The organism is Streptomyces bambusae (assembly GCF_020532645.1).
Taxonomy (GTDB): Bacteria; Actinomycetota; Actinomycetes; order Streptomycetales; family Streptomycetaceae; genus Streptomyces; species Streptomyces bambusae.
The window spans coordinates 1-97,320 of the sequence record NZ_JAJAUZ010000031.1; the positions used below are offsets into that span (position 1 = coordinate 1).

Below are 97,320 nucleotides of genomic sequence, written 5' to 3' on the forward strand. Positions count from 1 at the left end.
GGAACCGACGGGTGGGTTGGAGCGAACAGGTTCCCCGGTGAGCAGTCGATGGGAACTGCTCACCAGGGACCTGTGCGTATGGTCGCGTAACCAACCTATTGCAAGCACATTTTGTCGAATAGTCAGTGCTTGTTGAGGAAGCTGGCGAGAGTGTGGTCTCCGCTCTTGACGACCTCGTACAGGCGGGACTCCAGGTATGCAGCCCCGCCCCCTGCGTCGAGGCTGCAGGTGTTCTTGTAGAGCCCACTGGTGTTCGAGAAGACGGTGCACGTCCAGCGGTAGTTGCCGGCGGCGAGGTAGAGCTCGCGCTGGGCTTCCGCCCAGCCGATTCTCGTCGTGCCGTTGTCGGTCGACACGGTCCAGGTGTAGTTGCCCGCGGCCAGGTAGATGTCGCGGGTCATGTGGGCGGCGCCGGGCATGCTGGGGTAGCTGGCGAGCCAGAGCGTCCGCGTGAGCGGCGCCCAGCTGGCGAACGCCGGGGTGGCGGCCAGGACGGCGGCGCTGAAGGCGGCCGCGAGCGCGGTGAGGCCGCGCGCGACGATGCGCCTGGAAACCATCTTGGATATCTTCATCAATTCCGTCCGAAACTGTTGCTGGTGATTCTGGGTCGAAGGCGTCGAAATTTCGACACCGGTACGATCGCGCCGCCGGCAGGCGTGTCGACATTACAGCATGATGATCACGGGATTCCCTGGTGACGGCCCTTACCGCACGTGGCCGACACGCGCCTCCAGCGCCGAGACGCACATAGAATGCGACAATCCCGCAATTGACCGTTTTGCACCGAATGACCGAGGGTCGGTGCGGTGCAGTTCGCGGTTTCCGGGAAGGCTTCCGCGCTGCAATTCCCATTCTGGTGCGGCTCGCTGTTTTCAGGGTGGCGGATGCGTGGGATAACCTGCTTGGCCTGCACGGGTGTTCAGGTACTCAGGCAATTGCTGTCGGCCGGGAATTGAATGGCCAGCGTCAGTGAGCCATTTCCAACCTGCCGGCGTGGCCGCGTGCTGTGACTGAGTGCTTCGTTGCCGACTGCGTCCGGACGAAGCCACTGAACTTGAACTCGTGATGTCGGTCGACTCGTGGTTGGGCATCAACGTCCGAGACGCTGGGTGTTACCGGCTCGGGTTCAGGACGATGGCTGTAGCCAGCGCCGCGCCGCGGAGAGGTTCACCTCGACGTCATCCCTCCAAGAGCAGACCTCCAGCCATGAGAGGTAGCCGCCTTGCGCGAAGACCAGGACCTCGCCAGGGCACTCGCCGGTTTCGGTGAACAGCTGTACGTCGGCAGCCACGACGGTGCCGGGGCCGGTTGGCGCGGGCTCCACCGCGTCGGTGTCAAGGCCGAAGTAGGCAGTGCCGCACCCGCACTTGCAGCGGGATTGCACCCTGAGTTGGGGCACCTACCGTCGGAGGGCAACGTGAATGGGCTCGTCCGGGTTCAGGACGAGGTCAAGCACGTAGGCTATGTCCTCGGGCAGACTTTCAGTCATGCCGCCACCGTAGCTGACCAGCAGCTTTGGGCTTCGACCAATTTCGGGTCCGTCGACCCGACGCTCACAGGGCCAGGTCGGTGCTGGCGAGACAGCCGTCGACGACCTCCGGCCTGTACTGCAGCATCTTCAGTTTGCGCTTCACGGCGCGGGTGATCTGGCCGAGGTCGGCCGCAGCAAGGTTGCAGATGTCACGCTTGACCAGCGACCAGACGCCCTCGGTCGGGTTCAAGTCCGGGGCATAGGCGGGCAACTGGAACACAGTGAATCACTCGGCGTTCGCATCGATGAACTCGCGCATGCTGGCCGTCAGCTGCAGGCGGACGTTGTCCCAGACCAGCACGATCGGTCCGCCGAGCTGGATGCGAGCGCGGACGATCAGGTCGCGGAAGTCGCGCCAGCCGAAGCCCTTCGGCTCGTCCTTGCGGCCCCGGTACTCGCGGATCGCGTAGATCAGCCGGGACCGCTGGCCCGGCTTGTAGCAGGCCATACCCCCCATCGACACGCGTCCCGAGCCCCGGCCCCTCACCCTCACGACGGGGGTCTGGCCGATCCGGCCCCAGGTCCTGGCGCGCGGCGGAGTCATCGACTGCCCGGCTTCGTCCTCGAAGACGATCCAGGCCCGGCCGGGGCCGGGGCCGGGGCCGGGGCCGGGGCCGGGGCCGGGGCCGGGGCCGGGGCCGGGGCCGGGGCCGGGGCCGGGAGAACGATAGCCGCACAGGCACCGACAGTCCGCAGCCTAGTCAGCCCGGCGTGGAGCAGCCTTCCGCCGGAACCGTCTGGTCACCTGACCTCGACGGTCACCTTCCATGGGGCGATCAGAAGGGGACAAGAAACGCTCGGGTCGGGACGACAACTGCGCACCGCGGAGACGGTGGCCGTGCCCTCGCTCTCCGCCGTGAGAACCGCTGTCGCGTCACCGTTGGGCGTGGTGCGGCCGGCGGTGGCGTGCAGGACGTCCGACGCACTCGACCGTGGGATCTCCCAGGTGTAGGTCAGGCCGTCCTGGCGGTACGCGCTCAGCCGGATCTCGACGTCGTCACCGACCTGCACCGCCATGGCCCGGCCGCTGTCGATGTTGGTCAGCACGGTCCGCCCCGCGAGGTGGGCGGCGGTCACCACGACGGGAGCAGCGTCGGCCACCACCGGCACGAGGGCGGGCGGGATGGCAAGGGCGAGGGCGGCCGCAGCACGGGCCAAAGGGAGCATCACCGGGCCGGTTCTACCAGACCGCGCCTGACCTGGAGAACGCCTGTCGGCCGATCAGAGGGTCAGGTTCACCTGCTGAAACGTCACTGCATCAGTAGCGGTCGGCACCGCCTTCTCCCCACGGGATCTTCACGTGGGTGAGGACGGCCACGCGGGGGAGACGGCAGACCCGCGGGTGGTCAGACCCCCTGTTGCCGACGAGGGGGCCGGACCCACTTCGTTTCCCGGTCGGGAGGCGGCCGCCAGGTCCCTGCCACATCACGTCACGGCTTCGCGGTTCGGCTCCCCCGGACACCGCGACCCGACCGGGCCCATAGCGGCCCGCCGCCCTGATGCCCGGCGGCTCAACACGCCCAAGTAGCGGCAGGCTTCCCCGCGCCGCCTGCCGCCGGCTGCATCGACGGCCGCTCCCCGGCCGGGGAGCGCCACGGGCAGCCCGGAGTCAGTCCCCACCCGAGCCGGGCGGAGGCCGAACGTCCTGAAGTCCAGCCGAAGTTGGGCTGCGGCCGGTCGCGCGTGCTGCGCTCGGTGCACCACCCGGTGACGCCCAGTGAGCGACACCAAGTCGTTCACGAGCCGGTCACGGCCGAAGAAGAGCTCCCGATCACCCGGCTCGAAGCGGGACAGCCCCCGGTATGGCGCGGGCTCCGCGTCCTCGCACCCGGCGGGAACTGAAACCAGCGGCGGTCGCGCAGCTGGGCCGGCTGCAGCCGGTCGCGGCGGGCCAGCGGGTCGTCGGCGCGCAGGACCGCGTCAACCGGATCGACCCTCGGCGTACACTCCGGGTCCGTTGCGGACTTGGCGGCGGTTTCGTCTCTGGAAGAGCGTTGGGTTTCCCGGAACACCCCCGGGGACGGTGGGACGCCGTGGGACGGCCGGGACGCGCATCTGCGGCACGTACGTTCTGCCGCAAGGCGTCCTCGCCGTCCCTCACGCCACAAGGAGATGTCCATGCCCGCGAAGCGCATACGCTCTGCCCTCACCGGTGCCGCCCTCGCCCTCGGAGTCCTCGCCGCCACCGCGTCACCGGCAGGAGCCGCCGGCCCGCCCACCACCTACGGGAACCTCTGCTACCAGGCTCACGTCCAGAACCTCGGCTGGCTGAACTGGCAGTGCGACGGGCAATGGGCGGGCACCAAGGGCAAGGCCCTCAACCTCGAAGTCCTGCGCATCCACATCAACGGGTACTGGACGGGATGCTTCCGCGCCCACCGCAGCAACTACGGCTGGGACAACAGCCTTCAGTGCGCCGAGCACGGCCGCGACATCATGATCGGCACCACGGGCATGAACACGGCCATCGAAGCCGTCGAGTTCTACGCCCCAGCCGACCGCCGGGCCGGCGGCCGCGCCCACGTCCGCAACATCGGGGACGTCGCCGGTTCGCACCCGGGCGGCGACATGAGCCACGTCGTCGTCGGAACCGAAGGCCGGGCACTGCCCATCGAGCAGCTCTACCTCGTCATCCAGTAGCGCCCTGCGGCCTCGTCCTGGCAGGCCTGCGACCGGGCCCCGGCCGCCGGCCACCGGATCGGCACGGTGCGGGCGGCGTGGACGAGCCGGGGCACCCGGCGCCGTGCGCGAAGGCCGAGGCCAGAGCTTCGCCTCACGGGGTGGTGTCCCGGCCCGGAAGGCGCTGCGGCTGGCGGACCTCGCTGGTGAGGAACGTGTGGATTTCGGCGGCGAGGTGGCGCATCTCCTCGCCGGCCGCGTGCACGGTGGTGGTCGTGAAATGCCACTCCTCGGACGGGGGCCGGTCGCGGATACCCCACGTCAGGTGGACGTAGCCGCCGGGGCGGTGCTCCGCCGACAGAGTCAGATCGCGTTCGAGGGAGCGCCAGGTGCGCTCCCCTTCCCAGCCGCGGAAGTCCTCGGCCAGCGCGGAGAGGAAGGCGTCGAGGCCGTCGCCCTCCCAGGTCCGCACCAGGGTCTCGACGCGCACCCATTGCCCCTGCGCCGTCACGAGGAAGTCGAGCGTCGATGCCCTGCGGGATGTCCTCCCTTCTATTGATCAGAAACGGCTCGGGTTCTCATTGACATGAGGGGTCTTCACCGGGGTCGCCTGATCCGCCTCGATGGTCCTGGCCGCCTCGGCTGCTTCCCGGAAGGTGACGACCGCCTCGCCGTTCTCCCGCGCCCATGCGGTGAGCATCCTGATGGGCTCCTCCAGGGTTCGCCCGAGATCGGTCAGGCCGTACTCCACGCGCGGCGGCGCCTCGGCGTACGCGCGCCGCTCGACGAACCCGTTGGCTTGGAGCCGGCGCAACGTCTGGGTCAGTACCTTGCGCGAAATGCCACCGCTCAGCTCGACCAGCTCGCCGTGGCGCAACGGGCCGTCAGTCAGCGCGAAGAGCGTGACCATGGACCACTTACTGGCGATGATCTCCATGGCCAGGAGAGCAGGACAGTCGGCGAGGAAGGCAACTCCGGGTCGCAGGCTCATGCCCCGAAGGTTACCTGGAGGTACCTGACAGCCGCCTATCGTCGTCGAGGTGCGCACGCCCCCTTACTCGCATCTCGCACGATTGAGGTTTCAGCCATGTTCGTCTCCCTTGCCGTCGTCACCGTGTTCATGTCGGCGCTTCTCCTGGTATCGGCCGGGGCCAAGTCGCTGCGGACGCGGCACATCACCGAGCAGATGTCCACCCTCGGAGTGCCGCAGAGCATGATGGCTTTCCTGATCGGCGCTCAGATCGCGGGCGCGGCCGGTGTGATCGCCGGGCTCTGGTGGGGACCCATCGGAATCGCCTCCGCGATCGGCCTGACGCTCTATTTCGCCGGCGCGGTCGCCTTCCACCTGCGCGTCGGCGACCGCAAGGGCGCGTCTCCGGCGGTGGTCCTCACTATGGCCTCCGTCGCCCTGATCATGCTGCGTGCTGCCACCCCCTGACAGCGGACAGCCGGTATGACGCTGGCCTTGATCGTGCTGGGTGAGGTCGGTCTCCGATGAGGACGGCCACCGTTGATCATCGTGAGTTGTGTCGACAAACGAAGATCAGCCGGTGGCCGTGGGCCACAGCGTACTGATCAGAAACTCATGGGGTCCCCGTCCAGGACGTAGCGGACGTGGGGGCCGCCGAAGTAGCCGCGGATGATGTGTGGCTGACGCTGACGTTTGCGGAAGAAGCGGCGGGTCTCGGCGGCGAGTTCGGCCTGGTTCCGGGCGCGGTGCTGCTTGGGCAGGCTGTGCTTGAGGTCGGCGTTGATCAGCTCGTCGGGGTTGAGTTCGGGCGAATACGGGGGCAGGAAGTGCAGCTCGATGTCGTCGGGGTGGGCGGAGAGCCAGTTGCGGACCTTCCTGGAGCGGTGAGCGGGGTGCCCGTCGACCACGAGGTGGACCTTATGGCCGAAGTGGCCAGCGAGCCGCTGAAGGAAGCGGCACATCAGCTCGGCGGTGAAGTGCCCGGTGAAGACCATGAAGTGCATCCGGCCCCTGGTGCTGATCGCCGACATCGCGTTGGCCGAGAACCGGTTTCCGCTCCTGCGCACCACGGGCGTCCTGCCCTTCTCGCCCCAGGTGCGGCCGGTGACCTGGTCGGAGCGGATGCCGACCTGGTCGGCGAAGAAAACCTCACCTCCGTCCTTCCTCGCCTTCGCCCGGATCGCTGGCCAGGTCTCCTCGTGCCAGCGATGCACGGCCCGCGGGTCCTGCTCGACGGCACGCTTGTCCGGCCGCTGGAAGGACAGACCCCACCGCTTCAGGTACTTGCCCACTCCCGGTTCGGTCAGCCGCACCCGGTACAGCTTCACGATCAGCTCGCCCACCAGTCGCCGCGTCCACAGCTGTCCGCTCAGGCCCACGTCACAAGGCCGGTGATCTAGGATCGCCTGCCGCACGGCGGCCTGCTCGGTCTCCCCGAGCACCTGGTGCACCCCGATCGGCTTGCCCCGCGGCTGCATGACCAGCGCCTCCCGGCCACCGGCCAGCCACTTCGCCCACCACCCGTCGACGGCCTTCGCGACACCCCGAACACCGCCGCCACGTCCTCACGGACCCGCCCCGCCACCAACGCGGCCACCGCCCGCAGTCGCAGGGCCTCCTGCGCCGACGGCGACAGATGCCGCGCGTCCCCCACCAGATCGCTCACACCCAGCTCAACGACCCAGAACCCAAACCGTTTCGGATCAATATGACCCGACACAGCACGCTTTGTGATTGCAATCGTAGAGAATCCGATGGACGTCGAAGGGAATACAGTATTCCGTGAGCCGATATTGGCCGCTCCACATGTGAAGGATCACCCACACAACTGCGACCGAGAGGGCAGTGACCCGGCCTTTTTGGGTCAGCCGACGGAATGCCCACGTTCTCTGAGCGCAGCATTCTGGTCACCCTCGCAGAATGATCTAGCCGCTGGGGATACGCGCGATTACTGTCTCCCTCGCATCCGGTGACACCAGGTGCGACACCCATTTCAAGGGAGAGAAGTGAAAATCAAGCTCAAGGCTGCTCTCGTAGCCGTGTGCGCCCCCGCCATCCTCGCTCTCGCATCGGCGCCCGCCCACGCGCTGCCCGGCTGGGATCTCACCCATACAGACGCTGATATCGCAGGCACATGGGCACGCGGTGAGTTCTGGAAGGGGGGTGACGGACGCTGGTACATCGACGGCAACGTCAGGGACACCCTGAGCGACGGCAAGGGCGCCGCCCTCCGCCTTGTAGCGCTTTACAACGACGGCGGAACCCGTCCGGAGAAGGTGTGGAACCAGCTCGGACACGGCAAGGACAAGCACTTCGCGTTCAATTTCGCCGGGAACATGAAGAGCATCTACCTGCAGGAGTGCCAGCTGGTGGTAAAGGACCCCGTGCGTAAGATCGTCGACTACGGCGAATGCGCGAGCGTACATTTCATCGCCCGGGATCTCTGATCGAGATTTACTGCATAGCGCCGGGTGGGCGGATGCTGTTTTCAGAGCATCCGCCCACTAGGGTCTCTGCGCCACTGCAAACATTCGGCAACGACCACGCACAGCATCGTCTCGCAGCGGGTTCCGCACACCCGAGAGTCGCAGAGGCCCGAGCCGCCGGCGTACAGCGGCAGGTGGGACTTCCGGGTAAACCTGCGCGGTACCGGCCGACGTTCGGCTCCAACCCACGCGGTACGCCCGCCTGATGCTCGCCTGCCCTGACTCCCCGATAGAGTCCGCGAAGGTGGGCTTCTGATCGTGGTGATGTGGTGCCCTTCCAGTCTGTGGGCAGTGCACGGGTTCCCGTGCCGGCGGGCACTGGCGAGGGGGGCGATGGGTGTGCGGCATGCGGATTACGTCGAGACCGTGCGCGGTCACGGCTCCCGCTTCCGGCGCTGACGTGGGAGCGGGCGGGGACCCCGAGCTCTCGCACACGGCCCGCGGCGTCGCGTCCGGCCGACCCGCTCGCTGCGCTGGAAGATCGTGGCGTGCGTCGCGCTCGCCACGATCGCAATGGCGCTGAGCATTGGGCGTGCTCGCGCACCGGACCGGACGATAGGGACCGCACGGCGCATCCGGCACGGCGGGCTGGACGCACGCACCGGCGGGCGGGCCGGGAAAGACGAGATCGGAGAGTTCTCCGCCGTCGACCAGTTGGCAGACGCCCTCCAGGAGCGGCTGCACAACGAGCAGCGCTTCACGGCCGACGTGGCACACTCCTGGCAGTCTCACGGGCGGACACGGGCGCGGAGAAGCTCGAGGCGTATCCGGTGCCGCTCGGCGAACCGGTCACGGACTCAGTGCGGCGGGCCGGGGCGGACGCCCGGGTGGACGTGACCGGCAAGCCGATCGTGCGCACGGACCCGCGCCGACTGGACCGCATCATCACGTGACCTGCCCACTCACGGGGCTCGTCCTGTGATGCCTTGGCCGGGCATCGGGGGCCTGATCGGCGACGGTCGGACCGATCTCGCCGCGTGCTCTCTACAGCAGCCGGGAGACCGCATGGGCGAGAACGTCCACTGCGTCGCCGTCGAAGTAGCCCTCGTGCGCAGGCTCGGCGAGTTTCCGGTTCATCTCGTTCAGTCGCCTCCGCACCGCGCCCGGCGCGCCTCGCATGGTCATCGTGCCGTCCCTGATGGGCCCCCCGAAGCCATCACCGTCCAGCAGGATTCCTTCTGCCCCGACGTAGATTCGTCTTGAGGAGCCGCTGTCGGTGCTGTAGCCGAACGGCCATGCCCGGAGCTCATCCAGCTGCGTCACCGTTGTGGTCGTCTTGTACCTGTAGAAGAGGGTCGGGGTGTGGCTCACCTCCTCGTTCTGTACCCGAAGCCGGGGGGCCAGCGAGCGGGACCGGGCCATCGTGGCGTACAACGCCGCCAGCGTTCTCGGGAGACTGTTGAACAGCCATGCGGGGCGCTGGCCGGCCACGGCCGAGATGATGTCCGGGCCGAGGGTCTGGTTGTAGTTCTCCAAGTCGGTCCAGCCCCGGCGGGATGCGAGCCGGTGGACAACGCGTTCGATCGATCCTGCCTCGGTACGGAGCAGATGGCGTGCGACGGTCGGCAGAGCCACCTCGATGGCGTCCTGGTAGCACGAGGGACACAGCAGCCCGTGCCACTTGGCCTGTGGCTGCTCGCCCGCCTCTGCCAGCAGGTCCCGGACCGTGTGGGGGTACGTCCGACACTCCCGGCGGCAAAAGGCCTCCCCACCAACCACGCAACGTCCCACACCCTGTGCTCCGCACGTGCAGTAGTCCATGTCGCATCCCCTCGTGAAGGCCGCCGCGCAGCGGAACGGGCTCGTGCCGGGACCTGAGGACAAGCCCGCGCGCAAGCCAGGCAGGACGGGGCTGACACGGACGGCGCAAGGCCGCCATTCTGCCGTCGCAGCCACCCTGCCGGGGCGCGTTCCCCGACCTGCCCTGCACTGCCTCAGACGTTCGTACGCTGTTCCGCGCTCCCCCACACGTCGTCCGTAGAGGCCCGCTCTGGATCCGCGGTCCCGGACTCTGCGGCGCCGCTGTCGGCGTTCAGGCGATCGCCGACTTCGTTCGGCGGCGCTTGTCGTCGATGAGCGGCAGAGCGCGTCGGCCTCGGCGGACATGAGAGCGTCGGCGCACGTTTTGATCATCGCGTGCAGCAGATCGGGGCTCGCCGGGGCGAGGTCGTTCTCCGCGAGGCTTGCAGAGGTGCACTGTCCGGTGCGGTCATCGTGCTGATTCCCTTCGTGACTCGACGTCTCGAAGATCAGCCGGTCGCCGTTCGTCTATGCGGGCGTCGCCATGATGCCGGAGCAAACCCCCGGAACAAGTCGAACGGCATCACTTCCCAGGACGCAACCGGCAGAACTATGACAAGACATACTTCTGCCGGTGAAACTGCCTGGGCCGCCCCGTTCCACTCCGTTTGACTGAAGGGGCACCGGGCGGAGGGCCTGCCCCGGCCCGGCGCACAGTTCACCGCTCGTTTCCCCAGGAGTACCTTCCGCATGAGGCTTTCTCTGCCCTCCCGCCGGCTCATGAGCCGCGTCCTGATCTTCACCTTGGCACTCCTGGCCACCGTCGGCCTGACGCAAGGGCCGGCCCCGAAGGCCCACGCCGACCCGGAAAGGCGCTGGACCCGCATCGACTGGGACATCACCCATCTCGTGCCGGGCACCAGCAGCTGGTCGGCCGGCAACGCCTACGACTCCATGCTGGAACGCCTGCGCCGTACCGTCAGCCATGCGATCATGCCCAACTTCCCGCACAGCGCCACCATCCGGCAGACGGGTTACTACGTCGAGGTCGCGCTGATCGACCACACGGAGGCCAACAGCCACCGGCTCTCACTGATCCTCGAGGCGAGCAACCTGTACGTGGTGGGCTACTTCACACCCCGGGGCAGGTACATGTTCCGCGACCTGGACTCGGCTCCGGTGCGCGCCGCCTACAACGCCGTGTTCCCCAACCACCGCCTGGGTCAGAACGACTTCCATTCGCTGCCGTTCGGGGAGAACTACAACAGCTTCTCCGATCCGGCGTGGCGGGCGAACGACTCCTTCCTGGGGCTTCGCCGCGACATCAACCACCTGGTCAACATGCCCGCGCAGGTTCCGGGACAGAACACCCCGCCGGCCTTGGCGGCCGGCCGGGCACTCACCGCGGTGGTCGCGGCGGTTGCCGAGGCGGCCCGCTTCCGGTGGATCCAGAACCGCATCGGCAACACGATCCGCTACGGCCACGACAACGACGAGACCGGCCCGCAGACCACCCTCGGTCCCTTCGGCAGGGACCTCGAAAACGAGTGGAGGAGGCTCTCCGCGATGCTGGCGGCCAACCTCCACAACCGGCCCGCCACACACGTCACGATCGACGGCCGGGTGTACCGCAACAGCACCGACGTCGAGCTCGGGAACGGCCGCCGCGTGCCGGCCCTCGGCCTGGCGGTCGCGCTCGGCTCCCAGTTCTGACGAAACCTCCGGTCCCCCGACCCCGCGCCACCCGCCCTGCGAGTGCGCTACCGGCCCGCCCCCTCCCACCTGAGGGGGCGGGCCCGCCGCTCCCCTTGCGCCCGAGTACGGGCCACCGCCCCCGGCCCGCCGTCAGGCATCCGGCAGATCGCGCCCTCGACTGCACCCTCCTCCTGCCCGCCGACCCCCGGCATTGACCGAGGACTTCGGCCACCTGTTCACCCGGCACCCCAGGCGGTCCTCACACCCGGCTCGGGGTACTCCCGCGATGCCCGGCACCACACCCGGGGCATCTCCGGCCTCATCGCCGCGTCGTTCAACGGCAACGACGCGCAGGCCGTGCCCGACCCCTGTACGAGCCCGACGGCATCCTCGCAAGCGTGGGGAGCAGAGGAACGGGCCTGCGACGTACGCGGCTGGGGCTGCGTTTTCACTCACTTCCATACGGCCCGGCATACAAGCCTTCATCCTCCTGAAACGAATGGCGATCAAGTTCGTCGGGGAATCGATCGCGCGCAGCAAGTCCTCGGCCTTCGCAGGCTGGTTGCGCGCCTCGATCGGGCCGGGCGCGAGCCCTGAGGAGGGGCCGGGCGGCGGCATCCCCGCGGAAACGGGAGCGCCACTGTGTGGCCTCGGTGGACGAGACGGCGCAGCCGGCGCCGAGATCGTGGACAGCGGCCGGCAGCCGCGGCACGGTGGCGGCGGAGTGGACGAGGGCGGAAGAGCAGTGGAGCGGAAGGGGTGGTCAGACTTTGGGGAACGAGATCCGGATCCGGTAGCGCTTCTCTAACTTTGCTATTTTTAGCGGGAGTTGGGCACAAATCTTCGCGATTTCGGCGGCATGAGAAGCCCTGAACCGGAGGGCAGCCTGGGCACGCAATGGCTGCCGGGCGGCCTCCACCGGTTTCATGCAGGCCGCGTAGACGCTCCCGAGGCTGCGGGTGGCTGTGGCGTCGGCGGCCTGGAGTCGCTGGTCGACCAGGTCGAGGAAGGCGTTCTCATCACGCGCCTCCACCTGGTGGGCGGTGAGGCAGTCGCCGAGTCCGGCGAAGGCCTTGCGGACGTCGGGGGTCCGGTCGACCGTGGAGATCTCCGCGAACCAGGCCGACTGCAGCGGGCCGTATACCTGCACGAGTTCCTGCCCGACCGAGCGGCCCCGGGCCAGGCACGTGCGGAGCCGGGGAGCGGGCCCGGCCGGCGTGTCGGTGCCGGATCGGGCAGTGGGCGGCGTGCCCGGTACGACGCCGTCACACCTGACAGCCCGGGGTGTCTTTTCGCTTATCGCCTGCTGCGGAATTCGCAGCGGTCCGTGTCGTGGCGAAATCCCAGGCGCCTGGAGGCAGTTCACCGGAGATCGATGGCAGGTGGATCAGGTGGCGAGCCGGGCCCAAGGCCCCCTGGCGCACGCTTCCGTGCAGCAACGAACCCACCCGAGGCGTCGACACCAGGACCGCGCGGATGGCCCGCCCGATGCACGACGAGCAGGCCTCGCTGCTGCGCCGCCACGTCCTGCTCGGATCACACCATCCTGATACCACCCCGGATGTGACAGAGCGGATGACCGTACAGAACCGCTTTCCACGGACCCTCGCCGCGGCGTGCCGGCCTCCGTCGCCCGCAGCCAGACCACGGCGGCCCTCGAAAAAATGGATTACCTATCCGGATATGTGCTAGCGTCCGGAGCACTAAGTGGATGATCTATCCGCTTGGGTGTCACCGTGGAGGAGCACATGAACATGAAGAAGACAGCAGTGGTCACGGCCGGAACAGGGGGCATCGGCCTGGAGACGGCGCTGGGGCTGGCCGCTGCCGGTCTGGCGGTCACGGTCGTCGGGCGCAATGCCGAACGTGGAGCCAGGGCCGTTGAGCGGATCAACGCGACGGGCCCGCTGCACCCGGCCCGGTTCCTGTCCGCGGACCTCGCCTCGCTCGACCAGGTACGTGCGCTCGCCCGGACGATCGCGGACGACCACGCCGCCTCGGGGGAACCCCTGACGGTGCTGGTCAACAACGTCGGGGCGATGTTTGCGGAGCGCCGGACACTAGGCGGTGCAGAGGCGTCGTTCGTCGTCAACCACCTCTCGCCCTACCTGCTGACCGAACTGCTGCTGCCCACACTCACCGCCGGTGCGCCCAGCAGGATCGTGAACGTGACGTCGGGAGCGGTCGTCATGGCCAAGCGCGTGTTCGACGCCGTCGAACCGCCGGGCGGCTACTACGGCTTCCACTGGTACGGTCGCGCCAAGCTCGCCAACCTGGCCTACACCCTGGACCTGGCCAACCGGCTGGACGGCACCGGCGTATCGGTCTTCGCCGCCGATCCCGGAGGGGCCGCGACCGACATGACCAACGGCACCATGACCGACCCGAAGATCGTCTCGCCCGCCCTGCGGCTGCTGTGGCCCCTGGTGCGCCGCACATTCGAACGCTCGACCTCGGGACCGGCGTCCGCGGCGGCCAGGCCATCCATCACGGCCGCCACCGAGGAGACGCTGACGGGCCGGACCGGCATCGTCATCGGCGCCCAGGCTCACCCGGTCCCCCCGCACCGCGCGGCGGCCGACCCCCGCGTCGCCGAAGCCGTACGCCGGCTCAGCGAACGGCACGCGCCGCTCACCCCCGCTTGAGCGCCGTACGCCCGGCACTGCCCTGCGGGTAGCCGACGGAGGCGGACCCATCCGGATGGACCATCCGATTAACATGCCTCCATGACGACGCCTCTACGCAAGGACGCGGCCCGCAACTGGCAGCGGATCGTCTCCGTCGCCCGCGATCTGGTCGACGAGGGCACACCGCTGCAGCTCAACGACGTCGCACGGCGGGCAGGGCTCGGGGTCGGCACCGTCTACCGGCACTTCGCCACGCCCGAGGCGCTGCTGGAGACCGTCGCCGCGCCGTGCCTGGAGGCCCTGGCCGCCCACGGCCGGCAGGCACTGACCGATGCCGACCCCTGGCGCGGTCTGACGGGCTTCCTCTTCCGCACGGTCGAGGCGCAGGTCACTGACGCTGCCTTGCCCCCCGTCGCCGCCGCGGCCACGGACGCCCTGCCGCGCACCACGGAACTCAAGGAGTCACTGACGTCGGCCGGCGCCACCCTCCTCGCCCGGGCCCGCGATGCCGAAGCGGTCCGCTCCGACCTCGCCGCCGCCGACCTCGTCCCGCTCATGTGCGGCATCGCCCACGCCGTCAGCGTCCACGGAGGCACCCCCGCCGACCGGGTCGAGACCGCACACCGCTACCTCGCCGCCGTGCTCGAAGGCGTGCGCACGATGCCGCGGAGCGTGTAAGCGACCGGCCCCCGCCGGCGTCGCCTGCGCCTGCCGCCGGGGCGGTGGGGCCGCGGGCCGCGGGACTCGTAGCTGTCGGTCTCGCAGCACCCGTCCTGAGCGGGACGGACGTCGATTCGGCAGTCCGGACCGCGCATTCCCCACGCCTTCGCCGGGCGGCCGCCGCCGGCCGTGCGCGTGTGGGCCGAGGCCGATGCAGGCCGAGCACGCGTCGAGCGGTGCGCCGGGCCGGCGGGAAGCCGGCCCCGCGCACAGTCGGCGTACCTGTCTCCGCCCCGCTTGACCGGACGGTGCAGGCGGCCTGTCCGTCACCGTGCGCTTGCCGCGCAGCACGTCCTGAGCGGCCGGCGAGCAGCGAGCGCGGTCGCGGCGCCTCCGCGCCACCGACCCGGAGGTGAGCAGGCGCACCGGGACATGCAGGGCGGCCGCTCAGTTGGGCAGCTCCCATACGGTGGCCTCCAACCGGGTTCCTCCTTCGCCCAGCGGCACGCTGACGATGCGGACGTGCGCGGTACGGCCGTCGCTGGTCTGCAGGCACATCCGGTCGCCACGGTCGACCTTCTCGGCGCGACTGAGCGGCTGACGGTCAAGGGTGTCCAGGCACTGCTGCTCGGTGGGCTCCTTGTCGGAGGTCCAGCGGGCCAGGGCTTTGGGTTTGCCCGGCATGAGGTCGGGGGCACCGCCGTCTCGGCCGAGCAGGCGCAGGTCGTCGGTGGCGTCCCGGGTGTCGATCCACCGCGCGGCACCCGCGGGCGGGGCCGTGTCGAGCTCGAAACTGTAGGCGCTGTGGAGGGTTACCGGTCCGCTGCGTACCTTGGCCGGATCCTTGTCCGGCCCTTGGTGTGCGTCGTCTTCGGGCCACAGCAGGACTCCGGCGAGCGCCGCGCACACCGCAGCGGCGGCTGCGACCACCGCCACCGCGGGGCGGTGCCGACCCCGGCGGGAGGGGGTGGCGGCCTGCCCGGAGCCGGTCATCACCCACGTCCGGGCCTGCCACGTACGCTGCAGCACTTCGGTTGCCCGCCCCGCATCCGCTGCCTCCTCACCGACGAGCTGCGCCAGCAGCTCGGCCGCAGAGCCACGACGGCCAGGGTCCTTGTCCAGCGCCCGCTCGACGAGCTGCCCGAGCCTCCCGTCCAGCCCGCCGAGCCGTGGGGGCTCGGTCATCACCCGGTGGTGGATGGCGAAGACGTCGTCGCCCGGGAACGGCGGGGTCCCGGAAGCGGCGTAGGCCAAGACACAGCCCCAGGCGAACACGTCCGCGGCAGGCGTGACCGCCTCGCCCCGCAACACTTCCGGCGCCATGTAGCCGGGGGTGCCGGCGATCTGCGTGGGCTGCACGGAAGCGCTCATCCCGTCCAGCGCGCGGGCGATGCCGAAGTCGATCACCCGGGGACCCATCGGGGACAGCAGCACGTTGGACGGCTTCAGGTCCCGGTGGACGACCTGGGCTGCGTGGATGGCGGTCAGGGCCGCCGCCATGCCGACCGCCAGCTGCTCCAGGGCACCGCCGCGCAGCGGACCCGCTCCTGACACCAGCTCATGCAGGGTGGGCCCGTCGATGTACTCGGTGACGACGAACAGGGGGTGCTCGTCGAGCTGGGCGTCGAGGACCGGTGCGGTGCAGAACGGCCGGACCTGTCGCGCCGCGGTCACCTCGCGCCGGAAGTGGCGGGTGAAGCGCTCGTCGTCGGCGAGGTGAGCGTTGATGACCTTGACCGCTACGAGCTGCGAGGCGTCGCCCTGAGCCGCGAAGACGGTGCCCATGCCCCCGTGGCCGATGCGGCCGAGCACCCGGTACGGGCCCAGCTGTGTCGGGTCGTTGGGCTGTAAGGCGGCGAATGCAGGATGATCGGCCATGCTCGTCGGTCCCCCCTGTGACGTTGTCTCGCCAACCCTAGAAGATCCACAAGAATCACGCCGCCGGGTACGACCAAGACGATGTCACCCAGCTCAGGGCGGCTTCCGCATCGCGCGCAGATCGGGACTCGACGCGGCGAGGTCGTTCTCAGCGAGGGTGCAAGGGGCACACCGTCGGGTGCAGTCATCGTTGCCGATCTCCTTCGAGGCGTCGACCCTACGAAGATCAGCCGGTGGCCGTTCGTCTCTGCGGACACCAACCCGAGCGGGCTGGCTTCGTTTTGACGGACATCGGAGATCAGGGGCTCTCCCGGACCGCCCACTACGCCCGCCGCAACGGCCTCCCCGGCACCGCACCACCGTTCCCGGCCCGCACGCGGTGACCCGGCCCGACCTGGTGCCTCGCGACTTCCGGCCCGACCCCGCCGCCCGACCGGCCGGTGATCTTGCGTTGCGGCCGGCGATGCGCTCGCCGGCGTGGCCTGATCCGTCTCGGGTCGTGCAGCGCCAGTTCTGGCGACTGATCGCCACGGGGGTCACGACGGCCGAGGAGTCGACGGCGGTCGGAGTGTCGTGGCCGGCGGGCGCGAGGTGGTTTCGTCACGCCGGCGGCATGGCTCCGATCTCGTTGGCCGAGTCCTCGGGCCGGTACCTCACGTTCGAAGAACGGTCCACGGTTGCCCTGCCGGCCTGGATGTCTCGACGACGTCGAGGAACATCCCGGCGCCCGGCGCCACCCATCGGCGATGATGGCTCGGTGACCGAACGTCCGTCGGCCTGGCGTTCGACCGACCGGACAGGGGACGTGCCCGTGGTGGAGTTGGTGGGGAAGTCCGTGGGGCTGGCCTCGTTGGCGGCGCTCGCAGTGCTCGCGGCGTGCACGGCAAGCGGCGGCGACGAGGGGCCGAAGCGCGTGGGTGCCGGAAGTGCCGTTGACGCGGGGAGGGGATGTGAGCTGCCGGTCACCTTCGAGCTGGGCACGGTGTGGACCGTCAAGGACGTCCTGGTCCCACGAGGTCACGGCGGCTTTGGGTGGGATTCGCTGTGCGAGCTCGAAGCCGGCAGTGGCGGCGCCCGGGTCCGCCTGGGGGTATCGGTGCCCCCGGCAGGCCGGCAGGTCGGCAGCCCCCAGGAGGCCATGGACGACTACGAGGGAGTCACGATGGCCAACTACGGCGAGTACGAGAGTGACTGGCGCACGTCGCAGTTGCGGGTCGCAGGGAGACCGGCCGTGTCCCTGGACAGCTTTGTCATGCTCCCAACTGACGCCATCGCCCCCCACCGTGCGTTCCGGCTTGTCGTGATGCTCCCCAGCGGACCCCTGGCCGTGGAGGCACAAGGCGCCGAGAAGCCGGTCAGCTCGCTGATGGACACCGTCAAGAGCTCCATGAAGCTTCGCCACCACAAGGGGCCCTGACCATCAGCGGAGCCTCTGGCAGGACGAAGCCACGCAACCCGCCTCGTCGAGCGGCCCACCTGACAACCCGATCAGGGTTCTCCCGGGTCAGCCCTTCCCTCCAGAAGTGCCACGCCCTTCTCTGATGCAGCCTTGGTGCCGGTCGTGGAAGGCTGCCGCGGCGACGCCGAGATGGTGTGGGAGGAAGCTCGTGGCGTCGGCCCGAAGTGGGCCACCTCTCGACCGTAGCCGACCAGGAAGCGGTGCCGGCGGCGGTGACGAAGGCCGGCTGGTCTGGCAGGTGCCAGCGCAACACCTCCTCGCCGGTGTCCAGGTCCCATATGACAGCGGTGCGGTCGAAGCCTGCGGTGAGAGCGAACGCAACACCGTCCTGGCTTGAGAGGGCGGAAATCTCGGTCACGTTTCCTGTGTGCCCAGCGAGGACGTGGCGGCGGGTGCCGGTGGTCAGGTCCCAGACGTTCACCGCCTTTCCGGCTTCGGCGAGTGCCAGCGGGTCGCCGTTGCGGGCCACGGCAGCCGCGACGACATCGGCGCCGCCCTGCCCGGGGAGATAGTGGCGGAAGGCAGGGGTCTCCAGGTCGCACACGGTCACTGTTCCCTCGCCACTGCCGACGAGGCCGAGGAGCGTCCCGTCACGGTCTTTGGCCATCGCGATGGCCGTCGCCCACCAAGGGTGTGGGATACGGAGGTTCTGGCGACCGGAGGGGAAGGCCATGGCGGTGCCGTCGCGGCTTCTCGTCATGAAGACGGTCCTGCCGTCACGCCCCGCAGCCGCTGCCACCATCGTCACGGGCCTGTGCACCCGGCGCCCGGGGCCGGCTGCACGCCGCGTACGCGCACGCCGCCCGGCCCACCGCAGCGGCGAAGGCGCAGGCCTGGGCGTCGGCCGTCGAGGACGTCGCCCTGTCGCCGGCCGCCCGGCAGGCCGTCATCTCCGGTTTCACTCAGGCCGACCAGCGCGACCTGCTCGCGCCCTACACGGAGCGGTACTTCGCGGCCCTGGACGGCGTATGGCGCTCACGGGGCGCGGAAACGGCCCGGCAGATCGTCACCGGCCTCTACCCCGTCCTGCAAGCCGACCGGGAGACGATGGCCGCCACGGACGCCTGGCTCGCCGCCCACGACGCCCCGCCGGCACTGCGCAGACTGCTGTCCGAAGGCCGGGCCCGCACCGAACAGACCCTACGGGTCCGAGCCGCGGACGCGGCGGCGGCCGCGGCGGGGGCAACGACGGGAGGGACTGACACCCGGCCGCGTCCTCCCCTGACGGGCCGGCGCGCCCCGATCGTGCACGCCGCCACCGCCCGTACGCGAGGCGCAGACTCGCCCCTGCCGGGAGCAAGGGCACGAGCCGGCTCACGCCTCCGGGTGCGTGCTTACGCGTGTTGGTCGCGGTTGCCGGTCTGGAGGGGGCGGTTTCGGTTGCGGGGCCTTGCGGGGTGGTGCGGGCGAGGACGGTGTCGAGCCGGCGGACGGCGTTCTCCGCGTCGGTGAACTCCGCGTCCGTGGGGAGGACGGTGCCCAGCGCGTGCTCCCGGTCGGCGGTCAGGGCACGCCATTGCAGGACGGGGGACAGGGCGGCCGTGGCGCGGCCGAGGAACCAGCCTTCGCGGGCCGCCCCGCCCCCTGGGCATGGGCGGTCAGGGGCGCGGGGCCGCCGGGACGATGGTGAAGCGGTGGGCGGTTCCGATGGAGTAGGCCTTCTGCTCCTTGTCGGTGCCGGCGTGCGCGAGCAGGGTGGCGCTACCGAGCAGGGCGCCGGTCTTGAAGCGCAGTCGCATGGGGACGGTGGTCACACTGCCCGCGGCCACGTCCTGATATCCGAGCGGGCCGGTGGCCCAGCCGCGCAGCGCGCGGGCGTCCCACTTCTTCCAGGTCTTGCCCTCGCGGTACTGCACGTCGAAGCCGGTGGCCGTGCGGAGCTCCGAGAACGTGATCAGCGCGGAGCGCTTGACCTTGCCGAGGTCGACGGGGCCTTTGCGGTTGTCGAGGACGAGCTTGAACGAGTGCCAGGCGCCGTCGGCGGCGATCTCGGCGGGCAAGCCCTTGATCTGGAGCCGGATCGTGGCCTTGGCCGGAGCCGGCTCCGCCGTCCGCGCGGTCGGCGCGTTCTGCAGGTACTGCGGACCCTGCGCGTACTGGGGACCCTGTCCGACCGCCGGGGCGGCGAGGAACAGGACCGGCGCGACGGCCCCCGCCGTCACCACGGCTGCGGTCCGATGGAGAAACTTCATGAAAATACCCCCGTGCATAAAAGGACCCGCGGGAGGTCGGCCCACGGGCTGGTCAGTCGAGATGATCCTATGCCCTGACCGGAATGCCTCCCCGGGGGTGGTCTGGGATGCAGCGACGGAACGGCCGTGCGCCGAGCACCGGGGCGGCCGGATGGCGCGCCCGGCCCGCCAGGACGAGGCGTACGGCAAGGTGCACCTGCTCACGGGGCCGGTCACGGGGGTCGGGTTCCTGTCCGCATGCGAACCTGGCCCCCGTGAAAACGGGTCTTCCGTCCTGTTGGGAAACGGACATGGAGAGGTCGTTTTCCTCTGTTGTTTCATCCCAGGATGGGGCGTCTGGTGGGCTTCTTCGGGTCGCGCCAGGAGACGGTGTTCTCGTTTGTCCCGGGCTTGCGGGCAGTGATCTCCATGTCGATGCCGAGGGTCGCGGCGTGTTCGACGAGGTGCTGGGGGTAGCCGCCGTGGACCCACACCTTGCGGATGCCGGGGTGGTCGGCGGCGACCTGATCGAGCAGTAGGTGCCGGCCACCGAGTCCTGCACGCTGGCCGCGGTCACGAGCACGGTGAGGAGAAGGCCGAGTGTGTCGGTGACGATGCTCCGCTTCCTGCCGACGATCTTCTTGCCGGCATCGATGCCCTGGCCGGAGGCGTGAACGCTGGTGGAGGTCTTGACGCTCTGAGCGTCGATGACACAGGCCGACGGCTCGGTATCGCGTCCCCCCTTCTCTCGCAGGAGCTGCCCGAGCAGGCCGTTGAGCTGGGCGAACGCGCCCTCGTCCGCCCATTTGGCGAAGTAGCCGTAGACGGTGTTCCCGTGCGGGAAGTCGTGTGGGAGGTAGCGCCACTGGACCTCGGTCCGTCCACCTACAAGATCGCGTCCATGATGTCGCGCAGGCCGTGCTCGGGCGGCCGGCCGAAATCCAGGGCCCTGCCCCGGCGCTCGAAACGCCAAGCGGCCAGGACCGGACCGATCAACTCCCAACGGGTATCGGACAGATCACTCGGACAGGGACGTCGCTTCGCCATGCTTCCGGCGTACCGCGCTGAACCGAGTGCGCCACCCCAGAATCCCGCGCCCGGCTCGGCATGGAACGCTGGTGCTCTAGAGCGAGTCTCTCGGGTCTGGCATTGCTTCCGTCAGCAGCGGCCGTACCCCGTCCGTGGCCGGTGGGCAACTCGCTCGACAGGCCTCGGGAGGCCATGGCCCGCTGCAGGGAGCGGGGTCAAGCGGGCCGGCCTCTCGCGTGAAGGGGCGGTCGCACCAGTCGCACAGCAGCGTCGTGTGGGCACCTGCCGCCTCAAGGACACCGGCCGCGTCCTGGGCGGCGTCGAGCCAGTCGGGTTGTGTGACCGCTACCGGCACGCTGTCCAGCAGGAGCTTGCTGTTCCACAGGCTGAGGCCGGTGATTGTTCGGATCGCACGGACGGCCTCCGACTTCCGGTCACCTGCATCCGTGAGCAGAACTCGGAACCCCGGCTCTTCCCCACACCCTCCCTGACGGCCTCGCTGTCCTGCAAGTGAACCACTCCCCCAGCCGAACACCCGGGGCGGGCATCGCCGGACCCAGACGCGAAGGGCGGCTAGGCGGAGTGGAGTACGGCCTAGTCGGCGATGGCGTCCCTCTCCCTTCCCATGGCCGGGCCCGCGCCAATGCTTGAAAACAGCTTCTGCATGCCTCGAGCGCACCGGGCCGACGGCGCCCGGCCCCTGTCCGTCGTCCGTGTACCCGTCGGCTTGGAGGGCGAACAAGCGCGCGTACTCACCCCCGGACTCGAGCAGTTGACGGTGGCTGCCCTCCTCCTTCACCTGGCCGTCGCCGAGTACGGCGATCCGGTGCGCGTCGCGCACGGCGCTGAGCCGGTGTGAGATCAACAAGCTGGTGCGGTCTGCTCGGTGCCGGCGGATCGAGAGGTGGATTTCATGCTCCGCCTCGGCGTCCAGTCCCGCGGAGGGTTCGTCGAGGATCATCAGGTCGCGTCCTTCGCGAATGAAGGCCCGGGCCAAGGCCAGGCGTTGGTGCTGGCCGCCCGAGAGCAGCGTTCCTCGCCGGTGTTCCTCCGCCGGAGCGTCGTGGTGGAAAGTGCGCGAGAGCATCGTGTCGTACCCCTGGGGCAGTTGGGTGAGCTTCTCGTGCATGCCCGCCTTTGCCGCCGCGGCCTCGATCCGGTCGCGTTCCTCCAGCAGCCGCAGGTCACCGAGTCCGATGTTCTCGGCAGCAGTCATGTCGTAGTGCTGGAAGTTCTGGAAGAGCGCACGCCCAGCGCGACCCGGGTGCAGCCGACGCCGATCACCCTCCGCGCCGCCAGGGCCCAGGCACGGGCGCCGGGCACGGTGCACCGGAGGAAGCAGGACCAGGAGGAGGACCGCGCAGGAGACCCTGGCGGGCATACCGGGCCCGGAGGGGAAGGAGGAGCCGGGTGCCCGGGCGACGGGGGCGGGCAGGCCGGGGCGCGCGTTCCGGGAAGACTCCCGTGAGGATGCTGACCTCGCTCCACCGCGTTCTTCATGAGGGACCCGATGACGACACCGGCCGTTTCGGTGACCGCGGCCCAAGCCGCCAGGCGCCGTGCGCGGCGTCCCAGGAGCCACACCACGAGGACGGCCACCAGGAGTTCGAGGTCAGCGGAACCCATGTCACAGTGGGCGACGCGCCCACCTCGCCCGGGGAACCGCCCTACGGGAGGATCCTCGGGGCCCCTGTCTCTTTGGTCAAGGTCGTGGGTCAGGATGGCGGCATGACAGATCGGGATCGGTTGGGGCGGACGGCAGTGCACTATGCGGCTGTCGACGGGGACGTTGAAAGCCTGAAAGTGCTGTTGGCCGGGGGCGCCGCCCATGAGGCAGCCGATGCCGTCGGCTGGACGCCGCTCCATTTTGCGGCTCAGGCCCAAGCGCCATCGGTCATCGAGGTTCTCTTGGCCGCGGGTACGTCGGTCGATGCCGTGGATGGCCACGGCAATACGCCGTTGTGGCGGGCGGTGTTCTCTTCGCAGGGCGAGGGGGCGGCGATCCGGCTGCTGCTGGAAGCCGGTGCCGACCCCGACCGGGTTAACGCTCATGGTGTGAGTCCGCGGGCGCTGGCAGGACGGATCGCCAACTATGACGTGGCTGCCCACCTTCCTGGCGGTGACGGGACCTCCTTCTAGGCTCCGCCGACTGCCGTGACCGGACGGGGCTCGTACGAATTCCACTTGACTGGTGCCTCGCTTCGTGCGGAGATCATTGCCATGGGGGAATCAGTCTTGAAGCTTCACCTCGCCGGCACTCTTGCTGCGACCGCTTCGCCCGGTGAGCATCTCCAGGCCGCCGGTATGTGCCTGATGGCCGCGGTGGTCTGCATCTGGGCCGGACGACGACAGCGGCGCACCGGGCGCCACTTCTTCGCCGCGCAGGAGACAGTGCGGGTGGGGCACGCTTTGGTCTCGCCACCCGCGCCTACCCGCGGCAACCGGGTCAGGGGCCGTATCTGGGCCGGGCTGGGCTGGTTCTTCGTGGTGCCGTTCGTGGTCCAGCTGAGCCTGGCCATCCGTCAGATCGTCTGATCCCGCTGGCTGGCCCCGGGCGCGGTCGGTGGATACCCGTTGCACCGGCCCGGGCGGCGTCGTGGGGGGGACCTGCCCGACCGCCGGCCCTCGCTGTGCCGCGTTCAGTTCACGCTGAAAGCGGGGCGTCAGAGGCTGCGGGCGGTGATGTCGCCCTTCTGGGTGACGAGGGTGACGGTGCCGTGGAGGGCTTCGGTGCACTGGATGTCGTTGGTTTGGGTGGTGAGCTCGGCGGAGCCGCCGAGGCGGCTGACCGTGAGATCGCCGGCCTGGATGGTCAGGCGGGCGCCGGCCGTCTGACGGCGGTCGACTTCTCCGCGGTCGACTTCTCCGCTGTCCAGACCGAGTGGGCCCGCGGCTTCTGTGCCGACGTCCCGAACCGGGAGTTCGTCCGGGCGGGGCCCTGCACCTCCCTCGACCAGGACGTGCGGCTGCGGGACGTCGTCTACTCGACGTGGGGCGCCGTCCGGTTCACCGACCCCGACGAGCTGTTCCCCGCATCGCCCGGTGCCTCGCCCCGACGCCCTTCTCCCACCGCGAGCCCGTCGGGGGCCAGTACGGTGCCCAGGAGAGGGGCGGGAAGCGGCTGGGGGGCCGGGCGAGCCGACGGTGCTGCGCTGGCAGCACACCCCCGAGCAGTGGACCGACCTCCTCAAGCGCCACGGCTCCGGGGTCGACGGACGACGGACGGATGCGACGTGTCCAGCACCAGCCTCGATCGGGTCACCGACGAGCTGCAGGATGCCGTAGTACCGTCAACCGCACTGCGGCCGAACCGAACACGAAGTACGTGGGCGACAGCCCCCAGGCTACTGGCTTTTCTTGTTGATTTTGTTAAGCAGTTGAGCGAGATTACGGGGGGCTGCCGCCCGGTCTTTCATCACAACATCAAAATGCCGGTAAGTTCTACTTTTCCCAAAGATGGAGTTCTCCTTCTTGACTTTATGGGAAATTTCACCCGAGCATACAGCGGCTCTGCTTTTGAGGAAATCTGCAGTGAGCAGCATGACTTGCTTCTGCATGGCGGATGGATTGACTATGAAAGTGTGAGCATTCGAGATCACCGACCATTTAGCCGACCCGGTGAGCTTCAATATTTCACGCTCGTTTCGCCCGGGAGAAATCGTAGCATTGGCATCAATTTCCAGGGTCCACGCTACTTTCATCCCGCCCGCCACGCCAACTTGGAGCCGCATATTGATACCGGGATTGATCGGTACGCTTTCATCCGAGTTCCCCGGGTTGGCCTTCCAGGAGTCGATCAAATCCTGACGAGCTTTTTCTGCCGCAGTTCCAAATTCTCGGTAAGACAGCATCTCCAACAGTTCATCCCAGGTGACCGTTAGGGTCTCCTTAGAATTTCCGAGCGAGAGCCTGACGGGGTACTTTGCTTCGACTATAGCGCGCCAGCGTGCGCGCGCAGATGCGATTTCTTTAGGTGATCCCTGCCGATTGCCCCGGTTTTCATTTTCTCTTTTTGCTGATTTCTTCCACACTTGGACCGAATTTGCTGTCGTTGATCCGGATTTCGGAATTTGCTTCTCGTTTTGAGACTTAGGAGCGCCTGGAGCGGGGGCATTGGAGGGTCGGCTGATCTGACTGAAGAGCAACGCAGCCTTGTCTTGCCAGGGTTTCAGGGCCGGGTACATCTGAGTGGTTGCCCAGTCGCTCACCGTGGCGCGAAAGAGGTCCACTTCTGCAGATGTGGCTTTTTTGAGATGATCAAATAGCAGCCTCTGGTCGGTGCCGATATTCTCTGCGAGGCCGAGTTTGAGCACGCTATTAATGTGAGCCGCGAAGGTAGAATATGGATGCTGCTCCAAAACGTCGATTTCACTGTTCCAGACCATCTCGAGGTTTTCCAGCAACTGGTACACTTGATCTTCGGTTGCGTCGACGTTAGGAAATGTCTGCGCAGCATTGTCCAGGTCCCAGATAGAATTCGCAGTAGCCACGACGCAGGCTTCTCTCTTGTGGCCGTTCAGGGAGAGCGTCGACGCTATGAGTTCTTGCATTTTACGGCTATTCTGAACGTCATCCACTGGTCGCCCATCCGTTCGTCGAGGTGCACCATTTCGCGGCGCAACCATCCCTTGTGATGATAAATCCGAGAGTGCATTATTCATCCAGATTGGACATATGGAAAGTCCCGACGAGCTCCCACTTCGGGCACGATTGAGGCGCCATCTGGTGCCCGTAAGTGAATTCTCCTACCGGCCTGCACCAGCTATTGGGGACCTCATTGGTTCCGTAAACTGCCGCCCTCGATCTGCCGCGCGCCACCAATTTAGCTATACTTTCGCCGATCGCAGCGCGAATGTAGAGGTGATGGGCATCCGCAGGCATGCCCCCGATCGGCACCGATCCGCTCCTGTCCCGGGCCCGGCCCCTCCCCCGCCTCGGACACGCGCACACTCGTCGTCGGACACAGCTTCCACGGGCACCCGGGACGCGGTCGGCCCGGTCACCCGAGGAACCTGTCCGGGGAGTCACGGCTCATGCGTCATCTGTGAGAGGGGCTCAGGGGCGCCCCGTCACGGCATCGGTCACGGTCACTGCGCGTCCCCGTCGGTGTGTGGGTCGCCTGCGGCGCCGGCGGCGACGACTGCGGACGGCGGTGTGGGGAGCGGGGTTCCCTGGAGGGCGCGCAGTGTCATGATCGCAAGGGAGCCCGTCCATACCAGGGGTGCGACGGACGACGGGTGTCCTGCGCCGTTCACCGTCTCCGGGAACTCCCCCAGCCCGTTGCGCTTGGACAGGACCCACCTCAGGACGGCGTCCGACCGGGCCTGGTCGCCCAGGTGGGCCCAGGCGAGGGCGAAGAACGACGTGCTGGCGGTCCAGGCATAGGACCCCCAGTTGGACTGGGGGTCGTTCCCCGGGGACACACCCCCGTTGGGGAGCAGCAGCGCCTGGTAGGTGGAGGCCAGGGCGGGCGGGAGGTCGCGCGGGGCCGTGTTGAAGGGGGGTGCCATGAAGGCGGCAGCGCTGTCCCTGCCGCGCCGGCCGTCGGCGGTGCGAGGGTAGCCTGTGGGGGCGAAGGAGCGGGCGATCCCTGCGGACAGGCGCCGTGCCGCGGCGGCCCACCGGGCGCTGTCGGCCGCTTCTCCCAGGCTCAAGGCCAGGTCGGCGGAGGCGTTGAGGCCGGCCAGCAAGGGTGCCGCGGTGCCGATGTTGGTGGTCGGAGTGGGCAGTTCCCAGTAGTCGGGGGACGCGGGGGGCAAGCCGTCCGCGCCCAGCGAGCGGACGGCGTAGTCCGCTGCCCTGCGCACCATGGGATAGAGGGCGCGCAGCCTGGCGTCCCTGCCGCCGGCGGGCGCGGCCTGGTACCACTGCCAGGTGGCCCATGGCACCCAGCCGTTCGCGTCCAGCTGCCACGGGCGCTGGTCGGGCGGGCCGCTGCCGTCCAGCTTGGTCCGGGCCTCCCACGTGCCGTCCGCGCGTTGGGTGTCGGCGTCGAACTGGAGGACGCGGTATGCCTCGGAGTCGTGTCCGGTCGCAGCGAAGGCCGCTACGGCGAACGCGCCGTCCCGGGGCCAGGAGTACTGCCAGGCCGGCGACCAGGCGGCGGCGAGTGCCCCGTTGGGCCGCAGCAGGGCACGCGCCGACAGCAAGGCGCGCCGTGACGCCGCCCGTTCGGTCTCCGTCCGGCCGGGCACGGTGCCGGCGGCCAACCAGCGTTCGCTCTCGGCGACCTGGGCGAGGGCGCCGGAGGTGTTCGCGGCGACGACGGAGGACTTCGTCGCACCGGCGGGCAGGTAGCGCCAACGCCCTGAAGGGAGCTTGAGCACGTTGCCGGCGCCCACGTACGACGCGCCGACGGCGAAGGCGGGGGGCACGGCCTCGGTGGTGGTCAGGTTGGTGAGGAGCCCGGAAGTGCGCTGGGCGAGCCAGGTGGCGGGCACGTAGCACTGGTCCGCTTCCCCGCACCGTTCGCTGCCCGTCGGTTCGACGTGGAAGGCCAGCCGGTGGGTGGTGTACGGGTGCCAGCCGCCCCAGTACGACCGGTCGTAGTTCCAGCTGGTAAGTGAGTTGGGGACGGACGACACGGTTCCGTACCAGGCGATGGGCTTGTTCTCGGTGGTGGTCGCCTGGAGGTGGAGGTAGTAGGTGGTGCCAGGAGTGACGTCGGCGTTCACGGGGAATTCCAGCCAGCCGGCCCCGGCTCCGCCCACGGAGGCCAGGCTCAGGGTTCTGGACGCGAGTGCGGAACCGCTGTCGGTTCTGTTGCGCCGGATCTGCACGGTGATCTGCCCGGTCGCAGCCTGGCTGGCCACGTACACGCTGACACGGGAGACACGACGCAAGGCGGTGGTGAACTCCTGTGCCGCCGCGTTGTTCGTCGCCTTCACGCTGAACAGAGCCGTGCTGCGCAGAGGCTGGCTGTCGTAGTAGGTCGCCCTGACCGCTGCCGTCGCAGGGGGTACCGCCACCGGCAGCAGGCACAGGGCCAGTGCGGGAGTGAGCGCGGTGAGCGTCACGTTCACGTACCGGAGTCCTTCCACAGGGGCGTACGGTCCCACCACGCTCCCCCGGGCGACCGAAGCCCTGTCGAGGTGCCCGGTCGCTTCACTCGTGCAGGGCAGCCCCTTCACCCGCCCGGAGGCAGGCCGGGCCGGCGACCAGCGCCGGAGACCCGGTCACAGGGGAACAGGTCCGACGGCCGGAACCACCGCCGGGCCGGCTTCTTCGCTGCGGAAGGGGGCTTGACGCCGCAGGGGGAGAGGCCGCCGGCGCCGGGCCGCCGCGCCGGTTCGAGGTGAGCCCGCCTGGTGGCAGTCGTTCCTCCGGCGCTTCGACCTTGCGCACACCTTCCGGCTGATGAAACAGACCGTCGGCCGGACCGCGGCGAGGTTCCGCCGCGCCGACACCGCCGAGCGGCCCGACCACCACCGCGCTGACCGCCGCCGCGTGGGTCCTGACCCACCCGCACCGACGCCCTGCCGGCTCGCGCGCGGCTTCGCCCTGTCGCCACGAGCGTCCCGTGCTTCGGCGGGCAACCAGGCCGGGCCGCCGGCTTCTGCGGCGCACGCGTGGCGAACGTGGGCGGGGTCGCGGTGGGTCAGCTCGTGGGCTGTTCGTGCTAACCGCGACCCGTCGCATGCTGCCGTCCCGTCCGTACTCAGCGGCGACCACTACATTGCCGGGGGACAAAAGCGTACGTATCGGTATCCCCACGCCCGATACGCAGAGCAGAGGACTTCTCCATGGCGATGACATCAGCGAAGACACGAGCGGCCGCCGCGACGCTGACCCCCAAGGCTGCGAGGAGGGCCGGTGGCTTCGCCCGTCGCGCGAGGCTCGGCGCGGTACCCTTCGCCGCGCTCGCCGTGGTGCTCGCCACCTCACCGGGGTCGGCAACGTCCGCGCAGGGCCGCCACGGCACGTTCGCCTTCGTCACGCAGCAGGACAACGTCGCTGTGGTGAAGGTCGTCGACAAGGGCCGTGAGCTGGACCTGGAGAGTCGCATCCACCTTGAGAAGGACAGCTTCGCCATCGGTGTGGCGATCTCCCCCGACGGCAAGCGGGCTTACGTCGCGGACAACACGGAGGGTGTCGTCGAAGTCTTCGACACCCGGAACGACGAACGCCTGGCAACGATCGAGCTGGGTACGACTCCGGTCGGTATCGCCATCACGCGCGACGGCCGGCGCGCCTACACGGCCAACTCGACGAACAACTCGGTTTCCGTGATCGACCTGCAGACGAACACCCGCGTCGGCGCGGACATTCCGGTCGGCTCCAGCCCGCGGGGCGTGTCGGTGTCGGCTGACGGCAAGCGCGTCTACACGGCGAACGACAGGAGCGGGACGGTGTCGGTCATCGACACGGAGACCCGCACGGTCACGACGATCGCGGATGTCGGAGCAGCGCCGCGCGTCGTCGCTCTCTGGGACGCAAAGCACCTCGGGTTCGTCACCAACAGCCGGAACGATTTCCTCACCGTGATCGACACCAAGGACAACAAGATCCTCAAGAGGATCGAAGGAGTGGAGAGGCCCGTAGGGGCGGTCTTCTCCACAAAGCGCCAGCTGCTCTACGTGGCCGACACCGGGGACGACACGGTCTCCGTGGTCAACGTGAGGCGGGCCATCCCCACCATCAACAAGATCGACCTCGGATGCAGCCCGCTCTGGGTATCCCTGTCCCCCGACCAGAAGCGCCTGTTCGTCACCTGCGTGGGCGACGGAAAGCTCACGATGATCGACACCGAGGACAACGAGGTGCTGGACAGCTACGAAGTCGGAAGTCCTGCGTCGCAGTCCGCGGTTGTCACCCTCCCCTGACCGCTCTGCCCATCGAACGGCCGTCTCGCATCCGGGGGCAACGCCGAGCGGCAGAGACGTTGCCCCCGATGTGATGGGCGTCGACGAGCTGGTGCAGCCGGTGTCCCCACGCATGCGGAGGAAGCGTCCCGGAGGACCAGGTCGGAGCAGGCGGCCGCGTGCGGGTCGGGGCTGGTAGTGCGGTGCCGGCATCTGTCCTGCCGGCCCGCCGACCCTGCTGATCGATGCGGAGGCCACCGCGAGGATCGGCGCCGAGTGAGGCGAACGGCCGAGACCCGCACCGGCTGGCGCAACGGACACCGGGACGAGACAGTGACCACCCGGGCCGGCGGCCTGGGGCTACCGATTCCCCAACTGAGGGCAGGGAGCTTCTTCCCGGGCTGGGAAGGTGCGCGGCGCGATCGTTTCCGGAGGTGTGCCCGATCGGGTTGGAACCGACCGGGATCCGGTGTGAGACTCCGGCACGTTCCAGCATTGTCGGAACCCCTTCGCCGTCGAAGGGGCGGTGCCGGGGTACGGCGTGGCAGCAGGACACCGCGCCGCCCCGCCGGAGGACTTGGAGGAGGGTCCGGTACGCGACCCAGGTGGTCACCACCGGATCCGTCATCCCCGAGGCCCTGCCCCGCACGGTCGCCTGCTCTGACCGGACGGCCCCTCTTCGGGTGTGCCCGAAGGGCGGGGCGTGGCTTGGGCACGTCCCCCTGGTGCCCTGTCCTGGTGCCTCGGTGTACGGCGGTCCTGTTCGATGGGGTTGTCCGGAGTCTTCATCGCGGTCTTCTTCCTCGGCGGTGCGGTGGGCTGCCCGGTCGGACAGGCGCAAGGACTGGTTCCAGGGGATGCGGCGGGGGCCGTCCGATCCCTGCAGAACGGTATGTCCGCCCGTAGGCTCACGGCTCCGACGGGCGTGCCGCCCGCATTCCTGATGTCGGAGAACAGAATGCGTCGCCGCCTCGCCAGCACACGCTCCTACCTGATGCTCGCCCTGTGGGGCCTCGCCGCTGCGTGTGTCGTCACCGCGTCGGGCATCGGTCACGCGGTTCCCGGCAACGCCGAGCCCCTGCGGTTCTTCAGCTACAACGTGTGCGGCAACAAGTGCAAAGGGGGCGACTTCGACGACGTCAAGCGCATCGACAGCATCGTCGACGCGGCGGTGTCTCCCTCCTGGAAGGCCGACCTGGTGTTCCTCCAAGAGGTGTGCGCCGGTCAGTTCGACGCAGTCCTGCGCCGGTTGGCGCCGAGCGGTTTCAGCGGCAGGTTCTCCGCCAGCGTCGAAGACAACCGCGCCGTGTGCCGCGGCCTGCCCTACGGCAGCGCGGTCTTCGCAAGGAGGGCCGACGGCGCCACCGAGACCCTCGACCTCACCATAGGCGGCGAGAAGGATCCGGTCGTGGCGCCCTGCATCAGGAGCCGCATGAACGGCAGCTCCATGTGGGCTTGCTCGGTACACCTGTACTGGGGTGACCGCGAACTCGGCCTGCAGGAGGCGAAGTTGCTCGCCGAGAAGACCCGGGCTTGGCGGGAGTCGGGCGCGGCCGTCGTCCTCGGCGGGGATTTCAACCAACTGCCCGGCAGCAGCACGCTCGCCCTCTTCGACGGGTCGCAGGCACCGGACAACGAGCCGCCCCCGTATATCGAGGCGGGACCCCCCGGACAGGACCCCACCTTCAACAACAAAAAGATCGACTACGTTTTCCTCGACTCACGCCACTTCAGGAAGGCGACCGGCGGGGTCGAGGAGCTGGACGAGGCGGTCTCGGACCACCGGATGCTGTGGGGGCAGACGTCATGGGCCCCCCGCCAGGCCCGGCTCACGTGAAGCGGCCCTGGCGTCACGGCGCGGTGATGTCCCGCAACGAGAAGACCGCCGAGATCGACACGCTCATCGGGGCCGGCCGGCTTCGCGAACACGAAGTCGCCGAGGTTCGGGGGCGTTGCTCCCGCCCCGCCCTACTCCGGCAAGACGAGCGGCGCCGAAGAAGTTCGGTGAGACCCGCGGTGCCGCTGCCGCGCGTACCCGACGGTCTCACGTGGCGAGCAGGTGCCGGACCAGGATCCGTGCAGTGACCGGTGCCGCGCGGACGAAGCCGAAGAACGGGCCGAAGTCCTGCACGGCGCAGAATCCGACGGCGTACAGTCCGGGGACGGCGGTTCCGAACGACGGGTCCAGGACGGGTGAGCCGTCCCGGATCCGCACCCGGTCCAGTAGTCCGGACAGGTAGTCCACCCGCGACAGATCGGCCTGATAGCCGGTCGCGTAGAGGATCTGGTCGACCTCCAGGGTCTCGCCGTCCGAGAGCGCCACCAGCAGCGAGCCGTCGGGCCGGGCGGAGACGCGTTCGACATGCATGTGCGGGTGCTTGCGCACCGGCGGATCGCTCAGCCGGGGCACCAGCCAGGGCTCCAGGGTCAGACGACCCGCGGCCCAGGCCCGCGCGATGTGCTCGTCCCGCTCCGCGGCGGGTAGCCTGCGCCACCAGTCCGGCCGCTCTTCCATCCGTGCCAGCGGTTCCTCGAAGAACGACCAGCTGACTTCGGCGAACCGCGGAGTGTCGTGGCGGTAGACGACATGGACGCCGGCCGCCCCGTGGTCGGCCAGGAGGGCGGCGGACTCGAACGCGCTCTGCCTACCGCCGACGACGAGTACCCGCCGCCCGGCGAGCGGGGCGAAGTCGACCAGCTCGCAGGTGTGGGCGGCGCGCCCCTTGGGCACGGCCTCGGCCCAGGCCGGCAGCCGGGCGAACGGCCGCAGCCCGGGCGCGGCCACGACCGCGTCGGCGGCCACCCGCGAGCCGTCCGCGAGGCGGAGGGAGAAGCGTCCGCTTCGGCCGCCGGGCCCCTCGGCCACCTCGGTCACCTCGGTCACCATGCGGGGGTCCGGCTCGATGCCGGCGACGGAACGGAACCACTCCGCGTAATCGATGAAGAGCGGAAGCGGAAGCGGCGCGGCCGCGTCTTCCGGGATACCGCGTCGGGCCAGGTAGGCGCTGAGCGTGTGCACGCCCTCGGCGTCGAGGTGCCAGTCCGTGCCCGAGCGCAGGAGCATGCCGGCGGGCATGTTCCTGCGCCAGAACCCCATGGGTTCGCCGAAGACGTGCGTCGATATGCCACGTTGTTCGGCCAGAGCGGCGAGGGATAGCGCAAAGGGACCCGCCCCGACGATGGCGAGCGGAACAGCGGTCATGAGGTTTCCTCGACGGTGGCCGTGTGACATGCGCGGCGGCCGGACAGAACCCATTGTCCCCGCCCGGCGGGCGAGGTGCCAGCCGTGCCCGCGCAGGGCGACACCGGAGCGGGAGCGAGGGGCCCGTACCTGTACGCGGTAGTCGTACCCACGCCGAACCCGGCCGCGAGCTGGGCGTACGGAGGTCCGTTACAGAGGTGGGACGGTCCGCTCCGCTTCGCCGGCCGGGCCGGTGGGCGGTTCGACGCGGCTCTCGATGAGCAGGGTGACCGCGTGTTTGATGCTCGCGGCGTTGCGCAGGATGCCCTCTTGGCCGTCGCCCGCGGACTGGCCGGCGGGGGCGCCGGTCGCGGGGTCGGTCCGGATGCCGTAGGTCCCGGTGGAGTACCCGGCCGCGCGCCCCCGCGGGCGTACGTACGCGCCGGACAGCACACGGGACTGCGCGTACACCCCAGGATCTGTGTTGAGGTTGCGCGGCCAGAGGTCGAAGAGGTCCTTGTCGTAGCTTCCCGGCGTCGCCCGGTACTCGTGCAGGTCGTAGACGAGCTGCGGCCGCCGGTCGCGCAGGACCGCGGCCACGGCCCGTGCCTCGGGCGAGGTCAGGGCCAAGTGGTCGCGGTTGATGTCGGTGCCGCGCGCGTTGGACCGGGTGCCGGCCGCGCGTCCGTCCGGGTTGGCGTTCGGGATGACCAGCAGCGTGACGGCTTCCAGGAGGTGCCGGGTCGCCGCGTCCCGCGCGTGCGCGAGGTCCCGCACGGTGCTCAGGCATGCCTCGCGGCCCGCAGGCTCGTCCCCGTGCTGGCTGCACACCAGCAGGACGGTGACGGCGCCCCGGCCCACGCCCACCAGGTGCAGACGGCGGCCTTGCACGGTCGTCCCGATGGCCTCGACGACCACTCGCCCGCCAGGCCGGGCGAGTTCATGCAGGAGGTGTCTCTCCTGGGACTCGCTGGTCCAACGGCCCCGTAGGCGGCCTCGAATCCCGTACGGGGCGCCCCGTCGGACGCGCGAGCCGGGCCGGAGGCCAGAGAAGCGCAGAACACGGCGGTCATGGCCGCGGCGAGCAGGTGCCGACCGCACGCCCTCATCATCTGGATCACACCCCCCGGTTGTCGCGGGTACCGGCCTGTGACGGCAGCGCTGCGCCAGTGCACTCACCCAGGTGGCGGGCGGGGGTCTCCGAGTCCCGGCCACCGGGTCTCCGACCCGACTCACCGCACAACCTCAAACACGAGATCACCGAGTGGCCGTCGATACACCACTCCAGCGGACGGACCGAAACTCCAAGGTCCCCGACAGAGTCGAAAGCCTGGAAGGGTCAGAACCAGAATCAGGGAGTCGTTGACACGGGTCGTCGTCCCGGCCCTGCCAAGGCCGTTTTCAGGCGGCGGCCGAGGGGGCGTTCGATGAACCGGTAGGTCAGCCATGCCGTCGCCGTCAGCCCTGCGACCAGCGCGGCCAGCAGTGGGTACGGCGGAACGTGCGGGTGGAACCAGGAGATGAGTGTCCAGCCGATGCACTCGTGGAGCAGGTACAGCGGATACGTGAGCGCGCCCGCCGCGACGAGCCAGGGCCGGTTGAGGAAGCGCAGTCTGCCCATGGCGAGGGCGACCAGGAGGGCGAGGCCGGCGGTGATGAGCGCGAGCGCGATGCTCCAGGAGATCCGGTCACCCGTACGTGCGCCCTGCACGAGGGCGACCAGCCGGTGCTGGGCCAGGAGCCACGTCCCGCCGAGCATCAGCCACAGCGTGGGACTCGGTCCGAAGCGGTGCAGCAGGTAGACGAGGATCCCCGCTATGTAGAACGGGGCATAGGCAGGCTGGAAGACAACGGTGAGCAGGGGGAGCCCGGAGACGGGGGCGATCACTGCGGCCACGAGCCAGAGCCCGCAGAACCCCACGACACGGCGGTAGGTGAGTCCCGTCCAGGCCAGCACCGCGAACAGGAGGTAGAACCGCAACTCCGACCAGAGCGACCAGTACGCCGGGTCGACGTACCTGACGTTGAGGGGCTCGGGGACCATCGTCAGATTGGTCAGCACGCGGCTCGGCGTCATACCGCGGTCTCCGGTGAGCCTCAGGAACACGGCCGTGGTCAGTACACACACCCAGAACGCGGGGAAGAGGCGTGTCACGCGGGAGACGATGAAATCGCGCAGCGTGCGGTCCCATGCACTCATGCAGATGACGAATCCGCTGATCATGAAGAACAGCTCGACGCCGAGCCAGCCGTAGGCGGCGATCCGGTGCGCCAGGGGAAAAACTTCGGCAGGGCTCCGGCCCCACACTCCGGGACCCGACGGAACGAGCCCGATGAAGTGGAAGAGCACCACCGCCAGGGCAGCGAGCAGCCGCAGTCCGTCGATCGCGTAGAGCCGCGGGAGACACTTCCCGGCGGACGGCGCCGCCCCCGGGGGAGCACTCCGCGGCACCGGCCTGCGGGGCGGGGCGTGAACGACCGGCGACTGGGTCAAGACGAAACCTTGGATGGGTGGTCAGCCGCGTGGCTCGGACGAGCGGAGTACGGCCCCGGCCGGCGGACGGGTTCAAGCACCGTAGGCCCGCGCCTGCTGTCGATTGTTCCCCCGAGCGGTGGACCGGCGCGGTGGAGAGGCGCGGTGGGAGAGGCGCGGTGGAGAGGCGCTGACGCTCGAGCGAGGCGTGGCCGTCTGCTGCGAGACCATCCGCCGCCGGCCGCCGGCTCATGCGGACGAGCGGCACCGTGCCCCGGACGGCCATCACCGACAGGCTCGCCTCGAAGCCCCTCATCCGTTCGGACCGGCCCGTGCTGCGGGCCGGGTCGCGCGCGGTGATGCTGGCGGTGACCACACGGACTCCGCCGGCGGCCCTGCCCGCCCACGCGTTGCACGGTCCGCCCCGGCGCGCGTCCGGTGCATCAGGACGGAGCGTCTTCCGCCGGGTCCAGCACAGGAGGCACGGTGGCACCTCTGGCACGGATTCCCCTGGACGGCGGGGGCTGGCTGCTGGTCGAGGCCCCACCCACCGTCACGGAAGGGCCGGTGAAGGCGGGCCGCTTCAAGGAGGCCGTGCAGGAACTGCCGGGGAGCCTTCAACAGGCACTGGGGCCGGTCACCGCGGCCATGCGCGCCACGCTGGAGCAGCTACGCAAGGCCGGTCCCGACGAGATCGCCGTGGAGTTCGGCCTCGATCTCGCGGTGGAGGCCGGCGCGGTGATCACCCGGACCGGGGCCCACTGCCACCTGACGGTGACCGTCACCTGGCAGAAGCAGGGCCGCCGTGCCGATCCGGGGCCGCCGTACGAGGAGGAAGGGCCGGGCTGATCCCATGGACGGCACCGACAGCGGACCGGCCGGCGGGCACACGCCGCAGCTGCCGCCCGCCATCGCGCAGGTCCTCGGACCGGACGGGCAGGTCGCCGGGGCGGGTTTCCTGGTGGCCGATGGCGTCCTGGTCACCTGTGCACACGTCGTGGAGGCCGCGGGCGGTGCGCCCGGCGGCCGGGTGCGGCTGGTGTTCCCGCACGTCGCGGGTGCGCCCGGGGCCGAAGGCGAGGTCCTGCACGAGAACTGGCGGGCGCCCGAGGCCGAGGACGTGGCCTTCGTGCGGCTGGACGCCACACCTGCGGGGGCGCGGGTGCTGCCGCTGGGTTCGGCGGCGGGCTGCCGGGGGCACCGGGTGCGCTCGTACGGGTTCCCCGCTCAAGCCCGGACCGGGGGCCACCACGGGTATGCCGTCGCCGGCGACCTGCTGCCCGCCGCCGGCGGCGGGGGCGGGCACCTCCAGCTGACCGGCGCCAACGACCTGACCACCGGCTTCAGCGGCGGTCCGGTCCTCGACGAGGTGACCGGACTGGTCATCGGAATGCTCACCGAGATCACGGCGCCGGACGGCTACGCGCGGGGGCAGGGCATCGCCTACGTGACGCCCACGGAGGTCCTCCGGGAGATCCGGCCGGACCTGGCCGCGCAGGACGTGTGCCCGTACCGGGGCCTGGAAGTGTTCACCGCCGAGCACGCCCGGTGGTTCGAAGGCCGGCGGGAGGCGGTCCGGCAGGTGCTGGCCGGACTCGCCGGGCCGCACCGCCTGACCCTCCTCCTCGGCCCGTCCGGTTCGGGGAAGTCGTCCCTGATCCAGGCGGGTGTGCTGCGCGCGCTGGCCGACGGGGAGCTGCCGGGCAGCGACCGGTGGCCGACCGTCCTCGCCCGCCCGCGGCAGGACCTGCCCGCCGAACTCGAACGGGCCGGACTGACCGGGGCCGCCTCCGACGGCATCGCCGGCGCCGTCACCCGCCGGCTCGCGGCCGAAGCCGGAGCCGGAGCCGGAGCCGACAGCAACCGCATCATCCTGGTCGTCGACCAGTTCGAGGAGCTCCTCACCCGGCCCGCCGGCGGGCCGGACCGCCGCGCGGAGATCGCGTACCAGCTCACCGCGGCCGTCGAATCTGCCGGCGCACTGCACGTGGTCCTGATCATGCGGGACGACTTCTACCCGCAGCTGGCCGCGGTGGCCCCCGGCCTGCTGGAGGCCGCCATGCCGGGTCTCCTCAACGTACCCGGCACGTTGAGCCGGCAGGACCTGCTCGACATCGTCACCCGTCCCGCCGAGGACGTGGGGCTCCGCTTCCAGCCCGGCCTGCCCGAGCAGATCGTCGCCGACGTCCTGGCCACTGCGCCGGAGGGCGCCACGGCCCGCCGGGCACCGGTCACCGTGCTGCCGCTGCTCGAACTGGCGCTCAAGCAGTTGTGGGAGCGGCGCGAGGACGGATTCCTCACCCACGACGCGTACCGGCGCATCGGCGCGGTCACCGGAAGCCTGACCAACTGGTGCGACACCGCGCTGAACCGGCTGACGCCCGCCCAACGGCCGGTCGCCCAGCGCATCCTGACGTCGCTGGTCCGTCCCGACGACCCCGAACTCCGCATTCCCGCCATCCGTGCGCAGCTCCCCCTCGGCGAACTGCGCGAGCTGGCCGCCGGGCCCGGGAGTGCACCCGAGGGCGACGGCACCTTCGACGAGGTCGTCGCCGCCCTCACGAGCCGGCGGATCATCACCGCGCAGACGCTCCGCTCCCCCGAACACCCCGGCGCGGCCACGGGGCAGCCGGCCGCCGAACCGGGGCAGCCGGTCGCCGAACTGATCCACGACGCGCTCATCCGCGACTGGGGCACGCTGCGCGAATGGGTGAGCCAGGACCACCGGTTCCAGAGCTGGCTGGACCGGACCCGGGAACGGCGCGCCCGGTGGGCGGAGAAGAGCGACCCGGGAGACCTGCTCGGCGGAACGGCCCTGGCCGAGGGCCTCGACTGGTCACAGGAGCGGGCCCTGCCGGGCGAGATCACGGCCTTCCTGACGGCCAGCAAGGAGCGCCAGCAGGCCGTCATGCGCCGCAGCAGACGCCTCAACACGGTCCTGGCGGCCCTGCTCGCCGTAGCCGTCATCGCCGCGGGCGGCGCGCTGTGGCAGTGGCGGACGGCAGTCACCACCCGGCAGGCAGCCCAGTCCCGGCAGCTCGCCGTCCAGTCCAACCTGGCCATGACGTCGAATCCCGAGCTCGCCTCGCTGCTGGCCGTCCAGGCCTATCGGACCAGCCCCACCCACGACGCCGTCGAGAGCCTGCAGTCCGCCGCAGCGCTCCCTGTGCCTCGGCGCCTGGCCGGTCACACCCAAGCGGTGGCCTCGGTGACGTTCAGCCCGGACGGCCGTACCGTTGCCAGTGCCGGTTCCGATGGCACCGTGCGGCTGTGGGACGCGGCCACGGGCAAGATCCGCACCACTTTGGCCGGACACACGGACACGGTGTTCTCGGTGGCGTTCAGCCCCGACGGCCGCACCCTCGCCACCGGCAGCGCCGACCGCACGGCCCGGCTCTGGGACGTGAAGTCCGGCAAAACCCGCTCCACACTCTCCGGACATTCCTACAAGGTGAACTCGGTGGCGTTCAGTCCTGACGGCCGCACCCTCGCCACCGGCAGCGCCGACCGCACGGCCCGGCTGTGGAACGTGGAATCCGGCAAAACCCGCTCCACACTCTCCGGACACACGGACCAGGTGTACTCGGTGGCGTTCAGCCCCGACGGCCGCACCCTCGCCACCGGCAGTTGGGACAACTCCGCACGCCTGTGGGATGTGTCTTCCGGTGAGCTCCGCAGCCCCTTGGCCGGGCACAAGGGCCAGGTGTACTCCGTGGCGTTCAGCTCCGACGGCCATACGCTGGCCAGCGGCAGCACCGACGGCACGGCGATGCTCTGGGACGTCCCCGCGGGATCCGTCAGGGCCACGCTGGCCGGGCACGCCGGCGAAGTGCTCTCGGTGGCGTTCAGCCCCGACGGCCGGACATTCGCAACCGGCAGTGGCGATCACAGCGTGCGCCTGTGGGACCTGGCCACCGGCGCGACGCTCACCGCCCTGATCGGGCACGCCAACATGGTGTACGCGGTGGCGTTCAGCCCCGACGGCCACACGCTGGCCAGCGGCAGCCGCGACAGGACCGTACGGCTGTGGACGACGACCTCCGGTACGACACGCACCGTCCTGGCCGGGCACACCGAAGCGGTTTCCGCGGTGGCGTACAGCCCCGACGGCTCAGCCCTCGCCACCGCCGGCTACGACCACAGCGTGCGGCTGTGGAACCACACCAAGGGCACCATCAGCGCCACCTTGAACGGACACGCCGCCGGAGTGAAATCGGTGGCGTTCAGCCCCGACGGCCGCACCCTCGCCACCGGAAGCGAGGACCAGACCGTGCGGTTGTGGGACGCGGCCACCGGTGCCGCCCGGGCAAAGCTGTCCGGGCACATGCACATGGTGTACTCGGTGGCGTTCAGCCCGGACGGGCGCACACTCGCCTCCGGCAGTGCCGACGGCACTGTACGGCTGTGGGACGTGGGGTCGCGCACCGCCTCCGCCACGCTGTTCGGCCGATCCGACCAGGTGTATGCGGTGGCGTACAGTCCCGACGGACGCACGCTGGCCGCTGCCTGCGCCGACGGGAAGACACGGCTTTGGGACGTGCGTTCCCGTAAGGTCCGCAGGATCCTCTCGGGCCACGCCGACCAGGTCTTTTCCGTGGCGTTCAGCCCCGACGGCCGTACCCTGGCCACCGGCAGCGCCGACCACACCGCGCGTTTGTGGAACGTGGCCACGGGCGCTCCGCGCGACACCCTGATCGCGCACTCCGGTTCTGTGAACTCGGTGGCCTTCAGTCCTGACGGCCGTACGCTCGCCACCGGAGGCGATGACTGGATCCTGATGCTGTGGGATGCGGCCACTGCCACCCCCAAGGCCTTCTTTCCCGGGCACACGGCCCAGGTGGCCTGGGTGGCGTTCGCCCCGGATGGACGCACGGTTGCCAGCGCCGGCTCCGACAATACCGTCGGGCTGTGGCACGTGGTCCTGCCCCGTCCCGCCGAAGCCGTCGAGAAGATCTGCAGTGCTGTCGACCGCGACTTGACCCCGGAGGAACGCTCGGCATACCTGCCCGACCCGTCGGTCGGCCCGGTCTGCCCAGCAGCCTGACGGGGCCTGCAAGCCAGCAGCCGGCCGTCAGCAGGGCAGGCTGAACGCTCCAGCGGTCATCGGGGTGCGTCCGGCGCGGGTGCGACGGCGACGGCCGACCAGGCGCGGTGCGGCACGTGCAGGACGTCGCCGGGGAAGCGGTCGTGCAGGAGGGCGGTGAGTTCGGCGGAGAACGCGGTGACCTCCTCAGGGGGGAGGCTCGCGCCGACGCCCGCGCTGGCCCGGATCCGGCCGGTCCAGGCCTCCGGTGTGTAGGGGACGTCCAGGTCGAAGGAGAAGGTCTCGATGGCCCGGAAGCCCGCCGAGGCCAGGTCGGTCAGCCAGCGCGGATAGAGGCCCGTGCCGCCGCCCATGGACCAGGCGGGGTTGAATCTCAGGATGAGGTCCTCGGTCGCCGCCACCATGTTGCCGGGCAGCGGAAGCCAGTCGAAGTGGGTGATCACGACGTGGCCGCCCGGCCGGAGCAGCCGCCTGACCTCGGCCGCGGCCCTGGGGGCGTCGAACCAGTGCCAGCACTGCCCGGCCGCCACGACGTCGAAGGACGCGTCCGGGAGCCCGGTCGCTTCGGCGGTGGCCACGCGGTAGGCGATCTCGACGCCGGCCGCCGCGTCGAGGGCGCGCGCCTGGTCGAGCAGGGGTGCGGCCGGGTCGATGCCGGTGACCCTGGCGCCCGCCCGGGCGAAGAGCCGGGCCAGGCTGCCGGTGCCGGTGCCCAGATCGAGGATGTCGCGGCCGCCCGCTTCGACTCCGAGCCCCGCCAGGCGCCGGACGACCTCCGGGGGGAAGCCTGCGCGGTGCCTGCCGTAGTCCTCGGCGGTCAGTCCGAAGTCCGGGTCGAATTCCTTGGACACGCGTTCCTCCGTTTTTCCTTGCGCGTTCGGGCGGATGGGGCGTGGTCAGCCGCGCAGGGCTGCGAACTCCCGGGGATCCAGGAGGTCGGACATCGGCCGGTCCGGCTGCGCGGCGAGCAGGTCCAGCGCCCTGACCACGGAGTCGGCGAACCCCTCGACGTACTCGGGTGCGTACTCGGACTCGTAGTGCAGGGCCTGCAGGCGCAGTCCCTCGCCCTCGCGCAGCAGCCACATGTGCAGGCCCGGTGAGTCCGCGTCCTCCGTGAGGTGGTGCGTCGCGACCGTGACGTCCTCGCCGAAGCCCAGGCCGCCGCCCCACACGTCGTTGTACATGAAGTACACCCCGGGGTCCTTGCGGAAGCCGGCGGGCAGCTCCGGCCAGATCCGGCGGCGTACGAACATGGCGGGCATGTCGCCGTGTGCGGTGGCGCCCAGGATGCTGGCCCGCACGGCGGAGACCAGGTCCCGGAACGTGCCCGAGAGGTCGACGTCGGTGGTCGGGAAGACGCCGTTGGCGAACCAGCCCACGGTGCTCTGGTAGGCGCCGTCCAGCCGGTTGGCGTTGGTGGTCAGCAGCGTCACGCGCTGTCGGCCGGTCGCCAGCGCGACCACCGCCTTCACCGCGGACATCGAGACGCAGTACGGCGTGGCCCGCAGGTCCTGGCAGGCCGTGCGCAGCGCGCGGGCCGATGCCGGGTCCAGGTCCCGCACCAGCGAGGCGGGCTTCGACAGTCCCTCGGTGCCCCGGTAGCCGGGCAGCCGCAGGGCGAATTCGGCGGGGTCCGCGGAGAGTTGGCTGCGCCAGTAGTCCGCCAGCTCTTCGGCCCTGCCCCCCTCCCAGGCCTTCCACTGCCCGGCGGCCCAGTCCGCGTAGGCACCGGACTGGCCGTCCCGGAGCGGGAGTTCGGCGCCCCGGTAGGCGGCCGAGAGGTCCTCGACGAAGGTGTCGAGCGACCAGCCGTCCGCGATCATGTGGTCGAACACGAACACCAGCAGGACCTCCGCGTCTGCGCGGCGCACCACGAGGGTCCGCCACAGGGGGGCGCGGGACCGGTCGAAGGGCCGGCGCACGAACTCGCGCAGGTACTCGTCCACCTCGGCTTCCGCAACGCCCCGGCGGTCGATGACGGCGAGGTCCGCGCGCGCCTCGGGCTCGACGGACTGCCGGGCTGTGCCGTCGGCCTCGGTGAAACCGGTGCGCAGGGAGCCGTGGCGCTCGGCGACCCGGTTCAGGGCCGCCTCCAGCCGCTGTGTGTCGAAGGGGCCCGAGACCCGGAACACGGCGTGGAACTGGAGGATCGGCGCCTGCGGGTCGCGCAGCGACGACAGGAACGCCCACTCCTGGGCCATGGAGGCCCGGCCCGTGTCCTGTCCTGCCGGGCGGGGTGCCCCGCGGTCGGCGCCGTCCGCGCCGCTCGCCACCGGGTCCCCCGCCGGGCCGGCCACGAGGTCCGCAACGAGGTCTGCCACCAGATCCGCCACCTGGGCGATGGACTCCGCCGTGAAGAACGCCCGCGGGGGGACCTTCACACCCAGTTCCCGTTCGATCCGGCCCAGTACCTGCAGGGACAGCAGGCTGTCACCGCCCATGTCGTAGAAGTTGTCCTCCGCCAGGACGGACTCGTCCTCCAGGACCGAGCGGTGGATGTCCAGGACCCTGACGCGGACCGTCCGGTCCTGACCGGCATCGCACATCATGCGTTCTCCTTCGGCGGGACGGGGCAGTACGTGGCGTAGAACTCTTGGATGATCGAGGTGACGGGGCCGTCCGGGCGCACCACGTCGGCGTGCACACCCGGCATGACGACGCAGGAGAACCCGGGGTCGCGCCGCCCGAGCAGCGCGGCCCTCTCGGCCGGGGGGATCACATGGCTCTCGCTCGGGATCACCATGAGGACGGGGATGCCGGCCGCGGTGAGCATCCCGATGAGGTGCGTGTAGTCGTACTCCCACTTCAGGAAGCTCGACTCGGCCCATTCGCCGCCCTCGATCCGGGCCGGCCGCCGCTCCAGGGACTGGTCGAGCACGACGACGCTGCGCACCCGGGCGGGGCCCAGTGCGACCGCGTGCACGAGGGCGACCAGCGCGCCGTACGAGTAGCCGATGACGTGGGCGGGCGCGGTGAGGCGGTCGGTGATGCGGTGTACGTCGGCGGCGTAGTCGAGCGGCGAGTAGCCCCAGGCCGGGGCGGGGCTCGGCGGGTGGTCGCGCAGCGTGGGGAGCAGTGCGGACTCGCCCTCGGGGCACAGGGCGTCGCTCAGGAAGCGGAGCTGGGTCTTGTCGTCCTCCAGTCCGTGCAGCAGCAGGAGGGGCGCGCCCGCTCCCCGCACGCCGGGGTGTCCCGGGACGAGGTCGTGGTCGAGCAGGGCGATGTGCTCGACGTCCCGCAGGTGGGGCCCGGCGGAGGCCGGTGCCGGTTCAGCCATGGTTCTCGCTCCAGGTTGCCATCAGGGCGGCTCGGTCGGTCTTCCCGTTGACCGTGCGGGGCAGCTCGTGGACCATCCGGTAGCGGGCCGGGTGCATGTACGAGGGCAGCTTCGCCGCCACGTGCCGGCGCAGCGCCCGGGCGTCCGGTTCCGCTCCCTGGCGGCACAGGACCACGCAGAACAGCCGCTGCCCGCCGTCCGCCGACTCGCGCAGCCAGGCGACGGCGTCGAGCACCGACTCGTGCGCGCGCACGGCGGCCTCGATGTCGCCGAGTTCCACCCGGTGGCCGCGCAGCTTGACCTGGAGGTCCGCGCGGCCGTGGTACACGAGTGCGCCGTCGGTGTCCCGGCTGACGAGGTCTCCGGAGCGGTAGTGCCGGACCCCGCCGGGGCCGGCGGGGAGCAGCGGGAACCGGTCGGCGTTCAGTTCCGGGCGGTTGAGGTATCCGGCCGTCACCTGGGGTCCGGACAGCCAGAGTTCGCCGGGGACGCCGGGTTCGGTGACCTCGGTGCCGTCGGGCCCGGCGATGCGGACCGCGAAGCCGTCCAGTGGGGTGCCGATGACGGAGTCCGTGCCGTCGAGGTCGCGCTCGGTGACGCGGTGGAAGGTCGCGTGGACGGTCACCTCGGTGATGCCGTACATGTTCACCAGCCGGGGGTGGTCGAGTCCCGTCGATGCCGCCCAGGTGCGCAGCGCCGCCGGGGCGAGTTTCTCCCCGCCGAAGACGATGTAGCGCAGGTCGGGAAGCGGACGGCCGCCATCCTCCCGGGCCCGCGCCAGCACGGTGAACGCGGTCGGGGTCTGGTTCAGCACGGAGATCCGCTCGTCCGCGAGCAGACCGACGAGGTCTTCCGGTGACCGGGTGACCCACTGCGGTGGCACCACCAGTGCCGCGCCCGTGGACAGCGGGCCCCAGAGCTCCCACACGGAGAAGTCGAAGGCGAGGGAGTGGAACAGCAGCCAGCGGTCGTCCTGTTCGAACACGAAGCGGTCGCGGGCCGCGGCCAGCAGGGCGACGACGCTCGCATGCCGTACCGGAACGCCCTTCGGCCGTCCGGTGGTACCGGAGGTGTAGATGACGTAGGCCAAGTCCTCGCCGGAGGGCTGCGGGAGGGTCTCCGGGCCGGTCCGGTCCGGGCCCTCGGCCAGTGCGGCGACCGTCCCCGACCCGGTGTGCCTCAGCTCCTGGCCCCAGTCCGGGTCCCGTTCGCCGACCAGGTGCCGGACGCCGCTGTCGGCGACGATGAACGCGTTGCGCTCGGCGGGGTTGCGCAGGTCGAGGGGGACGTATGCGGCTCCCGCGCGCAGGATGCCGAGGAGGGCGGCGACGGCGGCGCGTCCGGCGTCCATCCGCAGGGCGACCCTGTCGCCGGGGCGCACTCCGGCGGTGTGCAGCGTGTGGGCGATGCGACGGCTCCAGGCGTCGAGTGCGCGGTAGTCGGACCGGCCCGTTTCGTCCGACACGGCGAGCCGGTCCGGACCGGCGGTGGCCACGGCCGTGAACACGTCGACGAGGGAGTGCGGCGCTCCGGTGCCGGGCGCGGCGGTTGCGGTGTCCACGGTCACCTCCGGTCCGTGGGGCGGGCGGGCAGGTCGGTGCCGGGGACCGTGTCGCCGGTCCGGTGGGCGGGGTCGTCGGGGTGGTCCTCGGTCACGGACTCCGAGGTGAACAGACGGCGGGGCATGGTTCTCCAGGGTCGACTGGGTCAGGTGCATGTGGCGGCCAGGGAGTGAGCTGCGGGTTCGAGGGCGCCGTGAAGGGGCTTCCGGGCGCGTCCGCGCAGCCTCCTGGCAGGGATGGCCTGCCCTGGGCGGCTGCATCCTATCCATGATCAACCGCTGTTCCGGTATGACTCAGGTCACCTTCTCGACGACGGAAAGTGGAATCACGGATTCAGATCTCCACACCCTCTCCACAGAATTCACGGAAGGCCGACAGGCCAAGGCTTCGAGAAATTTCACGACCCTCGTGACCATCGTCACATCGACATGATCGCTTGAGCCCGACTAGGGTGATCATGTGTTTCGAATGAAATTAAAAGACCCGCATTCACAAAATGAACAAAGGTCTTGTACGCGTATACAAATTGAGTAGCGAGCGATTTCTGTGCTTTCTCCCGTTCAATCAGGAGCACCGTCGGCAAAAGGGCCGGACGCTCTGGTACACGATGGTTGGCTGGGAGCCTCCATGGCCGGCGACGAACAGCAGTGGCGCATCCCCGTGCCGCCCGAGGTCGCGGCAGAGCTGACCCATTCCGCACGTGCCGCACTGGCTGCGGGCGACCGGCTGAATCTCGCCACACCCAAGCCTCACGGGCTGGACCTGACCGAGGAGTTCGCGGCCGAACTGAGCCGCCGGCTCGCCGGCAGCCCCGGCTTCGCCGTCGTCGAGGGCTTCCCGGTGGACGCCGAGGACCCGCGGGAGACCGAGATGGCCTACTGGCTCTTCGGACTCCTCCTGGGCCGCCCCGTCACCCAGAGCCGCAAGGCCGATCTGCTCGGCCGGGTCGAGGACCGCGGCGCCGACATCACAAGCCCCGTCCAGCGCGGCTACGAGAGCTCCGCGGCACTGCCCTTCCACGCGGACCGCACCGATGTGATCGGGCTGCTGTGCGTCCGACCCGCGGTGTCCGGCGGCCTCAGCCGGCTCGTATCCTCCAAGGCCGTCCACGACGTGCTGCTGCATGAACGCCCTGACCTGCTGGAAGAGCTCTACCAGCCGTTCCCGAACGACCGCCGGGGCGAGGAGCAGCCGGGGCAGGCGCCCTGGTCGGCGATCCCCGTCTTCAGCCGGGTGGGCACGTCGTTCGCGATGCGCTACCTGCGGCGGTTCATCGAGGGCTCGCAGCGCCACCCGTCGGCTCCGCGCCTCACCGAGGGCCAGCTCGCGGCGATGGCCGCACTGGACGAGGTCCTCGACCGGCCCGGCGTGTCCCTCGACATGGAACTCCGCAGGGGCGACCTGCAGTTGATCAACAACTTCCACATCCTGCATGCGCGCACCGCCTTCGCGGACGGCGGCGGCCGAGGCCGCCTCCTGCTCCGCCTCTGGCTGGCTTTCGCCGGCAGCCCGGAGCTCCCCGAGCAGTATGCGTCGCTCTACGGAGCGGTCGCGGCGGGCAGCTACCGGGGAGGCGTATGGCCGCCCGGGGCCGTCCCCGCAGAGTTCGGCCGCCCCGTCTCCGCCCTCGGCTGAGCCGAGCCCCGCTTAAACCGGCGCACACACGATATCCGGGCGTCCGACTGCCCGGCCCTCCGCGCCGCGACCCTTTTACCGTGTCGAGGACCGGTGCCCCGCCATGCCTACGCGGGCTCTCCGGACGGCCCGGCCCTCCTTCTTCCCGAATACCGGGTCAGCCGCATTCCGAGAATCTTCTCCCGCCGACCGGTTCGCTTTTCTTCCGCCTGTACATGAAGCTGCCCGGATGTTTTCCGGAGCGGCTGCAGCACTGCGGTCGATCCCCGAAAGAGAAAGCAGCTACAGCAATGCCCGTCATCGAATTGGACCGCTATCGACGGGACGGCTACGAGCTGCTCCCAGGGCTTCTCGACGACGCGGACCGCCGCCGGGCCGTCGCGTTCTTCGACAGCCTCGACAGCGCCGCCGAGGTCTCCCCCTCGTACGAGCCCGAGTACGACGAAGGCGACGGCATCCGGCGGCTGCGCAAGCTCCGGCGGCTGCTGTGGAACGATCCTCGGGTCTGGGGTCCCCTGCTGAACCGCGCCGGCGTCACCGACCTGGCCCGGCAGGTCATCGGTGACGGCGCCGCAGTCGTCTTCCATGCGGCTTTCCTCAAGCCGGCCCTGGTCGGCACCGAGGTGGCACTCCACCAGGACCAGGCGCTGTGGAGCCACACCTACCCGGGCGCGTTCAGCGTCTGGTTCGCCCTGACCGAGGTGTCGCCCGCCAACGGCGGCCTCTTCGGCAGCCCCGGTTCCCACAGCGCCGGCGAGGTCGTGCACCGCGACCGGCCGCAGTACCGCTGGCACCCCAGCCTGGACGCCCAGGAGGACGGACTGCGCGAGCCCGTGCAGTTCGAGCTCCGTCCCGGCGACGGCGTCATGTGGGACCGCTTCTTCGCCCACGGCAGCGCCGCGAACACCTCGCCCGCCGACCGCCGGGGCATGGTCGTCGTCTTCGCCGACTCCTCCGCTCCCGGCTTCGGAGCCACGGACCACTTCCCGTTGGACGCTCTGCAAGCGCTCGGTGCCCAGTGACCGTACAAACCCCCGCGACCCTCTCAGCCGCCGGAGAACAGATGGCCTTCATCATCGACAGCACCCTGCGCGAAGGGATGCAGTCGGCCCATGGCTGCTTCACCCTCGAACAGAGCGTGGAAGTCACCACCCTGCTGATCCGATCCGGGGTGGACACCATCGAGTGCGGCCACCCCGCCGCCGACCACGCCGAGATGCTGCGCGTGGCAGCCGTCGTCGAAGCGGCCGGTGACACGCCCGTGCTCGCCCATGCCCGCGCCCACCTCGGCGACATCCAGGCCGTGGCCAAGACCGGCGCCGCCTGGGTCGGCATCTTCCTCGGCGTCAACGACGTCTCGCGCCGCTCCCGGCTGCCCGGCAGCGACCTGAGCAGCCTCTACGGACGCATCAGCGAGTCCGTCACCCACGCCCGCGAACTCGGACTGCGCGTGCGGTTCACCGTCGAGGACAGCAGCCGCACCGACCCCGCCGAACTCTTCGAGGCCTACCTCGTGGCCATCGAGGCCGGCGCCGAACGGATCTGCTTCGCCGACACCCTCGGCATCCTCGAGCCCCAGGACACCGCGGCCCGCATCCGGGAGCTGAAGAAGCGCTGCCCCGGTGTGGACATCGAGGTCCACCTCCACGACGACCGCGGGCTGGCCATGGCCAACGCGCTCGCGGCGATCGACGCAGGCGCCACCTGGGTGTCGACCTCGGTCAACGGTCTCGGCGAACGGGCCGGCATCACGGACTACGCAGCCCTGGCCGCCAACCTCCACTACCGGGGCGTCCGCGCGCTCGCCGACGGCGACCTCCTCAACGACCTCAGCCGGCGTGTCGGCGCGTACTCCCGGTCCATGCCCGACCACCGCCGGCCCGTCGTCGGCCGTGACGTCTTCCACCACGTCGCCAAGCTGCACGTCCGCGCAGTGGAGCGCGAGCCCGGCTCCTACGAATGGGTCGCCCCCGCCACGTTCGGGCGGACCGGCACCGTGGCCCGCCCGACCCTGCCGGCCGACCCGACCTCCTGGGTCGTCGACCCGCAGGTCATCTCCGCCACCGAACTCCGCCACCACCGGCACGGCCCCGGGGAGCGCTACGTCCTCGTGGACAACCGCTTCGTGCCCGGCGCGGACCAGTACTGCATCGCGCGCCGGATCCCCCGGCTCGACGACTACGGCGCGGGCCACGTCGACACCCACGTGCACCACTGCGACAGCCTGTTCATGTTCCTCGGCGAAGGCGAGGGCTACCGCGGGCTGTCCGTCGAGGTGTGGCTCGGCGACGAGGTCTTCCCCGTGCAGAGCCCCGCATCGGTCTTCATCCCCGCCGGTGTAGCGCACGGATACCGGGTGGTCGGCGGCGCCGGCACCTACCTCAACCACGTCCTCGCGGGCGACTACAACTCCAGCCTGATCGACCCCGTACGGAGCAACTGATGACGATCCAGACCGAGAACACCAAGGCCGCCGCCTGGGACCTGATCGGCTCCCTGTTCTGGGAGACCGGGCGCACCACCGCCAAGCCCAGCGACGAGGAGATCGGCCTCTTCCTCGCCGGCATCACCGCCGGCACGCGCTGCACGGTCGTCGGCGCCTCCACCAAGGACCTCGTGGAAGCCCTGATCGCGCTCGGCGCCGAGGTCACCGTCCTGGACTTCTCCGAGCGCATGTGCGAGGACCTGCGGGCGGCGCTGCCCGAGAACTCCTGCCGGATCCTGCGCCACGACATCACCGGGCGGGCGCCCCGGGAGCTGCGCGGCACGCAGCAGTTCGTCCTCAACGACCGCCTGGTCAACCGCTTCAGCGAGGACGAGGCGCGCCGGGGCCTGGAAGGCATGCTGGACCTGCTCGCCGACGGCGGCCAGGTGCGCGCCTCCATCAAGCTCGGCCTGTACCCGATGGACGAGCGGATGATCGACACCGGCCGCGAGCGCGGCACCCTGGACACGTTCTTCGACGCCGACTCGAAGGTCATCGACTTCGCCGCGGCCGGTGACGTCCTCACCGACTCGCTGCTCCCGCACGGCGGGATCGACCGCGAGGTGCTCCTCGACTGGTACCGGGGGCGCGGCCGCGAGCAGCGGTTCGACCACGAGGACGTGCTGGCTCTCGCCGCCGCCGCCGAGGTCGAGGGCCGGGGACTGTCCCTGGTCTCGGCCACCGAGTTCGGCCAGGCTCCCAAGACCCGGATGTACACGGCTGCGGCCGTCCGCCGGCACCAGGACGCCTGACCCGTGTGCGGAGTCGTCGGAGTGAGCCTGGCTCCCGCCCGCAGCGGGGCCGGGAGCTCGCTGGACGCGCGCGACCTGGCCCGGCACGGCATCGGCAGGCTGGCGCACCGCGGGCCTGACGGTCACGGAGTGGCCGGTGACGCCGCATCCGCGGTCGCCATGTGCCGGCTCCGGGTGCGCAGCCGTCCCGCTGACGGGGTGCCCTTCACCACCGGCCACGACGGCGTACACCTCGCCTTCAACGGCGAGGTGTACGCGGTGGGGTCCGGCGCGCGCGACGGCGCGGCCCCGGTGACGGTGCCGCGCGGCGGGCTGGACGAGGCGCAGGCGGTCGCGGAGCACGGCACCGCCGCCGTGGACGGCATGTACGCCCTGGTGCGCCGGGCCCCCGACGGCTCCGTCGAGATCAGCCGCGACCCCCTGGGGATCAAGCCGCTGTATCTGCGGCGCGGTCCGCAGGGAGTCGCGGTGGCCTCCGAGATACCCGCGTTGCTCGACCTGTTCGGTCCGGCGCGCGTCCGCCCCGCGGCCGTGGCCCAGTTCGTGCTGCTCGGCCGGGTCGTGGACGGCGGCACGTGCTACGAGGACATCGAGCCCGTGCCGCCGGGTGCCCGGCTGCTCCTGAAGGAGGGCCGGTGCGAGCGGCTGCCGGGAAGCGGCCCCTGGCAGGCCGACGCGGCGGCGGCCCCCCGGGACACGGCGCCGTCGGCCCTGCGCGCCGCCGTCGCCCGTGCGGTGGACCGCGTCCTCGTCTCCGACCGGCCGCTGGGCCTGGCGCTCAGCGGCGGGCTGGACTCCACGGTGCTGGCCCTCGAACTGGCGGACCGTGGCATCGAGGACCTCGCCACCGTGAGTGTGGTGCCCCGCGGAAACGGTGACGGCGTACGCGACGTCGCCGAGCTGGGCCTGCCCGGCAGGGCCTGGCGCGGCTGGCGCCACCAGTGGACGGAGTTCGGGCCTGCGGACCTCATCGCCGGAGTCCGCGAGGCCGTGGCGGCACTCGGCGAGCCCACCGCGCTGACCAGCGTCCCGATGTACGCCGCGCTGGCCCGCCTGGCCCGGGAGTCGGGGATCGTCGTACTCCTGCTGGGCGAGGGCGCGGACGAGGTGTTCGGCGGCTACCGCAGCTACCTCGGACTGGACGGACTCGGCTCCGCCGAGGAGTTCTGCCTCTCGCCGGACCGGCTCGCGCTCGTCGGCGACCTGCTCGCACCGCAGGCCCGGGCTGCGGCGCGGGAAGCGCTCCTGGCCGCGCTGCCCCGCAGCGGCGGGCGGCCTGCGGCCGAGACCGTCCGTGACTTCGAGTACGAGCACAGCCTCGAACCACTCCTGCGCCGGGCCGACCATCTCCTGATGGCTCAGGGGATCGAAGGCCGGACCCCGTTCCTGCACGGCGGCCTGCCCGCCCTGGGGCGGTCCTTCCCGATGTCCGAACTGGTACGCGCAGGGCAGACGAAGGTGCCACTGCGCCAGGCGTACGCGAACCGGCTGCCCCGCTGGGCCGACGAGGTCAAGAAGCCGTTCCGGGCCCCGGTGGACGAGTGGCTCGCCGGACCGCGGCGCGAGCGCGTCCTGCGTGAACTCCGGGAACGACGGGACCTGTTCACGGCCGCGGGACTGCGGGCCGCGGGCCTCGACCGGTTCCTCGGCGACGTCCGTGCCGGCCGCCCCGGCGCCGCCGGTCTGGTGTTCCCCCTGCTGAGTCTCGGCACCTGGCTGGAGCAGGCCGGCTCCGCCGCCCCGGGACTCCCCCTTCCCTCCAGAGGAGCCTGACTCCGTGAGCGACCGAACTGCCCCCCGCCCCGGGCCCGCCCCCACAGCCGTGCGGCGTGACGACGTGGCTCCCGGCGCCCTGCTCTACCCACTGGAGGAGCTCGCGGCGACCGCCGGGGTGGAGCTGGACACCCTGCCGTACACGGTGCGGCTGCTGCTGGAGAACGCGGCCCACGTGGTGGCCTCCGGAAAGGCCGGCCCGGAGGCACTGGATGCGGTCCTGCTGCCGGCCGGCGGGGCCGACGTGGCGTTCCAGCCGGCCCGGGTGGTGCTTCAGGACTTCTCGGGCGTCCCCGTCGCCCTGGACCTCGCCGCCCTGCGCGCGGCGGCGGTCCGGCGCGGGCTGCCCGCGGCCGCGGTGGTTCCGGCCGTCCCCGCCGATCTCGTCGTGGACCACTCGGTGCGCGTGGACGCGGCCGGCACCTCGGACGCGCTGCGCATCAACACGGGCCTGGAGTTCTCCCGCAACCGGGAGCGCTACGCCCTGCTGCGCTGGGCGGAGCAGGCGTTCGACGGCTTCCGCGTCGTACCGCCGGGCAACGGCATCGTGCACCAGGTCAACCTGGAGCGCCTGGCGCAGGTGGTGGTGCGGACCGAAGGCCCGGAGGGTGCAGGCCTCGTCCGCCCGGACACCGTACTCGGCACGGACTCACACACCCCCATGATCGGCGCACTCGGCGTGCTCGGCTGGGGCATCGGGGGGATCGAGGCGGTCTCGGTCCTGCTGGGCGAGCCCGTGCTGCTCGCCCCGCCCCGGGTGGTGGGCGTCCGGCTGACGGGGGCGCTGCCTGCGGGCACCACGGCCACCGACCTGGTCCTCACCCTCACGGAGCGGCTGCGCCGCCACGGCGTGGTGGGCGCCTTCGTCGAGTTCTTCGGCGAGGGCTGCGCGGAGCTGGGCGTTCCGGACCGGGCGACACTGGCCAACATGGCCCCCGACTACGGGGCGACCACCGCGCTCTTCCCGGTCGACGCCGAAACGCTCGCCTTCCTGCGGACCACCGGCCGGCCCCAGGAGCACGTCGGACTGGTCGAACGGTACTGCCGGGCGCAGGGCCTCTACCGCGGGCCGGGCTCGGACGCGCGGGTGCGGTACCCGGAGGTGCTGACGGTCGACCTGGGCGAGGTCGAAGCCTGTGTGGCAGGTCCGGGCCGGCCCGATCAGCGGGTTCCGCTGCGCGACGTCCCGCGGAGCCTGCCGGCGGCGCCCGCTCCCGGGGGCCGCGGCGACCGGCCGGCCGACGGCTCGGTGTTCATCGCCGCGATCACGAGCTGCACCAACACCTCGCATCCCGGATCGATGCTGACCGCGGGCCTGGTGGCGCGGCGTGCGGTCGAGTTCGGGCTCACCGTCCCCTCCTGGGTCAAGACCAGTCTCGCCCCCGGCAGCCGCACGGTGCCCGCCTACCTCCGACGGGCCGGCGTACTGCCCGCCCTCGAGGAACTCGGCTTCCACACCGTGGCGTTCGGCTGCACCACCTGCCACGGCATGAGCGGGGACCTGCTGCCCGGGGCCGCCCGGGCGGTCGCGGAGGAGGACGTCCTGGGTGCGGCGGTGCTCAGCGGCAACCGCAACTTCGAGGGCCGCATCCACCCCCAGGTGAAGGCCGCCTACCTGGCCTCGCCCGGACTGGTCGTCGTGTACGCCCTGGCCGGCACCGTCGCCCGCGACCTGACGACGGAACCGGTCGCGGTCACCCCCGGCGGGCGCAAGGTGTTCCTGCGCGACCTGTGGCCCACCGCACAGGAGGTCGCCGAGGCGGTCCGTACGGCCGTCGGGGCCGACCTCTACGACACCGCCTATGCGGGCCTGTACGAGGGCGGCGCGGCCTGGCGCGCCCTCGACGCCCCCCGCGGCGACCTGTACGAGTGGCCCGGCGGCTCCGACTACATCCTGGAGCCGCCGTACCTCGACGAGCCTGCGGACGGACCGGCGGCCGCGGGAGAGGTGACGGGCGGCCGGATCCTGGCCCTGCTCGGCGACTCGGTGTCCACCGACCACATCTCGCCGGTGGGGGCCATCCCCCGCGACGGGGACGCCGGCCGGTACCTGAGCGGGCTCGGCGTGCCCGAACGGGAGTTCAACAGCTTCGGCGCCCGGCGGGGGAACCACCACGTGATGGTGCGGGGCACCTTCGGCAACGTACGGCTGCGCAATGCGCTGGCCGACGGCCGGGAAGGTCCCTGGACGCGGCTGCAGCCGACGGGGGAAGTGGTGTCCATCCACGAGGCGGCGCAGTCCTACCGGGCCGCGGGCGTGCCGCTCGTCGTCGTCGCGGGGGCGGAGTACGGCTGTGGCAGCGCGCGCGACTGGGCCGCCAAGGGCACCGCGCTGCTGGGTGTGCGTGCGGTCCTTGCCAAGAGCTTCGAGCGGATCCACCGGAGCAACCTGGTGTGCATGGGCGTGCTGCCCCTGGTGTTCCCGGCCGGACTGGACGCCGGAGCCCTGGGCCTCGACGGGACGGAGGAGATCGACCTGCTGGGTCTGGCCGGGCTGGGCCCGCGCGGTGCGGTCACCGTGCGCATCCGGCGCGGGGACGGAAGCGAGCGGTCCTTCGAAGCGGTTGCCGCGCTCGAAACGCTCCGGGAGTGCGCCTACTTCACGGCCGGCGGGGTCCTGCCGTACACCGTCGCACGGCTGGAGGCGGCCCGGCACCCGATGGACGGTCCGGGCTGACCGGTCGCCGGCGTGACCGCGGCGGGCCCGGGCGGCCGGTGGGGGTGTCCCCCTCACCGGCCGTCCGGGCCCCGGCCGATGGCCGATCGGCGGCTACTCGGTGACCACGCTCGCCGCGAACCAGTCGGACAGTTCCCGCATCCGGGACTCCACCTCCCGGTCGTCGGCCCCCGAGACCACCGCGACTCCGGCGTGCAGGTACGAGGCGGAGGTGACGTCGGGCATGGTGGCACCCGGGGCGATCTTCAGCTCGACGTGGACGACCCCGGGCCGGGCGAGCACCTCGTCCGTCGAGGGGACCTGCCGGACCAGGCCCTGCGGAGCGTAGAGGTGCATGTCACCGTGCACGGAACCGGTGCCGCCCTTCCCGGGCCCTGCCGGTCCGGTGGGCCGACGGAGCACCCCGCGGACCCATTCGTCGTGCAGGTTCACACCGAAGGAGCGCTCGACGACCTCGTCCGTACGGCCGCCTCCGACTCGTGCACCGCATTCCCCGAAAACTATGTCCCCGTCGCGTACGAAAACCTCCATGTGGAACACACCGTCGGCGTGTTCCAGGGCCTTGAGCGAATCGCGCGCGACAGTCTTGGCATTTTCGTAGAGCTCCACGTGCAGGGCCGGCGGGAGGGCAATGCAGCCGACGAGTCCGCCATCGTGGATATCAATTATGTTCTCAAGGTAGCGGCCCATCGAAAGGAAAGTGACCTCACCACCGCTCACGACGCCGTCGACCTGGAATTCGGCACCGGAAATGAACTCCTCGACAAGCCAGGGGCCCTTCGTGTCCGTGGTGCGCACGTACGCGTCCAGGGCGTCCCGGCCGTCGATCCGGAACGTGTCCAGCGCGCCACTGCCGCTGAGCGGCTTGACCACGACCGGGAACCGGTCGGGGTGGGCGGCCACATCCGCCGGGCCGCTCACGGCGACACACTGCGCGGTGCTCACGCCCGCGGCCCTGACCAGCGATTTCTGTACATCCTTGTCTCGCATGGCGACGGCTCCGAAGGCGGCCCGGTCGGTGATGCGGGCCAGGTCGGACAGCACGGCCGCGGTGGCCAGACAGAACTCGAGGCCGCTGCACACCGCGTCGAAGGCGCGCAGGTCCAGTCCGCTCCTCTCCAGACCGGCGAGTGCCTGGTCGACACTCGTCTGGTCGGTTACCAGCACGGTCCTCATATTCGGGAATTCGCGCCGGGCAGCCTCGGTGTCGCCCGGGGTGAGGACACAGGTGACCTCGGCTCCCGAGCGGTGCAGGGCGGCGACCGCCCGGAACATCCAGCCAATGTGGAGAACGGATTCTTGCTTTGCCACAGGGTCCCTCTGATCATCGTTACGAGTGTGTTTAATTTAGTGCCGCACACCGGAACCGGCCACGTGAGGAAGCTCACAGAAATCCGCCCTGAATCATGTTGATCATCGGAATGCACTCTGATGAGATTCATTCTGATTATTCGCGCGCGTCATGGAGTCCGCATTGAAACAGAAGAAAAGGGCGGTATCCGTTCGCTCGCTGCTGCCCTCGTCGCGCCCCCTGTGGGTGCTGGCGCTGAGCACGCTCGCCCGGAGCACCGGCAACGGCGTCGTCGTCGCGATCATCGTGCTCTACCTCACGCGCTCCGTGGAGATCAGTTCCACGAGCGTGGGCCTCGCCCTGGCGATCGCCGCCGTCGTCGGCATGATCGTCAGCATCCCCGCCGGCCACGCCAGCGACGTGCTCGGAGCACGGCCCACGGCCATCTGCTCCGTCGTTCTGCAGGGCGTGGCGGTCTGGGGATACGTCCTCGTCGGAGGCTTCGGGGCGCTGGTCGCAGCCGCCGCCCTGGTCGCGGTCACGGACTCCGCATCGAGTGCCTCGCGCGGCGCGCTCGTGGCCCTCGCGGTCCCGCAGAAGGAGAGGGTCCGCACCCGGGCCTACCTCCGTTCGGTGACCAACGTCGGGTTCTCCGTAGGCGCCCTCCTCGGCGGCCTGGTGCTCAATGCGGATTCGCCCGCCGCCTACACCGGCGCGCTGATCGCCTCGGGTGCGCTCTTCGTCGTGGCGGGTCTGGCGTTCCTCGCCCTGGACACGGTGCCGCAGGTGCCGCGGCCCGCCGAGGAGTCCCCGTGGGGCGTCCTGCGCGACGGCCCGTTCGTCGCAGTGGGGATGATCAACGCCGTCCTGATGATGAACGCCGGCATCCTCGACGTGGCCCTGCCCATCTGGATCGCCGAGAACACCCAGGCGCCCATGTCCGTGTTCGCCCCCCTGCTGCTGATCAACACCGTCATGGTCGTCTTCCTGCAGGTGCCGGTCAGCAAGGGCGCCGAGGACGTGCGCGGCGGCGCCCGGGCCCTCTTCCGGTCCGGACTCTGGCTGGCCGCCTGCTGTGCCGCCATCGCCCTGGCCTCGGGCCGCTCCACTTGGGTGGCGGTGGTCCTGCTCGTGGCCGGTGTCGCGATCCACACCGTGGGCGAGCTCCTCTACAGCGCCGGCTCCTGGGCACTGTCGTACGAGCTCGCGCCCGAGCACGCTCAGGGCCAGTACCAGGGCATGTTCGGGCTGACCACCCAACTGGGCACGGCGATCACCCCCGCCGTCACGGCGCTGCTGATCGTGCAGCACGGATGGATCGGGTGGCTGGTGATGGGCGCGATGCTCGCCGCGGCCGGACTCGCAGCCCCGGCGGTGGCCCGCTGGGCCGAGCGCTCCCGGCCCGCCTACTCCCGGCCGGCCGCCGCACTGGCCGGCTGACGGCACGACGGCGCCGGGCCGGCCGCGGTGTCCGCCGCCCTCCGCCGCGCACTCGCACAGGGGCGGTCGGGGTCACAGGCCGGCCAGCAGGCGCCCGGTGTAGCCGGCCATCACGGTCCAGAACAGGCCCGTGTAGCCCCGCTCACCGATTCCGGTGTTGAAACGCCTGCCGAGGAACGTCGCGCCGAACATCAGCGGCACGCACGTCAGAGCCACCAGGTAGTCCCCGCCCCTCAGCAGCGCGGCCTCCGTCCAGACGGCGCTCTTCGTCACGTCCCCGACGAGCGACACCAGGGAGAGCGCGCCGACGAGGTGGAGGCGGTCCAGATCCAGTCCACGGACCGCGAGCCCCTTGAGGGGGCCGGACGTGCCGCTGAAACCGGACGTCGCACCCGAAGCGAAGGCGAGCAGCGGGGAGCCGACCCGCCGCGAGCGGGTCAGATCGAAGGCCTCCGCCAGGAACGCGGCGGCGAAGCTCGCGATGACCGCGAGCGTCACCGCCCGTTCCGGTGCGGAGACGAGCAGCTTGGCGCCCACGAATGCCCCCGCGGCGACCAGCACGATCACGACCGCGGCCTTGCGGAAGGGAAGCGTCGCCCGGTAGGCGAAGACTTTCACCAGGTTGTTGGCGGCGAGGAGGAGGGCCGCCAGCGCCACCCCGGACTTGGTGCCGAGAACCAGCGCCAGCGTGGGAACGAGGATCAGGCTGCCCCCGAATCCGGCCGAAGCGGACAGCAGGAACGCGGCCGCCACCGCGAGAAGCACGACCGGAATCAGGAACGGCTCCATCGCTGCCCGCCCTACGGCACCGTCGACAGGTCGATCCGGAACATGCCGCGGCCGTGGGTCACGCAGACCAGCACCTCGTCCATCCAGAACAGGTCGTCGACCGAGCAGTTGGTCGGCCCCTCGTTCGTCGGCGACCAGCTCGCCCCGGCGTGCTCACTGGCGAACAACCCCACCTCGGTGCCGCAGTAGAGCAGGTCCGTGCGCCTCGGATGCACCGCCAGGGCCCTGATCGGCGCCTGCGGCAGCGCGGCGGCGAGGTTGGTCCACGACGCCCCGGCATCCGTGGTCACCCACAGGTTGCCGCGCTCGTATCCGCCGAAGGAGACGTAGGCGGTGTCCGGGTCCGTCGGATGCACGGTGATGCCGGTGCAATAGCGTCGTGGCGTCAGCGGACTCGGCCCCGTCGCACCGATACGCGCCCAGGTCGGCGTCGCCGCAGTGCCGTTGGCGGTGCGGAAGACCATGCCGTCCTCGTGGCCCACCCACACCACGTCCGAGTTACCGCGCGCCACCGCGATCGCGCTGATCATCGCACCGGTGCCGGGCTTGACCGCCCGCCAGGTCGGTCCGGTGGCGACGGTGTTGGGCTGCTTGGCGTTGTCGGTCCGCCACAGTGACACGCCGCCCGCCAGGATCCGGTTCTCGTCGTTGGGATCGAGCACGAACGGTGCGATGAAGAGAGCGTTCTCGCTCTTCGCGTCCGGGATCCTGAACGGCACCGGCTTCCAGGACCATTCGCGCGTCGCGAAGTTGAAGAACTGACCGCTGATGTAGCGGTCGCCCTGCGTGTCGTCGGTCGTGGCGCCGTCGGTGTTGCGGTGGATGTTGAGGAAGACGTACTCGCCGTAGAACACGTCGGGGTCGGTGGGGTCGGAGGCGCACCAGCCGCCGTCACCGCCGAAGAACTCCCGCCAGTCGTGGGTGCCGATGGCGGGGTCGAAGACGAGCGAGCCGTTGTCCTGCGCACCGCCGATGATCTTTCCGCTGCCGCTGTGGCCCGCCCCGGCGTAGAACTGCGTCACGCCGTAGTCGTTCACCAGCCCCGTCCAGCCGTCCACGAACGGGGGCTCCGGCTCGGCTCCGACGGCCTGCAGGTCGTCCGCCCTGAACACACCGCCGTCGTTGCCGAAGAACACCGTGCGGTTGGTCACCCCGTCGTACGAGGGGTGCGCGACGATCGCGTGCTGGTCGGCGTGCACCGAGGCGGGCTCCCACCAGGTGCTGATCTCGGCCAGATGGTCGCCGCCGTCGGTGCTGCGGTACAGGTCGACGCCTCCGACGACCACCAGGTCGGCGTCGGTCGGGTCCCCGGCCCAGATGGTGTTGTCGTACCAGCCCTGACCGCCGAGGTAGTCCGACGGCAGGCCGTCGGGGGCCAGCGTCTTCCTCCGCGTGTAGGACGCTCCGCCGTCCTGCGAACGCCAGATCTGGCCGGTGGTCATCTGCACCGACGCGTAGACGGTGTCGGGGTCCTTCCGCGCGTACGCGAGCTCGACCCGGCCGGTCCACGGGCCGCCGGCCGCGAGGTCCCAGGTCAGGCCCTCGTCCCGGCTGAACCAGGCCGCGCCGGCACGCAGCGCCCCGGCCACGGCGTTGTCGCTGTCCTGCGGATCGAACCGGACGTCGCCGAGCGGGTGGTCCAGCACGTTGGTCCATGTGTCCCGAGCGGGGTCGGCGCTGCGGAAGAGGCCGGTGGAGGTGGCCGCGAGGACGACGGTCCCGTCCTGCGACACCGCGATCCGGCTCACGAACTGGAAGTCGGGGGTCTGGGTGGCCCTGATCGGGGTCCATGTGACCGCGTCGGTGGTGCGGAAGATGCCGTTGCCCCGGATGGCGTCGAGGTTCTGGAAGGCCTCACCGGTCCCCACGTACATCGTCGACGCGTCGGACGGGTCCATGGCGATGCAGCCGCAGGAGAGGTTCTCCAGGAAGTCGTCGACCGGTGCCCACAGGGCCCCGCCGTCCTCGGTGTGCCACACCCCGCCGCCCGCGCTCACGGCCCACATCCTGTCCGGGGCCGCCGGATCGATCACGAGGCCGCGGGTCCGACCGCCGATGTTCCCGGGGCCGAGCCACGCCCAGTTCGACAGCTGCATGCCGGCCGTCGGTGCCGGTCCCGTCCGGCGGGCCCGGCCGCCGCCCCCACCCGTCGGCACACCGGCCGTCGTGTGTGGCGCCTCGCGACTCAGCAGGCCCTCCACCTGGGCGTGGGCCGCGCCCAGTCCGTGCGGCCGGACCCTTCCGTCGTCACCGCGCTCCTGCTTGAGGCGGAAGAGCCCGCGGGCGGTGGGCAGGTCGGGGAAGTCGAGGCGCAGCAGGGCCCTCCTTACCGCTGCCTCGGGCAGGGCCGCGAGGGTCTCGTTCGTCGTACCGCGGGAACGGCACAGCGACTGGACCTGTGCGACGCTGATGTGCTTCAGCTGGGCGACTTCTTCGTCTGAGATGGTCATGACGCCAGCCCCGATCCGGTCGGAACAGTGCGGTGGGTGAGTGAGTGCGTGCGTGTCTTCCGTGTCTAAGGCCGGAGCCTGGGTGCCCGCCTCGTGGTCTCGCGGTCCAGTTCCACCTCCCAGGCGAGCGTGCCGGTGCGGGCATGTGCGGCCCTGAGGACGACGGCGCCGGAGCCGGGGTGCAGGAGGAGCTGCATGCGTTTGTCGCCGACCAGGCTCTGGTCCAGTACGGACGGCTGTCGATCGGAGGAAGCCGCCGGTGGTACGGAGGGTGGTACATCTGCGCCGGCCGCCTGCGGGACCCCCGCTGCCTCCGCCCCCGCTTCCGCCCATGCCTCTGCCCCGGCTGTCGCCGCGGGGAGGACTTCCAGCGAAGGGGAGCCAGCGCCTGCCAGCGTGACCCTCAGGGCTCCGTGCGCCGTGCGCCGGGAGTCCTCCAGGACGGCTGTGCTCGGGGCGGCGCCCCCGCGGTACCAGGTACGGGCGACCCAGCGGAGCACCACTGCGTCGTCCCCTTCCTCGGTCCGCAGGGTGAACTCGCGGGTGTCGTCGAGGGTGCAGCGTGCCCACGGCGGGAGGTCGACCGGCTCCGAAGTCCAGCGGTCCTTGCCGGTCACGGCGTCGAGCACCACGACCGTGAGCACCGGCGACGGGACGATCCTCAGCGTCACGACCGAGCCGGCGAGCAGCGCGCACGGTCGCAGGCCGGGCCCGTGCCTCCACAGCAGTGCGCCGTTCTCCAGGTCCAGTGCCATCAGTGCACCCTCGTGATCGTGCAGCACTGCCTGACGGCCGCGGGCATCGACTGCACCACGCGGAATTCTCGCCATCCGGGCCCCCAAGTGGGCGTCGCAAGAGAGCGAATGCAGATCACGGGACCGGTTGCGTGAGGCGTTCGGGCCGCCCGGCGCCACCGGGAAGATCCGGGGCCCGGCCCTGGGCCGGAGCTCATCTTCATCGTCTCTCCGGTCGGGGAGAGCGGCAAGTGGATCTGGCCGCGATCCAGCGCGCCCTCCCGTCAGTTGACGCATAAAGCACCTGAACGTCGCAGCTCCCGGCGTCTCGGCCCGGCGTCTCGGGAAGGGCCCGGCGGGTTCCTGCGCGGTGTCCTGCGCAGGGTCCCCGGCCCGGCCGGGAAGCCCCCGCCGAGAGCGGTACCACCGGTCCCGGGATGTCCCTGAGACGGCTGGGACAGCGGGACGGCGCGTGAGCGGCCCTAGAGTGCGGGCTGTCCGGCAGCGGCCCGCCGCGGTCTCCGGACGTCCCCTCTCCCCTTCCCCTGCGCACCGGACTGCCGGCGGCCATCTGCCGCGGGGCGTCCGGGTGCGGCCACGACCTCAGGAGTCCCCATGAAGACCTCTCCCCACAAACGTCGCAACCGCGTCCGCACCGCCGTCGTGGCGGGCCTGATGGCGGCGAGCGCCCTGGGCACGGCGGGCTCCGCGCTGGCCGAGGGCAACCCGCTCTACGACCAGCCGTACGAGCAGCGCAACGCGTACAACACGCAGTTCGGCGTTTCGGAGCAGTGCTCGCCGCAGTCCGAGGAGTTCCGTTTCCGCTTCTACTACCGGCCCGGTTACGGCGGCGCGTGGATCAACATCGGCAAGAACATCTGGGACCTGAAGTCGGTCTCCAACGGTTCCACCTCGAACCCGCTGTACTTCTGCGGCGGACCCAACGACGGTCTGGGCCAGATCGTCGCGAACAACGCGGCCTCCGCCTACAACTGGTACGAGGGCTACTGCGCGACCGTCTACTACTACGCGGGCTACTCGGGCGCGTCCAGCGGCAAGTTCGACACGTACTCGCCGCGCTCCGGACACGACCTGGGTCCCACCCGGAACAACAACCGGTCCATCCAGTTCGCGAACTGCACCCGCGTCTGAGCCGTACGCCCACCCTCCGGTCCGGCGCCCCGGCGGCGCCGGACCGGTGTTCTCCCATCGCCCTCCCCCGCCCCGCCACGAAGGAATGCGCCATGCCCCGTAGCCGCCGCCGGACCACCACCTTCCTGGCCGCGGGCCTGGCCGCCCTGTTCGCCACGACGGGCTGCTCGGCGGGACAGGACGGACAGGCCGTGGCCGCCGGGCCGTCACCCAGTGCCGGCGCAGAGCGGCAGCCCAGCGATCCTTCCGGCTGGACGCTGCCCCTGATGGCCTACCGGCCCACGAAGGAGCAGCGCAGCACCCTGGTGGCGGCCGAACGCACACTGGTCCGCACCTGCATGAAGGACTTCGGTCTGCGATGGGCCCCGCCGGCCGAACTGCCCGTGGTCGGCCCGCGCAACGAGATGGACTGGCGGTACGGGATCCACGACGCGGCGGCCGCCGCCACCCGCGGATTCCAGCCGGACCCGGCCCAGGTCGCCCGCTACGAGCAGGCGCTGCGCACCGCGGACGCCGCGCCCCGGCGCTCCCCGGACGTCGAGGTGGTCCTCGGGGGCAGTGGTCTGCCCCCGGAGGTGCTGGCCGGTGCGGGTCCGGAGGTGCGGGCCGGCACCTTCCGCGGCCGGAAGATCCCCAAGGACGGCTGCTTCGGCGAGGCGCGCCGGCGCCTGGGCACGGAAACCTACGGCGCCACGGCCCTGGCCTCCGGTCTGTTCGGCCGGTCCTTCCACGAGTCCCTCAAGGACCCTGCGGTCAAAGCGGTGTTCGCCCGCTGGTCGGCCTGCATGAAGGGCAAGGGCTTCACGTACAAGGATCCGGTCGCGCTGTTCGACGACGAGCGCTTCGGCCGCAAGCCGCACCCCGTCACGCTCCTGGAGACGTCCACCGCCGTCGCCGACACCTCCTGCCGTGGCGCCCTGCGGGTCGCCGAGGTCTGGCATGCTGCCGAGACCCGCCTGCAGCAGGGGTACGTCCGGGCGCACCTGGCGGAGCTGGAAGCGGACCGCCGCGCCGTCGACACCTCGGTCCGCAACGCCACCGAGGCCCTCGCGACCGGTTAGCACCGGTCCGAACCGTGTCCCGCGGATCACGGGTGCGCACAGCGGAGAAGCCGAGGTGTGGCGCACGGCCGCCGCGTGGCCGTATGCGCGGGCGAGGCAGCGGGGCCACTCCGCGTACGACGAACCCCGCCTCGGGTGTTGAAGATCAAGTCAGGGGATTTCCACCGGATCTGCGGAGAGGTCGATGGTGAACGCCACCCGGTCGAGTCCGGGGCCGTCGTAGTCCGGCTTCACAGCCGAGGCCGTGAAGCCGAGCCGGGTGTGAAATGCCTGCGACGCAGTGTTCTCCGGGCTGGTGATGCAGTGGACGTAACGGCGGCCGTGGGACCGGGCGAGTGCGAAGAAGGCCCGGTAGAGGCCACGCCCGACGCCCTGCCCGTGCAGCGCCGGGTCCACGCCGACGAAGTGGACATAGGCGGTCTCGGGCTCTGTCTGCGACAGGAAGCCGACCAGGAAGGCGGCCACCTTTCCGTCACTTCGTTCAACCAGGAAACTGGTGGTGGTGAAGTGCTGGAAGTACAGCCGGGGCAGAAGCAGCGCACGCTCCGTCGCTCCTGCTTCCCCCTTCAGGCCGTCCCACCACATGTCCAGTACGCCCAGCACGCGGAGATGGTCCTCGTCGGCAAGGTGCCGGGCCCTCAGGCCGGCGGGAAGATCTTCGATCATCTGTGCAGTCTGTCATCCCGCGCACGAGAAGCAGACGGTGTCCACTCTCAGCCACCATCAGGGCCCCCGCGGGCAGCCGCGGCACCACCGTGAGGGATGCCTTCGCGGGCAGCGTCTGGTACGTCGTCGCCGCCCTCACGGTGATGTGGGCGCTGATGTTCCAACTCTCCACGCCGGCCAAGGCGACCTGATCCACGCCCGGCGGCCCTTGCCCTCTGGCGCGGGGCCGCCGGCACTCCACATAGCCCGGGCCCCTCGGGGCGATGTCTGGTACGTGCTGCACCCGGCCACGACGCTCGACCGGCTCCTGTTTCGGCCCGTCATCTTCGGCTGCTGACCGTTTCCTCCGCTCCCCCACCCGTCACGGGGGTTGCTTTTTGACTTGCACAGGAAGTCAACTCACCTACGCGCATGACTGGTTGGAGAACTTCAGAGGCCTGGGGGATACGGCATGGCCGGTGGGGTGGAGCTGGCGGCCGCGGCGGTGGACGCGGTGGCACGGGCGGCCGGGGCCGCGGTCAGCGGGGCCGGCGGGGCGGTGGGCACGATGGCGGTCGAGCTGGTGCGGGGCCGACTGAGCGGCGTGCGGCAGGGGGTGGAGACCGTGTCGGCGGTCGAGCAGGCACCGGACGACCCCGACGCCCGCGCACGGCTGCGCGAGAAGCTGGCAGAGGTGCTGGCCGAGGACCCGGCGTTCGCCGCCCACCTCGCGAGCCTGCTGGTCCCGCCCGTGCCGACCGCGCCGCCCACCAGCCCCACGATCCGCAAGGGCGGCCCGATCGCGCGCCTGGTCCTCGTCGTGGTGGCCGTCGTACTGGCCCTGGCGATCTACGGGCTGTCCGGTCCGGTCGGCGACGACGGTCCGCTGTCGGACGGATCAGGGCACAAGGTCACCGTCCTCAAGGACCCCGAGGCGGTCAAGGCGATCACGCCCGACCTGCACAGCATGCCCGCCGGCTGGACGATCCGATCCGAGCCGGCCGTCACAGCCTGCGACGAGTCGCCCGACAAGTGCCAAGGGATCCTGAGCCTCGCCCAGTCATCCTTCCGCAACCAGTCCGACCAGTCGGCCGGCTTCGGTGTGGCCGCCTGTGCGTCGGCCGCCGACGCACGGCGGATCTACCGCGAGATGATCCGGGAGGATCTGGGTGGAAAGCTGCTGTCCATACCAGCCCTCGGCCAGGAGTCCTCGGCCGTCGAGTTCTCAGCGGGGGAGGGGCAGGCGTACGCCCGGGTGGGCACCGTCGTCGTCTACGTGTCCGAGCGCGGCAGCAACGACGACTACGAAGTCAGAACGCTCGAATCGCTGGCCCAGATGATCGCCACCCGAGCCCAGCAGGCCCAGGACGGGGAGAAGCCCAACGCACGGGCCCGGTAGCGGTTCCGGCAGCGGGCGCGCCGCAACGCCGGGGATCAGCCCGAGCAGCTCGGTCACGGCCGCCGGAGTGGTGCTGCCACGGCCACTCGGTGATCCCGTCTTCGACGTGATGCGCCGGCGCACAGAGCGGTCGTCGACCGCGGACACACCGTGGATCGGTCAGCCTTCGCCAAAGAACGGGTTCCGCGGCGCGAAGATCGTCAACCGGGACAGGAAGGAGTGCGAGCTCAGGTTCCGCGACGGCACCGTTCGGGTGTCCCCCAGTACCGGCCGATGAGCGAGATCCGTGACCGCTTCGGCAACAAGGTGCGGCTGACCCGGCTGGACGGCAACCGGGGCCCGTGGTGCGGATCGATGCGCCGGGCGGCCGCTGGATCAAGCTGAGTTACGACGGCCGGCAGCGCGTCGTCATGGGGGCCGATACAGGATCGACACAAGACCGAGTGTCCTCGGATGCGGGGTTCTGATCGTGGTGATGCGGCGCTCTTCCAGGCTGTGGGCCGTGCACGGATTGCCGTGCGGCCGGCGGTGGAGAGGTGGAGTGGTGATGAAGACGAGGAAGACGCTGGGGGCCCGGGTCCCCGGGAGGCGTGTGGTGTGCGGTGCGCTGGCGCTGGCGGTGGTGCTCGGCGGCGGTGCGTATGCCGGTCTCGGCCTGGCCGGTGACCGGGGCACTGCGGCCGCCGCCACGATGGGGGACCTCGCGGCGATCGCCGGCAGGATCGATCTTCCGTGGCCCGGCGAGGGTCAGACGAGCATCGCCGTGGAGGGTCTCGGCTCGCTCGGCAGTCGGGGCGGGGCTGCACCCGTTCCGATTGCCAGTGTCGCGAAGGTGATGACCGCGTACGTGATCCTGCGGGAGCATCCGCTCAAGGGCGGTGAGCAGGGCCCGAGGATCACCGTTGACGCGACGGCGGCGCAGGAGTCGCATTCTCTGAGCGAGTCGACCGTGCCACTGCGCGAGGGGCAGAGCCTGACCCAGCGCCAGATGCTGGAACTGCTGATGCTCCGGTCGGGCAACAACGTCGCCCGGCTCCTCGCCCGCTGGGACGGCGGCTCCCAGGAGGCGTTCGTCCGGAAGATGAACCGGGCAGCGAAAGACCTCGGGATGGCCGCCACGACGTACACCGGGGCCAGCGGCATAGAGCAGAGCACCCGCAGCACCGCGGACGACCAGCTGAAGCTGGCCAGGGCGGCCATGGAGCAGCCGGTGCTGCGCCAGGTCGTCGGTACGCGCGAGACGACCGTACCGGGCATCTCCGGCCCGGTCGTCAACACCAACAAGCTGCTGGAGCGGCGCGGCGTCGTCGGGTTGAAGACCGGCTCGACCACGCCCGCGGGAGGCAATCTGATGTGGGCTGCCGAGGTGAGGGCGGGCGGCAAGGACCGCCTCGCCGTCGGGGTGACCCTCGCCCAGCGGGCGAACACCACCCCGAACGAGGGCATGACGGCCGCCCTGGAGCGCAGCGGTGAGCTCATCGAGGCGCTGCGCGCTCGGCTGCCCGCGGCACTCGACGGCGAACGGGCCGGCCGCAGCGGTGAGGGGGGTCTGTCGTGAGCGCCCTGCATCCCGGCTCGCGCCCCGAGGCGTCTGTCGCACCCGTGCCGTCGGCCCCCGCGCCCGCCCCGGGTGCGGAGCAGCCCGACTCCCGTCCCCGTTCCGGCACCCGGTGGGCCGGGTGGATTCCCGTCGCCGCCGCAGTGGCCCTCGCGCTGCTGATGCTCGGGCACTCGCTCGTGCCCAACGAGCCCGGCAACATCGGCAGCCTCCTGGAGACCTTCCTGCCCTGGCTCGGCCTGGCCGTGCCCGCACTGCTGGCCCTCGCGGCGCTGCGCCGCTCGGCGAAGGCCGCACTGGCGGTGCTGCTGCCGGCCCTGGTGTGGACGTCGATGTTCGGCGGCATGTTCCTGGACAAGACCGGATCCGGCGGCGACCTGACCGTGATCAGCCACAACATCGACGCGGACAACCGGGACCCGCGTGGCACGGCCCGTACCCTGGCCGCCTCCGGCGCCGACGTCATCGCCCTGCAGGAGATGTCGCGCTCGGCGGAGACCTACACGGAGGAACTGGCCGCCGCCTACCCGCACCATTCCGTGCAGGGCACCGTCGGGATATGGAGCCGGTACCCGCTGCGCGACGCACAGCCGGTCATGATCATGCCGTGGGTCCGGGCCATGCGGGCCACCGTCGACACCCCCCGAGGCCCGCTCGCCCTCTACAGCGCGCACCTCGCCTCGGTCCGCGTCCACCCTGCGTCCGGCTTCGGCACCGGACGGCGCAACGACGCGGCGGACAAGCTCGCGGAGGCGGTGCGGGCCGAGCCGCTGCCCCGGGTCATGGTCGTCGGCGACTTCAACGGCACCACCGACGACCGCGCGCTGGCCGGCGTCGTGGCGGGGATGCGCTCGGCCCAGTCCGAGGCGGGCGCGGGCCTCGGTCTCAGCTGGCCGGCCTCGTTCCCGCTGGTCCGGATCGACCAGATCCTCGTCAAGGGCCTCACGCCCGTCTCGGCCTGGACCCTGCCGCGCACCGGCAGCGACCACCTGCCGGTCGCGGCCTCGGTGCGGCTGTGAGCCGCTGCCGCGCCGGGACGGCCCGGCCGACCGTGCTGCTTCGTGCCCGCCGCGCCGAGCCGCTACCGTCGGTGCCGGTGGGACGCCCACCTGCGGCGTAGCAATCCCCCTACGAAACGAACACCAGGTGACACCATGCCAGAGCACGCCCCCGCCCCCGCCACGGGCAAGTCCGCCGCCCGCGAAGACCGGGGCCCCGAGCCGGTCCACGTCCTGCTGGTGGAGGACGACGAGGTGATCCGCCGGTCCGTCGGCCTGGTCCTCGAGCGGTACGGCTACCGGGTGTCGACCGCACCCGACGGGCTGTCGGGCCTGGAGGCTTTCCGCGAGGGCGGCCACGACCTGCTGATCCTGGACGTCATGCTGCCGCACCTGGACGGCATCGGGCTGTGCCGCCGGATCCGGGAGACCAGCCAGGCACCGATCCTGATGATGTCGGCGCGCGGCGACTCCCTGGACGTGGTGGCGGGCCTGGAAGCGGGTGCGGACGACTACGTGGTCAAGCCCGTCGACACGACCGTCCTGGTCGCCCGTATCCGCACCCTGCTGCGGCGCGCCGACTTCACCGCAGACCCGGCCGCACCTGCGGCACAGGACAACGTACGGGCCTTCCGCGATCTGACGGTGGACACCCTGGCCCTGGAAGTGCGCCGCGACGGCGAACCGGTCGCCCTCACCCCGACCGAACTGCGCCTGCTCCTGCAGTTCGTGGCCGCGCCGGGGGTGGCGCTGTCGCGGCAGCAACTGCTGCGCGAGGTGTGGGACTACGGGTGGGAGGGCGACTCCCGCGTCGTCGACCTCAGCGTCCAGCGGCTGCGCAAGAAGATCGGCGCGGACCACATCGACACCGTGCGCGGTCACGGCTACCGGTTCCGGCGCTGACATGGGGAACGGACCGGGCAACGACGCGGCGTCCCCGCGCGCGGCCCGCATCGCCCTGCGCCTGGCCGATCCGCGCTCGCTGCGCTGGAAGGTCGTGGCAGCCGTCACGCTCGCCACGCTCACGATGGCGCTCGGCATGGGCGTACTGGTGCACCGGACCACGGAGACACGGTCCCTGGGGATCGCGCGCAGCAACGCCCTGCGGGAACTCGGCCTGGAGGAAACCCGCTTTCACGCGGACCGGCGGGGCGGCGAGACCTCCGGCGAGCCCCCCGCGTACTACGTCGGCAACGAACTGCCCGACCCCCTGCTCGCCCGGATCGCAGCCGGCACCGGCACCGGCACCGGCCCGGTGACCTGGTACGACGACCGCAATCCGATGCGTATCCGGATGTGGGCCGGGCAGATGGCCGACGGACAGCCGCTGGGGGTGTCCGTCGACATGACCATCGACGACCTGAGCCGCAAGGCCCTCGACCGGCACATGCGCTACGCCGCTCTGGCCACCCTCGCCGTCGTGGTCCCGACGACGCTGCTCGCCGCCGAACTCGTCCTGCGCCGACTGCGCCGCGTTGCAGGGACGGCACGGCGCATCCGGCACGGCGAGCTGGACGCACGCACCGGCGGACGGGCCGGGAAGGACGAGATCGGAGAGATCTCCGCGGCCGTCGACCACATGGCGGACGCCCTCCAGGAGCGGCTGCACAACGAGCAGCGCTTCACGGCCGACGTGGCACACGAGCTGCGCACCCCCCTGACCGGCCTGGTCACCGCGGCCTCCCTGCTGCCGGAAAGCGAGGCGACCGACCTGGTACAAGGCCGGGTGCAGGTCCTGCGCCACCTGATCGACGACCTCCTGGAAGTCTCACGGCTCGACACGGGCACGGAGCAGCTCGAGGCGTATCCGGTGCCGCTCGGCGAGCTGGTCACGGACTCGGTACGGCGGGCCGGGGTGGACGCCCGGGTGGACGTGACCGGCGAGCCGGTCGTGCGCACGGACCCGCGCCGGCTGGACCGCATCGTCACCAACCTGGTGGTCAACGCCCACCGCCACGGCGGCGCCCCGGTCCGGGTCACCGTCCAGGGCACCCGAGTGGTGGTGCGGGACAACGGGCCCGGATTTCCCGCGGAGATCCTGGAACACGGCCCGCAGCGCTTCCGCACGGGGTCGGCCGAACGCGGACACGGACACGGGCTGGGACTGACCATCGCCACGGGCCAGGCCCGGGTGATCGGCGCACGACTGGAACTGGCCAACGCCCCGGATGGCGGGGCGATCGCCACACTGATCCTGCCGGAGGAGACCGCAGCCGAGCCCACCGACGAGGGCTGATCGGCGGGGAACAGAGGGTCGATCGAGTCGCTGACCAGCGGCGACGCGTTAGCGAAACGTCAGCGCGACGCAAGAGGCCGCCCGGAGACTGGGCCGCCTGGCGTACGGCACGGGCGTCGGGCACAGGCGCGGAGCGGAGGCGGTGGGGCGTTGCGGCAGCGATTCGATCCGATGGCGGAGTCAGAGGACGAGCGGCACTGGCGGTCGCAGTTGATCCATGAGGGGTTGCTCTTCCCACAGGTGCACGCGGAGTACGAGCGGTACTCCGAGCTCGCGGGCCGGCCCCGGGGACTCCGGGACCTGCAGGGCGAGCGCCTGGCCGCAGTGCTTCGACACGCACTCGATTCCGTCCCCGCGTACCGGCGGACGGGGATCACGGCCGATGACACGGTGGATCCCTGGCAGTTGCTTTCTGCGTTCCCGACCGTGAGGAAGGCCGAGCTGGCCGAGGGCATGGTCGACCATTGCGACGACGCCATCGATCCGACGACGTGCCGGGTTCTGGAGACGTCGGGGACCAGCGGTGTGCCGTTGCGGATGGTCCGCCACAACGACGCTCTGGTCCACGAATGGGCCACCGCGCTCGTCAGGAACCAGCGGCAGGGCAAGGCGTTCGACCGCAAGGTGCTGATGCCGTGTCTCACGCGGATGGATCGCTGGGGTGAGTTCACCTCTCCCGGGACGGGGTTCACGCGAGTCGCGCAGTTCGGTCTTGCGGGGTGCGGGGCGTCCGATCACGCCACGTTCGCCGAGCGCGCCAGAGGCTTCCGCCCCGAAGTCCTGGCGGGAACGCCGCGCAGCCTCGTGGACTTCATGGAGCTGCTGCGCTCACACGGCGGACCGCTGCCGGGGGTCAGGTCCGTCGTGACCTGCGGTGAACTTCTCGTCCCCGGTGCCCGGGAAGCGCTTGCGGAGTTCTTCGGCCGGCCTGTGACCGACATGTACGCGATGAAGGAGGTCGGCACCATTGCGGTGCAATGCGAGGCCGGCTCCTACCACGTCGAGTCGGAGCGGCTCTGGCTGGAGATCGTCGACGACGACGGAGTGCCGCTGCCGGAGGGCCGCACCGGGGAGATCGTGATCACCGATCTGATCAATCGGGCGATGCCCCTGATCCGCTACAGGACCGGTGACTTCGGTTCGCTGGCGTCCGCCCCGTGCGGCTGCGGGCTCCCCCACAAGGTGATGGACCTGGTGGAAGGCCGCAACCCCGGCGAACTGCGGCGGCCTGACGGGACGGTTCTTCCCGTGCTCTGGGCTGCGCGGGCGGTTCGCCGTCACCCGGTCCGGCGCTACCAGATCGTGCAGGAGGCGGACTTCTCCGTGACCGTACTGGTGGCACCGGCCCCGTCGTTCACCGCTGCGGACTCTGCGGAGCTGACGCGCAACCTCGAGGACGTTCTCGGCAGCAGCGACAGCGGCATCCGGTGCCGGGTCCGTACGGTCGGCGACGGCGGCTTCCATGACGCCGGCCGACGCAAGGACGTCGACTTCGTCAGCTTTCTCACCGGCGCTTCCCGGCTTTCGAGCAGGGCCTGACCGGGGGGTGCGAAGACGCCCCCCGCGCCGCGGAGAACCCGTTGTCCGATCAGGGGAGGAGGTGACCGACATGACCAAGGAAGAGCGCATTGCGCAGATCCAGCAGTTCCTTCGCCCTGACGGCGTGATCTAGCAGATCGCTCGGGGCTCCGTCCGTTGATGCGGGGCCCCGAGCCGGCCGGTGCCACGCCCTTCCGAGGGCGGGGTCCGGTCCCCTACCGGACCGGCCGGAGTACGACGAGGTGATGAAAGCGAGGACCGCTGTGGGGCCGTGCCAACCGGACGGAGAGGTATTGCGGGCGGAGGACCTCCGCAGGACCTTTCCGGGGCCCGCTCCCGTCGAGGCACTGCGCGGGGTCGGCTTCACCGTACGAGCCGGTGAGATCGTGGGACTGCTCGGAGACAACGGTGCGGGCAAGACCACGCTTTTGAAGATCCTCTCGACGTTGCTCCTGCCATCGTCCGGACGAGCCGGTGTCTGCGGCATCGACCTGGCCCGGGACGGCCGCCGGGCGCGCCGTCACCTCAGTGTGGTGTTCGGCGGTGACCGGGGCCTGTACCCCCGCCTGTCGGCCCTTGACAACATCATGTTCTTCGGCGGCCTGTCCGGTCCTCACCGGCACTTGCGTACGCGCGCGCTCGCCGCCCTGGAGGAGGTCGGGCTCGCGGAGCGCGCAAAGAGCCGGGTCGAGACGTTCTCCAAGGGAATGCGGCAACGCCTCCATCTGGCCGTGGGGCTGCTGAACCAGCCCTGCCTGCTCATGCTGGACGAACCGACCATCGGCCTCGACCTCATGGAGGCGGAACGTGTCCGCGGCACCGTCGCCCGCCTCGCCCGTGCGGGCACGGCCGTCGTCCTCACCAGCCACTACCCCACGGACATCGACCGCCTGGCCGGCCGGGTCGTCCTGCTCGACGCGGGCACGGTCTCCCACGACCTGCCGATCGCCGAGTTCCGGCGGCAGGCCGGATTCACTGCCGAAGTGCGGCTGTCCGGCCCCGGCATCGCCCCCCATGACGTCGCGGTGCTCCTGACCGACGCGTCCGTGCAGATCCAGCAGGACGACGAGAGCTGGAGGATCACCTTCCAGGTCGGTGCCTGGGACGCTGCCGTGCTCGGCCGGCTGACCGAGGTCGTACGGCGGCATCCGGTGGCGGACATCGACGTCGCCTCGCCCGGGGTCGAGGCCGTGATGCGACGACTGGCACTGAACCATGGGTGAGGCACTGCGGGTCGCGAAGGCCGAGGTCTGGGCGGTGTGGCGGGCCGCCGTCCTCCAGATGCGGGAGACAACCCGGGTCATGACCGCGACGGTCGTCTCCGTGATCCAGCCGGTCGTGCTGCTGGCCGTCGTCTCCCGGGGCGGCGCGGACCTGGGACCGGAGCGGACGACCGAGATCGTGTGCGGCGTCGTGATGATCGCCCTGTGGTCGTCCACCCTCTGGGGAGCGGGAACGCTGCTTCGCCGTGAGGCGGCACAGGGCACTCTCGCAGCCCTTCTGGTCCGCCCGGTGTCCCTGTTGTCGGTGCTCCTGGGCAAGACGCTCGGCGTAGCGGCGGTGGGGCTCGTACGTACCCTGGCCGCGGCGGCTGTCGCCGTTCCCGTACTCGGACTGCACCCACAGCTGCCCGGGCCCTCGGCGGCCGCGCTCGTCATGGTGGCGGCCGTGGTCTCCGCGGCGGCCATGGGACTCGTCCTGAGCTGTGTCGTCTTCCTCTCCCGGGCGGGCCTGCGCATCATCGAGGCCCTCGGCTACCCGGTCTTCGTCCTCGGCGGCATCGTCATCCCACCGGACATGCTCGCCCCGGCTCTGCGTTGGCCGGCCCAGGCTGTCAGTCTGCATCACGTGGCCGGCCTGGTCCACGACGCCGCCCAGGGCCGGGCGCCCGCCTCCGTCCACCTGACGGGAGTTCTTCTGCTGACCGTGCTCTACCTCGCCGGCGGGGTGTGGGCGTTCAACGCCGTGCTGCGCCGCGGCCGAGCCAGAGGGACCCTTGAACTTGCCTGACACCATCTGCCACGCGCTCACCACAGCCCTGCGGATCTGCCGTCTGTCGTGGAAGGACTACCGCATCACGTCTGCCGGACTCGTGGCGTCGGCCGGCATCGGCATCAGGACCGTCTTCCAGGTCGCCTTCTTCACCCTTCTCGGGCAGCTCACCGCCGGAGACGCCGGGCGGGCCTACGCGTTCGTCGGCTCCGTCGCCTTCGCCCCGGTCGCGGCGGTCACCAGCCACGTCGCGGCCGTGGTGACCTCCGAAGTGCCCCTGGGAACCATGTACCGGCTACGCCTGGGCAACGTGCCGCTGCTCGTCGTCATGCTGCTTCGCTCCTGGGTGTACGTCGTCGAAGGGCTGGCGGCCTCGCTCCTGGCGCTGCTCGTCCTGGGGCCGACCGTCCTGGGCGGGAGTGGAACGGCCGCGGTCGCGGTGGGGTACCCCCTGGTCCTCCTCACCACGCTGAGCTGCCTGTGCGCGGGCCTGTTCTGCTGTGCCCTCGTCCTGTCCGGCCTTGACGAGGGGCTCGTCCTCAACATCGCCGGTTATCTGATCCTGCTCTGCGCCGGCGTGGTCGTTCCCACCGATCCCCATGGGGTCCTCCACCTGGTCGGTCAAGCGCTGCCGCTGGGAGCCGGGCTGCATGCTCTGCGTGCCCTGGGCACCGACACGTCCGGTGAGCTCTGGGGTGCGGTCGTGCACGAGACGCTCGTGGCAGGCCTGTGGCTGCTCGCGACGGCTCTTCTGCTGCGACTCCAGGCCCGGCGCGTCCGCACCGGCGCCACGCCCGAGCCGGTTTGACACCCCACGTCCTACGCCAGGACGGGCGGCCGCACACCGCCCGGTCTTCAACATCCTCCCTGTCCCACCCCTCTTTGGAAGGCACCTCGTGACCGAATCGGGCCGAGACCATGTTCATGCCCTGATCGGGGCGTTGCATCGCCTCGACACTGCGGCTCTGGACCGTTGGGGCAAAGCCCTCGCCACTGCCCTGGAGGCCGGTGGGCGGCTCCTGGTCGCGGGCAACGGCGGCTCGGCGGCCGAGGCCCAGCACCTGACCTCAGAGCTCGTCGGGCGCTTCCGCGCCGAGCGGGCACCGCTGTCTGCGATCGCGCTGCACGCCGACTCCTCCTCGGTCACCGCCATCACCAACGACTACGGACCTGACCAGGTCTTCGCCCGGCAGGTCCGTGCGCACGGCCGCCCCGGCGACGTCCTGCTCCTGCTGTCCACCTCCGGCACCAGCCCCAACGTGCTCGCCGCCGCGCAGGCCGGCCGGGAACTCGGTCTCGCCGTCTGGGCGCTGACCGGTAAGGCCTCCAGCCCGCTCGTCGACGCGAGCGACCAGGCCGTGTGCGTGGATGCGCCCGAGGTCGCCACCGTCCAGGAATGCCACCTCGTCGCCGTGCATCTCCTGTGCGCGGCCGTCGACACCCACCTCGCCGCGCCGGTTCCCCTCGCCGAGCGGGCCGACCGGCGCCGGCTTGTGATCGTCGGTGACGTCTTCCTGGACCGCGACGTCACCGGCACCGCCGACCGCATCTCTCCGGAAGCGCCCGTCCCCGTCCTGGCCGACGCCCGGAGCACCGACCGGGCCGGCGGTGCCGGGCTCGCCGCCGTCCTCGCCGCCCGCGATCCCGGCTGGCGCGTCACCCTGGTCTGCGGCATCGGACAGGACCAGCCCGGGGCGCATCTCCGCGCCCTCCTGGACAAGGCCGACGTCGAGGTCATCGACCTGGCCGCCGGCGGCAGCACCCCGGTCAAGACCCGGGTCCGCGCCGCCGACCGCACCCTGCTCCGCTTCGACACGAGCCCCGGTCCGCTGCCGCTCGGGCCGGTGCCCGACCGGGTCCGCGTCCGGCTCGACGCGGCGGCAGCGGTGCTGGTCTGTGATTACGGGCGCGGCATGACCTCCCACGACGACCTGCGCGAGGCCCTCACGGCTGCGGCTGCCGGCCGCCCACTGGTCTGGGACCCGCATCCCCGGGGCACTCCTCCGGTCCCGGGCACGGCCCTGGCCGTCCCGAACACCGACGAAGCGGTGCACTTCACCGGGCACCCCGGGCCTCGCGACCTCGCGGGTGACACTGCCCGTGCCGTCCGGTTGCTGGCCGCGTGGCCGGTCAAGCAGGTGGCCATCACCCGGGGGCGCGAGGGCGCGGTCCTGGTCGCTGACGCCAACGGCCACCCCTTGGCCGTCCCGGCCCGGCCCGCCGCCGGGGACACGTGCGGAGCCGGCGACCAGCTGGCGGTCACCGCTGCCGTAACGCTCGCCGCCGGACGCCTGCCGTCCCACGCCGTGGCCTCAGCCGTCGAAGCCGCCACCGGCTACGTCGCGGCCGGCGGCCCCGCCTCCCTGACCGCCCCGGCCGCAGGCGCCGTCCCGGATCCCCTGGAGACGGCCGCTCGCGTGCGGGCACGCGGTGGCAAGGTCGTCGGGGCCGGCGGCTGCTTCGACCTCCTGCACGCCGGGCACCTCTCCCTGCTGGACCAGGCCCGCCGCCTGGGCGACGCCCTGATCGTGTGCGTCAACTCCGACGCCTCCGTGCGCCGCCTCAAGGGCGCGGACCGGCCGGTCGTCGGCGAACGTGAGCGCACCGCGCTGCTCACCGCACTGGACTGCGTCGACGGTGTCATCGTCTTCACCGAGGACACCCCGGAGAAGGTGCTGGCCGAACTGCGCCCCGACATCTGGGTCAAGGGCGGCGACTACGCGGGGCGACGGATCGTCGAAGCCGACCTCGTGGAGAGCTGGGGCGGCGAAGTCGTCACCGTGCCCTTCCTGGAAGGTCACTCCACCACCACCCGGATCCGCCGGCTCGCCCATCAGGCAGGTGCCCGTTGAAGCCCGACAGCCACGTTCTGGTCACGGGGGCGGCCGGGTTCATCGGCCGCCACACCGTGAGCGCCTTCCACCGAGCCGGCCACCAGGTCACCGCCGTCGACCTGCGTCCCGCCCCACCCCGCCTCTCGGCCGCAGCCCGATGGCACCAGGGCGACTTCGCCGACGCCGCCCTCCTTGCCGAGATCGCATCCGGCCGCTTCACCGGCGTCGTCCACCAGGCCGGCATCAGCTCCACGCGTGCCCCGGCCGGACCCGAGCTGGAGGAGGCCAACACCCTAGGCCCGCTCCGCCTGGCCGACGCCTGCCGCACCGGCCGGACCCGCCTGGTCTACGCCTCCTCCCATTCCGTCTACGGCGCCCTCCGCCACCTCACGCCCATCGCCGAGGTCGCCGATGCCGACCGCACCCGCTGCTCGGGCCCCCTCAACCCCTACGCGGCCTCCAAGCTCGCTCTCGACCAGCGGATGCGCACCCGCCACCGAGTCGGACTCGACTGGGTCGGGCTGCGCTACACCAACGTGTTCGGCTCCGACGAAGGCGACAAGGGCCCCATGGCCTCGATCCTGTCCCAGCTCCTCCGGCAGGCTGCGACGCAGGGGCGCATCCGCGTCTTCGACGACTCCCTCACCGCTGCCCGCGACTACATCCGTGTCGAGACCGTTACCGCGACCATCGTCCGCCTCGCCACCGCCCGGCTCCCGGTGCCGGCCGCGGTCTACAACCTCGGTGCGGGCTGCGCCGTCACCTTCGCCGACCTCGTCCAGTGGTGCGCCCGCCTGCACCGCGAGGCCACCGGCCGACCGTTCCGTGTGGAACTCGTCCCGAACCCCGCGCCCGGCGCCTACCAGTACTTCACCTGTGCGGACATGACCGCGATCGACAAGGTCCTGCCCGACAGACCGACGGAGTCGGCCGGTTCCGTCGAAGCGCGCGCAGCAGAGCTGTTCGCAATGTTCCGCGACCGTGCAGCCCGCTGAATCTGCCCGGCCCGCCCTGCCCGGGGCCGGACGCCCCCGGCGTCGCAAGGCCGTGTTCCTCGACCGCGACGGGACCCTGACCGAACCCCGCCACTACCCCGCCCACCCGGACGAGTTGGTCCTCATGCCGGACATCGGCGCACCGTTGCGCACCCTTCAGGAGGAGGGCTTCGCCCTGGTCGTGGTCACCAACCAGAGCGGGGTCGCCCGGGGCCTGTTCGACGCCACCGTGCTCGACGCGATGCACGACCGCCTCCGCGCGCTCCTGGACCGCCAAGGGATTCGGCTCGATGCGATCCACGCCTGCCCGCACCATCCGGAGGGAAGGGTGCCCCGGTACCGGCTCGTCTGCCGCTGCCGGAAGCCTGCCCCGGGGATGCTCCTCCAGGCTGCCCGCGACCTCGATCTCGACCTCACCCGGTCGTGGATGGTCGGCGACTCCCCATGCGACGTGGCGGCGGGTCGCAGGGCGGGGACCCGTACGGCGCTGGTGGGCGCTCGGGTCGACGGGCATGCCGGTCCGGATGTGACCGGTGCGACGACGTCCGAGGTGCTCCACCGCGTGGCGGCGGCACACCATCGGTCGCTCCCACGGAGCGCAGGTCCAAGGCTGTGGGCGTAACGTTCCGCCGGATCGTCTTCCACCGGTGCACATACGCCCGCGTCACGACCACACCGGCCGACCCGGACGCCCGCCTCAGCGGCGGCGCGTGCGCATGGCCACGTACCCGGTGAGGCCGCCCAGGGTGACGCACAGCGGTGAGTACAGCAGCAGGTCCCAGCGCCTGAACTCGGCCGGGGCGGAGCCCAGTCCGAGGCCCGAGGCCGCCAGTCCGCCGAGGCCGCGGGCCGCCATGACACCGGTCACCGTCCACAGGCCGGCCCGTGCGACGGGCGATCTGACGAACCGTCCCTCGGGCCGGGCCTCGGAGGCCACCAGGCAGGCCGCGGCGCCCAGCAGGCCGGCGACGGCGAACGTCAGCGGGCCCGACGGCAGTTCGGACTCCGTGACGCCCACCACGGCCGTGGCGAACTCGGACCGCGACGCGAGCGGCCACGGCGTGAACACCCAGACCGCGTGCAACGCCCCCGCGGCCAGCATCGCCCCGGCAGCGGCGGCCGCCGCTGCCCGTACGGACGCGCTCACGGGCTGCGCCGCGGCCGCCGGCCCGCTCTCGCCGCCGTATGCCCCGGCCGCACCGGATGCCGCGGCGCGGTCCATCGGCCCGCTGAACAGCCTGGTCAAGGCACTCATGACACCACCCCTGTCGCTCCATCCATACACTGCTGTACGGATGTTCCGTACAGTACTGTACGGAACATGGCCAAGGGGAGAGTCAGCAGGGAAGACTGGACGATGGCGGCGCTCCACGCGCTGGCCCGCGGCGGCGTCAAGGCCGTGGCGGTGGACGTGCTGGGGCGGGAACTGCAGGTCTCGCGCGGCAGCTTCTACTGGCATTTCGAGAACCGCGAAGCGCTGCTCGTGGCAGCCCTCGAAACCTGGGAGCTGCGCGCCACCACGGACGTCATCGCCGCGGTCCGGGCCGAGGACGACCCCTGGACCCGGGCGCGCGCGCTGTTCGCCGCGGCCCTGGGCAGCGAGGAGATAGCCGGGCTGGAGCCCGCGCTCGCCGCTCACGCCGACCACCCGGCGGTCGCGGAGGTCGTCACCCGGGTCACCCGTGCCCGGCTCGACTTCCTGGCCGAGGTGTTCGGCGCGCTGGGACTCGGGCCGCAGGAGGCCCGGCACCGGGCACTGGCCGGGTACGCCGCCTACCTGGGCTGGCTGGAACTGCGCCGGATCGCACCCGCCGTCGCACCCGAGGTACTGCCCCGGGACCCGGGCGCGACGGCCGCGCTGGAACACCTCGTCACCATGGTCCTGGGCCCGTCCCCCGCTGAGCACGCGGGCGGTGACCACTGAGGGGCCCGGTGCGGCCCGCATCGTGTCGTCGTGCATCCGGGCGTGACCGGATCGGTCCGGGCCGGGACCTGATGGGGCCTGTCGCCGCGCCCGGTGCACCGGTCAGGCTGGGGGCATGAACCGAGCACTGATCGTCATCGACGTCCAGGAATCCTTCCGCGCCCGCCCCCTGTGGGAGACCATCTCCGACCTGGACATCGCCGACCGGGTGGACCGGCTGGTCCGGCTCGCCCGGCAGGCCGGGGACCTGGTGGTGTGGGTGCTTCACTCCGAGCCCGGCAGCGGCGACGTCTTCGATCCGGCCCTCGGCCATGTCCGCCTGATGGACGGGTTGGAGCGGCTGGAGGGAGACCCGCTGATCCACAAGACCTCGCACAACGCGTTCACCACCACCAACCTGCAGCAGCTCCTGACGGAGCGCGGCATCCACGAGCTGACCGTCTGCGGCATCCGCACCGAGCAGTGCGTGGAGACCACGACCCGCGTCGCGAGCGACTTCGGCTACCAGGTCACCTTCGTCATCGACGCCACCGCGACCAACCCCATCGCACACCGCGACGCTCCCCCCGGGCAGACCGTCGCCGAACTGCTGTCGGACCCCCGTACGCTGAGCGCCGAGGAAGTCATCAGGCGGACCGAGTACGCCCTCGCCGGACGCTTCGCCACCATCGCCACGGTCGGGGAACTGGAGGCTGCGGCCCGGTCTCGGGCATGATGACCGGATCGTGAGCCACATCGTCTTCCTGCTGGTGCCCGGACTCCATCTGCTGGACCTGGCGGGCCCCGCACAGGTCTTCTCGACGGCCGCCGACTTCGGGCACCCCTACACGCTCGGCTACGTCGCCGAGCAGCCGCTGGTCCCCACGGCCCAGGGCCTGCCCCTGGCGGCCGGCCTCTCCTGGCCGGAGCTCGGCCCCGAGGACCTGATCGTGGTGCCCGGCTGGCGGGCGCACACCCTGGCCGACGGCCCTGTGATCGGTGCGGCCGCGCTGCAGGCCCTCCGGGACCACCACGCCAGGGGCGGGACCGTCGCCAGCGTCTGCGCGGGAGCGGATGCACTCGGCCGGGCCGGCCTGCTCGACGGCCGCCGCTGCACCACCCACCACGACGTGCAGGACGAACTCGCACGCCGCCACCCCGGGGCGACGGTCGTCCGCGATGTCCTGTACACCGCCGACGACCGGGTCGTCACCTCGGCCGGCATCGCCAGCGGCATCGACCTGGCCCTCCACCTGATCGCCACCCGGCACGGCCCCGCCGTCGCCGCCCAAGTGGCCCGGGACATGGTCGTCTACGCACGGCGCAACGGCCACGAACCGCAGGCCAGCGCGATGCTCCGGTACCGGTCCCACCTCGACGACACCGTGCACCGCGCCCAGGACCTGCTCGACGCCCGCTTCGACCGGCCGCTGCCCCTGTCCGCCCTCGCCGCGGCGGTGGGCGTGAGCGAACGCACCCTCACCCGCCTGTTCACCCGGGCCACCGGCGGCCTCACCCCGCTGCGCTACCAGCAGACCCTGCGCCTCGAACGCGCCGAGCACCTGATCGGCCACGGCACCACGGTGGATGCCGCCGCCCGCGCGGTCGGCTTCGAGGACCCCCGCATGCTGCGCCGCCTGCGGTCCCGCGAGATCGGCCGGTAGCAGTTCTGCCGTTCGGTCCGTGGCCGCCCGCTCCGCGGCCCCGGCGGGTCGGCGTGCGCTGCTCCGCGCACTCCCCCGCGGCTCACGGTGCGTCGGTGACCGCTGCCGCTGCCGCTGCCGCTGCGGGGGACGCCACCAGCAGGGCCACGGCTTTGCCGAGTTGTTCCCGTACCGCTTCGTCGCAGACCAGTCCGTCCGCATCGATCATCCGGCGGTCCACCGGCAGCCGCAGGCAGGCGGGCTCCACGATGTCGGCGCCGGTGTAGCGGAGTACTGTCCGCAGCGTGGCCTCCGCACCCTCGCCCCGCCCGGGTGCGGCCGCGTTGACCCAGGCGACGGCCTTGCCGGAGATCTCGGTCCCGCCGACCGTCCAGTCCAGCAGGTTCTTGAACGCGCCGGGCAGGGTGCCGGCGTACTCCGGGGTGCAGATGAGCACCGCGGTCGCCGCGGCTATCGCCGCACGCAGCCCGGCCACCGCGGGCGGCAGCGGGTCCCGGTCGTCGTCGGGGTTGAAGTGGGGAAGGCCTGCCAGGCCGTCGTAGAGGACGGTGCGCACGGATGCGGGGGCCACGGCACGCGCGGTGCGCAGCACGGACTCGTTGGAGGAGCCGGCCCGGACGCTTCCGGAGAGCAGCAGGATCACTGGATCGATGGTCATCCGCCCAACTTACTTGGCTGTCACAGCTGTTGGCGTGGAGTCCGCCGACCTGCCCGGGAGGGGCACGGCGGCTCCGGAGATACCGGCGCCCTTCGCCCGTGCGTGGCCGCCCGGTTCCGCGGTGGCGGGTGTCGACCGGAGGTACGGTCTGCTGCATGGAAGATCGTCGGGGTTGGTCGCAGTGCCTGCTCGCGGGAGCGGTGTTCGTCGTGTGCATGGCCGGCACCACCCTCCCGACGCCGCTGTACCTGCTCTACGAGGAGAAGTTCGGCTTCTCCGGGCTGACGGTGACGGTCGTGTACGCGGTGTACGCCTTCGGGGTCATGGCCGTGCTGCTGCTCGCGGGCAACGTCTCGGACGCCGTCGGACGCCGGCCGGCCCTGCTGTGGGGACTCGGCTTCGCGGCCGCGAGCGCCGTCAGCTTCCTGGCCGCGGACGCTCTCGGCTGGCTCTACGCCGGCCGACTGCTGTCCGGGCTGTCGGCCGGCCTGTTCACCGGGGCGGCCACGGCGTACGTGATGGAACTCGCGCCCCCGGGCGGCCGGGCGCGGGCGACGCCGGTCGCGACGGCCGCCAACACGGGCGGTCTGGGGTGCGGGCCCCTGCTGGCCGGGGTGCTGGCGGAGTACGCCGCCCACCCCCTGGTGGTGCCCTTCGCCGTCCACCTCGCCTTCCTGGCCGTGGCGGCCGTCGTCCTGGTGCGGCTTCCGGAGACCGTGACGGACCGGCGGCCCGCGGCAAGCGTACGACCCTCCGGTCTTGCGCTGCCCCCACAGGTCCGGGCGGTGTTCGCACCTGCGGCGATCGCCTCCTTCGTCGGCTTCGCGCTGTTCGGCTTGTTCGCCTCGGTGAGTCCCGCCTTCCTCGCCGGCTCCCTCCACGTCGACCACCGTGCGGTGAGCGGCCTGGTGGTGGCCCTGGCCTTCTTCTCCTCGATGCTCGGGCAGCTGGGCGTCGACCGTGTCGGCGTGGCGCGCTCCCTGCCCGTGGGCTGCGCCGTCCTGTTCGCCGCGCTGGCCCTCCTGGCCGGGGCGCTGTGGACGGGCCTCCTCGCCCTCGTCGTCCTGTCGGCCGTCCTCGGCGGGATCGGCCAGGGCCTGGCCTTCCGCGCCTCCCTGACGACGGTGGCAGCGGCCGCACCGGCCGACCGGCGCGCCGCGGTGCTCTCGGCGCTGTTCGTCGTCGCGTACACGGGCATCTCACTCCCGGTGATCGGCGTGGGCCTGCTCTCCGACCGGTGGGACCTGGAGCGTGCGGGCTTCGTCTTCATCGGCTGCATGCTGCTGCTCGTCAGCGCGGCCGGCGCCTACCTGCTGTACCGGCCGGCGGGGACGGAACGGCAGTGACAGGCTCCGGGTCCCACGTGCTCGGGGCCGGGGCATTCCCGGTGACGGTGCCGGGACCCGGGCGCCCTCGTGGCCGGTCGGGTCCACCGGGCGGGGTGCACGGAAGCACCTCCTGGAAGCACCTCCCGGAAGCGCCTGCCGGAGGCGGTCGCGGCCGATAGGTTCGGGCCCATGAGAGCCGACCCGTTGGACGCCTTACGCGTCGAAGTGGAGCAGTACATCGCCGCCCCGCCCGAGCAGGTGTGGGCCATGCTGACCGACGTCCCGGAAATGGCGCGTTGGAGCCCCGAGGTGGTCGAGGCCAGCTGGCTGGACCGGCCCGTGTCCGAGGGGGCACGGTTCCGGGCGACGAACCGGCGGGGCGGGATGGAATGGAGCGTCACCTGCCACGTCCTGGCCTCCGAAGCGCCCACCCGTTTCGTGTGGTGCGTCTCCGACCCGGCCAGCCCCTCGTCGACCTGGAGCTACGACCTGGCGCCGCGCGAGGCGGGCACCCTGGTCACCCAGCGGTTCCAGCACGGGCCGGGCGCCAGCCTGGTCCGTGAGATGGCTTCCGCTCGCGGCGCCGACGCCGACGGGATCGTCCGGTGGCGTGCGGAGATGCTCGCGGCCGACATGGCAGGCGTACTGGCCCGCGCGGCGAACGTGCTGGAGGAGGGATAGCGGTCAGGGGCGGTCTCTCGGAGACCGCCCCTGACCGCTCCACCGCTCCACCGCTCCACCGCTTCGCCCCTGAGCCACTGGGCACACGGCGCCCGGGGTCGTCAGTCGCGGTGCGGGAGGGCGCGCAGGATGCGGGCGCCCGGGTGGAGCCGGGTCGCGGCCGCGGCCGCACAGGCTCCGATCGCCACGGCCGCCCAGACGGGGACCGGAGTGAGGGCGCGCAGGGTGAGCGCGGTCGTCGTGAGGACGGCCAGCAGGACGGCGAGTTCCACGGCGGCCGTCCTGCGCCCGCCGGGTCCGCGCTCGCCCTTCCAGCCCAGGGCCCTCCCGGCGCAGGACCCACCGGTACGCCTCCCGCCGGGCCGCCTCCCCGGCCGCCCTTCAGCCCGCTCGTCCCGCGCGCCGGTCACGACAGCTGTCCCATCAGGCAGCCCGCGGCCGCGACCGAGACGAAGCCCCAGGGACCGCCGGCGAACTTCACCATCCGCAGTCCGGCGCGGGCACGCTGGATGTTGACGGAGACGTGGTGCGACTGGACGGGCACGTAGGCGGCGAGGGCGCCGACCCCGCACTTCTTCGCGGCGTTCTTGACGACCCGTCCGATCTTCTTCCACTTCCAGCTGAACGGGTTCCACCAGGGGTCGGCGACCACGGGGAAGGCCGTGTTCGCGTCGAAGCCCACCGTCTGGATCAGGGTCTGTCCCTCCAGGCGGTAGGACGTGGGCACCGGCCTGCCGTGCGCGTCCTTCGCCCAGGGGGCGTTGATCGCGGCGACCGGCTCGTCCGGGTCTGCGGAGACGATCACGATGGAGCCGTCCGGCTGCTCGCGCAGCGCAGCGCCGGGCGCCAGGGTGATCGGCACCCGGTACTCGCGCGGTGCGGTGGCGTTCTTGATGACCTGGAGGGTCCGGCTGCCGCCCGCGAGGGTGGGCTGGACGACGGTGTCCACGGGGGAAGCGGCGTCGGCGTGGACCACGCTGCCGTTGAGGTTGACGCCGCGCTGCGGGCCCGCCCCCGATCCGATGCCGACGCCGGCGATGTCGTCCGGCTTGACCTCGATGCTGCCCCGGGCGTCCCAGGGGACGGTGACCGTGCCCGTCGCCGTCTGCGCGATGGCCGCGAACCGGGTGTCGCTGGTGGTGGCCGGGGTGATGTCGGCGGCGTCGAGGGCCGCGTTGGCCGCCCCGAGGGCTTCGATCGCCGGGCCCGGGCGCCAGGCGGTGTCCACGGTGAAGGTCACCGGGTCCGACCAGCCGTTGGCGTAGTGCAGGCCGTCGTAGGCCGTCGTACGGAAGGTGTACGCGCGGCCGGACGACAGTTTGCCGGCCGGCACCTTGGCCGCGGCCGTCTCGCCGGAGCGCACGAACGGCGAGTTGAACAGGGCGACCACCTCACCGGTGGCCTTGTCCTTGACTTCGAAGGTGCCCTGGACGCTGTCGTCCTCGTTGACGTCCTCGGTGGTGAACCGGAGGGTGGGAGTCAGGCTGTTGACCTTGTAGACGCCGCCCTCGCTGTGGAAAGGAGCGCCGGCCTGGAGGTTGGCGCCGTTCCTGGGACGGTAGTTGAAGGTGACGGTCAGCTGCGGGACCTTGTCCTCCGTGGTCTCGGAGGAGTGGAAGCGCTTCCACGCGTACGTGTCCGACTCGTCGACGGCCTTGAGGGCCACCGATCCGGTCGCCGCCTTGGCACTGGCCCAGGTCTTCGCCAGTTCGGTGACGTCGGCGGTCACGCGGCCCGCGTTGTTGCAGGCGCCGCTGCGGGTCTCGGTGGAGGTGGCGGCCTTCTGGCGCAGTGCGGGCTGCTTGGTCCAGCGGCTGGAGGTGTCCGCCGGGTCCGCCGCCCACACTTCCCAGCCGCGCTTCTCGCAGGACCAGGAGTGGTAGTTGTACAGCGACAGCTTCGCGTCCGTGACCAGGGCGTCCGCGAACTGGCCGGTCTCCCAGGTGATGAAGGAGCGGGCGGTGCGCTTGGTGCCGCCCGCGTGGTCGCCGGGCCAGCCGATCTTGAGGTCGGTGGAGGCCGACTGGTCGGTGGTGTCGCCGCCCTGGACGAAGGTGTCGAACAGGACCGAGAGCGTGTCGGTGGCCGGGTCGATGGTCACCGGGTACTTCGTCGCGGGGTCGGTGAGGAACTTCCGGTCCGGGGTGAGCCTCAGCTCGACCGTGTCCCCGTCCTGGGCGACCGTCATCGGCACCCGGGCGGTGCGCTTGCGCTCCCCGGACCGCTCGTCGACCTGTGCGTCCCACATGACGGGCGCGGGCATGGTGGCGACCGGCTCGCCGCTCTCGCGGTCGGCGAACACCACGGAGTCGTCCGGCTGCTGGGTTGCGGTCAGCCCGGGGATCCGCAGCGGCAGCGTCATCGGTGCGCCGCCGTCGGCCGGCCGCTGCTTGAGGCTGAGGAACTGCTCGAAGCCGGTACGGGTGGCGTCGACTACGAGGTCGGCGCCGGGTACGGCATCGCGGTAGGTGGCCTTGGGGCCGTCGAGGACCGGGGCGGGCAGTCCGCCCTTCCACTGCACGCCGATGGTGTCGTCGCCGGTGCCGAGGGTGATCAGGTCCCGGGCCGCGGAGGCGGGGGCCTCGGCCGCGGCCCGCGCCGAGCGGGCCCGGGCGCCTCCGGGACCGGCCAGCCTCAGCTCGCCGGGGTGCGCTTCCGCCTCGACGGTGCCGTCGGCCCGGCGGTGCAGGGTGGCGTCCACCTCGGTCCACGCACCGTCCTTGAGTATCCGCACCGGGCCGCCCGAGACCGTCGTGGTCAGGGTTCCCTCGGGGTTGGCCCAGGTGGTGGAGGTCTCGGTCCGCCGGTCGAGGACCTCGACCTGACGGCCGTACACCTCGGCGGCGAGCAGGGCCGATTCCGCGGTGGTGGCCTCGGTGACGGGCCCGCCCAGCGGGTCCTTCGCGCGTACGGCCTCCCGTACGGCGGCGGCCGCGTCGTGCGTGCCGGGCCTTCCGGCCGACGGGGCCTGGGGCGTGGCGCCCGGGCCGGGCTGCTCCGCCGCAACGGCCGGGGCGGCCGGGCCGAGCAGGGCGAGCGCGGTCAGCGCCGAGACGCCCCCCACCGCGATGGATCCGGAGTATCTACGCCGTATCGACGACATGCAGGTCCTTGCTTGTACGACAGGTCCGCGCCGACGGGGCCGGGCGGGCCTGATCAACTTTGGTTGACCTGCAAGATCAAAGCAGAGGTAAAACGGAGGTAAGCAGGGGCTAAAGTCCTTCAAGGGACGGTCAATGGACCCCAACCGGCGGGCCGAACGGTCCCGGCCGGCTTTCCCCGTACCGCGCCTTCCGTCAGTGGTCGGGTCCCCACCTGATGATCTCCAGGTCGACGTCATCGAGGTCCACGAGGCCTACGACGGAGCGCAGGAGGTCGGTGATGGCCTGCTCGGCGCCCGCTGCATCTCCCGCGGCACCGCGCCAGAGAGCGAGGTTGTACCGGGTGGTGTGGAGGTCCGGATGGTCGGGGCCGAGCACCCGGAGCTGATCGGTCAGCAACTCGGCGAAGGCCTGGGCAGCGCCGGCCGCATCCCCGGCCTGCCCACGCCACGTCGCGAAGTTGGCCCGCGTGGTGTGCGTGTTGGGGTGGTCGGCACCCAGCACCCGCAGATGATCGCTCAGCAGCTCGGCGAAGGCCTGCGCGGCGCCGGCCGCATCACCGGCGGCCCCCTGCCAGAGAGCGAGGTTGTTCCGGGCGGTGAGCGTGTGGGGGTGGTCGGGACCCAGGACCCGCACCGTGGACTCCAGAAGGTCGGCAAAGGCCTCCGCCGCGCCGGTCATGTCCCCGGCGTGCCCGCGCCAGGTGGCGAGGTTGTTCCGGGTGGTCAGCGTGTGAGGGTGGTCTTCGCCCAGAACGCGCTCCCGGTCCTCCAGAAGCTCGGCGAAAGCCTGCGCGGCGCCGGCCGCATCGCCCGCCTGCCCCCGCCAGGTGGCCAGATTGTTCCGGGCAGTCAGGGTGTTGGGGTGGTCAGGACCCAGGACCCGCACCGTGGACTCCAGAAGGTCGGCAAAGGCCTCCGCCGCGCCGGCCGCATCGCCCGCCTCCCCCCGCCAGAGGGCAAGGTTGTTCCGAGTGGTCAGGGTGCGGGGGTGGTCTTCGCCCAGAACACGCTCCCGGTCCTCGAGAAGCTCGGCGAAAGCCTGCGCGGCGCCGGCCGCATCACCCGCCTCCCCCCGCCAGGTGGCGAGGTTGCCCCGAGCAGCGAGGGTGTACGGGTGGTCGGGGCCCAGAACGCGCTCCCGGTCCTCCAAGAGGTCGGCGAAAGCCTGCGCGGCGCCGGCCGCGTCACCCGCCTCCCCCCGCCAGAGAGCGAGGTTGTTGCGAACGGTCAGCGTGTTGGGATGGTCGGGACCCAGCACACGCAGCTGATCGGTCAGCAGGTCGGCGAAGGCCTGGGCGGCGCCGGCCGCATCCCCGGCGTGCCCACGCCACGTCGCGAGGTTGCCCCGCGTGGTGTGCGTGTGGGGGTGGTCGGGACCCAGCACCCGTATCTGATCGGTCAGCAGGTCGGCGAAGGCCTGGGCGGCGCCGGCCGCGTCACCCGCCTCCCCCCGCCAGAGGGCAAGGTTGTTCCGGGCGGTGAGCGTGTGAGGGTGGTCCTTTCCCGACAGGCGCTCCCGGTCCGTCAGGAGCTCGCCGAAGGCCTGCACGGCGCCGGCCGCATCCCCGGCCTGCCCACACGACGTCGCGAGGTTGCCCCGCGTGAACAGGGTGTCGGGGTGGTCGGGGCCGAAGCGGCTGCCAGCGATGCGAAGGAGCCATTGGAAATGGTCGATGGCAGCAGCGGCTTGTCCGGATTCTCCGAGGCTTCTTCCGTGGAGATACAGCACTCTGTGTGCCTCCGACCGGTACAGGGCGCCTTCCGCATGACGGGTGAGGGCGGCGGTGTTCGTACGGAGACTCTGGGCCAGGTCGGTGTCGCGCTCGATCTCGGGCCAGGCGTCGACGAGGGCGTCGGCGGCGCTGCGAGCGGCCTGGTCGTGCTGGTGGGGGCTGAGGGTGTCGCGGGTGGCGCGCTGGACGAGCTGGTGGATGCGGACGGATTGCCGGAGGGTGCCTGGCTGGTGGTCGATGAGGCTGAGCCGGTCCAGAGCGCGCAGGGCGCGCACTGCTTCCGTGGCGGATACGGGGGCTTCCTGCCGTGCAGGGTCGGTTGCGGTGCGGTGCACGGCAAGGTACGCGCGGGCCGCCTGACTGGTGAGGACGTCTTGGGGGATGCCGTTGGCATCGAGGAAGGCGGCGAGGTGGAGCATGGGGCGTGCCAGGCCCGCGGGGCGAAGAGTGTCGGCACGCTCCATCGACAGGGACCAGGAGGCGGCGAGGGCGGTGGCTTGCTCGTCGGGCAGTGCGTCGGGGGTGAGGTGATCGAGCACGGTGGCGCGGTCGGCCAGCAGCTGACGGTACGAGGCCGCGGTCTCGCCCGAGTCGACGAGGTAGGCGGTGGCCTGGGCCAGGGCGAGAGGCAGGTGACCGAGGTCATCGGCGAGGACTGCGAGCTGGTCGGCCGGCTCGGTGCGGCCCTGGGCGTTCAGGGACGCGGTGAGGTAGGCGACGGACTCTTGCGGGGTGAACAGGCCGACCTCGACACGGCGGCGGCCTTCGCCGAAGAGGGCGGCGTCCCGGCGGCGGGTGGTGAGGAGCGTCCGGCCGTGCGGGCCGGCGGGCGGCCACAGGCTGAAGCGGCGGGCGGGGTCGTCCTGGTGGACCACGAGGTCGCGCGGATCGGCAAGGTCGTCGAGGACGATCAGCCACCGGCACGGTCGCTGCCCGGGTTTGGGAGCCAGCCAGGCCAGGAACTGGCGCGCGGCCTGTTCGGGGTTGTCGGGGTCGGCGCGGCACAATTCGACACCCGCCTGGGCGAATCCGCTCACGACGGCCGCCTGCGTGCCGGCGGTGACCCAGACCAGGACGTCCAGACTGCCGTCGGCCCAGGCGGCGCGGGCGTAGTCGGCAGCGAGTTGGGTCTTGCCGACCCCGCCCATCCCGGTCAGCACCTGGGAGAGTACGGCGGTGCCCCCGCCTTCGACCGCGGTCCGCAGGCGGTCCGCCTCCCTGCGGTGCTGGAACGACCGCGCCGGAGAAGGGACCACGCCCACCTGATGCGGCCAGGGAGCCGGCTCCCGCAACGGACGCTGCTGCACGCTGAGCGTGTGAACGTAGCCGCTGATGGACGTGCCGCCGTGCGTGGCCGTCGCATCGCCGGTACCCGACAGCCGTACCGCCGCGGGGACTCCGCCGCTTCCCGGACGGGGCCCGTGGTAACCGGACACCGCTGTTTCGTCTCCGGAGGCCTCGGCGTTGCCGGTGTCCGACACGGTCAAGGACGGCTCCGGCTCCTTGTCCCACACCGTTCGCCATGGCGCCTTCGTCATGGCTGCGACTCTAGTTCGAGTAGTCGATGCCGGAGACGGAGTTCGCGCCGCTTGCATCCCCGGTCCGGTCGGCCGTGGCCGAGCCGCGCCCCCGGCCGCCGGGCCGCCGGATACCGGACGTGCCACCGCGCTCGGCCTTGCCGGTCCGGCCGGCCCGGTCCGTGGGCCCGGCGGAGGGGAGTCGTTGGAGCAGCGCCCAGACCAGAGCAGCGATACCCACGGCGGCCTGGACCGTGGCCCCGGCCAGCTGCCCCGCATCCGGGCTGTCGAGCAGCCAGATCAGCGGTGTGGACAAAACGCCGGCCGTCGCCAGCACGATGACCGCGATCTTCTTCCCCTGCGACACGGCCGCCCCCTCACCCCGACACACACCGCCGGCCAACCGGCGGTCCACCACGCCCCATTCTCCCCCGGAGCCTTCGGCACGACCAAGAAAACGGACTGCTCCGATGTCGCAGTCCGGGTGCAGGACCATCGTTCGCCGTACCGCTGAGCGCGGCCGCCTCGCCGGCAGCCGGACACGGCGCCCTCGTTTGTCGCCCGGTAGGTGGAGCAGACCCTCGGTCCGGCCGGGTGCTGCCGCGGACGATACGGCCGTCTCACCGGGGCCCCGACCGGAGGAAGGTGATCGGCCTAACGGCCCATCGGGGGTGACCGGTCCGCTGCCGGGAGGAGTACCGGTGGTTGCGTGGCCTTCCGGACCGTCCTCGACAGCGAAGGCCTGTATGCCCCCCTCGTTCCATCTGCTGGCGGATGCCCCGGCGCAGCTGCTCCCGGCCAGGGAACTCATGGCGTTCACCCTGGCGTCGCACATCATCCTCGTGCCCCTGGGCGTCGCCTTCCCGTTCATCACCCTCGTGATGCACTACCGGGGGCTGCGCCGCAAGGACCCCGCGGCCCTGCTGCTGGCCCGGCGGTGGTCGGCTGTGATGGCGGTGCAGTTCGCGCTCGGCATCGTGACCGGCACCGTGCTTTCCTTCGAGTTCGGCCTGCTCTGGCCCGGTCTGATGGGCCGGTGGGGCGATGTGTTCGGCATCGGATTCGGTGTGGAGGCCTGGGCGTTCTTCCTGGAGGCCGTGCTGATCGCGATCTACCTGTACGGGTGGCGGCGGCTGAAGCCACGGACGCACTTCCTGCTCGGGCTGCCGCTGCCGGCCGCCGCGCTGCTCGGCGCGTTCGGCATCCTCGCTGCGAACTCGTGGATGAACACCCCCCGGGGGTTCACCCTCGACGCGCAGGGCAAGCCCGTCAACGTGGACGTCTGGAAGGCGATCTTCACGCCGATGTTCGGGCCGCAGTACTGGCACTTCGTGGTGGCGATGGTCCTCACCGCGGGCTTCATGGTGTCCGGCGTCTACGCGACGGGCTGGCTGCGGGGACGGCGCGACCACTACCACCGGCTGGGATTCGCCCTGCCGTTCACCATCGCCGCCGTGGCGACCCCCGTCCAGTTCGTCCTCGGTGACTCCCTCGCCCGGTCGGTGTTCCACAAGCAGCCGGTGAAGTTCGCCGCCATGGAGATCGTCTGGAAGACCGACACCCGGGTGCCGGAGTACATCTTCGGGCGGCTCCAGGAGGACGGCAGCGTCAAGGGCGGCATCCGCATCCCCATGCTCGATTCACTGCTGGCGGGATTCAGCGTCGACACCGAGGTGCGCGGCCTGTCGTCCGTACCGCCCGATCAGCGGCCGACGGCCACTCAGGCGACCATCGCGCACTGGGCGTTCGACGTCATGGTGCTGGTGGGGTCGGCTCTGGTGGTCCTCGCCCTCTGGTACGGCCTGATCTGGCTCCGGTACCGGCGGCTGCCGGCATCGAAGTGGTTCTACCGCTGCGCGGCCTGTGCCGGCGTCGGCGCCGTCGTGACCGTGGAGGCCGGGTGGGTCGCCGCCGAGGTGGGCCGGCAGCCGTGGATCGTGTACGAGAACATGCGGGTCGCGGAAGCCGTCACAGCGACCCGCTCGACCACCCTGTGGGTGATGTTCGGCATCGTGGTCGTCGTGTACGTGTTCCTCTTCGGCTCGTTCCTGGCCGTCCTGCTGAGCATGCGCAAACGCTGGCGGCTCGCGGACGCGCAGCACACCGCCGGGGGACCTCCACCCGCGCCGGAGACGGACGCCCCCTACGGGCCGCGCGGACCGTTGCCCGTCGGGCGCGGCCGCCCGCGGCGGACTGGTGACGGACCCGCCGACGGTGACGGACCGGTCGGCGGTGACAGCCCGGTCGGCGGTGACAGCCCGCCGGCCGGGCCGGGACGGACCGGGAAGGGGCGCCGGTGACCGCCGATCTAATCGCCGTGGTACTGCTCCTCGCCGTCGCCGCGTACGCCTGCGCGGGCGGCACCGACTACGGGGCCGGGTTCTGGGACCTGACGGCCGGCGGGGCGCGGCGCGGCAGCCGTGCCCGGTGGCTCGTCGACCATGCGATGGCTCCCGTGTGGGAGGTGAACAACGTCTGGTTGATCTTCGTCCTCGTCATCATGTGGACCGGGTTCCCCGTCCTGTTCCAGGCCGTGTTCTCTGCCATGTGGGTGCCGCTGGCGCTGGCCGTCGTCGGCATGGTCCTGCGCGGGGCCGGTTTCGTGTTCCGCAAACCGTCCCGGCGGCTGGCCGGCCGCCGGCTGTACGGTGCGGTGTTCGCCGTGGCCTCGGTGGTGACACCGTTCTTCCTCGGGGCCGCGGTGGGCGGCGTGGCGTCGGGGCGGGTGGCGCCCGGTACCGAGGCGTCGGCGCACGCCTGGGCCGGGCCGACCTCGCTGGTGTTCGGGCTGGGTGCCGTCACGGCAACGGCGTTCCTCGGCGCGGTGTTCCTCACCGGGGACGCCCGCCGGTTCGACGCACCCGACCTGGTCGGCTACTTCCGGTGGCGGGCACTGGGCAGCCTCGGCGTGCTCGCCGTCCTGGCAGTGGTCACGGCGTTCGTCCTCCACGACGACTCCCCCCACGTGTGGCACGGCCTGACCCGCGGCGCGGGGCTGTTCTTCGTCGCCGTGGCGGTGGTGTCCGCCGTGGCGACCGGTGTGCTGCTCCTGCGGGTGCCCGGGGTGTGGGTCCGTGTCGCGGCGGTCGGGGCGGTCGCCTCCTCCGTGCTCGCCTGGGGCATGGCGCAGCGCCCCTATCTTCTCCCCACCTCCCTGACCGTGGCCGACGCGGCGGGCGCACCCGCCACCCTGACGTGGCTGGGCGTCGTGACACTGGTGGCCCTGCTGCTCGTCGTGCCGGCGGTGGTCCTCCTGTACTGGCTGGACACCCATGGGGAGCTGGAGGAACTCAGCGACTCGGATCTGCGCAGGAGCAGCGGCGGCGCCACAGGCGGTGACGGGACGGTGGGCGGCGGCTGACGGGACGGTGCCGGTGCCTGACTTCATCGTCCTCGACCGGTTCGGTCTGGTCGGTCCGGCGCGAGGTCGGCGCCGAGCGCGGCGTTGTTGGCACGGACGGCGGCGTTCCGCAGGCCCTTACGGGAACTGTTTCGCCTCGCGGGCGATGTCGTCGATCGGGCCGAGGACCGTCCAGCCGGGCCTGAGCGGGCGGGTGGAGCGGAAGCCGTGGGCGTCCGCAGGCCGGCACGACGCCCACCTCGCGGCGGAGCGGCGCGGCGGAGTTGCCCGGGGCCGCCACCGTGGATGATCATGCTCGCCGGTCATCCGGACGGCAGGTCCGCCGGATGCAGGCGACTCCAGGGGGAGAACTCATGCGCATCATCCGGTCCACAGCCGTCGCCGCGACGACGGCGGCACTGCTCGGGGGGCTCGGCTCGGCGCCCGCCTCCGCCGCCGGCGGGCGGCACGTGCACAGCGTGCACTTCGGGGCGTTCTCGTTCAACAGCCCGGGCAAGGACACCCGTTCCGCCAAATCGCGCAACGGCGAGTGGATCGACGTCCACAACCACACCAGCCGCTCGGTCAACCTGAAGGGGTGGCGGGTCGCCACCTGGACGCAGGGCGAGTACGTCTTCGGACGCTACGTCCTGCGCCCCGGGAAGACCGTACGGCTGCACACCGGTCCCGGCCGCAACACCGGCTCGAACGGCACCAAGCTGGGCCACGTGTACTGGAACTCCGCGGGCCACCGCTGGAACAACACCAACGCCCTGGCCTTCCTCCACCGGCCCGACGACGCCTCGTTCCAGAAGACCTGCCGCACGGGCCCCTACTGGGGCGAGCCCAAGAGTCCCGGCAACTGCCACGAGACCACGGTCGCCTGAGGAGTTCTCACCGTTCCGAGCCCTCCGAGCCCTGCGAGCCCTCCGAGCGCCTCGTCGGCCGGAGCCATCGCACAAGCCCCCGCCGTCCGGAAGCGCGAAGGCGTCCGGACGGCGGGGGCCGCTTGCGTCTCGGGCGGGGCGTCAGGGCGCCATGAGCGAGATCTCGAACGGCTTTGTCTGCGGAGCCGATTCGGTGCCGTCGGCGGCCACGGCGGTGATGACGTAGTAGTAATACGCCCGCGCCAGGCCGGGGTCGGTGTACCTCGGCTCCGTGATGCCCGAGGCGATGCGGCGCTCAGGGGTGAAGACGTCCGAAGCGGACGTGGACCGGTACACGTTGTACGAGACGGTGGCGCCCTGGTCGCAGGCTCCGGGCTCCCAGCTGAGCTGGACGAAGTCCGCGCCCCTGCCGCCGCCCGTGATCTTGGGGGTGGGCGGTCCGTTCGTGACCGGGCAGGGCACGGTGGCCTCGGCCATCGGCGAGAAGCCGGACCACTGGGAGTTCTTGCCGATGGCACGGACCACGTAGTGCCAGGTGCGGCCGGCGGGCACGTTCTCGTTGGTGAACTTCGTCCCGGTGACGAGCGGGGAGACCGAGTAGGCCTGCGTGGGGTCCGAAGTCGTCGTGCGGTAGACGTAGTAGCCGATGATGTCGGCCGAGGTGCTCGCGGTCCACTCCAGCGTGACGTTGCCGTTCTCGACGGTCGCGCTCAGCGAGGCGGGCGCGGCCGGCTGCACGGGGACCGGCAGGCGCTTGCCGTAGACGGTGCCGTAGCCGGGCTCCGGCATGGTGGAGACGTTGCCGGCCGCGTCGACGGCGCGGACGGTGTACCCGAACTGCACGTCGGGCGCGGTGGAGGTGTCCAGGTACTTGACGTCCCGCACCACGGCGATCTGCTCCCAGGCGCCGAACATCGGCTTGCGCATGACGAGGTAGTGGTCCGTGTCGTCGGTGTTGGCCGTCCACGAGATGTGGACGCCGTCGGTGCCGTTCCACGCGTCCAGGCCGTACGGCATGCGCGGCGGGGTGGTGTCACGGGTGCGGGTGGCCGAGGCCGTCGCCGACGGGCTCGACTCCAGGCCCTGCGGCGTGACGGTCGTGACCCGGTAGTGGCGCAGCTCGCCGACGGGTGCCGCGGTGTCGTTGTAGGAGGAGCCGGCGACCGGGGTTCCGGTCAGCCGGGTCCACGGGCCCGTGGCCGACTCGGCGGTGTAGACGTGGAACCGGTGGGACGCTTCGCCCTCGTACTTCCAGCCGATGGCGTTGCGGTCGAGCCAGCCGTTGGCGGAGACGTTCGTCGGCGGCAGGGGCTTGACCTCGGCCACGAGCTGGACGGGCGCGGAGTACGGCGAGGCGTTCATCGCGATGTCCAGGGCCCGCACGCGGTAGTGGTAGGTCGTGCCGGCGACGGGGCTCGGGTCGGTCAGGGCGGAGCTCTGGGTGCGCGGGCCGACGTTGGTGAACGGCCCCTGGGCCGAGAGGGAGCGCTGCACCTCGTAGGAGGTCGCCCCGGTCGGTGCGGACCAGGACAGATGGGCGCCGAACGCGTCGTACGAGGCCGTGAGTCCGGTGGGGGCGTCGGTGGGTGTCTTGTCGGCGCTGACGACGCTCTTCGGGGCGGACCTCGGGGAGAGGTTGCCGGAGCGGTCGAGGGCGCGGAGGGCGTACTCGTAGGTGGCGCCGGTGGCCGCGGGTGCGTCGGTGTAGGTGGCGCCGGTGATCGGGGCGGTGTTGAGCCGGCCCCAGGTGCCGGTGCTGCCGGTGCGGCGGTAGAGGTGGTAGCCGGCCAGGTCCATCTCCTGGTTGCGGGACCAGGCCAGGCTCGTCTTGAGGGTGGTCGTGTCGTAGGTGGCCTTCAGACCGACCGGGGCCAGAGGAGCGACCTTGTCGTCGGCCGCGCCGATGACGGGCTTGTAGCCGAAGGTGACGTTCGCGGTGCCTGTGAAAGCGGCGAAGTCCACGCGCAGGGTGTGGACTCCGCGCGGGACGGTGAGGCGAACGGTCTTCTTCTGGTTCGACCTGACGTCGCGCCACAGGTCGATCTTGCGCTTGCCGTCGAGGTAGACGCGGGCGCCGTCCTGGACGGCGACGGTCAGGTCGAACGGGCCGCCGGAGCCGAAGTCGCGGCTGGTGCTCCAGCGGACGCCGAAGTTGTCCTTCGGCAGGGTCACGCCGGCGGGGTCCTTGAGGCCGTAGTCCTCGGCGATGGAGGTGTCGCAGACGCTGGCCTTCGGAGTGCCGGTGAAGGCGGTGTTGGCGTAGTACTGGGCCTTCCACACGCCCGCCTTGCAGGTCACGGCCGCCTGGGCGCTGGCGGGGAAGGCGAGGCCGGTCAGGGCGGTGGCCAGGGAGAGCACGGCCGCACCGGCCGTACGGCGCCCCGCGCCGAGGGATATGGGCATCAGCGGACGGTCACACTTTCGATCGCGGGATGGGTGACGAGGCGCACACGAAGCGCGCACGCCGCCCGATCGTGCCATTCGAATGATCGTTCGCGGTAGGGGTTTTGGGTGGAATCACGTCATTCACTTGCCGCGGGCCGCACGTCCAGGGTGCGCCACGGAAGGAACGCGACGGGCGCCCCGGAGGGATTCCCCCGGGGCACCGGTGCGTCCAGGCGGACGAGGCGGGGTGGGCACAGCAGAGGTCGCACCGCTGCTGTTCGTGGTAGTGCTTCACCGGCACGCCCCCCTGCCCTCCGAAGGGTTTCAAGGCCGAGGCCAAGGCGTGGGTGATGGAGCGGACACGTATCTCGTCTTGGGGGCGGAGCGTGATGGGCCCCGCACAATGGTGGCGCCGAGCCGCCGCACATGGGCGGCGCACACGCAAGGGACGTTGCCTTGACATCCTCCCCGCCCTAAAGGACG

Annotated in this window: 77 protein-coding genes and 6 pseudogenes; 45 read left to right on the plus strand and 38 right to left on the minus strand. The window is 71.1% G+C overall.

What is annotated here, in order from left to right; translation table 11 throughout:
• Positions 1-122 precede the first annotated feature (122 nt).
• The 4 genes and pseudogenes from LG634_RS21470 to LG634_RS38495 form a co-directional block, all read right to left on the minus strand.
• A complete protein-coding gene (locus LG634_RS21470) occupies positions 123-557 on the minus strand; it encodes a hypothetical protein (RefSeq protein ID WP_226735537.1) in 435 nt (144 codons plus the stop codon).
• A 996-nt stretch (positions 558-1,553) separates the two neighbouring features.
• A pseudogene (locus LG634_RS38560) lies at positions 1,554-2,108 on the minus strand (transposase); the annotation flags it as partial.
• Between the two features lie 164 nt (positions 2,109-2,272).
• A complete protein-coding gene (locus LG634_RS21480) occupies positions 2,273-2,701 on the minus strand; it encodes a hypothetical protein (RefSeq protein ID WP_226735538.1) in 429 nt (142 codons plus the stop codon).
• Positions 2,702-2,956: 255 nt separating this feature from the next.
• Positions 2,957-3,379 (minus strand): nSTAND1 domain-containing NTPase, encoded by a 423-nt coding sequence (locus LG634_RS38495; RefSeq protein ID WP_372482476.1) that lies wholly within the window; start codon positions 3,377-3,379, stop codon positions 2,957-2,959.
• A gap of 270 nt (positions 3,380-3,649) precedes the next feature.
• Between LG634_RS38495 and LG634_RS21490 the strand changes: the two genes are divergently transcribed.
• Positions 3,650-4,171, plus strand: a complete 522-nt coding sequence (locus LG634_RS21490; RefSeq protein ID WP_226735539.1) for a hypothetical protein — start codon at positions 3,650-3,652, stop codon at positions 4,169-4,171.
• Between the two features lie 133 nt (positions 4,172-4,304).
• Here LG634_RS21490 and LG634_RS21495 read toward each other — a convergent pair whose 3' ends face one another.
• The gene (locus LG634_RS21495) at positions 4,305-4,706 is read right to left on the minus strand and encodes a DUF6228 family protein (RefSeq protein ID WP_226735605.1); all 402 of its coding nucleotides are present in this window, start codon (positions 4,704-4,706) and stop codon (positions 4,305-4,307) included.
• Positions 4,707-4,709: 3 nt separating this feature from the next.
• Positions 4,710-5,141 (minus strand): winged helix-turn-helix transcriptional regulator, encoded by a 432-nt coding sequence (locus LG634_RS21500; protein ID WP_226735540.1) that lies wholly within the window; start codon positions 5,139-5,141, stop codon positions 4,710-4,712.
• 96 nt (positions 5,142-5,237) lie between these two features.
• Between LG634_RS21500 and LG634_RS21505 the strand changes: the two genes are divergently transcribed.
• Positions 5,238-5,588 carry a DoxX family protein gene (locus tag LG634_RS21505; protein WP_226735541.1) on the plus strand — a complete coding sequence of 117 codons (351 nt, stop codon included), beginning with the start codon at positions 5,238-5,240 and terminating at the stop codon, positions 5,586-5,588.
• A 137-nt stretch (positions 5,589-5,725) separates the two neighbouring features.
• On the opposite strand, the gene LG634_RS21510 is transcribed toward LG634_RS21505, so the two are convergent.
• Positions 5,726-6,598 (minus strand): IS630 family transposase, encoded by an 873-nt coding sequence (locus LG634_RS21510; protein WP_443729020.1) that lies wholly within the window; start codon positions 6,596-6,598, stop codon positions 5,726-5,728.
• A gap of 528 nt (positions 6,599-7,126) precedes the next feature.
• Here LG634_RS21510 and LG634_RS21515 point away from each other — a divergent pair.
• Positions 7,127-7,567, plus strand: coding sequence for a hypothetical protein (locus LG634_RS21515; protein WP_226735542.1), 441 nt, complete (start codon positions 7,127-7,129; stop codon positions 7,565-7,567).
• A 1,023-nt stretch (positions 7,568-8,590) separates the two neighbouring features.
• Here LG634_RS21515 and LG634_RS21525 read toward each other — a convergent pair.
• Positions 8,591-9,367 (minus strand): hypothetical protein, encoded by a 777-nt coding sequence (locus tag LG634_RS21525; RefSeq protein WP_226735543.1) that lies wholly within the window; start codon positions 9,365-9,367, stop codon positions 8,591-8,593.
• Positions 9,368-10,096: 729 nt separating this feature from the next.
• Here LG634_RS21525 and LG634_RS21530 point away from each other — a divergent pair.
• Complete coding sequence (locus LG634_RS21530; RefSeq protein ID WP_226735544.1) at positions 10,097-11,059, plus strand: ribosome-inactivating family protein; 963 nt, start codon at positions 10,097-10,099, stop codon at positions 11,057-11,059.
• A 745-nt stretch (positions 11,060-11,804) separates the two neighbouring features.
• On the opposite strand, the gene LG634_RS21535 is transcribed toward LG634_RS21530, so the two are convergent.
• Entirely contained in the window at positions 11,805-12,191 is a 387-nt protein-coding gene (locus LG634_RS21535) for a hypothetical protein (RefSeq protein WP_226735545.1), read from the minus strand.
• A 604-nt stretch (positions 12,192-12,795) separates the two neighbouring features.
• Between LG634_RS21535 and LG634_RS21540 the strand changes: the two genes are divergently transcribed.
• Both LG634_RS21540 and LG634_RS21545 read left to right on the plus strand, forming a co-directional pair.
• Positions 12,796-13,686, plus strand: a complete 891-nt coding sequence (locus LG634_RS21540; RefSeq protein ID WP_226735546.1) for an SDR family NAD(P)-dependent oxidoreductase — start codon at positions 12,796-12,798, stop codon at positions 13,684-13,686.
• A gap of 81 nt (positions 13,687-13,767) precedes the next feature.
• Positions 13,768-14,346, plus strand: a complete 579-nt coding sequence (locus LG634_RS21545; protein WP_226735547.1) for a TetR/AcrR family transcriptional regulator — start codon at positions 13,768-13,770, stop codon at positions 14,344-14,346.
• A gap of 429 nt (positions 14,347-14,775) precedes the next feature.
• Here the strand turns inward: LG634_RS21545 and LG634_RS21550 are convergent, their stop codons facing one another.
• Positions 14,776-16,206 (minus strand): serine/threonine-protein kinase, encoded by a 1,431-nt coding sequence (locus LG634_RS21550; protein ID WP_226735548.1) that lies wholly within the window; start codon positions 16,204-16,206, stop codon positions 14,776-14,778.
• A 394-nt stretch (positions 16,207-16,600) separates the two neighbouring features.
• Here LG634_RS21550 and LG634_RS21555 point away from each other — a divergent pair.
• Positions 16,601-16,883, plus strand: a pseudogene (locus LG634_RS21555) (hypothetical protein); the annotation flags it as partial.
• Positions 16,884-17,017: 134 nt separating this feature from the next.
• Positions 17,018-17,623 carry a hypothetical protein gene (locus LG634_RS21560; protein ID WP_226735610.1) on the plus strand — a complete coding sequence of 202 codons (606 nt, stop codon included), beginning with the start codon at positions 17,018-17,020 and terminating at the stop codon, positions 17,621-17,623.
• Here LG634_RS21560 and LG634_RS21565 read toward each other — a convergent pair.
• Entirely contained in the window at positions 17,583-18,413 is an 831-nt protein-coding gene (locus LG634_RS21565) for a WD40 repeat domain-containing protein (protein ID WP_226735549.1), read from the minus strand. The genes LG634_RS21560 and LG634_RS21565 overlap by 41 nt on opposite strands.
• Before the next feature lie 29 nt (positions 18,414-18,442).
• Here LG634_RS21565 and LG634_RS21570 point away from each other — a divergent pair, with 29 nt between their 5' ends.
• Entirely contained in the window at positions 18,443-19,117 is a 675-nt protein-coding gene (locus LG634_RS21570; RefSeq protein WP_226735606.1) for an ERAP1-like C-terminal domain-containing protein, read from the plus strand.
• Positions 19,118-19,263: 146 nt separating this feature from the next.
• Here LG634_RS21570 and LG634_RS21575 read toward each other — a convergent pair whose 3' ends face one another.
• From LG634_RS21575 to LG634_RS21595, 4 genes and pseudogenes are all read right to left on the minus strand, one after another.
• Complete coding sequence (locus LG634_RS21575) at positions 19,264-19,857, minus strand: hypothetical protein (RefSeq protein ID WP_226735550.1); 594 nt, start codon at positions 19,855-19,857, stop codon at positions 19,264-19,266.
• A gap of 380 nt (positions 19,858-20,237) precedes the next feature.
• Positions 20,238-20,883 (minus strand): annotated as a pseudogene (locus tag LG634_RS38500) (IS5 family transposase); the annotation flags it as partial.
• Between the two features lie 76 nt (positions 20,884-20,959).
• The gene (locus LG634_RS38285) at positions 20,960-22,081 is read right to left on the minus strand and encodes a ribosomal protein L7/L12 (RefSeq protein ID WP_308072622.1); all 1,122 of its coding nucleotides are present in this window, start codon (positions 22,079-22,081) and stop codon (positions 20,960-20,962) included.
• 29 nt (positions 22,082-22,110) lie between these two features.
• A pseudogene (locus tag LG634_RS21595) lies at positions 22,111-22,476 on the minus strand (phosphatase PAP2 family protein); the annotation flags it as partial.
• A gap of 117 nt (positions 22,477-22,593) precedes the next feature.
• Here LG634_RS21595 and LG634_RS21600 point away from each other — a divergent pair.
• Together LG634_RS21600 and LG634_RS21605 are read left to right on the plus strand one after the other, a co-directional pair.
• A complete protein-coding gene (locus LG634_RS21600) occupies positions 22,594-23,004 on the plus strand; it encodes an ankyrin repeat domain-containing protein (protein ID WP_226735551.1) in 411 nt (136 codons plus the stop codon).
• A gap of 96 nt (positions 23,005-23,100) precedes the next feature.
• Positions 23,101-23,400, plus strand: coding sequence for a hypothetical protein (locus LG634_RS21605; RefSeq protein WP_226735552.1), 300 nt, complete (start codon positions 23,101-23,103; stop codon positions 23,398-23,400).
• Positions 23,401-24,209: 809 nt separating this feature from the next.
• Here LG634_RS21605 and LG634_RS21610 read toward each other — a convergent pair.
• Both LG634_RS21610 and LG634_RS21615 read right to left on the minus strand, forming a co-directional pair.
• Positions 24,210-25,442 (minus strand): hypothetical protein, encoded by a 1,233-nt coding sequence (locus LG634_RS21610; protein WP_226735553.1) that lies wholly within the window; start codon positions 25,440-25,442, stop codon positions 24,210-24,212.
• A gap of 510 nt (positions 25,443-25,952) precedes the next feature.
• The gene (locus tag LG634_RS21615) at positions 25,953-27,887 is read right to left on the minus strand and encodes a glycoside hydrolase family 15 protein (RefSeq protein ID WP_226735554.1); all 1,935 of its coding nucleotides are present in this window, start codon (positions 27,885-27,887) and stop codon (positions 25,953-25,955) included.
• Between the two features lie 720 nt (positions 27,888-28,607).
• Between LG634_RS21615 and LG634_RS21620 the strand changes: the two genes are divergently transcribed.
• From LG634_RS21620 to LG634_RS21630, 3 genes are all read left to right on the plus strand, one after another.
• Positions 28,608-29,687: a beta-propeller fold lactonase family protein gene (locus tag LG634_RS21620; protein ID WP_226735555.1), complete on the plus strand. Its 1,080-nt coding sequence runs from the start codon at positions 28,608-28,610 to the stop codon at positions 29,685-29,687.
• Positions 29,688-29,999: 312 nt separating this feature from the next.
• The gene (locus tag LG634_RS38505) at positions 30,000-30,572 is read left to right on the plus strand and encodes a hypothetical protein (protein ID WP_372482473.1); all 573 of its coding nucleotides are present in this window, start codon (positions 30,000-30,002) and stop codon (positions 30,570-30,572) included.
• 52 nt (positions 30,573-30,624) lie between these two features.
• Complete coding sequence (locus tag LG634_RS21630; protein ID WP_226735556.1) at positions 30,625-31,503, plus strand: endonuclease/exonuclease/phosphatase family protein; 879 nt, start codon at positions 30,625-30,627, stop codon at positions 31,501-31,503.
• 207 nt (positions 31,504-31,710) lie between these two features.
• On the opposite strand, the gene LG634_RS21635 is transcribed toward LG634_RS21630, so the two are convergent.
• From LG634_RS21635 to LG634_RS21650, 4 genes and pseudogenes are all read right to left on the minus strand, one after another.
• On the minus strand, positions 31,711-32,868 hold the full coding sequence (locus LG634_RS21635) for an FAD-dependent oxidoreductase (protein ID WP_226735557.1): 1,158 nt from the start codon (positions 32,866-32,868) through the stop codon (positions 31,711-31,713).
• Positions 32,869-32,993: 125 nt separating this feature from the next.
• Positions 32,994-33,071: pseudogene (locus tag LG634_RS21640) on the minus strand (helix-turn-helix domain-containing protein); the annotation flags it as partial.
• A gap of 4 nt (positions 33,072-33,075) precedes the next feature.
• A pseudogene (locus tag LG634_RS21645) lies at positions 33,076-33,959 on the minus strand (M14 family zinc carboxypeptidase); the annotation flags it as partial.
• Positions 33,960-34,198: 239 nt separating this feature from the next.
• Positions 34,199-35,341, minus strand: a complete 1,143-nt coding sequence (locus LG634_RS21650) for an acyltransferase family protein (RefSeq protein ID WP_226735558.1) — start codon at positions 35,339-35,341, stop codon at positions 34,199-34,201.
• Between the two features lie 465 nt (positions 35,342-35,806).
• Here LG634_RS21650 and LG634_RS21655 point away from each other — a divergent pair, with 465 nt between their 5' ends.
• Entirely contained in the window at positions 35,807-36,169 is a 363-nt protein-coding gene (locus tag LG634_RS21655) for a CU044_2847 family protein (protein WP_226735559.1), read from the plus strand.
• A 4-nt stretch (positions 36,170-36,173) separates the two neighbouring features.
• On the plus strand, positions 36,174-40,364 hold the full coding sequence (locus LG634_RS21660) for an nSTAND1 domain-containing NTPase (protein WP_226735560.1): 4,191 nt from the start codon (positions 36,174-36,176) through the stop codon (positions 40,362-40,364).
• A gap of 56 nt (positions 40,365-40,420) precedes the next feature.
• Here LG634_RS21660 and LG634_RS21665 read toward each other — a convergent pair whose 3' ends face one another.
• From LG634_RS21665 to LG634_RS21685, 5 genes are read right to left on the minus strand one after another with little or no spacing between them, the layout of a single operon-like run.
• Positions 40,421-41,215, minus strand: coding sequence for a class I SAM-dependent methyltransferase (locus LG634_RS21665; RefSeq protein ID WP_226735561.1), 795 nt, complete (start codon positions 41,213-41,215; stop codon positions 40,421-40,423).
• A 45-nt stretch (positions 41,216-41,260) separates the two neighbouring features.
• Positions 41,261-42,913, minus strand: a complete 1,653-nt coding sequence (locus tag LG634_RS21670) for a condensation domain-containing protein (protein ID WP_226735562.1) — start codon at positions 42,911-42,913, stop codon at positions 41,261-41,263.
• Entirely contained in the window at positions 42,910-43,641 is a 732-nt protein-coding gene (locus LG634_RS21675) for an alpha/beta fold hydrolase (protein WP_226735563.1), read from the minus strand. Before LG634_RS21675 ends, LG634_RS21670 begins: the two co-directional genes overlap by 4 nt.
• Positions 43,634-45,202, minus strand: a complete 1,569-nt coding sequence (locus tag LG634_RS21680) for an amino acid adenylation domain-containing protein (RefSeq protein WP_226735564.1) — start codon at positions 45,200-45,202, stop codon at positions 43,634-43,636. The genes LG634_RS21675 and LG634_RS21680 overlap by 8 nt, the downstream gene beginning before the upstream one ends.
• A gap of 2 nt (positions 45,203-45,204) precedes the next feature.
• The gene (locus tag LG634_RS21685; protein WP_226735565.1) at positions 45,205-45,327 is read right to left on the minus strand and encodes an S-adenosylmethionine synthetase N-terminal domain-containing protein; all 123 of its coding nucleotides are present in this window, start codon (positions 45,325-45,327) and stop codon (positions 45,205-45,207) included.
• A 503-nt stretch (positions 45,328-45,830) separates the two neighbouring features.
• Between LG634_RS21685 and LG634_RS21690 the strand changes: the two genes are divergently transcribed.
• The 6 genes from LG634_RS21690 to acnA all read left to right on the plus strand — a co-directional run bounded on the left by LG634_RS21690 (position 45,831) and on the right by acnA (position 54,525).
• Entirely contained in the window at positions 45,831-46,838 is a 1,008-nt protein-coding gene (locus LG634_RS21690) for a TauD/TfdA family dioxygenase (RefSeq protein WP_226735566.1), read from the plus strand.
• A 290-nt stretch (positions 46,839-47,128) separates the two neighbouring features.
• Positions 47,129-47,860: a phytanoyl-CoA dioxygenase family protein gene (locus LG634_RS21695; RefSeq protein WP_226735567.1), complete on the plus strand. Its 732-nt coding sequence runs from the start codon at positions 47,129-47,131 to the stop codon at positions 47,858-47,860.
• 41 nt (positions 47,861-47,901) lie between these two features.
• Positions 47,902-49,281 (plus strand): hydroxymethylglutaryl-CoA lyase-like TIM-barrel protein, encoded by a 1,380-nt coding sequence (locus LG634_RS21700; protein ID WP_226735568.1) that lies wholly within the window; start codon positions 47,902-47,904, stop codon positions 49,279-49,281.
• Entirely contained in the window at positions 49,281-50,075 is a 795-nt protein-coding gene (locus LG634_RS21705) for a class I SAM-dependent methyltransferase (protein WP_226735569.1), read from the plus strand. Before LG634_RS21700 ends, LG634_RS21705 begins: the two co-directional genes overlap by 1 nt.
• A gap of 3 nt (positions 50,076-50,078) precedes the next feature.
• Entirely contained in the window at positions 50,079-51,848 is a 1,770-nt protein-coding gene (locus LG634_RS21710; RefSeq protein ID WP_504967651.1) for an asparagine synthetase B family protein, read from the plus strand.
• A 4-nt stretch (positions 51,849-51,852) separates the two neighbouring features.
• The gene (acnA, locus tag LG634_RS21715; protein WP_226735571.1) at positions 51,853-54,525 is read left to right on the plus strand and encodes an aconitate hydratase AcnA; all 2,673 of its coding nucleotides are present in this window, start codon (positions 51,853-51,855) and stop codon (positions 54,523-54,525) included.
• A 93-nt stretch (positions 54,526-54,618) separates the two neighbouring features.
• On the opposite strand, the gene LG634_RS21720 is transcribed toward acnA, so the two are convergent.
• Positions 54,619-55,800, minus strand: coding sequence for an ATP-grasp domain-containing protein (locus LG634_RS21720; protein WP_226735572.1), 1,182 nt, complete (start codon positions 55,798-55,800; stop codon positions 54,619-54,621).
• Between the two features lie 199 nt (positions 55,801-55,999).
• Here LG634_RS21720 and LG634_RS21725 point away from each other — a divergent pair, with 199 nt between their 5' ends.
• Positions 56,000-57,256: an MFS transporter gene (locus LG634_RS21725; RefSeq protein WP_226735573.1), complete on the plus strand. Its 1,257-nt coding sequence runs from the start codon at positions 56,000-56,002 to the stop codon at positions 57,254-57,256.
• 72 nt (positions 57,257-57,328) lie between these two features.
• On the opposite strand, the gene LG634_RS21730 is transcribed toward LG634_RS21725, so the two are convergent.
• The 3 genes from LG634_RS21730 to LG634_RS21740 all read right to left on the minus strand — a co-directional run bounded on the left by LG634_RS21730 (position 57,329) and on the right by LG634_RS21740 (position 61,250).
• Positions 57,329-58,045, minus strand: a complete 717-nt coding sequence (locus tag LG634_RS21730; RefSeq protein WP_226735574.1) for a TSUP family transporter — start codon at positions 58,043-58,045, stop codon at positions 57,329-57,331.
• 11 nt (positions 58,046-58,056) lie between these two features.
• Positions 58,057-60,495, minus strand: a complete 2,439-nt coding sequence (locus tag LG634_RS21735) for a WD40/YVTN/BNR-like repeat-containing protein (RefSeq protein ID WP_226735575.1) — start codon at positions 60,493-60,495, stop codon at positions 58,057-58,059.
• Between the two features lie 65 nt (positions 60,496-60,560).
• Positions 60,561-61,250 (minus strand): hypothetical protein, encoded by a 690-nt coding sequence (locus LG634_RS21740; protein WP_226735576.1) that lies wholly within the window; start codon positions 61,248-61,250, stop codon positions 60,561-60,563.
• A 594-nt stretch (positions 61,251-61,844) separates the two neighbouring features.
• Between LG634_RS21740 and LG634_RS21745 the strand changes: the two genes are divergently transcribed.
• Positions 61,845-62,381, plus strand: a complete 537-nt coding sequence (locus tag LG634_RS21745) for a hypothetical protein (RefSeq protein WP_226735577.1) — start codon at positions 61,845-61,847, stop codon at positions 62,379-62,381.
• A 92-nt stretch (positions 62,382-62,473) separates the two neighbouring features.
• Complete coding sequence (locus LG634_RS21750) at positions 62,474-63,442, plus strand: hypothetical protein (protein WP_226735578.1); 969 nt, start codon at positions 62,474-62,476, stop codon at positions 63,440-63,442.
• A 150-nt stretch (positions 63,443-63,592) separates the two neighbouring features.
• On the opposite strand, the gene LG634_RS21755 is transcribed toward LG634_RS21750, so the two are convergent.
• A complete protein-coding gene (locus LG634_RS21755; protein WP_226735579.1) occupies positions 63,593-64,108 on the minus strand; it encodes a GNAT family N-acetyltransferase in 516 nt (171 codons plus the stop codon).
• A gap of 451 nt (positions 64,109-64,559) precedes the next feature.
• On the opposite strand from LG634_RS21755, the gene LG634_RS21760 reads away from it, so the two are divergent.
• The 12 genes from LG634_RS21760 to LG634_RS21820 all read left to right on the plus strand — a co-directional run bounded on the left by LG634_RS21760 (position 64,560) and on the right by LG634_RS21820 (position 78,260).
• Positions 64,560-65,486 carry a hypothetical protein gene (locus tag LG634_RS21760; protein WP_226735580.1) on the plus strand — a complete coding sequence of 309 codons (927 nt, stop codon included), beginning with the start codon at positions 64,560-64,562 and terminating at the stop codon, positions 65,484-65,486.
• Between the two features lie 547 nt (positions 65,487-66,033).
• Positions 66,034-67,044 carry a D-alanyl-D-alanine carboxypeptidase family protein gene (locus LG634_RS21765; RefSeq protein ID WP_226735581.1) on the plus strand — a complete coding sequence of 337 codons (1,011 nt, stop codon included), beginning with the start codon at positions 66,034-66,036 and terminating at the stop codon, positions 67,042-67,044.
• The gene (locus LG634_RS21770) at positions 67,041-68,063 is read left to right on the plus strand and encodes an endonuclease/exonuclease/phosphatase family protein (protein WP_372482474.1); all 1,023 of its coding nucleotides are present in this window, start codon (positions 67,041-67,043) and stop codon (positions 68,061-68,063) included. The genes LG634_RS21765 and LG634_RS21770 overlap by 4 nt, the downstream gene beginning before the upstream one ends.
• 135 nt (positions 68,064-68,198) lie before the next feature.
• Entirely contained in the window at positions 68,199-68,945 is a 747-nt protein-coding gene (gene cseB / locus LG634_RS21775; protein WP_226735582.1) for a two-component system response regulator CseB, read from the plus strand.
• Positions 68,946-69,069: 124 nt separating this feature from the next.
• Positions 69,070-70,278 (plus strand): ATP-binding protein, encoded by a 1,209-nt coding sequence (locus LG634_RS21780; protein WP_372482477.1) that lies wholly within the window; start codon positions 69,070-69,072, stop codon positions 70,276-70,278.
• Positions 70,279-70,428: 150 nt separating this feature from the next.
• Positions 70,429-71,817 carry a phenylacetate--CoA ligase family protein gene (locus LG634_RS21785; protein WP_226735584.1) on the plus strand — a complete coding sequence of 463 codons (1,389 nt, stop codon included), beginning with the start codon at positions 70,429-70,431 and terminating at the stop codon, positions 71,815-71,817.
• 245 nt (positions 71,818-72,062) lie between these two features.
• The gene (locus LG634_RS21790; protein ID WP_226735585.1) at positions 72,063-73,040 is read left to right on the plus strand and encodes an ABC transporter ATP-binding protein; all 978 of its coding nucleotides are present in this window, start codon (positions 72,063-72,065) and stop codon (positions 73,038-73,040) included.
• Positions 73,033-73,827 (plus strand): ABC transporter permease, encoded by a 795-nt coding sequence (locus LG634_RS21795; RefSeq protein ID WP_226735586.1) that lies wholly within the window; start codon positions 73,033-73,035, stop codon positions 73,825-73,827. Before LG634_RS21790 ends, LG634_RS21795 begins: the two co-directional genes overlap by 8 nt.
• The gene (locus LG634_RS21800; RefSeq protein WP_226735587.1) at positions 73,820-74,617 is read left to right on the plus strand and encodes an ABC transporter permease; all 798 of its coding nucleotides are present in this window, start codon (positions 73,820-73,822) and stop codon (positions 74,615-74,617) included. Before LG634_RS21795 ends, LG634_RS21800 begins: the two co-directional genes overlap by 8 nt.
• Before the next feature lie 133 nt (positions 74,618-74,750).
• The gene (gene rfaE2 / locus LG634_RS21810; RefSeq protein WP_372482475.1) at positions 74,751-76,661 is read left to right on the plus strand and encodes a D-glycero-beta-D-manno-heptose 1-phosphate adenylyltransferase; all 1,911 of its coding nucleotides are present in this window, start codon (positions 74,751-74,753) and stop codon (positions 76,659-76,661) included.
• Complete coding sequence (locus LG634_RS21815; RefSeq protein WP_226735588.1) at positions 76,658-77,638, plus strand: NAD-dependent epimerase/dehydratase family protein; 981 nt, start codon at positions 76,658-76,660, stop codon at positions 77,636-77,638. Before rfaE2 ends, LG634_RS21815 begins: the two co-directional genes overlap by 4 nt.
• Positions 77,625-78,260, plus strand: a complete 636-nt coding sequence (locus LG634_RS21820; protein WP_226735589.1) for a D-glycero-alpha-D-manno-heptose-1,7-bisphosphate 7-phosphatase — start codon at positions 77,625-77,627, stop codon at positions 78,258-78,260. Before LG634_RS21815 ends, LG634_RS21820 begins: the two co-directional genes overlap by 14 nt.
• Before the next feature lie 75 nt (positions 78,261-78,335).
• On the opposite strand, the gene LG634_RS21825 is transcribed toward LG634_RS21820, so the two are convergent.
• Positions 78,336-78,893 carry a DUF3995 domain-containing protein gene (locus LG634_RS21825; RefSeq protein ID WP_226735590.1) on the minus strand — a complete coding sequence of 186 codons (558 nt, stop codon included), beginning with the start codon at positions 78,891-78,893 and terminating at the stop codon, positions 78,336-78,338.
• Positions 78,894-78,959: 66 nt separating this feature from the next.
• Here LG634_RS21825 and LG634_RS21830 point away from each other — a divergent pair, with 66 nt between their 5' ends.
• From LG634_RS21830 to LG634_RS21840, 3 genes are all read left to right on the plus strand, one after another.
• Positions 78,960-79,562 carry a TetR/AcrR family transcriptional regulator gene (locus tag LG634_RS21830; protein ID WP_226735591.1) on the plus strand — a complete coding sequence of 201 codons (603 nt, stop codon included), beginning with the start codon at positions 78,960-78,962 and terminating at the stop codon, positions 79,560-79,562.
• Between the two features lie 115 nt (positions 79,563-79,677).
• Positions 79,678-80,277: an isochorismatase family protein gene (locus tag LG634_RS21835; protein WP_226735592.1), complete on the plus strand. Its 600-nt coding sequence runs from the start codon at positions 79,678-79,680 to the stop codon at positions 80,275-80,277.
• A gap of 10 nt (positions 80,278-80,287) precedes the next feature.
• On the plus strand, positions 80,288-81,205 hold the full coding sequence (locus tag LG634_RS21840; RefSeq protein WP_226735593.1) for a GlxA family transcriptional regulator: 918 nt from the start codon (positions 80,288-80,290) through the stop codon (positions 81,203-81,205).
• An 82-nt stretch (positions 81,206-81,287) separates the two neighbouring features.
• On the opposite strand, the gene LG634_RS21845 is transcribed toward LG634_RS21840, so the two are convergent.
• Complete coding sequence (locus tag LG634_RS21845) at positions 81,288-81,863, minus strand: NADPH-dependent FMN reductase (RefSeq protein WP_226735594.1); 576 nt, start codon at positions 81,861-81,863, stop codon at positions 81,288-81,290.
• 155 nt (positions 81,864-82,018) lie between these two features.
• Here LG634_RS21845 and LG634_RS21850 point away from each other — a divergent pair, with 155 nt between their 5' ends.
• Both LG634_RS21850 and LG634_RS21855 read left to right on the plus strand, forming a co-directional pair.
• A complete protein-coding gene (locus tag LG634_RS21850) occupies positions 82,019-83,209 on the plus strand; it encodes an MFS transporter (RefSeq protein ID WP_226735595.1) in 1,191 nt (396 codons plus the stop codon).
• A 171-nt stretch (positions 83,210-83,380) separates the two neighbouring features.
• Positions 83,381-83,872: an SRPBCC family protein gene (locus tag LG634_RS21855; RefSeq protein ID WP_226735596.1), complete on the plus strand. Its 492-nt coding sequence runs from the start codon at positions 83,381-83,383 to the stop codon at positions 83,870-83,872.
• A gap of 101 nt (positions 83,873-83,973) precedes the next feature.
• Here the strand turns inward: LG634_RS21855 and LG634_RS21860 are convergent, their stop codons facing one another.
• The 4 genes from LG634_RS21860 to LG634_RS21875 form a co-directional block, all read right to left on the minus strand.
• Entirely contained in the window at positions 83,974-84,144 is a 171-nt protein-coding gene (locus LG634_RS21860; RefSeq protein WP_226735597.1) for a hypothetical protein, read from the minus strand.
• Positions 84,145-84,278: 134 nt separating this feature from the next.
• Positions 84,279-86,975 carry a DNRLRE domain-containing protein gene (locus LG634_RS21865; protein ID WP_226735598.1) on the minus strand — a complete coding sequence of 899 codons (2,697 nt, stop codon included), beginning with the start codon at positions 86,973-86,975 and terminating at the stop codon, positions 84,279-84,281.
• A gap of 193 nt (positions 86,976-87,168) precedes the next feature.
• The gene (locus LG634_RS21870; RefSeq protein ID WP_226735599.1) at positions 87,169-90,246 is read right to left on the minus strand and encodes a tetratricopeptide repeat protein; all 3,078 of its coding nucleotides are present in this window, start codon (positions 90,244-90,246) and stop codon (positions 87,169-87,171) included.
• Positions 90,247-90,256: 10 nt separating this feature from the next.
• On the minus strand, positions 90,257-90,592 hold the full coding sequence (locus LG634_RS21875) for a hypothetical protein (RefSeq protein ID WP_226735600.1): 336 nt from the start codon (positions 90,590-90,592) through the stop codon (positions 90,257-90,259).
• A 379-nt stretch (positions 90,593-90,971) separates the two neighbouring features.
• On the opposite strand from LG634_RS21875, the gene LG634_RS21880 reads away from it, so the two are divergent.
• The 3 genes from LG634_RS21880 (at position 90,972) to LG634_RS21890 (ending at position 94,452) form a co-directional block, all read left to right on the plus strand.
• Complete coding sequence (locus LG634_RS21880; protein ID WP_226735601.1) at positions 90,972-92,525, plus strand: cytochrome ubiquinol oxidase subunit I; 1,554 nt, start codon at positions 90,972-90,974, stop codon at positions 92,523-92,525.
• Positions 92,522-93,586, plus strand: coding sequence for a cytochrome d ubiquinol oxidase subunit II (locus LG634_RS21885; RefSeq protein WP_226735602.1), 1,065 nt, complete (start codon positions 92,522-92,524; stop codon positions 93,584-93,586). The genes LG634_RS21880 and LG634_RS21885 overlap by 4 nt, the downstream gene beginning before the upstream one ends.
• Positions 93,587-93,939: 353 nt before the next feature.
• The gene (locus LG634_RS21890) at positions 93,940-94,452 is read left to right on the plus strand and encodes a lamin tail domain-containing protein (protein WP_226735603.1); all 513 of its coding nucleotides are present in this window, start codon (positions 93,940-93,942) and stop codon (positions 94,450-94,452) included.
• A gap of 141 nt (positions 94,453-94,593) precedes the next feature.
• On the opposite strand, the gene LG634_RS21895 is transcribed toward LG634_RS21890, so the two are convergent.
• Positions 94,594-96,855 (minus strand): PA14 domain-containing protein, encoded by a 2,262-nt coding sequence (locus LG634_RS21895; protein WP_226735604.1) that lies wholly within the window; start codon positions 96,853-96,855, stop codon positions 94,594-94,596.
• Positions 96,856-97,320: the final 465 nt, after the last annotated feature.

Excerpts from the sequence above, each read along its gene's own strand:
- LG634_RS21470 (WP_226735537.1), bottom strand. The coding sequence starts at position 557 with ATGGTTTCCAGGCGCATCGTCGCGCGCGGCCTCACCGCGCTCGCGGCC.
- LG634_RS21490 (WP_226735539.1), top strand. The coding sequence starts at position 3,650 with ATGCCCGCGAAGCGCATACGCTCTGCCCTCACCGGTGCCGCCCTCGCC.
- LG634_RS21500 (WP_226735540.1), bottom strand. The coding sequence starts at position 5,141 with ATGAGCCTGCGACCCGGAGTTGCCTTCCTCGCCGACTGTCCTGCTCTC.
- LG634_RS21505 (WP_226735541.1), top strand. The coding sequence starts at position 5,238 with ATGTTCGTCTCCCTTGCCGTCGTCACCGTGTTCATGTCGGCGCTTCTC.
- LG634_RS21510 (WP_443729020.1), bottom strand. The coding sequence starts at position 6,598 with ATGCAGCCGCGGGGCAAGCCGATCGGGGTGCACCAGGTGCTCGGGGAG.
- LG634_RS21525 (WP_226735543.1), bottom strand. The coding sequence starts at position 9,367 with ATGGACTACTGCACGTGCGGAGCACAGGGTGTGGGACGTTGCGTGGTT.
- LG634_RS21530 (WP_226735544.1), top strand. The coding sequence starts at position 10,097 with ATGAGGCTTTCTCTGCCCTCCCGCCGGCTCATGAGCCGCGTCCTGATC.
- LG634_RS21540 (WP_226735546.1), top strand. The coding sequence starts at position 12,796 with ATGAAGAAGACAGCAGTGGTCACGGCCGGAACAGGGGGCATCGGCCTG.
- LG634_RS21545 (WP_226735547.1), top strand. The coding sequence starts at position 13,768 with ATGACGACGCCTCTACGCAAGGACGCGGCCCGCAACTGGCAGCGGATC.
- LG634_RS21550 (WP_226735548.1), bottom strand. The coding sequence starts at position 16,206 with ATGGCCGATCATCCTGCATTCGCCGCCTTACAGCCCAACGACCCGACA.
- LG634_RS21575 (WP_226735550.1), bottom strand. The coding sequence starts at position 19,857 with ATGAAGTTTCTCCATCGGACCGCAGCCGTGGTGACGGCGGGGGCCGTC.
- LG634_RS38285 (WP_308072622.1), bottom strand. The coding sequence starts at position 22,081 with ATGACTGCTGCCGAGAACATCGGACTCGGTGACCTGCGGCTGCTGGAG.
- LG634_RS21600 (WP_226735551.1), top strand. The coding sequence starts at position 22,594 with ATGACAGATCGGGATCGGTTGGGGCGGACGGCAGTGCACTATGCGGCT.
- LG634_RS21620 (WP_226735555.1), top strand. The coding sequence starts at position 28,608 with ATGGCGATGACATCAGCGAAGACACGAGCGGCCGCCGCGACGCTGACC.
- LG634_RS21630 (WP_226735556.1), top strand. The coding sequence starts at position 30,625 with ATGCGTCGCCGCCTCGCCAGCACACGCTCCTACCTGATGCTCGCCCTG.
- LG634_RS21635 (WP_226735557.1), bottom strand. The coding sequence starts at position 32,868 with ATGACCGCTGTTCCGCTCGCCATCGTCGGGGCGGGTCCCTTTGCGCTA.
- LG634_RS21660 (WP_226735560.1), top strand. The coding sequence starts at position 36,174 with ATGGACGGCACCGACAGCGGACCGGCCGGCGGGCACACGCCGCAGCTG.
- LG634_RS21670 (WP_226735562.1), bottom strand. The coding sequence starts at position 42,913 with ATGATGTGCGATGCCGGTCAGGACCGGACGGTCCGCGTCAGGGTCCTG.
- LG634_RS21675 (WP_226735563.1), bottom strand. The coding sequence starts at position 43,641 with ATGGCTGAACCGGCACCGGCCTCCGCCGGGCCCCACCTGCGGGACGTC.
- LG634_RS21685 (WP_226735565.1), bottom strand. The coding sequence starts at position 45,327 with ATGCCCCGCCGTCTGTTCACCTCGGAGTCCGTGACCGAGGACCACCCC.
- LG634_RS21690 (WP_226735566.1), top strand. The coding sequence starts at position 45,831 with ATGGCCGGCGACGAACAGCAGTGGCGCATCCCCGTGCCGCCCGAGGTC.
- LG634_RS21695 (WP_226735567.1), top strand. The coding sequence starts at position 47,129 with ATGCCCGTCATCGAATTGGACCGCTATCGACGGGACGGCTACGAGCTG.
- LG634_RS21700 (WP_226735568.1), top strand. The coding sequence starts at position 47,902 with ATGGCCTTCATCATCGACAGCACCCTGCGCGAAGGGATGCAGTCGGCC.
- LG634_RS21705 (WP_226735569.1), top strand. The coding sequence starts at position 49,281 with ATGACGATCCAGACCGAGAACACCAAGGCCGCCGCCTGGGACCTGATC.
- LG634_RS21720 (WP_226735572.1), bottom strand. The coding sequence starts at position 55,800 with ATGTTCCGGGCGGTCGCCGCCCTGCACCGCTCGGGAGCCGAGGTCACC.
- LG634_RS21730 (WP_226735574.1), bottom strand. The coding sequence starts at position 58,045 with ATGGAGCCGTTCCTGATTCCGGTCGTGCTTCTCGCGGTGGCGGCCGCG.
- LG634_RS21735 (WP_226735575.1), bottom strand. The coding sequence starts at position 60,495 with ATGACCATCTCAGACGAAGAAGTCGCCCAGCTGAAGCACATCAGCGTC.
- LG634_RS21740 (WP_226735576.1), bottom strand. The coding sequence starts at position 61,250 with ATGGCACTGGACCTGGAGAACGGCGCACTGCTGTGGAGGCACGGGCCC.
- LG634_RS21745 (WP_226735577.1), top strand. The coding sequence starts at position 61,845 with ATGAAGACCTCTCCCCACAAACGTCGCAACCGCGTCCGCACCGCCGTC.
- LG634_RS21750 (WP_226735578.1), top strand. The coding sequence starts at position 62,474 with ATGCCCCGTAGCCGCCGCCGGACCACCACCTTCCTGGCCGCGGGCCTG.
- LG634_RS21755 (WP_226735579.1), bottom strand. The coding sequence starts at position 64,108 with ATGATCGAAGATCTTCCCGCCGGCCTGAGGGCCCGGCACCTTGCCGAC.
- LG634_RS21760 (WP_226735580.1), top strand. The coding sequence starts at position 64,560 with ATGGCCGGTGGGGTGGAGCTGGCGGCCGCGGCGGTGGACGCGGTGGCA.
- LG634_RS21765 (WP_226735581.1), top strand. The coding sequence starts at position 66,034 with ATGAAGACGAGGAAGACGCTGGGGGCCCGGGTCCCCGGGAGGCGTGTG.
- cseB (WP_226735582.1), top strand. The coding sequence starts at position 68,199 with ATGCCAGAGCACGCCCCCGCCCCCGCCACGGGCAAGTCCGCCGCCCGC.
- LG634_RS21780 (WP_372482477.1), top strand. The coding sequence starts at position 69,070 with ATGGCGCTCGGCATGGGCGTACTGGTGCACCGGACCACGGAGACACGG.
- LG634_RS21790 (WP_226735585.1), top strand. The coding sequence starts at position 72,063 with ATGAAAGCGAGGACCGCTGTGGGGCCGTGCCAACCGGACGGAGAGGTA.
- LG634_RS21795 (WP_226735586.1), top strand. The coding sequence starts at position 73,033 with ATGGGTGAGGCACTGCGGGTCGCGAAGGCCGAGGTCTGGGCGGTGTGG.
- LG634_RS21825 (WP_226735590.1), bottom strand. The coding sequence starts at position 78,893 with ATGAGTGCCTTGACCAGGCTGTTCAGCGGGCCGATGGACCGCGCCGCG.
- LG634_RS21830 (WP_226735591.1), top strand. The coding sequence starts at position 78,960 with ATGGCCAAGGGGAGAGTCAGCAGGGAAGACTGGACGATGGCGGCGCTC.
- LG634_RS21835 (WP_226735592.1), top strand. The coding sequence starts at position 79,678 with ATGAACCGAGCACTGATCGTCATCGACGTCCAGGAATCCTTCCGCGCC.
- LG634_RS21845 (WP_226735594.1), bottom strand. The coding sequence starts at position 81,863 with ATGACCATCGATCCAGTGATCCTGCTGCTCTCCGGAAGCGTCCGGGCC.
- LG634_RS21850 (WP_226735595.1), top strand. The coding sequence starts at position 82,019 with ATGGAAGATCGTCGGGGTTGGTCGCAGTGCCTGCTCGCGGGAGCGGTG.
- LG634_RS21855 (WP_226735596.1), top strand. The coding sequence starts at position 83,381 with ATGAGAGCCGACCCGTTGGACGCCTTACGCGTCGAAGTGGAGCAGTAC.
- LG634_RS21865 (WP_226735598.1), bottom strand. The coding sequence starts at position 86,975 with ATGTCGTCGATACGGCGTAGATACTCCGGATCCATCGCGGTGGGGGGC.
- LG634_RS21870 (WP_226735599.1), bottom strand. The coding sequence starts at position 90,246 with ATGACGAAGGCGCCATGGCGAACGGTGTGGGACAAGGAGCCGGAGCCG.
- LG634_RS21880 (WP_226735601.1), top strand. The coding sequence starts at position 90,972 with ATGCCCCCCTCGTTCCATCTGCTGGCGGATGCCCCGGCGCAGCTGCTC.
- LG634_RS21890 (WP_226735603.1), top strand. The coding sequence starts at position 93,940 with ATGCGCATCATCCGGTCCACAGCCGTCGCCGCGACGACGGCGGCACTG.
- LG634_RS21895 (WP_226735604.1), bottom strand. The coding sequence starts at position 96,855 with ATGCCCATATCCCTCGGCGCGGGGCGCCGTACGGCCGGTGCGGCCGTG.